This window comes from Phyllobacterium sp. 01N428 (genome assembly GCF_056399405.1).
The window spans coordinates 114,139-227,248 of the sequence record NZ_JBFTRH010000003.1; the positions used below are offsets into that span (position 1 = coordinate 114,139).

At 58.9% G+C, this 113,110-nt stretch carries 111 protein-coding genes and 3 pseudogenes (1 of these 114 cut by a window edge); 56 read left to right on the forward strand and 58 right to left on the reverse strand.

What is annotated here, in order from left to right; translation table 11 throughout:
* Window positions 1-32: 32 nt before the first annotated feature.
* The 6 genes from AC1DNI_RS10585 to AC1DNI_RS10610 all read right to left on the reverse strand — a co-directional run bounded on the left by AC1DNI_RS10585 (window position 33) and on the right by AC1DNI_RS10610 (window position 3,796).
* Complete coding sequence (locus AC1DNI_RS10585; RefSeq protein ID WP_477691861.1) at window positions 33-560, reverse strand: gamma carbonic anhydrase family protein; 528 nt, start codon at window positions 558-560, stop codon at window positions 33-35.
* 28 nt (window positions 561-588) lie between these two features.
* A complete protein-coding gene (locus AC1DNI_RS10590) occupies window positions 589-795 on the reverse strand; it encodes a DUF3126 family protein (protein ID WP_027232526.1) in 207 nt (68 codons plus the stop codon).
* A gap of 103 nt (window positions 796-898) precedes the next feature.
* Complete coding sequence (cysE, locus tag AC1DNI_RS10595) at window positions 899-1,723, reverse strand: serine O-acetyltransferase (protein WP_477691862.1); 825 nt, start codon at window positions 1,721-1,723, stop codon at window positions 899-901.
* 229 nt (window positions 1,724-1,952) lie between these two features.
* Entirely contained in the window at window positions 1,953-2,708 is a 756-nt protein-coding gene (locus tag AC1DNI_RS10600; protein ID WP_477691863.1) for an alpha/beta fold hydrolase, read from the reverse strand.
* A 12-nt stretch (window positions 2,709-2,720) separates the two neighbouring features.
* Entirely contained in the window at window positions 2,721-3,206 is a 486-nt protein-coding gene (locus AC1DNI_RS10605) for a DUF192 domain-containing protein (protein WP_477691864.1), read from the reverse strand.
* Window positions 3,207-3,214: 8 nt separating this feature from the next.
* Window positions 3,215-3,796 (reverse strand): cold-shock protein, encoded by a 582-nt coding sequence (locus AC1DNI_RS10610; RefSeq protein WP_027232523.1) that lies wholly within the window; start codon window positions 3,794-3,796, stop codon window positions 3,215-3,217.
* A 271-nt stretch (window positions 3,797-4,067) separates the two neighbouring features.
* Between AC1DNI_RS10610 and AC1DNI_RS10615 the strand changes: the two genes are divergently transcribed.
* Both AC1DNI_RS10615 and AC1DNI_RS10620 read left to right on the forward strand, forming a co-directional pair.
* Window positions 4,068-4,508 carry a VOC family protein gene (locus AC1DNI_RS10615; RefSeq protein ID WP_091949343.1) on the forward strand — a complete coding sequence of 147 codons (441 nt, stop codon included), beginning with the start codon at window positions 4,068-4,070 and terminating at the stop codon, window positions 4,506-4,508.
* Between the two features lie 151 nt (window positions 4,509-4,659).
* Complete coding sequence (locus AC1DNI_RS10620; protein WP_477691865.1) at window positions 4,660-6,192, forward strand: acyl-CoA carboxylase subunit beta; 1,533 nt, start codon at window positions 4,660-4,662, stop codon at window positions 6,190-6,192.
* Window positions 6,193-6,226: 34 nt separating this feature from the next.
* On the opposite strand, the gene AC1DNI_RS10625 is transcribed toward AC1DNI_RS10620, so the two are convergent.
* The 11 genes from AC1DNI_RS10625 to AC1DNI_RS10675 all read right to left on the reverse strand — a co-directional run bounded on the left by AC1DNI_RS10625 (window position 6,227) and on the right by AC1DNI_RS10675 (window position 14,574).
* Window positions 6,227-6,409 (reverse strand): hypothetical protein, encoded by a 183-nt coding sequence (locus AC1DNI_RS10625; protein ID WP_139202531.1) that lies wholly within the window; start codon window positions 6,407-6,409, stop codon window positions 6,227-6,229.
* Between the two features lie 325 nt (window positions 6,410-6,734).
* Window positions 6,735-6,914: a hypothetical protein gene (locus tag AC1DNI_RS10630; RefSeq protein WP_477691866.1), complete on the reverse strand. Its 180-nt coding sequence runs from the start codon at window positions 6,912-6,914 to the stop codon at window positions 6,735-6,737.
* A gap of 73 nt (window positions 6,915-6,987) precedes the next feature.
* Window positions 6,988-7,353 (reverse strand): GFA family protein, encoded by a 366-nt coding sequence (locus tag AC1DNI_RS10635; protein WP_477691867.1) that lies wholly within the window; start codon window positions 7,351-7,353, stop codon window positions 6,988-6,990.
* A gap of 53 nt (window positions 7,354-7,406) precedes the next feature.
* Window positions 7,407-8,582, reverse strand: coding sequence for a BaiN/RdsA family NAD(P)/FAD-dependent oxidoreductase (locus AC1DNI_RS10640; protein ID WP_477691868.1), 1,176 nt, complete (start codon window positions 8,580-8,582; stop codon window positions 7,407-7,409).
* A complete protein-coding gene (locus AC1DNI_RS10645; protein WP_477691869.1) occupies window positions 8,579-9,373 on the reverse strand; it encodes a YdcF family protein in 795 nt (264 codons plus the stop codon). Before AC1DNI_RS10645 ends, AC1DNI_RS10640 begins: the two co-directional genes overlap by 4 nt.
* The gene (locus tag AC1DNI_RS10650; RefSeq protein WP_477691870.1) at window positions 9,373-9,852 is read right to left on the reverse strand and encodes an N-acetyltransferase family protein; all 480 of its coding nucleotides are present in this window, start codon (window positions 9,850-9,852) and stop codon (window positions 9,373-9,375) included. The genes AC1DNI_RS10645 and AC1DNI_RS10650 overlap by 1 nt, the downstream gene beginning before the upstream one ends.
* Entirely contained in the window at window positions 9,843-11,324 is a 1,482-nt protein-coding gene (gatA, locus tag AC1DNI_RS10655) for an Asp-tRNA(Asn)/Glu-tRNA(Gln) amidotransferase subunit GatA (protein ID WP_477691871.1), read from the reverse strand. Before gatA ends, AC1DNI_RS10650 begins: the two co-directional genes overlap by 10 nt.
* Before the next feature lie 18 nt (window positions 11,325-11,342).
* Window positions 11,343-11,825 carry a GNAT family N-acetyltransferase gene (locus tag AC1DNI_RS10660; protein ID WP_027232514.1) on the reverse strand — a complete coding sequence of 161 codons (483 nt, stop codon included), beginning with the start codon at window positions 11,823-11,825 and terminating at the stop codon, window positions 11,343-11,345.
* A gap of 5 nt (window positions 11,826-11,830) precedes the next feature.
* Window positions 11,831-12,118: an Asp-tRNA(Asn)/Glu-tRNA(Gln) amidotransferase subunit GatC gene (gene gatC / locus AC1DNI_RS10665; RefSeq protein ID WP_091949326.1), complete on the reverse strand. Its 288-nt coding sequence runs from the start codon at window positions 12,116-12,118 to the stop codon at window positions 11,831-11,833.
* Between the two features lie 86 nt (window positions 12,119-12,204).
* A complete protein-coding gene (locus AC1DNI_RS10670; protein ID WP_477691872.1) occupies window positions 12,205-13,818 on the reverse strand; it encodes a hypothetical protein in 1,614 nt (537 codons plus the stop codon).
* Between the two features lie 51 nt (window positions 13,819-13,869).
* Window positions 13,870-14,574, reverse strand: a complete 705-nt coding sequence (locus tag AC1DNI_RS10675; protein WP_477691873.1) for a metal-dependent hydrolase — start codon at window positions 14,572-14,574, stop codon at window positions 13,870-13,872.
* A 117-nt stretch (window positions 14,575-14,691) separates the two neighbouring features.
* On the opposite strand from AC1DNI_RS10675, the gene ruvX reads away from it, so the two are divergent.
* Window positions 14,692-15,192 (forward strand): Holliday junction resolvase RuvX, encoded by a 501-nt coding sequence (gene ruvX, locus AC1DNI_RS10680; protein WP_477691874.1) that lies wholly within the window; start codon window positions 14,692-14,694, stop codon window positions 15,190-15,192.
* Here ruvX and AC1DNI_RS10685 read toward each other — a convergent pair.
* The 3 genes from AC1DNI_RS10685 to AC1DNI_RS10695 all read right to left on the reverse strand — a co-directional run bounded on the left by AC1DNI_RS10685 (window position 15,156) and on the right by AC1DNI_RS10695 (window position 18,624).
* A complete protein-coding gene (locus AC1DNI_RS10685; RefSeq protein ID WP_153667596.1) occupies window positions 15,156-15,479 on the reverse strand; it encodes a DUF6105 family protein in 324 nt (107 codons plus the stop codon). The genes ruvX and AC1DNI_RS10685 overlap by 37 nt on opposite strands.
* A 280-nt stretch (window positions 15,480-15,759) precedes the next feature.
* Window positions 15,760-17,391, reverse strand: a complete 1,632-nt coding sequence (locus AC1DNI_RS10690; protein WP_172982593.1) for an acyl-CoA dehydrogenase family protein — start codon at window positions 17,389-17,391, stop codon at window positions 15,760-15,762.
* Window positions 17,392-17,559: 168 nt separating this feature from the next.
* Window positions 17,560-18,624: a class I SAM-dependent methyltransferase gene (locus AC1DNI_RS10695; RefSeq protein ID WP_477691875.1), complete on the reverse strand. Its 1,065-nt coding sequence runs from the start codon at window positions 18,622-18,624 to the stop codon at window positions 17,560-17,562.
* A gap of 1,439 nt (window positions 18,625-20,063) precedes the next feature.
* On the opposite strand from AC1DNI_RS10695, the gene AC1DNI_RS10700 reads away from it, so the two are divergent.
* The 7 genes from AC1DNI_RS10700 (at window position 20,064) to AC1DNI_RS10730 (ending at window position 23,270) form a co-directional block, all read left to right on the forward strand.
* Window positions 20,064-20,399: a hypothetical protein gene (locus AC1DNI_RS10700; protein WP_477691876.1), complete on the forward strand. Its 336-nt coding sequence runs from the start codon at window positions 20,064-20,066 to the stop codon at window positions 20,397-20,399.
* A gap of 400 nt (window positions 20,400-20,799) precedes the next feature.
* Window positions 20,800-20,961, forward strand: coding sequence for a hypothetical protein (locus AC1DNI_RS10705; protein WP_174207529.1), 162 nt, complete (start codon window positions 20,800-20,802; stop codon window positions 20,959-20,961).
* Window positions 20,955-21,170, forward strand: coding sequence for a hypothetical protein (locus AC1DNI_RS10710; RefSeq protein ID WP_174207530.1), 216 nt, complete (start codon window positions 20,955-20,957; stop codon window positions 21,168-21,170). Before AC1DNI_RS10705 ends, AC1DNI_RS10710 begins: the two co-directional genes overlap by 7 nt.
* Before the next feature lie 149 nt (window positions 21,171-21,319).
* Window positions 21,320-22,009, forward strand: coding sequence for a tetratricopeptide repeat protein (locus AC1DNI_RS10715; RefSeq protein WP_477691877.1), 690 nt, complete (start codon window positions 21,320-21,322; stop codon window positions 22,007-22,009).
* 376 nt (window positions 22,010-22,385) lie between these two features.
* Window positions 22,386-22,772, forward strand: coding sequence for a hypothetical protein (locus tag AC1DNI_RS10720; protein ID WP_477691878.1), 387 nt, complete (start codon window positions 22,386-22,388; stop codon window positions 22,770-22,772).
* The gene (locus AC1DNI_RS10725; RefSeq protein WP_174207533.1) at window positions 22,769-23,104 is read left to right on the forward strand and encodes a hypothetical protein; all 336 of its coding nucleotides are present in this window, start codon (window positions 22,769-22,771) and stop codon (window positions 23,102-23,104) included. Before AC1DNI_RS10720 ends, AC1DNI_RS10725 begins: the two co-directional genes overlap by 4 nt.
* 1 nt (window position 23,105) lies before the next feature.
* The gene (locus AC1DNI_RS10730; protein WP_155810783.1) at window positions 23,106-23,270 is read left to right on the forward strand and encodes a hypothetical protein; all 165 of its coding nucleotides are present in this window, start codon (window positions 23,106-23,108) and stop codon (window positions 23,268-23,270) included.
* A gap of 13 nt (window positions 23,271-23,283) precedes the next feature.
* On the opposite strand, the gene AC1DNI_RS10735 is transcribed toward AC1DNI_RS10730, so the two are convergent.
* Entirely contained in the window at window positions 23,284-23,514 is a 231-nt protein-coding gene (locus AC1DNI_RS10735) for a hypothetical protein (RefSeq protein WP_477691879.1), read from the reverse strand.
* A 177-nt stretch (window positions 23,515-23,691) separates the two neighbouring features.
* Here AC1DNI_RS10735 and AC1DNI_RS10740 point away from each other — a divergent pair, with 177 nt between their 5' ends.
* The 3 genes from AC1DNI_RS10740 (at window position 23,692) to ligD (ending at window position 26,819) form a co-directional block, all read left to right on the forward strand.
* The gene (locus AC1DNI_RS10740; protein WP_174207535.1) at window positions 23,692-24,885 is read left to right on the forward strand and encodes an SH3 domain-containing protein; all 1,194 of its coding nucleotides are present in this window, start codon (window positions 23,692-23,694) and stop codon (window positions 24,883-24,885) included.
* A gap of 335 nt (window positions 24,886-25,220) precedes the next feature.
* Window positions 25,221-25,655, forward strand: a complete 435-nt coding sequence (locus AC1DNI_RS10745; protein ID WP_174207536.1) for a thermonuclease family protein — start codon at window positions 25,221-25,223, stop codon at window positions 25,653-25,655.
* A gap of 108 nt (window positions 25,656-25,763) precedes the next feature.
* Complete coding sequence (gene ligD, locus AC1DNI_RS10750) at window positions 25,764-26,819, forward strand: non-homologous end-joining DNA ligase (RefSeq protein WP_174207537.1); 1,056 nt, start codon at window positions 25,764-25,766, stop codon at window positions 26,817-26,819.
* Window positions 26,820-27,411: 592 nt separating this feature from the next.
* Here the strand turns inward: ligD and AC1DNI_RS10755 are convergent.
* The 5 genes from AC1DNI_RS10755 to AC1DNI_RS10775 form a co-directional block, all read right to left on the reverse strand.
* Window positions 27,412-28,125 (reverse strand): type 1 glutamine amidotransferase domain-containing protein, encoded by a 714-nt coding sequence (locus tag AC1DNI_RS10755; RefSeq protein ID WP_174207538.1) that lies wholly within the window; start codon window positions 28,123-28,125, stop codon window positions 27,412-27,414.
* A gap of 141 nt (window positions 28,126-28,266) precedes the next feature.
* On the reverse strand, window positions 28,267-28,659 hold the full coding sequence (locus AC1DNI_RS10760) for a tautomerase family protein (RefSeq protein WP_174207539.1): 393 nt from the start codon (window positions 28,657-28,659) through the stop codon (window positions 28,267-28,269).
* A 193-nt stretch (window positions 28,660-28,852) separates the two neighbouring features.
* A complete protein-coding gene (locus AC1DNI_RS10765; RefSeq protein ID WP_174207540.1) occupies window positions 28,853-29,089 on the reverse strand; it encodes a tautomerase family protein in 237 nt (78 codons plus the stop codon).
* Between the two features lie 36 nt (window positions 29,090-29,125).
* A complete protein-coding gene (locus AC1DNI_RS10770) occupies window positions 29,126-29,758 on the reverse strand; it encodes a DsbA family protein (RefSeq protein ID WP_174207541.1) in 633 nt (210 codons plus the stop codon).
* A gap of 69 nt (window positions 29,759-29,827) precedes the next feature.
* A complete protein-coding gene (locus AC1DNI_RS10775) occupies window positions 29,828-30,541 on the reverse strand; it encodes an SDR family NAD(P)-dependent oxidoreductase (RefSeq protein WP_153667431.1) in 714 nt (237 codons plus the stop codon).
* Window positions 30,542-30,820: 279 nt separating this feature from the next.
* On the opposite strand from AC1DNI_RS10775, the gene AC1DNI_RS10780 reads away from it, so the two are divergent.
* The 6 genes from AC1DNI_RS10780 (at window position 30,821) to AC1DNI_RS10805 (ending at window position 40,618) form a co-directional block, all read left to right on the forward strand.
* Window positions 30,821-31,378, forward strand: a complete 558-nt coding sequence (locus AC1DNI_RS10780; RefSeq protein WP_153667430.1) for a VOC family protein — start codon at window positions 30,821-30,823, stop codon at window positions 31,376-31,378.
* Window positions 31,379-31,729: 351 nt separating this feature from the next.
* Window positions 31,730-32,185 carry a tripartite tricarboxylate transporter TctB family protein gene (locus tag AC1DNI_RS10785; RefSeq protein WP_153667429.1) on the forward strand — a complete coding sequence of 152 codons (456 nt, stop codon included), beginning with the start codon at window positions 31,730-31,732 and terminating at the stop codon, window positions 32,183-32,185.
* A 22-nt stretch (window positions 32,186-32,207) separates the two neighbouring features.
* Window positions 32,208-33,743 (forward strand): tripartite tricarboxylate transporter permease, encoded by a 1,536-nt coding sequence (locus tag AC1DNI_RS10790; RefSeq protein WP_477691880.1) that lies wholly within the window; start codon window positions 32,208-32,210, stop codon window positions 33,741-33,743.
* Between the two features lie 77 nt (window positions 33,744-33,820).
* Window positions 33,821-34,513 (forward strand): response regulator transcription factor, encoded by a 693-nt coding sequence (locus AC1DNI_RS10795; protein ID WP_246272424.1) that lies wholly within the window; start codon window positions 33,821-33,823, stop codon window positions 34,511-34,513.
* Window positions 34,497-34,913 carry a response regulator transcription factor gene (locus AC1DNI_RS10800; RefSeq protein ID WP_174207543.1) on the forward strand — a complete coding sequence of 139 codons (417 nt, stop codon included), beginning with the start codon at window positions 34,497-34,499 and terminating at the stop codon, window positions 34,911-34,913. Before AC1DNI_RS10795 ends, AC1DNI_RS10800 begins: the two co-directional genes overlap by 17 nt.
* Window positions 34,914-35,050: 137 nt before the next feature.
* A complete protein-coding gene (locus AC1DNI_RS10805) occupies window positions 35,051-40,618 on the forward strand; it encodes a trifunctional serine/threonine-protein kinase/ATP-binding protein/sensor histidine kinase (protein WP_343051162.1) in 5,568 nt (1,855 codons plus the stop codon).
* On the opposite strand, the gene AC1DNI_RS10810 is transcribed toward AC1DNI_RS10805, so the two are convergent.
* Window positions 40,615-42,912, reverse strand: a complete 2,298-nt coding sequence (locus AC1DNI_RS10810) for a PAS domain-containing sensor histidine kinase (RefSeq protein WP_174207545.1) — start codon at window positions 42,910-42,912, stop codon at window positions 40,615-40,617. The genes AC1DNI_RS10805 and AC1DNI_RS10810 overlap by 4 nt on opposite strands.
* A gap of 470 nt (window positions 42,913-43,382) precedes the next feature.
* Between AC1DNI_RS10810 and AC1DNI_RS10815 the strand changes: the two genes are divergently transcribed.
* The 3 genes from AC1DNI_RS10815 (at window position 43,383) to AC1DNI_RS10825 (ending at window position 48,615) form a co-directional block, all read left to right on the forward strand.
* Entirely contained in the window at window positions 43,383-45,674 is a 2,292-nt protein-coding gene (locus tag AC1DNI_RS10815; RefSeq protein ID WP_174207546.1) for an FdhF/YdeP family oxidoreductase, read from the forward strand.
* A gap of 695 nt (window positions 45,675-46,369) precedes the next feature.
* The gene (locus tag AC1DNI_RS10820) at window positions 46,370-47,407 is read left to right on the forward strand and encodes an alpha/beta hydrolase (protein WP_174207547.1); all 1,038 of its coding nucleotides are present in this window, start codon (window positions 46,370-46,372) and stop codon (window positions 47,405-47,407) included.
* Window positions 47,408-47,577: 170 nt separating this feature from the next.
* Window positions 47,578-48,615 (forward strand): Atu2307/SP_0267 family LLM class monooxygenase, encoded by a 1,038-nt coding sequence (locus AC1DNI_RS10825; protein ID WP_153668202.1) that lies wholly within the window; start codon window positions 47,578-47,580, stop codon window positions 48,613-48,615.
* A gap of 40 nt (window positions 48,616-48,655) precedes the next feature.
* Here AC1DNI_RS10825 and AC1DNI_RS10830 read toward each other — a convergent pair whose 3' ends face one another.
* Both AC1DNI_RS10830 and AC1DNI_RS10835 read right to left on the reverse strand, forming a co-directional pair.
* Window positions 48,656-49,117 carry a YybH family protein gene (locus AC1DNI_RS10830; RefSeq protein WP_153667423.1) on the reverse strand — a complete coding sequence of 154 codons (462 nt, stop codon included), beginning with the start codon at window positions 49,115-49,117 and terminating at the stop codon, window positions 48,656-48,658.
* A gap of 21 nt (window positions 49,118-49,138) precedes the next feature.
* Window positions 49,139-49,782: pseudogene (locus tag AC1DNI_RS10835) on the reverse strand (type 1 glutamine amidotransferase domain-containing protein).
* A 334-nt stretch (window positions 49,783-50,116) separates the two neighbouring features.
* Here AC1DNI_RS10835 and AC1DNI_RS10840 point away from each other — a divergent pair.
* Complete coding sequence (locus tag AC1DNI_RS10840) at window positions 50,117-50,773, forward strand: response regulator transcription factor (protein WP_246272427.1); 657 nt, start codon at window positions 50,117-50,119, stop codon at window positions 50,771-50,773.
* 4 nt (window positions 50,774-50,777) lie between these two features.
* On the opposite strand, the gene AC1DNI_RS10845 is transcribed toward AC1DNI_RS10840, so the two are convergent.
* A complete protein-coding gene (locus AC1DNI_RS10845) occupies window positions 50,778-52,004 on the reverse strand; it encodes a YbfB/YjiJ family MFS transporter (RefSeq protein ID WP_174207549.1) in 1,227 nt (408 codons plus the stop codon).
* A gap of 144 nt (window positions 52,005-52,148) precedes the next feature.
* Entirely contained in the window at window positions 52,149-53,234 is a 1,086-nt protein-coding gene (locus AC1DNI_RS10850) for an NAD(P)H-dependent flavin oxidoreductase (protein ID WP_174207550.1), read from the reverse strand.
* 285 nt (window positions 53,235-53,519) lie between these two features.
* Here AC1DNI_RS10850 and AC1DNI_RS10855 point away from each other — a divergent pair, with 285 nt between their 5' ends.
* The 6 genes from AC1DNI_RS10855 (at window position 53,520) to AC1DNI_RS10880 (ending at window position 58,784) form a co-directional block, all read left to right on the forward strand.
* Window positions 53,520-54,245, forward strand: coding sequence for an SDR family NAD(P)-dependent oxidoreductase (locus tag AC1DNI_RS10855; protein WP_153667419.1), 726 nt, complete (start codon window positions 53,520-53,522; stop codon window positions 54,243-54,245).
* Window positions 54,239-54,727 carry a RidA family protein gene (locus AC1DNI_RS10860; RefSeq protein WP_174207551.1) on the forward strand — a complete coding sequence of 163 codons (489 nt, stop codon included), beginning with the start codon at window positions 54,239-54,241 and terminating at the stop codon, window positions 54,725-54,727. The genes AC1DNI_RS10855 and AC1DNI_RS10860 overlap by 7 nt, the downstream gene beginning before the upstream one ends.
* Window positions 54,728-54,741: 14 nt before the next feature.
* Window positions 54,742-55,731, forward strand: coding sequence for an enoyl-CoA hydratase/isomerase family protein (locus AC1DNI_RS10865; RefSeq protein WP_174207552.1), 990 nt, complete (start codon window positions 54,742-54,744; stop codon window positions 55,729-55,731).
* Between the two features lie 86 nt (window positions 55,732-55,817).
* Window positions 55,818-56,366: a hypothetical protein gene (locus tag AC1DNI_RS10870; protein WP_153667417.1), complete on the forward strand. Its 549-nt coding sequence runs from the start codon at window positions 55,818-55,820 to the stop codon at window positions 56,364-56,366.
* Between the two features lie 19 nt (window positions 56,367-56,385).
* Window positions 56,386-57,021, forward strand: coding sequence for a cysteine hydrolase family protein (locus AC1DNI_RS10875; RefSeq protein ID WP_174207553.1), 636 nt, complete (start codon window positions 56,386-56,388; stop codon window positions 57,019-57,021).
* A 209-nt stretch (window positions 57,022-57,230) separates the two neighbouring features.
* Window positions 57,231-58,784 (forward strand): aldehyde dehydrogenase (NADP(+)), encoded by a 1,554-nt coding sequence (locus AC1DNI_RS10880; RefSeq protein WP_174207858.1) that lies wholly within the window; start codon window positions 57,231-57,233, stop codon window positions 58,782-58,784.
* Between the two features lie 44 nt (window positions 58,785-58,828).
* On the opposite strand, the gene AC1DNI_RS10885 is transcribed toward AC1DNI_RS10880, so the two are convergent.
* Genes AC1DNI_RS10885 through AC1DNI_RS10900 form a run of 4 tightly spaced genes read right to left on the reverse strand, consistent with a single transcriptional unit; the run spans window position 58,829 to window position 62,670 of the window.
* Window positions 58,829-59,422 (reverse strand): NADPH-dependent FMN reductase, encoded by a 594-nt coding sequence (locus tag AC1DNI_RS10885; protein WP_174207554.1) that lies wholly within the window; start codon window positions 59,420-59,422, stop codon window positions 58,829-58,831.
* Between the two features lie 53 nt (window positions 59,423-59,475).
* A complete protein-coding gene (locus AC1DNI_RS10890; RefSeq protein WP_174207555.1) occupies window positions 59,476-60,504 on the reverse strand; it encodes a D-cysteine desulfhydrase family protein in 1,029 nt (342 codons plus the stop codon).
* Between the two features lie 35 nt (window positions 60,505-60,539).
* On the reverse strand, window positions 60,540-61,349 hold the full coding sequence (locus tag AC1DNI_RS10895) for an SDR family NAD(P)-dependent oxidoreductase (RefSeq protein ID WP_153667413.1): 810 nt from the start codon (window positions 61,347-61,349) through the stop codon (window positions 60,540-60,542).
* A 37-nt stretch (window positions 61,350-61,386) separates the two neighbouring features.
* The gene (locus AC1DNI_RS10900; protein ID WP_174207556.1) at window positions 61,387-62,670 is read right to left on the reverse strand and encodes an epoxide hydrolase family protein; all 1,284 of its coding nucleotides are present in this window, start codon (window positions 62,668-62,670) and stop codon (window positions 61,387-61,389) included.
* A 213-nt stretch (window positions 62,671-62,883) separates the two neighbouring features.
* On the opposite strand from AC1DNI_RS10900, the pseudogene AC1DNI_RS10905 reads away from it, so the two are divergent.
* Window positions 62,884-63,551 (forward strand): annotated as a pseudogene (locus AC1DNI_RS10905) (VOC family protein).
* A gap of 258 nt (window positions 63,552-63,809) precedes the next feature.
* On the opposite strand, the gene AC1DNI_RS10910 reads toward AC1DNI_RS10905, so the two are convergent.
* Window positions 63,810-64,742: a LysR family transcriptional regulator gene (locus AC1DNI_RS10910; protein ID WP_153667411.1), complete on the reverse strand. Its 933-nt coding sequence runs from the start codon at window positions 64,740-64,742 to the stop codon at window positions 63,810-63,812.
* Window positions 64,743-64,906: 164 nt separating this feature from the next.
* On the opposite strand from AC1DNI_RS10910, the gene AC1DNI_RS10915 reads away from it, so the two are divergent.
* From AC1DNI_RS10915 to AC1DNI_RS10935, 5 genes and pseudogenes are all read left to right on the forward strand, one after another.
* A complete protein-coding gene (locus AC1DNI_RS10915; RefSeq protein WP_174207557.1) occupies window positions 64,907-66,190 on the forward strand; it encodes an epoxide hydrolase family protein in 1,284 nt (427 codons plus the stop codon).
* A 257-nt stretch (window positions 66,191-66,447) separates the two neighbouring features.
* A complete protein-coding gene (locus AC1DNI_RS10920) occupies window positions 66,448-66,843 on the forward strand; it encodes a response regulator transcription factor (RefSeq protein ID WP_153667409.1) in 396 nt (131 codons plus the stop codon).
* Window positions 66,844-66,941: 98 nt separating this feature from the next.
* The gene (locus AC1DNI_RS10925; RefSeq protein WP_477691881.1) at window positions 66,942-69,917 is read left to right on the forward strand and encodes a PAS domain-containing sensor histidine kinase; all 2,976 of its coding nucleotides are present in this window, start codon (window positions 66,942-66,944) and stop codon (window positions 69,915-69,917) included.
* Between the two features lie 494 nt (window positions 69,918-70,411).
* A pseudogene (locus AC1DNI_RS10930) lies at window positions 70,412-70,750 on the forward strand (cupin domain-containing protein); the annotation flags it as partial.
* A gap of 285 nt (window positions 70,751-71,035) precedes the next feature.
* Complete coding sequence (locus AC1DNI_RS10935; RefSeq protein ID WP_174207558.1) at window positions 71,036-71,743, forward strand: haloacid dehalogenase type II; 708 nt, start codon at window positions 71,036-71,038, stop codon at window positions 71,741-71,743.
* Window positions 71,744-71,818: 75 nt separating this feature from the next.
* Here the strand turns inward: AC1DNI_RS10935 and AC1DNI_RS10940 are convergent, their stop codons facing one another.
* The 6 genes from AC1DNI_RS10940 to AC1DNI_RS10965 all read right to left on the reverse strand — a co-directional run bounded on the left by AC1DNI_RS10940 (window position 71,819) and on the right by AC1DNI_RS10965 (window position 78,421).
* Entirely contained in the window at window positions 71,819-72,211 is a 393-nt protein-coding gene (locus AC1DNI_RS10940) for an ester cyclase (protein ID WP_174207559.1), read from the reverse strand.
* Window positions 72,212-72,359: 148 nt separating this feature from the next.
* Window positions 72,360-73,964, reverse strand: coding sequence for an MFS transporter (locus AC1DNI_RS10945; protein WP_174207560.1), 1,605 nt, complete (start codon window positions 73,962-73,964; stop codon window positions 72,360-72,362).
* Window positions 73,961-75,256 carry an HlyD family secretion protein gene (locus AC1DNI_RS10950; protein ID WP_246272447.1) on the reverse strand — a complete coding sequence of 432 codons (1,296 nt, stop codon included), beginning with the start codon at window positions 75,254-75,256 and terminating at the stop codon, window positions 73,961-73,963. The genes AC1DNI_RS10945 and AC1DNI_RS10950 overlap by 4 nt, the downstream gene beginning before the upstream one ends.
* A gap of 101 nt (window positions 75,257-75,357) precedes the next feature.
* Window positions 75,358-76,245: an N-acyl homoserine lactonase family protein gene (locus AC1DNI_RS10955; RefSeq protein ID WP_174207561.1), complete on the reverse strand. Its 888-nt coding sequence runs from the start codon at window positions 76,243-76,245 to the stop codon at window positions 75,358-75,360.
* Between the two features lie 595 nt (window positions 76,246-76,840).
* A complete protein-coding gene (locus tag AC1DNI_RS10960; protein WP_477691882.1) occupies window positions 76,841-77,236 on the reverse strand; it encodes a hypothetical protein in 396 nt (131 codons plus the stop codon).
* A 288-nt stretch (window positions 77,237-77,524) separates the two neighbouring features.
* A complete protein-coding gene (locus AC1DNI_RS10965; protein WP_174207563.1) occupies window positions 77,525-78,421 on the reverse strand; it encodes a LysR family transcriptional regulator in 897 nt (298 codons plus the stop codon).
* A gap of 225 nt (window positions 78,422-78,646) precedes the next feature.
* Here AC1DNI_RS10965 and AC1DNI_RS10970 point away from each other — a divergent pair, with 225 nt between their 5' ends.
* From AC1DNI_RS10970 to AC1DNI_RS10990, 5 genes are all read left to right on the forward strand, one after another.
* Window positions 78,647-79,381, forward strand: a complete 735-nt coding sequence (locus AC1DNI_RS10970) for an SDR family NAD(P)-dependent oxidoreductase (protein ID WP_174207564.1) — start codon at window positions 78,647-78,649, stop codon at window positions 79,379-79,381.
* A 50-nt stretch (window positions 79,382-79,431) separates the two neighbouring features.
* Window positions 79,432-80,184 carry an SDR family NAD(P)-dependent oxidoreductase gene (locus tag AC1DNI_RS10975; protein WP_174207565.1) on the forward strand — a complete coding sequence of 251 codons (753 nt, stop codon included), beginning with the start codon at window positions 79,432-79,434 and terminating at the stop codon, window positions 80,182-80,184.
* Between the two features lie 31 nt (window positions 80,185-80,215).
* Window positions 80,216-80,818, forward strand: coding sequence for an NADPH-dependent F420 reductase (locus tag AC1DNI_RS10980; RefSeq protein ID WP_174207566.1), 603 nt, complete (start codon window positions 80,216-80,218; stop codon window positions 80,816-80,818).
* A gap of 62 nt (window positions 80,819-80,880) precedes the next feature.
* On the forward strand, window positions 80,881-81,294 hold the full coding sequence (locus AC1DNI_RS10985; protein WP_174207567.1) for a nuclear transport factor 2 family protein: 414 nt from the start codon (window positions 80,881-80,883) through the stop codon (window positions 81,292-81,294).
* Between the two features lie 101 nt (window positions 81,295-81,395).
* A complete protein-coding gene (locus AC1DNI_RS10990) occupies window positions 81,396-82,028 on the forward strand; it encodes a class I SAM-dependent methyltransferase (protein WP_174207568.1) in 633 nt (210 codons plus the stop codon).
* A gap of 207 nt (window positions 82,029-82,235) precedes the next feature.
* Here the strand turns inward: AC1DNI_RS10990 and AC1DNI_RS10995 are convergent, their stop codons facing one another.
* Entirely contained in the window at window positions 82,236-82,868 is a 633-nt protein-coding gene (locus tag AC1DNI_RS10995) for a tyrosine-type recombinase/integrase (protein ID WP_174207569.1), read from the reverse strand.
* 166 nt (window positions 82,869-83,034) lie between these two features.
* The gene (locus tag AC1DNI_RS11000) at window positions 83,035-83,928 is read right to left on the reverse strand and encodes a LysR family transcriptional regulator (protein WP_174207570.1); all 894 of its coding nucleotides are present in this window, start codon (window positions 83,926-83,928) and stop codon (window positions 83,035-83,037) included.
* A gap of 163 nt (window positions 83,929-84,091) precedes the next feature.
* Here AC1DNI_RS11000 and AC1DNI_RS11005 point away from each other — a divergent pair, with 163 nt between their 5' ends.
* From AC1DNI_RS11005 to AC1DNI_RS11020, 4 genes are all read left to right on the forward strand, one after another.
* Window positions 84,092-85,147, forward strand: a complete 1,056-nt coding sequence (locus AC1DNI_RS11005; RefSeq protein WP_174207571.1) for an alpha/beta hydrolase — start codon at window positions 84,092-84,094, stop codon at window positions 85,145-85,147.
* Window positions 85,148-85,225: 78 nt separating this feature from the next.
* Window positions 85,226-86,455, forward strand: a complete 1,230-nt coding sequence (locus AC1DNI_RS11010; protein WP_174207572.1) for an MFS transporter — start codon at window positions 85,226-85,228, stop codon at window positions 86,453-86,455.
* Between the two features lie 35 nt (window positions 86,456-86,490).
* Window positions 86,491-86,991 (forward strand): cyclophilin-like fold protein, encoded by a 501-nt coding sequence (locus AC1DNI_RS11015; RefSeq protein ID WP_174207861.1) that lies wholly within the window; start codon window positions 86,491-86,493, stop codon window positions 86,989-86,991.
* 505 nt (window positions 86,992-87,496) lie between these two features.
* Complete coding sequence (locus AC1DNI_RS11020) at window positions 87,497-88,036, forward strand: phage terminase small subunit P27 family (RefSeq protein ID WP_174207573.1); 540 nt, start codon at window positions 87,497-87,499, stop codon at window positions 88,034-88,036.
* Window positions 88,037-88,192: 156 nt separating this feature from the next.
* On the opposite strand, the gene AC1DNI_RS11025 is transcribed toward AC1DNI_RS11020, so the two are convergent.
* The 8 genes from AC1DNI_RS11025 to AC1DNI_RS11060 form a co-directional block, all read right to left on the reverse strand.
* A complete protein-coding gene (locus AC1DNI_RS11025) occupies window positions 88,193-88,684 on the reverse strand; it encodes a DNA N-6-adenine-methyltransferase (protein ID WP_174207574.1) in 492 nt (163 codons plus the stop codon).
* Window positions 88,685-88,931: 247 nt separating this feature from the next.
* On the reverse strand, window positions 88,932-89,129 hold the full coding sequence (locus tag AC1DNI_RS11030; RefSeq protein WP_174207575.1) for a hypothetical protein: 198 nt from the start codon (window positions 89,127-89,129) through the stop codon (window positions 88,932-88,934).
* Between the two features lie 61 nt (window positions 89,130-89,190).
* A complete protein-coding gene (locus AC1DNI_RS11035) occupies window positions 89,191-89,856 on the reverse strand; it encodes a hypothetical protein (protein ID WP_174207576.1) in 666 nt (221 codons plus the stop codon).
* Complete coding sequence (locus tag AC1DNI_RS11040) at window positions 89,853-90,092, reverse strand: hypothetical protein (protein ID WP_174207577.1); 240 nt, start codon at window positions 90,090-90,092, stop codon at window positions 89,853-89,855. Before AC1DNI_RS11040 ends, AC1DNI_RS11035 begins: the two co-directional genes overlap by 4 nt.
* Window positions 90,089-90,835, reverse strand: a complete 747-nt coding sequence (locus AC1DNI_RS11045; RefSeq protein WP_174207578.1) for a hypothetical protein — start codon at window positions 90,833-90,835, stop codon at window positions 90,089-90,091. Before AC1DNI_RS11045 ends, AC1DNI_RS11040 begins: the two co-directional genes overlap by 4 nt.
* Complete coding sequence (locus AC1DNI_RS11050; protein WP_477691883.1) at window positions 90,832-91,209, reverse strand: hypothetical protein; 378 nt, start codon at window positions 91,207-91,209, stop codon at window positions 90,832-90,834. Before AC1DNI_RS11050 ends, AC1DNI_RS11045 begins: the two co-directional genes overlap by 4 nt.
* Window positions 91,210-91,384: 175 nt before the next feature.
* Window positions 91,385-91,615: a hypothetical protein gene (locus AC1DNI_RS11055; RefSeq protein WP_174207580.1), complete on the reverse strand. Its 231-nt coding sequence runs from the start codon at window positions 91,613-91,615 to the stop codon at window positions 91,385-91,387.
* Between the two features lie 171 nt (window positions 91,616-91,786).
* Window positions 91,787-92,947 carry a tyrosine-type recombinase/integrase gene (locus tag AC1DNI_RS11060; RefSeq protein WP_174207581.1) on the reverse strand — a complete coding sequence of 387 codons (1,161 nt, stop codon included), beginning with the start codon at window positions 92,945-92,947 and terminating at the stop codon, window positions 91,787-91,789.
* 153 nt (window positions 92,948-93,100) lie between these two features.
* On the opposite strand from AC1DNI_RS11060, the gene AC1DNI_RS11065 reads away from it, so the two are divergent.
* The 4 genes from AC1DNI_RS11065 to dprA are packed head-to-tail and all read left to right on the forward strand — an operon-like array spanning window position 93,101 to window position 97,115.
* Window positions 93,101-94,066, forward strand: coding sequence for an aspartate carbamoyltransferase catalytic subunit (locus AC1DNI_RS11065; protein ID WP_027232506.1), 966 nt, complete (start codon window positions 93,101-93,103; stop codon window positions 94,064-94,066).
* A complete protein-coding gene (locus AC1DNI_RS11070) occupies window positions 94,063-95,349 on the forward strand; it encodes a dihydroorotase (protein WP_477691884.1) in 1,287 nt (428 codons plus the stop codon). Before AC1DNI_RS11065 ends, AC1DNI_RS11070 begins: the two co-directional genes overlap by 4 nt.
* Before the next feature lie 21 nt (window positions 95,350-95,370).
* Window positions 95,371-95,985, forward strand: coding sequence for a glycerol-3-phosphate 1-O-acyltransferase PlsY (gene plsY / locus AC1DNI_RS11075; RefSeq protein WP_477691885.1), 615 nt, complete (start codon window positions 95,371-95,373; stop codon window positions 95,983-95,985).
* Window positions 95,982-97,115 (forward strand): DNA-processing protein DprA, encoded by a 1,134-nt coding sequence (gene dprA, locus AC1DNI_RS11080; RefSeq protein ID WP_477691886.1) that lies wholly within the window; start codon window positions 95,982-95,984, stop codon window positions 97,113-97,115. The genes plsY and dprA overlap by 4 nt, the downstream gene beginning before the upstream one ends.
* Here dprA and AC1DNI_RS11085 read toward each other — a convergent pair.
* Window positions 97,083-97,283: a hypothetical protein gene (locus AC1DNI_RS11085; protein WP_081815942.1), complete on the reverse strand. Its 201-nt coding sequence runs from the start codon at window positions 97,281-97,283 to the stop codon at window positions 97,083-97,085. The two genes, dprA and AC1DNI_RS11085, sit on opposite strands and share 33 nt — an antisense overlap.
* Before the next feature lie 323 nt (window positions 97,284-97,606).
* Here AC1DNI_RS11085 and topA point away from each other — a divergent pair, with 323 nt between their 5' ends.
* Genes topA through AC1DNI_RS11110 form a run of 5 tightly spaced genes read left to right on the forward strand, consistent with a single transcriptional unit; the run spans window position 97,607 to window position 104,923 of the window.
* Window positions 97,607-100,231 (forward strand): type I DNA topoisomerase, encoded by a 2,625-nt coding sequence (gene topA / locus AC1DNI_RS11090; RefSeq protein WP_477691887.1) that lies wholly within the window; start codon window positions 97,607-97,609, stop codon window positions 100,229-100,231.
* Window positions 100,232-100,240: 9 nt separating this feature from the next.
* Window positions 100,241-102,565 carry a ribonuclease R gene (rnr, locus tag AC1DNI_RS11095; protein WP_091922573.1) on the forward strand — a complete coding sequence of 775 codons (2,325 nt, stop codon included), beginning with the start codon at window positions 100,241-100,243 and terminating at the stop codon, window positions 102,563-102,565.
* The gene (locus AC1DNI_RS11100) at window positions 102,562-102,996 is read left to right on the forward strand and encodes a DUF983 domain-containing protein (protein ID WP_027232499.1); all 435 of its coding nucleotides are present in this window, start codon (window positions 102,562-102,564) and stop codon (window positions 102,994-102,996) included. Before rnr ends, AC1DNI_RS11100 begins: the two co-directional genes overlap by 4 nt.
* Window positions 102,950-103,744, forward strand: coding sequence for an NUDIX hydrolase (locus tag AC1DNI_RS11105; RefSeq protein WP_244532854.1), 795 nt, complete (start codon window positions 102,950-102,952; stop codon window positions 103,742-103,744). The genes AC1DNI_RS11100 and AC1DNI_RS11105 overlap by 47 nt, the downstream gene beginning before the upstream one ends.
* A 3-nt stretch (window positions 103,745-103,747) precedes the next feature.
* Window positions 103,748-104,923 (forward strand): MFS transporter, encoded by a 1,176-nt coding sequence (locus tag AC1DNI_RS11110; protein ID WP_091922567.1) that lies wholly within the window; start codon window positions 103,748-103,750, stop codon window positions 104,921-104,923.
* A 30-nt stretch (window positions 104,924-104,953) separates the two neighbouring features.
* On the opposite strand, the gene AC1DNI_RS11115 is transcribed toward AC1DNI_RS11110, so the two are convergent.
* Entirely contained in the window at window positions 104,954-105,736 is a 783-nt protein-coding gene (locus AC1DNI_RS11115; RefSeq protein WP_477691888.1) for a DUF899 domain-containing protein, read from the reverse strand.
* Between the two features lie 153 nt (window positions 105,737-105,889).
* Window positions 105,890-106,297 carry a lysozyme inhibitor LprI family protein gene (locus tag AC1DNI_RS11120; RefSeq protein WP_477691889.1) on the reverse strand — a complete coding sequence of 136 codons (408 nt, stop codon included), beginning with the start codon at window positions 106,295-106,297 and terminating at the stop codon, window positions 105,890-105,892.
* 374 nt (window positions 106,298-106,671) lie between these two features.
* On the opposite strand from AC1DNI_RS11120, the gene rpmG reads away from it, so the two are divergent.
* Window positions 106,672-106,839, forward strand: coding sequence for a 50S ribosomal protein L33 (gene rpmG, locus AC1DNI_RS11125; RefSeq protein WP_008122896.1), 168 nt, complete (start codon window positions 106,672-106,674; stop codon window positions 106,837-106,839).
* 85 nt (window positions 106,840-106,924) lie between these two features.
* Here the strand turns inward: rpmG and AC1DNI_RS11130 are convergent, their stop codons facing one another.
* Both AC1DNI_RS11130 and AC1DNI_RS11135 read right to left on the reverse strand, forming a co-directional pair.
* A complete protein-coding gene (locus AC1DNI_RS11130) occupies window positions 106,925-108,298 on the reverse strand; it encodes a PleD family two-component system response regulator (RefSeq protein ID WP_477691890.1) in 1,374 nt (457 codons plus the stop codon).
* A 23-nt stretch (window positions 108,299-108,321) separates the two neighbouring features.
* Window positions 108,322-108,693 carry a response regulator gene (locus AC1DNI_RS11135; protein ID WP_008122893.1) on the reverse strand — a complete coding sequence of 124 codons (372 nt, stop codon included), beginning with the start codon at window positions 108,691-108,693 and terminating at the stop codon, window positions 108,322-108,324.
* Between the two features lie 270 nt (window positions 108,694-108,963).
* Here AC1DNI_RS11135 and AC1DNI_RS11140 point away from each other — a divergent pair, with 270 nt between their 5' ends.
* Both AC1DNI_RS11140 and AC1DNI_RS11145 read left to right on the forward strand, forming a co-directional pair.
* Window positions 108,964-109,251, forward strand: coding sequence for a DUF3572 domain-containing protein (locus AC1DNI_RS11140; RefSeq protein WP_477691891.1), 288 nt, complete (start codon window positions 108,964-108,966; stop codon window positions 109,249-109,251).
* An 83-nt stretch (window positions 109,252-109,334) separates the two neighbouring features.
* Window positions 109,335-110,651: a DNA polymerase IV gene (locus AC1DNI_RS11145; protein WP_477691892.1), complete on the forward strand. Its 1,317-nt coding sequence runs from the start codon at window positions 109,335-109,337 to the stop codon at window positions 110,649-110,651.
* A 6-nt stretch (window positions 110,652-110,657) separates the two neighbouring features.
* Here AC1DNI_RS11145 and dnaE read toward each other — a convergent pair whose 3' ends face one another.
* On the reverse strand, window positions 110,658-113,110 hold the 3' portion of the coding sequence (gene dnaE, locus AC1DNI_RS11150) for a DNA polymerase III subunit alpha (protein ID WP_477691893.1). It continues 1,042 nt past the right edge of the window; only the last 2,453 of its 3,495 coding nucleotides appear in the window; its start codon lies off the right edge, out of view; it ends in the stop codon at window positions 110,658-110,660.

The window sequence follows — 113,110 nt, forward strand, 5'->3', positions numbered from 1 at the left end:
CCGGCTCCTTCAGCGGAGCCGGTCTTCTTGTGTCAGGCGATCTCCATGCCGCGCATGAAGCGCTTGCCGTTTTCCACATAGTGAAGGGCCGACAGCCTTAAACTTTCTATCGCCGAATCGTCCAGAGTGCGGATCACTTTGGCGGGCGAACCCACAATCAGCGAATTATCGGGAAATTCCTTGCGTTCGGTAACAAGAGCGCCAGCGCCGACGAGTGAATTCTTGCCAATCTTCGCACCATTCAGGATGATCGCTCCGATGCCTATCAGCGAATTGTCGCCGATGGTGCAGCCATGGAGCATGGCGCGATGCCCGATCGTGCAGCCCTCGCCGATCGTCAGGGGAAAGCCCATGTCGGTGTGCATGACGACGTGTTCCTGAACATTGGAACGGCGCCCGACGTGGATGAGTTCGTTGTCGCCGCGCAAAACCACGCCGAACCAGATGCTAGCGTCCTCGCCGAGAAACACCTTGCCGATGATCGTGGCATCCGGCGCGATCCAGTTCGAACTCCGACGCTCGAACTGAGGTTCGTGTCCATCCAGGTTGAATATCGGCATGGATGCTCCTTACCGAACGTTGGATGGATCAGAGATCCATCTCCAGAATTGCCATGGAGAAATTGTAGGAGAGCTCGCCTTCGTCCTCATCCTTGTAAATGAGGCCGAGAAATTCTTCACCGATGTAAAGCTCGGCGGAATCGTCCTTGCGCGGGCGTGCCTTGACAGTGAGGTCCATGTTCCGGAACGTGCGCTTGAAATAGCTGTCGAGTTTTTTCAGTTCTTCGGGTTTCACTGGGGTCTCCTGTCGTATTTGCTTGAGCGCTTTTGGCACGCAGAAGTCAGCCGTGTAAAGGACTGATTGCTGCCACGTGCCGCGTGGAGACCTGTGTTTCCGCCTAGTCGAAGTTGGTAATGAGTTGGTCCATGGCGCGTGAAGGCTCGGCGCAACCGGTCTCGCCGACAACGCGTGCGGGTACACCTGCGACGGTGACATTGTGCGGAACTGGCTTCAGAACCACGGAACCCGCGGCAACCTTTGAGCAGTGACCAATCTCGATATTGCCGAGAATCTTGGCGCCGGCGCCGATCAGCACGCCGTTGCGGATCTTCGGATGGCGGTCGCCCGACTCCTTGCCCGTACCGCCGAGCGTGACGTTCTGCAGGATGGAGACATTGTCCTCGATCACGGCCGTCATGCCGACGACAATGCCGGTTGCATGATCGAAGAACACGCCCTGGCCCATCGGCACCATCGGATGAATATCGGTCTGGAACACCGATGACGAGCGGCTTTGCAGATAAAGGGCAAAATCGATGCGCCCTTCCTTCCACAGCCAATGGGCGAGGCGGTGCGTCTGAATGGCCTGGAAGCCCTTGAAATAGAGCACAGGCTCGATGAAGCGCGTGCAAGCAGGGTCACGGTCATAGACGGCCTGGATATCGACGCGCAGCACTTGCGACCACGCCGGATTGGCTTCGAACATGGCGGTGAAGGTCTGGCGCAACAGCTCCGATTCCATATCGGGATGGTCGAGGCGCTGCGATATACGGTGGATAACCGCTTCTTCGAGCGACTGGTGGTTTAAGATCGTCGAATAGAGGAAGGTGGAAAGCAGCGGCTCGTTACGGACGGTCTCTTCCGCTTCCGCCCGGATTGCATGCCAGATCGGGTCCATCTGCTGTACTGAACCGGTCATCTTTATCGGACTGCTTGATGGCATTTCCTAACTCCAGCATTCGGCCAATTTTTATGCTCGTTCGTGAAGCATAAGGCAAAAGTGTTTCCTTGACACGCCAATTTCCAGACCCGGCGGCCAAGAAAAATTGAAGCCTTGATCGATTTGACTGAACCGACAATCCTCAAAATGATGGCGTTCCCATACTCCATACGGGGCGCTCTCGCAAGAAACGATCAGTGATCCTGAGGGTTCCGGTTTGCAGCCCGGGAGATTACAGAGGATTCCGTTTGAGAAATTCGACAACCGCCTGCTTGAAGACCTTGTCGCCGACAGCGAGCATATGGTCGCGGTTCGGTATATCGATGGCTTCGCCCCGGGGCATGAGCGCCGCGAGGCGATGCGGGTCCCCGCCGATATCATCCTTGGTCCCGACACCCACGAGCGTCGGCTGCGTTATCCGCGCCATGTTCGCTTCGCTGATTTCCTCCTTGGAGGTGATCACGCAGGCAGCCAGCGCGACCTTGTCGCTCTTGGTCTTGTCGGCGAACATGCGGAACATTTTGCCGCGCGGATGGCTGACTGAATCTGGATCGTCGGCCAAAAGTGCTTCCGCAATGGGCGACCAGTCGCCCGCACCCTCGACCATGCCAATGCCAAGTCCCCCGAAGATCAGGTCATGGACGCGTTCCGGATGATTGAGCGCCAGAAAGGCGCTGATGCGCGCGCCCATCGAATAGCCCATGACATGGGCTTGCGGAATATCGAGATGGTCGAGCAGCGCGGCGGCGTCGCCTGCCATCAGGGTGGGTGTATAAAGCGATCGGTCGTGCGGCTTGTCGGAATCGCCGTGGCCGCGATTGTCGATGGCAATTGCCCGGTAGCCCGCTGCGGTCAGGGTCTGGATCCAGCCGGGCTGCACCCAATTGTAGAAGGAGGATGAAGCAAAGCCGTGAATAAGCAGGATCGGTTCACCCTCGCCCTCGTCCAGAAAAGCGAGCTTCAGTCCGTCATTTTCGAAGAATTGCATCGGCTGGGTCCGTCAGTGACCTGTGGCATTAATAGCGGGATGCCGCACCTTGTCCCCAATTGTCAAGCCGAGCCGCTTTACGGTGCCGGCCTTCACCTCGACAACGAAGCGAACCGGGCCGCCCGAAGATATGATGTCGCGCGAAAAAGGCACCGCATGTTCGCGGATTGCCGAGATGCGACCATTGTCGTCGAGAAACAGCATGTCGAGCGCAGAAGGCGTGTTTTCCATCCACATTGTAACGAGCTGGGATTCGTCGAACACGAAGAGCATGGCGCTGTCGTCCTTAAGATCCGTGCGGAACATCAGGCCGCGCTCGCGCTCCTCGTCCGTATCGGCAACTTCGACACGAAACGGCACGTCACCGCGCGCCGTATTGATCGTCAGCGGCTTGGCGTCGATTGGAAGGTGCATCGGCCCCTGATCGAGGGCCAGGGCCGGAAAGACTGCAAATACGAGAAAGAGCAGGCTGACGAGAAACGATACCGGGCGCGACATGGCTGGCGTCAGTGGGAAGCAGGCAACTGCGTGCCGATATCCGGGTGAATCTCGGAAGCCATCAGGCCCTTCTCGCCATGGCCGAAGCGGATCAGAACCACCTGCCCCGGCCGCAGTTCGGTCAGGCCGAAGTGGCGCAGCGTTTCCATGTGAATGAAGATGTCTTCGGTTCCTTCGCCGCGGGTCAGGAATCCGAAGCCCTTGGTGCGGTTGAACCACTTGACGAGAACGCGCTCGAGCCCGCTCGATGGCGTCACCGTCACATGCGTGCGGACCGGCGGCAATTCCGTCGGGTGGACCGCGGTTGAGTTATCCATGGATTTGACGTGAAAGCACTGCATGCCGCGCTCGCCCTGCTTGACTTCGCAAACGACGCGGGCGCCTTCGAGCGCGGTCTGGAAACCGTCGCGACGCAGGCAGGTCACATGGAGGAGTATGTCTGGAAGCTCGCTATTGTCGGGAACAATGAAGCCGTAGCCCTTGGCAACATCAAACCACTTTATCGCGCCCGAAACCTCGATAAGGTCCAATCCGTCACTCAAACTTTCACTATCTTGGGATTGCCGGGCTGATACTGGTCTGTCAGACATGAAGCGAGCCCCTCCTCTCCTGCAAGAAACCACTGATTCTCTTCTTCAAGAATAGCACCTGACCGCGGCCAGAGAGCAAGTATGATCTGCCTGTTTTTACTGAAAACCACAGGCAAAACTGTTGAGCATTATCTACAACCCTTGCTCGAACCGCCACAAATTTGTCGAGCTAAATAGTAAGTGTTACGAAACATCCCCGGCCCTCAACCAAAGTTACGAGTATGGTTGCAGCGCCTATCCAATCCACCTGAAAGAAAGTCCGAGGCTAAAGATGCGTTATCTTCACACCATGGTCCGTGTCCGCGATATCGATGAATCGCTTGATTTCTACTGCAACAAGTTCGGACTTGAGGAAGTTCGCCGCATGGAAAACGAGAAGGGACGTTATACCTTGATCTTTTTGGCCGCACCGGAAGACAAGGGACGATCGGCCGCCGAACGCGCGCCTGAACTCGAACTCACCTATAATTGGGACCCTGAGGAATACGCAGGCGGGCGCAATTTCGGCCACCTTGCCTACGTCGTCGACAATATCTACGAGACCTGCCAGAAGCTCGCCGACAAGGGTGTCGTGATCAACCGTCCGCCGCGCGACGGGCATATGGCATTCGTGCGCTCGCCCGACGGCATCTCGATCGAAATCATTCAGAAGGGCCCCGACCTTCCCAAGCAGGAGCCCTGGGCCTCTATGCCGAATACCGGCGTCTGGTAAGCCGGCACTTTCAAAGTCCTGAGCAGTCAATGCGTCAGGCCAATGGAGCGCATGATCCGGGCGTTCCGCGGCGCGATAGTGCCGCAAATACAAACAGCTTCCAAGCACCCTCCTCACCTGATATCAGATCGAAGAAAGTGAGGAGGATGCCATGAAGGACGTGCTGATCGAGCTTGAACGCCGCAGGAAAATTGCCCGGGAGGGTGGCGGTGCGGCACGGATCGAAGCGCAGCACAAACGTGGCAAGTTGACGGCGCGCGAGCGCATCGACATCTTTCTCGACGAAGGGTCGTTCGAAGAATTCGACATGTTCGTCGAGCATCGCTCGACCGATTTCGGCATGGAAGAAACCAAGTTTGCGGGTGATGGCGTCGTCACCGGCTGGGGAACCATCAACGGCCGGACGGTCTTCGTCTTTGCCAAGGACTTCACTGTCTTCGGCGGTTCGCTTTCCGAGGCTCACGCGGAGAAGGTCCAGAAAATCCAGGATATGGCGCTGCGCACCCGCGCCCCTGTGGTCGGCCTTTACGATGCGGGCGGCGCGCGTATTCAGGAGGGCGTCGCGGCGCTCGGCGGCTATGCCGAGATTTTCCAGCGCAATGTGCTCGCGTCCGGCGTCATTCCCCAGATCTCGGTGATCATGGGCCCCTGCGCGGGCGGTGACGTTTATTCGCCGGCGATGACCGATTTCATCTTCATGGTGCGCGATACGTCCTACATGTTCGTGACCGGGCCTGATGTGGTGAAGACCGTTACCAACGAGACCGTTACCGCCGAACAGCTCGGCGGCGCTTCGATCCATACGACGAAATCCTCGATCGCCGACGGCGCCTACGACAACGATGTCATAGCGCTCTTGCAAATGCGCCGGCTGATCGATTTCCTGCCAGCCTCGAACACGGCCACGCTCCCCGAGATCGAATGTTTCCAGTCAACCGACGAGCCGGACGACTCGCTCGACCGGCTGGTCCCGGATAATGCCAACAAGCCCTATGACATCAAGGAACTGATCCGAAAGACCGTCGACGAAGCCGATTTCTTCGAGATTCAGGAAAGCTTCGCCAAGAATATCGTCATCGGCTTTGGCCGCGTCGAGGGCCGGACTGTTGGAATTGTCGGCAACCAGCCCATGGTGCTTGCTGGCGTACTCGACAGTGATGCCTCACGTAAGGCGGCCCGGTTCGTGCGCTTTTGCGACTGCTTCAATATCCCGATCGTCACGTTCGTCGATGTGCCGGGGTTCCTGCCCGGCACCGCGCAGGAATATGGCGGCTTGATCAAGCACGGGGCGAAGCTGCTCTTCGCCTATGCCGAGGCGACTGTCCCGAAGATCACCATCATTACGCGCAAGGCCTATGGCGGCGCCTATGACGTGATGGCGTCGAAGCACCTGCGCGGCGACATCAACTACGCCTGGCCCTCAGCGCAGATCGCCGTCATGGGTGCCAAGGGCGCGGTCGAGATCATCTATCGCAAGGATATCGGCGACGCCGAGAAGATCGCAGCACATACGAAGCGTTATGAAGACAGGTTCCTGTCACCATTCGTTGCCGCGGAACGCGGTTATGTCGATGAAGTGATCATGCCCCATTCCACGCGAAAGCGGGTCGCAAGGGCGCTGCGCATGCTGCGCAACAAGAATTTGGAAAATCCATGGAAGAAGCACGATAATATTCCGCTGTAATCGTGCTTCTTCCAAATATGCAAGCGCAGGAAACTTAACGGCGGAAACTAAAGCCGCCGCTGGACTCGCGCAATATCTGCGAAATCGTCCGGCTTTCGCCAGGCTGGCTTAATTTCTTGGTCGCCTTGATCAGGGTCGGCTTGGCTTTTGCAATGTTTGCAATCTTCAGTACATTTGTATCTGGCAATGATGATGTGTCTTTAGTTATTGTTATCATTCCGCAACATCTCCACTTCGAACTACTCCGTCAAACAGAGTACTCTTCCCTCAGCAGACGCATTTGTCCGCTGCATGCTACATAAGTAGGGGATCTAAACCGATTTAACAAATCACTCTTTGTATCGAATTTTGACCTATATTTGAATAAAACCAGTAGATTGCGAATAGTTTCCCCGCCGATGAATAAGGATCATGTTCATTGCGCAAAAATGACCGCCCACGCAATAAAATTGCGCCAACGGGGTCGGGGCGGCGTGGAAACGCCGGGGTACGGCGATCAGAACAACATGCTGCCTGTTACAGACAAGTCGTTCAGGAACCGTTCAGCTTGCGGTAATTCCAACCTTCTTCTGAATTTCGTCAGTGGTTTCCTTGACGAAGAAGGTTAACCCGGCCGTGATCGTTACAATATGCGTTCCGGTACCATAGGGATTGAATGAAACGACGTGATAGAAATTGACGGTAACGTGGTCGCCATTAACGTCAGTCAGATTGATCCACATGGCCTACCTCCCTGTTCGACTAAAACATCGCCCCGGGGTCAGGGAAGCAGGATTCTCGACCGGAGGCAACGACTTACCAGAGATTTCTCCCGTCAACCGTTTTGACCGGCAGCGAGGCGATATCGAAATCGTCGAACAGCCGAACATTGACGCTGGTGCGCGGATGTTCGAAATCCGGCTTGAAGTCGACCCAGGTCGGCAGTACCGAGAACGTGCCGCAACCGCATACGAGGCAATGATGGTGTTTGCTGAAGCCTCTGCGCGAGTAAACGGCATCCGCTTCGGGCGTTACCGAGAGCTTAACCTGATCCGGCGTGTAATAGGCCCACAGCGCCCCGCGCTTTGTACAGAAGGTACACGTGCAGGCGGTTACGGATGCCGGCACTTCACTGACCTCGAATTTGATGGCGCCGCAATGGCAGCTTGCATGAATGGTCATGATTGCCTCCCTCAGGCGAAATAGTCATCATCAGAATTTCAGCTTATGCAGGTTTATGCAACCTGACCCGCCGCCCAGCCTGACGACCAGGCCCACTGGAAATTATAGCCGCCGAGCCAACCGGTTACATCGACAACCTCACCGATGAAATAAAGTCCCCTGTGCGACTTTGCCTCCATCGTTTTCTGGTCGAGATGGTCTGTGTCGACGCCCCCGAGCGTGACCTCCGCCGTGCGATAGCCTTCCGAGCCGGCCGGCTTGACCTGCCAATCGTTCACGGCCTTTTCGACGGCCAGGAGTTGCTTGTCCGAAAGGTCGGCAAGGTGCGTATCGATCTTGCTGTTTTCCGCAATGAGCTGCGCAAGTCGCTTCGGCAGAAGCTCCGCCAGCGCAGTCTGCAGGGCTTGTTTGCCATTTCGCGAGCGCGCGCCGCGCAAGGCCTCGAAGACCTTGGTGCCAGGCAGCATCGCCACAGAGATCGTATCGCCTTCCCGCCAAAAGGACGAAATCTGCAGGATCGCCGGACCGCTGAGGCCGCGATGCGTAAAGAGCATCGCCTCGGCAAAACTGGTGCGTCCATGCGTAACCACCGCATCGACCGAAACGCCAGAGAGGGGCTTGATCGGTGCAAGCGTCTTCTCGTCGAAGGTCAGCGGGACCAGCGCCGGCCGGGTCTCCGTAACAGTGATACCAAACTGGCGGGCGATATCGTAGCCAAATCCAGTCGCACCCATTTTCGGAATGGATTTTCCGCCGCAAGCGACAACAAGCGATGCACACCTGACCTTCTGCCCATCGAGGTCGATACTGTAGCCCTCGGATATCAGTTCGATTGAACTTGCCGTTGTGCGTAGACGCATTTCCACGCCCGCACGCTTCATTTCCGTGACGAGCAAGTCGATGATCTGCCGGGACGAGCCATCACAGAACAGCTGTCCCAGCGTCTTTTCATGCCAGACAATGGCGTGACGATTGACGAGTGCTATAAAATCCCGCTGCGTGTACCGGCGCAGGGCCGATATGCAGAAGTGGCGGTTCTTGCTGATATAATTTTGCGGCGCGGCATTGAGATTGGTGAAGTTGCAGCGCCCGCCACCCGATATCCGGATTTTTTCGCCGGGCGCAGCGGCGTGATCGATGATCAGCACCGAACGTCCGCGTTTTCCCGCTTCAATGGCGCACATCATGCCGGCAGCCCCGGCGCCGATGATAAGGACATCCACCTTCATGGCGAAGGAACCAGTTGGTCGATGCGTCCGGTCAGCCGATAGACAGCAAGACCAATCCATTCGCGCAGCGTCATAGAGAGGTTCTGCAGCGAATCCTGGGCATTGTCCTGGGCGATGCCGAGGTGCTCCTTGCCCGAAGTCCGGTAATCGGACGGCCACGGCAGGACATTGAAGCCAGCTTTGCGAAAGAGGCCCATCGAACGGGGCATATGAAACGCCGATGTAACCAGTAGCCAGGTTTCGCCGGGATTCCCGTCAACCATGGCTTTGGTGAACACCGCATTCTCGTAGGTGTTGCGCGACTTGGATTCGAGCAGAAGGCGCTCCGGCGCAACCCCAAGAGCAGTCAGCAGGCGCGGCGCCGTCACGCCGTCCGCTTCTCCGTCGAGGATCAGGTCACCCGCACCACCGGTGACGACCACCTTCGCCTCTGGAAAGCGCCGCGCGAGAATGGCCGCCTCGACAAAGCGATCGCCGCTGCCGTTGAGCTCATAGCCACCACGGACGAGATTAATTCCGGCCTCAAAGCCACCGCCGAGGACGATGATGCCGTCGATCCTGTCCGGCATGGTCACAGGGCGCTGGAAGCGGTCTTCAAGCGGATGCATCATCAGTGCGCCGACCGATGTCCAGGCGCCGATACCGAGAATAAGAAACGAAAGGCCAGCCGCTGCCAGTGCAAGGCGCCTGCGAGACAAGAGAATTGCCAGGAACGCCAGTCCCGCCAGCAGGATCGAGAAGTTGAGCGGCTGCGCAAAGAACCAGAAGATTTTCGAGGCGGCGAAGAACATCAGCCAAGCTCCGCCAGCATGTGCACCTTTTCGATTTCACGCTCAAGGCTGGTCGACCATTCAAGGCCCCGTTCGATGATCGCGAAACCTTCGCGCCGGTAAAGCCGAATGGCGCCCGAATTGCGGGCATGCGTGCTGATGCGGGCTTTCGCATATCCAGCATCTGCTATCGCCATCTTGAGAACCCGCAAGAGTTGCGAGCCAATGCCCTGCCCCTGAACTGCGGGTTCGACCCAAAGGTCGGAAATATAGTCATTATCCTTTTCGCGAGCACCCCATCCGACGATGGTTGCATCGACTTCGGCAACCGTCACGTGCTGATAGGAACTTTCGGCAAAGGACTGAAACGCCCGTTCGACATGCGAACGCATGCCCGGCAATTCAGGCTCAAACGAGAAGATGTTGGATGCCCAGGCGCGGGAGCCGACCGCGGCAATTGCCGCGATGTCGGCTTCTGTTGCGCGCCTGACTACCACCATTTCGGAGCGGTGAATTTTCCGGCTGCCTGCTCGATGACGTATCCCGCCTGAAACAGCGTTTCCTCATCGAACGGCCGCCCAATGAGCTGCAATCCAAGCGGCAGACCCTTGGCATCGAGACCCGCGGGTATGGCGATGCCCGGCAGGCCGGCCATGTTCACGGTGACAGTGAAGATGTCGTTGAGGTACATTTTCACCGGATCGGCCGCCATGTCCTGATCGGCGATGCCAAATGCAGCCGATGGCGTTGCCGGCGTCAGGATCGCATGGACGCCCGCATGGAAGGCATCCTCGAAATCCTTCTTGATCAGCGTGCGCACCTTCTGCGCCTTCAGGTAATAGGCGTCGTAATAGCCGGCCGACAGCACGTAGGTGCCAATCATCACGCGGCGCTTCACCTCTTCGCCGAAGCCGGTGGCGCGCGTCTTCTCATACATATCGACGATATCCTTGCCCGGCACGCGCAGGCCGTAGCGTACGCCGTCATAACGGGCGAGGTTCGACGATGCCTCCGCCGGCGCAACGATGTAGTAGGCCGGGAGCGCATATTTCGTGTGCGGCAAGGATATGTCCACGATCGAAGCGCCCGCATCCTTCAGCCAGGCAATACCCTGCTGCCAGAGCTTCTCGATCTCCTCCGGCATGCCATCGACACGGTATTCCTTTGGAATGCCGATCTTGATGCCGGCGAGCGGCTTGCCGATGGCGGCTTCGTAGTCCGGAACCGCGATATCGACCGAAGTCGTGTCCTTCGGATCGACCGAAGCCATGGACTTCAGCAGAATCGCAGCGTCGCGCACGTCCCGTGCGATCGGCCCGGCCTGGTCCAGCGACGAGGCGAAGGCAACGATGCCCCAGCGCGAGCAGCGGCCATAGGTCGGCTTGATGCCGACGGTGCCGGTAAAGGCCGCAGGCTGGCGGATGGAACCGCCAGTGTCGGTCGCCGTGGCGCCGGCGCAGAGGTGAGCCGCAACGGCAGCAGCCGAACCGCCGGACGATCCACCGGGCACGAGGTCCAGATTGGAGCCATTGGCGCGCCACGGGTTCTTTACTGGGCCGTAATAGGAGGTCTCGTTCGACGAGCCCATGGCGAACTCGTCCATGTTAAGCTTGCCGAGCATGACGGCGCCGTCAGCCCAGAGATTCGCCGTGACGGTTGATTCATAATGCGGCTTGAAGCCGTCGAGAATGTGCGAGCCTGCCTGGGTGTGCACGCCTTCCGTGCCGAACAGGTCCTTGATGCCGAGCGGAATGCCTTCAAGCGCCCCAGCCTGCCCGGCTGCGAGCCGCGCGTCCGATGCCTTGGCCATTTCCAGCGCCTTTTCCGGCGTCTGAGCGACATAGATGTTCAGGGCATCGTTCGCGTTCTCGATCGCCTGAATATAGGCGCCAGTGAGTTCCGTGGCGGTGATCGCCTTCGCCTTCAACTGGTCGCGCGCCTCGGCAATGGTGAGAGCGGTCAAATCGGTCATATCAGAGACTGGTCCTGTCTATTGGGCCGGCGTCAGCGCCAGCCGCTTCTCGTAAAATGCACTGTGTTCGGAATCCGGATAGTCGAGCACGACGCCGCAACGGGTGAACCCCGCGCGCTGGTAGAGCCGCCACGCCGCGTCGAAGCCCGGCCCGACGCCGGTCTCAAGCACGAGGTGCGTGACGCCCCTTTCCACCGCAACGGCCGTAATCGCCTCGAGCAAAGCCGATCCCACGCGCTGGCCGCGAACGGTTGGCCGTGTAAACATGCGCTTGATCTCACCAAGCCCGTCTGCATGCTCTTTAAGCGCGCCGCACCCGATGGCAAAGCCCGATTCATCGCGCGCGACGAAAACGGTCGTATCGGCGCCCGCCATTTCCTCGACGGTCATCTTGAACTGAAACTCGACCGGAGAAAGTGGCAACAGATGCGCATTAAGATCGGCAACAAGCGACCTTACATCATCCTGCAATGGAGTTTCGATGGCTATGGAGATGGCCATTGGTCTTACTCCACGACCTTCGGAACGACGAAGAAATTTTCCTCGTGGATCGGCGCGTTGGCGACGATATCGGCAGCCTTGCCACCATCATCGACCTCGTCGCGACGCTTCTTCATCGCGATGGGCGTTACCGACGTCATCGGCTCGACGCCGTCGACGTTAACCTCATCAAGTTGTTCCACGAAGCCGAGAATGGCGTTCAGCTGGCCGGTCATGCGCTCGACATCGGCTTCGCTCACGGCAATCCGGGCGAGATGCGCGACGCGCTTGACGGTGGATACGTCGACAGACATGGGACTTCCTAAAGTTCGGGTTTTTCTTCCAGAGCTATAGTGTCCGTCGCGCCCGAGCGCAACGGACAAGACGCAGTGAAACGGGCCTATTGCTTCGGAGCATCCGCGTTATCGCTATCGCTCCCGGCATCCGGATCGATAATATTGTCATCGAGCATCGTTCCATCGAGCGCGTCATCATCGTCGGGTGTTGCGACCGGATCGGGTCCCTTGACCGCATTGCCGTTGACGCTGACCGACCCATCCGCCTGTTGATCGACGATCCACTGGATATGCCCGTTCGGCAGTTGCGTGCCGAAATCCTTCGCAAGCTTGGCAAAGACGACGTAATTCTTGACCTCGGGCTCATGCTCGGCCGCCTTGTTCAGCCGATCGAGCGCGGCATCGAATCCGGCCATTTCCCAGGTGGTGCGGCTCGTCGGCTTCATGCCGGCAAAGGAGACTTCCCCCTCAACGGTGATTTCACTTTCGGCCGTCCGAACCGTGCTCTTGTCGATAACCACCTTGGGCGGGTTGGTCACAAAGGCCGCAGCGGCATTTGATTGAAATGCATCCGAAAACGGCTCGTCACGGCGCAGATCCATATCCGCAACAGCGGCCTTTACCAGCGTGTCCAGATCAATGCTTTCCGCACCAAAGGCGAGTTCGACATCGGTTGGCAGGAACGGCAGGCCCCAATCCGGTATAGGCAAGGCCGGATAGGTGAGGCCGTTGGTTCGAAGTGCAAAGTGATAGCCACCGTCCTTGCTGATACCGTCGAAATCCATCTCCTGAGCGATAGTCATCGCTGTGAACTTGCCGAGCGGCGTATCGATATCGAGCCCACCGAACCGATACGACCCGGCCAACTTCTCCCAGAGCGGTAGTGCTGCAAGGAGCTTGCCCTTGAGTTCCGCCTGCTGCGGGTCGGTCAGCGTCTTCACGTCGGAATGGGCCACGAAGAATGCCCATAGGTCCAGAATTTCGAGATTGCGCGCGCCCTTGGCATCCGCCGAGAACGACACATCCCCGCTCCTCACAACCGCCTTCAACGGCTTTTCGGGAGCGGCCGGCTCCGGCGCCGTTGCAGCAGCGCCATCATCTGATGCTGGCGCAGGCGGAGATTTCATCAAGATCGATTCGACGAAGTTGCTCGCCGTCTGAGTATTGCTGACATCGACACCACCGGCAGGATTTGCCATCCCGGTCGATTGGCCTTTCGCGGGACCTGCACTTGCTTCTATGTCCTGGACCGCACCGGTCGACGTCATCTTGAACGAGTCGTAGGAGAAATCGGACTTGCTGAACGTGCCGAGTTTCGGATCAAAAACACCGCTCAATGCAGCATTCTCGAACGACCATTGCAGCGCCTCCGGTCCAGTGGGCGTTGTCATCTTGATCGAACCGGCAGGAAGGGTTGCAGCAGATATGTTCCATGTGCCATCCGCCAGTGGCCGGGCGAGCAGAGCATAGTTGCCGAAATCACCCTCCATATAGCCGCCGCCACCGGGAATTGCCTTGAGAAGCTCTGCCGTGCTCAAGGTGACACGGTAGCTATCCCCCTCTGGCGCAACGTTCACGATCTTGTTTTCGATCGCGGACTTGCCGAGATATTTTGACAACGTATCGGCGATTGCCTTTGCGCCATCCGCATCGACGGTTTGAGCGAATGCCGGCCATGCCGATGTCATCAAGAGGGAAGCAACAAGCAGTCTGCGCACGTCTTTTCTCCAGGCCTCGATACGAGCCAGCGTTGATCTAGCAACTTCAATTCAAATGGTAAATTGCTGATTTGTTGTCGGAACAACGACTTTGGTTTCTCCACCTTCCATTCCGGCCACGAATTTCTCCGGGGTCTGGTCGATTATCGGAAACGAGCCGTAATGACAGGGAATAGCCTGTTCGAACTTGAAATAGCGCCGCGCTGCAAGGGCCGCAACCGCACCACCCATGGTGAAACGGTCGCCAACCGGCAGAATTCCGATCTGCGGATTGTGCAGTTCGTTGATCAGCGCCATGTCCGAGAAAATATCGGTATCGCCCATGTGATAAAGCGTCGGGTCGGCATCGAAATGCAGCACCACGCCGTTCGCGCTGCCGAGGGAGTGCGACACGCCGTCTTCGGTCAACTGCGCCGATGAATGCAATGCGTTGACATAAGTGACCGTAAAGCCGTCATAGGAAACGGTACCGCCCGTATTGGTAGGATCGACCCGGGCAACGCCTTTTGAAGAGAGCCAGGACACAAGGTCGGCGTTGCCAGTGACGAGTGCACCGGTTGCCTTGGCCAGCGCGATCGTGTCGCCCACGTGATCGCCATGGCCATGCGTCAGGATGATGTGGTCGACGCCCTTGGTCGCTTCCTTGATGTCCACGCCCTTGGCGCCGGGGTTCCCGTTCAGGAATGGATCGATCAGAATCGTGTTCTTTGCGGTTTCGAGCCGGAAAGCCGAATGGCCAAGCCAGGTAATTTTCATGTCTTTATCCCTTCATTCACTGGATGCTCGCCACGCTGCCGTAGAAGCGGTATGTGTCAGGTGTGCCGGATTAAAGCGATCGATCGATCCGCATTGCAAGTGCAGGAAGCAATCAAATTGACGGTATTGGCAATTGAAGAACTTGAGACGCGCGTGGCGGAGGGCAAGACGCTCGCCGGTCTTGACCTTGGGACCAAGACGATCGGCATCGCGATATCAGATCGCGGTTTCTCGTTTGCCAATCCGCGCCCTGTACTGAGACGCAGCAAGTTCACGCACGATGCTCACGATTTGCTGAAAGCGCTCAATGCCGACAATGTCGGCGCTATTATCATCGGGCTGCCGGTAAACATGGACGGCAGCGAGGGACCGCGGGCGCAGGCGACCCGCGCCTTCGTGCGCAATATGGAAAAGCTGACGGAACTGCCATTTGTCTATTGGGACGAGCGTCTGTCCACGGTTGCGGCCGAGCGCGTTTTGATCGGAATGGATGTATCGCGCCAGAAGCGGGCCGACCGCATCGATTCAGCCGCTGCATCCTTTATCTTGCAGGGCGCTTTGGACCGCCTGCGGGCGCTGCGTCAGGAAACCGATATTGACGGAAGTTCCTTCCCGTAGCCAGCCCGCGCTGCGCGCCACTCCTTTACCCAGGCAATGATCTTGCGTCGACGGCGGAAGGCGATGAGGCCAAGGACCAGGCCGGTATCGATGATACAAGCACGCGCAACCAGGGGTGGAATGCTTTCCGGCGCTATGCCAAGCGCCTCCCCGTAAATCTGAAATACCAGGTCATGCATCTCACGGCTGAAAAAATACATGCCCATGCTGAGATTGTAATACGACAGAAAATACCATCCCCAAAGGAAACTCAGCGGTCCCGCCCAGAAAATCAGGAAGCTGCGCATTCAGTAACTCCTCCAAGGGAAGCTCATAATCACTTTATCTTAACCCCACGAATTTGCAGTGCAATTTCGAACGACAGTGTTATCGTTTAAGAAGTGAACCGCAATGTAAACCGTTTGTTAAGGTTAATTTACAAAAATTTAATTCAAATTGAAGCTATTAGCGAGCCCCCTGCGCGCTCGGGATGTATTTTTGTGCGCCACATTCCGATTTTTTTGACAAGAAGGTGCTGCGCGGTGCGTGCACTGCCTGGGCAAAAGTTCTGCGACGGCGCCCTGAGAATCAGGCCGCGCCCGGATAAAGCGAATTCACGATGTTCTTGGCGTTGTGGCGCGCGTCGAGCATGCCATAAGTCGTGCGCCACTGGCCGCCGAGCCGCGTTTCGATAAAGGCGTCAGCTATATCTTCCGAATGAAGATAGCGCAGTTCCGCACCGGCCGCCGCCAGTGCAAGCTGCTCGGTCAGAATTCGGGCCGCACCTTCATCGTTCTCGGTGACGCGCATGGCTGCGCGCAGAACTTCGACCGTGCCCTGCCCGCCCCGTCCGAGTTGGGCCCCTATCCAGTTCAGCACTTCATCGAAAAGCTGCGGACCCCGTTTTAGAACGCGAACAACATCCAGTGCCATGACATTGCCCGAGCCCTCCCAGATCGCATTGACCGGGGCCTCGCGATAGTAACGTGCGAGATTGCCTTCCTCGATATAACCATTGCCGCCGAGGCACTCCATCGTCTCATAGAGCATCGCGGGGGCGATCTTTGCCACCCAGTATTTGACCACAGGGGTCATGACGCGGGCAAAGGCGGCTTCGCTGCGATCCTTGGCAGCATTATCGAATGCCCGCGCCAGGCGCATTGCAAGCGCCGTGGCAGCCGCGACATCGAGGGCCATATCGGCGAGCACGCGCAGCATGAGCGGCTTCTCGATGAGCGTCGTCTCGAACGCAACGCGGTGGCGCGCATGGTGCACCGCTTCCGCAAGTCCGGCACGCATCAGTCCTGCCGAAGCGACGGCGCAGTCAAGCCGCGTGAGCGTCACCATGTCGATGATCGTTTTGACGCCCTCTCCAGGATTTCCGATCATCTGGCCAAGGGCACTTTCGAATTCGACTTCCGACGAGGCATTCGAGCGATTGCCGAGCTTGTCTTTCAGCCGTTGAAAGCGGAACCCGTTCGAACTTCCGTCCGGAAGGATGCGCGGCACGAGAAAACATGAAAGCCCTTCGCGGACCTGCGCGAGGACGAGGAAAGCATCGGACATCGGCGCTGACATGAACCATTTATGGCCGGTGATCCGATAAAAGCCGCTCCCATCCGGCTCGGCGCGCGTCGTGTTGGCCTGAACGTCGGTGCCGCCCTGCTTCTCGGTCATCCCCATACCGAGAGTGAGACCGGCCTTCTTTGCCGGCGATTTGTTGCTGGAATCATATTTGCGCGGCAGGATCAGCGGCGACCACTCGCGATAGAGCGTGGGCGATGCCATCAGGGCCGCGAGCGAAGCGCTCGTCATTGTCAGCGGACATAGATGGCCACACTCGAGTTGGGCGGTAAGGTAGAAGCGCGAGGCGCGCGCTTGATGGCGTACGCCTGATTCCGTCTTTCCGTCTTCCCATATCGAGGAATGCAGGCCCTGCGACACCGACCGGCGCATCAAGGCATGATAGGCAGGATGGTAATCGACAACGTCGATGCGCCGGCCCTGACGGTCATGGGTGCGCAGCTTCGGCGTTTCCGCATTCGCCAGCCTCGCCAAATCCTGCGCATCGCTTGAAAGTACGAAGCGCCCGTTCTGTTCCAGTTCCTTGCGCACCTCCTGCGGGAAACGCTTGGTGATCTGCATCAGCAAGGGATCGCCGAGGTAGGCGTTAAGGCCGCTCATCGGCGGTGTCTGGTTGAGAACATCATGGGTTTTCAAGTAGCGGGTCCTGACTTGCTCTGGTAGTCGCACGCTCGTGTTTCAATCGGCATGCGGGTGCGCGCAGACTCTTTATCGTGCCAAGAATCTGACAAGCGGTTAACTCACTCAATATAAGATGTGTCCGGCGTTAGTCGATATCGGCCGCGTGCGAGAAAACCAGTCGTCTCAACCGACCTTATGCAAAAGCACGACGGCGACAAAGTGTTCATGCCGCCGCGGGTTCGACGCGAGGCTTGCTTCCATTCTGCCGTAAAGCTCATCGACCAACGCTGCCCGGTTCGGTTTGGCGCTGAGTGAGGCGGCCACGGTTGGCCCCGAAAAAGCCCGCATCATACCGGTCCAGCCGCGCGCAAGCGGTAGTGGATCGCCGGTGCGCTCGAACGCATCCCAATGCAAGTCCGGCCCGGGCAGTATTTCCGAGTGCTCGATCCGCAGCCCGGCAAACGCGCCATCTCCCGTTGCAAAGGGCGCCCGGATATCTGCAAGTTTGCGGGGGGCCGTCGGAATATTGATATGCAGAAGATCGTCTTCCGAAAGAAGTCCATCGTGCTTCATGGAAAGCAAGGCGTGCCACAACTCGCTGGTCAGCCACTCCCAGCCAACCCTGTCTTCCGGCCGCCCCGGGAAAAGGCATAGAAGCCTGCCATCATGGCGCAATTCTCTGGCCCGGCGCTGCAGGAACAGCCGCCAGTCGCGGGCTTGTTGGAGGAGTAGTGCCGTGTGAACATCCTCAAATTTGCTGTGGAGGGCAAAAATGTGGTCGGGAATGTCGACGGGGTGCTGGCTCATCCACTGCATGGTCCAGGAATTCCACCCAAGGTGCACCCGCCCCGGGGGAAAGAGGGGTTCATAGTAGCTGCGCCCGATCGCGGAGGGGAATATTCCCGTCGATCCCGTCATGTAGCTCTGCGGATCGCTTTCGAGGGCATTGAACAGCGATGTAAAGTCGTTCGAGGGCAAATCCGTGTGGATCACCTCGATGGATCGCTCCTCACCGGCGCGTGCCCGCAGAGCCTGGATCGCAATTGCCACCGGATCCATCGAGTTCTTGCCCTGTGATGAGCCGTAATCGACAATGACGAGCGGTTCGTCGCCGAAGGCGACCGAATTCGCCGCCGATTGCCACAGTGCCAGGGCCGCCGCATTGCCGGCAGCCTGCATCGCCGAATGGCGATTATAGTATCCGCCGCCTTCCATGGCGGCGCGTGTCGGGATAATGCCATCTGACATGCTGCCCCCTCATTCTATCCGCGTCGTCACTGGCACAGGTGATTGTACGCCTCTTCGACAACGGCAGCAAATGACGCCCGTTGCCGACCCCGCCAGGTTTGTGCTCCATTGTTCACAGCCATGTTGGCGATCACAAAGGATACGCGTAGTCCAATGCTTGCAGCAGCGGGGCATCGGGCCTATAGGGGGGACTTGATATGACATCAAGTTGCCAATTGTTATTTTTCAATTAGTTAGCTCTTCGAAATCCGAAGTTGGGTACAAAATTGGGTACAGGCGCGAATCCTGTCCGCAAAAGCCCCTTCATACCACCCTGCCCTCGAATCGCGCTGTACGGCCCGCTGTGGCCAAATGCTGCGGCATTGAGCGGGTGGCGGTTTGCTCGCGTAGCCAAACCGGCAACCTCAGTGGTGCAGATGCACCACCCTTGCCGTTGACCAGCGAGCGCGCTCTAAACACTGGGTGCGGCAAAAGCCGCACAGTCCGCTGAAAAGATCAAGGATGGCAAGGCGCCAGAAAGCCCCAGTGCGGCAAATGCCGCATCGCGACGAGTCCACGCAAAGGAGGGGGCCGGACGCGCCTCAATACGTCAGCACCTCGCCCGACCCTGTGCAGAACGACAGCATTTAGCCATCGCGCATGAGCATAGCAGACTGCGACATTTGTCGCATTAGGTGGAAACCGGCCATTTGAAAAGACTGGCGTTTTTTGAAGCCGGTGCGACGTTTGTCGCAGTCGAGGTTTCAGTGTGACTGCGGATTTTTCCGCATTGCTGAAATTGGCCATTTGAAAAGTCTGGCTTTTTCGAAGCCGATGCGGATTTTTCCGCATTGGCCACAAGTGCCAAGCGGTCCACTTGGACCACCAGCAATTGCTAAGTCTTTGATTGGCCTGTTGGCACAAAAGTGCCAGCGGTCCATTTGGACCATTTACCGCCGCCGCGCGGTCCGTAGCGACCCACTTGGGTCATCAATCGCCAAGAAAGCCCCAGAAACCGCAGCACCAGAGGTGCAAAATTACCCAAATGGGTTTTTGGCACATACGTGCCAGTGGGGCGTTTGCCCCAGCAGCAGGATTTTCAGGGTTGTTACCTTTGACATTTTCCTGCGGGAGTGGGGCGTGTGCCCCAGTGCGGGATTTCCCGCATTTGCTGAAATTGGCCATTTGAGAAGACTGGCGTTTTTCGAAGCCGGTGCGGGATTTCCCGCAGTGGCACAAAAGTGCCAGCGTTCCATTTCGAACACCAGCAATCGCTAAGCCTTTGATTGGCTTGTGGCACAAATGTGCCAAGCGTTCCACTTGGAACATTTCACCGCCGCCCTGGCCCAGTACCGGCCAGCAGCCCGCCGCTGCGATAGGTTGTGTAAGAGCGGCGCTGACTCTAGCGTTATTTTCGATTCAACATAGGCTAAGGCGAAACGACACGCTGTGAGGTTCTGATGCCCGCCTTACCCACAAACCTGCGACGGCTACGCGCGCAGGAGTACCTTATCCGCAAGCAGTCACTCGATTACATCCGGGAAAATCACCGGCTCTTGCTTCATTTGGAGGTTATAGAACAGGCGATGGACGTCGCCGAGACCTTTCGCCAGTTCGGCTCGTCCAGTCAATCAATGTACTGGAAAAGGCTGATGGGCCTGCGCTTGTTCAATGGCTTTGCCGCTGCCTTAAATCTAACGCTCATTGGGTATCATCAAAAGAGCGCGCTAGTCATCCGCGATATACTTGATACCTGTTGGTTGATCGATTTGTTCGACTGGACGAAAACGAGTTAGAGGCGTGGCAGACTTTAGAAGGTGGCAAATGGTATAACGCTTTCAAGCCTTCGGAGGTGCGCAACAAGCTTGACAAGTGCTATGGCGTCAAGACCAGTCTTCGCCACAAAGTGTACAGGGAGTTCAGCGAGTTTGCGGCCCATCCAACGCGAAAGTCAGGGGCAATGTTATCTAGAGATGGAGCCTTCGCAGAGAGCGGACCGTTCTTCCATGCGAAATCACTAGAAACTCTTTGTTTCCAAATGGGCAGGGTGGCACTTGAGACGAGCAACGTCTTGTCAGACCTTTTAAACCATGACGATCAGATGCCCCATGCTTGGGCTGGCGTTTACGCCCTCGTATTGGCCAAGCGGCAAGAATGGTTGGCCTTAAACCAATCAGACTTATGATGCCGCCATCCATGAGCCATGTCCTTACATGGCGGCGCACCCAGATCGGCGGCGTCGAACTGCGCTATGATTTTTGCGCCTATGTCGACGGCAACGTGAACATCGCCCGCATATACCGCGATAGGAGCGCCGAAAACCATACCATCTGGTCATGCAACATGGCGGCATGGTGATGACGCGACGCGAAGCCATTGCATGGGTAGAAAAAAGCTTCGAGCGCTTTGCTGCCGAAAATCCCGATATCGATCCGCAAGCATGGCCAGCGGACGCGTGCAGCGGCCAGCTAAGGCGTTTGCAGCAGTCCGATCTAGATGCCTACGCGCAAATGATCAAGGATTTGCCCAGCGGCAAGACTCAGCGCGTGCAACTGCGGCGCTCATGAGGCCGCCACGGTAGCGCGCCAGGCCAAGAGTTTGGCGGCCAAACACAAGATTTTCCCTGTGCATCATGCTAATGCTATTTGACGTTCGATAGAGCCGTTCCCGGACGGGCGGTTCAGTTGCCAACATTTTTGCAAGATGCGGGGTCGTTATGCTCAAGCGCACTGTCGCCGGGATTGCTGTTGCCGCCATTTTGGCTGGTTCGGCAATTGCTGGGCCGCTAGAGGACGGCTACGCGGCAGACAAGAGTGGCGACTACGCTAAAGCGGTGGAGATGTATCGCCTCGCTGCCGATCGTGGCAATGCCGCCGCCCAGTTCAACCTCGGCAATATGTACTCTAACGGACGCGGCGTGAAACGGAACGACGCCGAGGCGCTGAAGTGGTTTCGCCTTGCTGCCGATCAGGGTTTGCCGAACGCCCAACACAACATCGGCATCGCTTACGCTAACGGACGCGGCGTGAAACGGAACGACGCCGAGGCGCTGAAGTGGTTTCGCCTTGCTGCCGATCAGGGCCATGCCAAAGCGCAGTTCAGCCTCGGCCTCGTGTACCTTAAAGGCAAGGGCGTCCCGCAAAACTCGTCAGAAAGTGTGAAATGGTTTCGCCTCGCTGCCGACCAAGGCTTTGCCCAGGCGCAGAGCAACCTCGGCGCCCTGTACGCCCAGGGCGTAGGTGTCCCGCAGGACTATGTACTCGCGCATATGTGGTTTAACCTTTCTGCCTCGCATGGCGATGAAAAAGCCGCTAAACTTCGCGATACTACAGCCGGTTTCATGACCAGCGACCAAATTGGTGAGGCACAGCTCCTGGCACGGGATTGGAAACCGTCGCGGAACTGAGAACATCATCCGTCCTTCGACAGGTTGGCCAGTTCTTCGCGCATGTCTAGCCGAAGTTCAGGCAGCGACAGCCGCAGGCGGTTTTGCTGGTCTTCGTAATGCGCCATCCATCATTTCTATTTCGATGAAGAAACCGCCCACTACAGCGTCTATTGTTTTTCGAGCCGCGAGAATGCCGAGGTATTTCAAGCTGCTTGGTGCGCTGAATGGCTCACGACCGCAAAAAGAGCCGTTGGCGTCCCCGAAGTCCCGTTTCTTTAACGGCTAGACCACGGCTTAATCCGCTGTACGGCCGCCTATCGTCAAATTGCGATTAAGGCCCTTTGGTTTTAGATCCAAGGTGTAGGCTTGCTCGCGTTTTTAGGCCTTGTTACGAATGGCGATGCACATCACTTGGAAACGCACGGTCATCGGTGGGGATGAGCTTCCTTACGACTTCTGCGCCTACGTCGAGAACATCACGATCGCGCGCATCTTTCGCAACAAGGATTCGGACCACCTCAGCGTGTGGTCTGTAAACATGCAGATCGGAAATGCAGCCACCGATTCATGCCTGACCAGGCGTAAGGCTATAGAGTGGGTAGAGCACAGGTTCGCGCACTTCTCGACCACTGAGGCCGGCAAACGTGATCCGCAGGAATGGCCGTACGATCAGCGCACCATGGAGCTCCGATCGTTGAGACAGAACAATCCGGAGCAATATGCCGTCCTCGTTGAGGATCTTCGCAGAGGTAGGGTGGAGCGCATTCGCAGGAAGACATGAGCAAAAGTGACGAAGAAAAGGCTGCCCTTCGCAAAGCCAAGAATGCCGAGAAGATGAGGCAGTGGCGCGCTAACAATCCTCATTCCGCGGAGAAGAAAGCAAAGGAGGCCGAGCGAGCAAAACAATGGCGGCTTGCAAATCCGGATAAATATCGGGAGCAGCAAAACGCATGGTATGCTAAAAATCGCGAGCGGATATTGGCCCAAGACCGTGCAAGAAAACGTCGTACCGTGGCAGATAATGGGAGTGCTTCACATGGCGATCGAAAGACCACGCAAGCCATCCGGCCACAAAGACCGACTGAGCGACTGCCAGAGAGCGATCGAGGATAAATTGCTTGAACTCTTCGGAGAGGCCGTGGCAGCCGGATGGGGTGAGGATGAGGTGTTTGCGGCTATCGTCGCTGTTGCGGATACGACCCAGCTCGCGATGCACCGTGACCAATTCCTGTCGATCGAGACAGAATTGCGAAGGGTAATGACGAAGCGGAATACCTGACCACCTCCCTGTCCTACCCGCCAACTTTCATCTTGAGCACTGCACCCTTATAAGCATCGGGAATACCAGCCTTGTGGTGAGCTATAGCGAGCTTCTCGAGCCACGCCGAAATATCTGCGGGGATCAGCTCGAGCCCGTTTCCCCATGCGTTCGTGGGAAAAATGTCGCATTCCAATGCGGCCGCAAGATCGATCTGAGACCAGCGCAATAAGGAGAGGCATTCTTTAAATCGCTCGGGCGTCAAAATCGCTCCTTGTTGCTGTCGAATACGTGGGCTTCAGATAATGCACGTGGCCTTCATAACCGTCACTAACCCGTCGGATCAGCCTTTCGTGGTATTTGAGCACAGGCTGAAGAGCTGAATTGACGCTCGAGAGCCGCCTCAATAAGTTGCTGTTCGGGTATTGGGGAATTTTGTAAAATGAAATGGGTACGAGTTGGCGGGCATCTGCAAACGATGCTGCTCGCATTGGGTGTGGTGGGCGCTGGAACCTCAGTCGCAACGGCGCTGACATTCAAGTCAGGGGAACTCACGAACGGTATAAAATATATTGCAGTTCAGGGTGAGTTCGAATTCGATGAAAACCTTGCGCCGTTTGCTCAGCTGGTAAAGCAGACTGACCCCATATTTGTCTCGTTCAACTCGCCCGGAGGAAACCCGGTCAAGGCAATGGAGCTCGGCCGACTGATACGAATACTGAACCTGGCGACCTATCAGCCGCGAGGGAGCGTGGAGTGCGCATCGGCCTGCGCGCTGGCGTTTCTCGGCGGCGTCGTGCGCATGGCAGAGCCGGGGGCGATCGGCGTTCATAAATCCTCGTTCTCGGGGAGTGCCAACCTCAATCTTGATGCCGCTGTATCGCAAATACAGCACGTTACCGCTGAAACGATTTCCTACATGACGGAGATGGGCGTCGACCCGGCATTGCTTGAGCTGTCGCTGAAATACGAGAAGGACGATATTCGTTATTTGTCCAAGAGCGAGATGACAGCATATCGCGTTACGACACCGATGCCGTCGGGGGATCAGAACGTCGCCAGCGACCAGAATATCGCGCCGCCCGCCCCGACACAGCTTCCAGCCCCGAGAACCACGGCCGCACTGCCCGACAGTTCAATTCCCGCCATAGACGCACGGTTCGAAATTCCGCTGGCACGCACAGGAAAGGTGCGACACCCGGAGGGATCAGAGTTCCTTCGCGCATCAACTGACCAGGCAAGTCAGAAATTGGGGATGGTAAAGAACGGCGATCCGGTCAGCATCCTGAATGTCTACGACCGCTGGTATTACGTGAATGTTAGGGGCCAGACCGGCTATCTCCACCACAATTGGGTGAAGGTCGACCAGTTTGTCAGCATGCCATTCAACAACCGATATATTCAGATCGCCAGTTTCGACAATTATCTTGAGACGCAGGCCTATATGGCGAAGTCTTCAATGCGCCTGACCGCTTATTATGCGACCAATCATTGGTTCGCAGTGACCCTGTCGGGGACATATCCGGCAAAGCGAGCCGCCGAAGCGCTGAAGGTGATGAAGTCCAATGGCAGTATCCCGGACGACGCATTCATGACGGTCGGGAACACTTACGTCGGAAAAGCGTGCTGTGAGTAGGGCCGTGGGGATCATTTGGCGAATGGCGTTCGCGGCTTCGTTCCTGATCTTGGCAAGCGCAGCGGGCTCAGCCAATACGCCGTGCAGTGGCAGTAAAGGCGGTATTTCACGGTGCCAAGGCGACACGTTTATTTGCAATGACGGATCGGTCAGCGGGAGCAAGAAATCTTGCCAAGCCGAGCGAGGGTTGGCGGATAACGATGATGGTCAAGACGACATGACCCCCACGCCCGCGGGCGAGTGCTCTTGTCGTGCCGGCTTGTTTTGCATCGGCCCTCGAGGCGGTCACTACTGCGTTAGCGACACTGGCCGCAAGAGTTACCTTCCGAGGTAACATGCAACCACTGCGGATGAAAACAATAGCTTTAGCAACGACCGTGCTTCTAGGATGCCTCTACGGCGCCCCTGCCTCGGCGATGGACATATGTTCGGGCGGATTTCGGGCGGCCAGAAAAGTAACGTGTCTGGTCGATGGCGACACCGGATGGGAAAACGGCAAGAAATGGCGGCTGCTTGATATTGATACGCCCGAAATTTCCAAGCCGGGATGCGCCGACGAATTGGCAAAAGGCAAGGAGGCGATGATCCGCCTTCAGGACCTGATGACGCATAACGAGTACGGCTTCGTTTACGATGGACGTGAAGATCGCAGCAAACGACTGTTGGTTCGGGTGATCCTCTCGGACGGCAGGGACGCAGGCGAAGTTCTCTTGGCCGAAAAGCTCGCTCAACCCTGGCCGAACAGAGGTAATGTGTGGTGTGCGCCGTAATTTGCCGCCAGCCTAAGCTGAAGTGGCGCGCACTGGACAATGGGCCGTCGATAGTAAGAACATGCGGCAATCGCATTATCTTAAACATTTTCTGGACCCAATGACGGAATGGCGAAACGTCGATCCACACGCAGGCTCGAAACAATCGGTCTCCTTTCGGACCTCAATGCACCGTTAATCGTCCCGGCGCCGAAACCGCGCGACAAACGCCAGCCCCGCTTGCAGTTCGACCCGATGCCCGAGCGCATCGAGCCGTGCATGGCATTGCTCAAATCAAAGCCGCCCAGCGGGCCGGACTGGCTGTTCGAAGTCAAATGGGACGGGTATCGTTTGGCGGTTCATGTCGAGGCGAATGGCGGCGTGCGGATCATTACGCGTGGCGGGCATGATTGGACAAGCTATTTCCCCTCGATCGCGACAGCCGCCAAGGAACTTGGCCCCGCCACCATGATCCTCGATGGGGAAGCGGTTGTGCTCGATGAAAAGGGTGTGCCCAATTTTGGTTTGCTCCAGCGGGCGCTCGGGGGCCGCAAGGCAACGCGTGCCGCACACGAGGCCGTGCTCTATGCCTTCGATCTGCTTTATTTCGACGGACACGATCTGACTGGCCTTGAACTATCGTCGCGTCGTCATCTGCTTGGCAACTTGCTCGACGGCGAAACCGGGGCGATCCGCCTATCTGAGGAAGTCCACGACGACGGTGAAGCCTTGCTGCGCCATGCCTGCGCCCATGGACTTGAGGGCATCATCGCCAAGAACAAGAATGCGCCATACCGCTCCGGCCGTACCGGTGACTGGCTAAAGATCAAGTGCGTGAACAGCGAGAGCTTTGCGGTAATTGGGTATGAGCCGAGCCAGAAGGTTCGCGGCTCGATCGCCAGCCTGCTTTTGGCGGCACGCAACGGCGATAAGCTTGTCTATGCCGGCAACGTGGGAACTGGATTTTCCGCAAAGCTTGCGCGTGACCTACGTTTTCAGCTCGACAGCATGCGGATCGATAAACCGGCCGTTCCCATCAAGGGCAAAAACCTCGTCTTTGTCGAGCCCACGCTAGTCGCAGAAGTGAATTTCAGCGCCTGGACGCACGACGGGCGTTTGCGGCACGCATCGTTCAAGGGTTTGCGCGACGCCGCTGACCATGCCGAAATCCTTCAACTTGACTGAAAAATTGGGCGCCGGCTTTTTTCGGGCCATGACGCCCATCGCCGCGCCCGATTGTCACTCACTGGCGTCGGGGATTTTCATAAATTCGACGCCGGCGGAATAAAAACGTCGCGCTTGCAGCGGCGAGCGACAAGCATTGAGACCCACTCGACAGTTTCGCTCACGGACAATTCCGTTGCCTTGCCGCCCCCGACCAACAGGGCGTTCCGCTCAGCGGAAGGTGATCAGCGCCAATACTTCGTTTTGACCCGGCTCCAGCTTCATCGAATACTTCGCAGCATCGTAATGGCGGTATCGACCGGGACGACATCTTTGCCTAAATTGCCGCAGCAGGTGGTTTCCGCCCTTCTCGAGGCGGCACTTCAGCCACGAAGGCACGAGCTTCAGAAATTGCTCTAAGGCAGCCCTCTTCACCGCTCCAACTACGACTCCGTACATACGACTACAGATGCTAGACCGGGCTGCGACCGTATTGTCCCAACTTCGCGCAGGTAACCATCTCGAATTCCTTGCGTTCCCAAAAACGAAACGGCCGTCTTCCAGCGTGACCGGATATTGAGAGGCCGCGGACAAGCGGCCTCTTTTCCGCTTCTCAGTGGCCCACGCTAGGCGACGGCCGCGCGGCTTGCACGGTGGTGAGAAGCTCGACAAGCGCCTGCGCTCCCGCGGTGGAAGATGCCGGGTTCTGGCCGGTGATCAACTTGCCGTCGGTGATAGCGAAGCTTTCCCAGTTCGCCTTCTTCTCATAGATACCGCCGAGACGTTTGAGCTCGTCCTCAACCAAGAAAGGAACGACCTTCGTCAGTTGCACTTCTTCCTCCTCGTCGTTGGTAAAGCCTGTCACCCGCTTCCCTTTGACGATCGGCGCGCCTTTATACGTGACGCGGTGAAGCACGGCCGGCGCGTGGCAGACTGCCGCCACCGGCTTGCCGGAGTTGTAGAAGGACTCGATCAGCTTGATGGAGTCCGGATTGTCGACGAGGTCCCACATGGGTCCATGACCGCCCGGATAGAAGACGGCGTCGAAATCTTTGGAACGGACTTCGCTCAGCTTCCTGGTGCTCGCAAATACCTTCTGCGCAGCCTCGTCGGCCTTGAAACGCGTCATGGCCGGCGTCTGATTTTCCGGCAGATCGCTCTTCGGATCGATCGGAGGTTGACCGCCTTTGGGGGACGCGAGCGTCAAGTCGACGCCTGCGTCACGGAAGACGTAGTACGGTGCGGCGCCTTCCTCCAGCCAGAAGCCAGTCTTGCGTCCCGTGCTTCCGAGGATGTCATGCGAGGTGAATACCATGAGGATCTTCATGTTTAGGCTCCTTCCACTTGCCTGGATTCGCAACCGGTCGGCTGCACGACCGGAAGCATGTCGCGGATCGGCTGTCTTTGCATGTGCACCTTAGTATCGCCGATACCTTGGTGTTGGTGAATCAGACCAGAGCGTCTGTGCCTATCGGAGCTCGCCTGTCAGGAACTGAGCGTTACCCATGCCGAACGACCAATCTTCATCCGAGTTGATATGCAAAGAGACCATCACGTCGGATGGCGGTACGTTGCAGCGAGCCTGAAGCGCGCTCGTTAGGCTTAAATAGAATGCAACCTTGGCATCTCGTGGCCTCGGACGGCTGGTGATTTCAAGCAGCAGGAATTTCTCGGTCCTAGTGATATCGAGCCCGGTGTCGAGCGCGCGAATATGCGATCCCTCGTGCTCTTGAAGTATCTGGTACCGATCTCTCAGGGGAACCCCGAAAGACGCCACGACGACGTCGTGGATGGTGTCAAGCAAGACGGCGACCTCCTGCGGAGAACGACCTTTCAGGACATGGATTTTGACGAGGGGCATTGGCGTCTCCAAAGTTACCGAACACGGCTCCCGAGAACTATCGTCCTTGAACAATCAAAGCTATTGCACGATGGTATCCGCCGCACAGTCGCGGAAATGATAGCCGAAGCACATTGGGATCGGTCGGTGCCGAAAAACACAAGCCGCCGGTGATCACTGGCGGCCTGCATTCTCCCGGGGAGTCACTTGAGGGTCAGGCTTTTCCTTCGGCCTTCTTCTTTCGGTATTGGACGGTTGGAAGGCCGCCCCAGCCCCAGTTGTCCAGGTCGACTTCCTCGATCACCACGTAAGTCGATTCCAGCGGCTTGTTGAGGACGTCGAGCATGACCTGGCTGACGCCGGCGATGATTGCGGCTTTCTCCTCGGGAGTTACCGAGGTGCGATCAGGGGTCGTGCCTTCACGGGTTACTTGTACGGTGACTATGGGCATTTCCTATTCTCCTTGTTCGATAGCCTCATTGATTGGCTAGGCGGCCATTGCAGCGAGGTGCTTCTCAAGTTCGTCGACATGAGCATACCCAGCGCCGACTTTGCTGAGAGTTCCACCCTTGTTCAAGAACAAGGTCGGAAAGCTTGAAACACCCATTGCCCGCACCGTTGCGAAGTCCGTCGCGGCTTCTTCGATCGTACTGCGCTTATTCCATTCTGCCAGGAATTCCTCCGAGCTGACGGGATGACCGAGTTCGGCGAGCGCGCGAGAACCGGTCTCAGCCAGTACGGCTCCATCCGTCGTGTCGAGGGCGTCGACGTAGAAGGCATGCTGGAATGCTCGAAAAACGCCGAGAAGGTCAGCTTCGGACCTGAGAACGCGGGCGGTTACCACCGCACGGCACACGGGCTCGGTGTCATAGACAAAGCCTCTCCTGGCGAGAAGGCCTTCCCGGTTGAAGGGTACGCCGCTGGCCTCCTCGACCTTTCCCCAGTGGTGCAGTCTGAACTGCTTTCCGGCGTCGTCGAGAACGTCGGTCGCGCCAGCGCGTAGTCCGCCGAGGATGATCTTCAGGGATAGGTCCGGACGCCGCTCAAGCAGCAGCCCCATCTGTTTGCCGAATCCATAGCACCACGAGCACATCGGATCGGCGGCTAGTACAAGTTCCATTGTCTTTCCTTTCACTCGCCTGCGGTCTCGCGGCGTATCCACGCCACGAGACCGCGTGATGCGTGCGACCTACCAGCGGCCGGCGTTCTGGCCACCGTCAACATGGAGGATTTCACCAGTGACGAAGCTAGCGCCCTCAAGGTAGATCACGGCGTCGACGATGTCGCTGATCTCGCCCATGTGGCCGACGGGATGCAGCCCGGAGAGGAACTCGTGGGTCTCGGGAGCATGCATCGGGGTCTTGATGATGCCAGGTGACACGGCGTTCACCCGGACGCCCGTCTTGGCGAACTCGATCGCCAGTTCCTTAGTGACGGCGTTCAGGCCGCCCTTCGTAAGCGAAGCAAGGGCCGTGGGGACGGTCGACACCGGCTGGTTCACAAGGCTGGTCGTGATGCTGACGATATGGCCGGAACCCTGCTTGAGCATCTCCCTCGCAGCCCGCTGCGTGATGTGGAAGAAGCCCGAAACGTTCACACTGAAGTTCAGGTCGTAATCTTCCTGAGTGAAGTCGACGAACGGCTTGGCAGTGAACACGCCCGCGTTGTTCACCAACGTGTCGATCCGACCGAAACGGTCGATCGCCTCGCGGACGACGCGCTCTGCGGTCTCGGCGTTGGAGATGTCGCCCGCCACGGCATGTACGCCGTCGTCGGACCCTTGCTTGATTGAACGCGAGGTGGCGACGACTCGGTAGTTCCGCGCGCGGTAGGCGCGTACCAGACCTTCACCAATGCCCTGCGATGCACCGGTGACGACGGCGACCTTCTGCTGATTGCTCATGATATTACATCCTTTCAATTGCAGCGGTCCTTATCCGGGCCGCCCTACGCCCTCGGCGTCGGTGCTACTGATTTAGATGCTCTCGATCATCGGGAGAATTGCTGGGCAGCGGCATTCAGTCCGCCGTTTTTCGGGATAATCGTGGGTTTTGGCTGACGTTGTCTCCGACGAGCCCGCATTCAGCTCGGACGTACGATACTAAAGTGTTGGGCACACCTTCGGACAATATCGGTCCGAGATCGACGCGGTAGTCTACGGTAACAACAACAGGAGCCGACCATGACCGACGCCACGCTGCATTCGAAACCTCCGGCTAGTACAACAGCCACAAGCCCGACCAGCATGAATCTCGAACTCCTCGTGATCCCGGTCTCCGACGTGGATCGTGCTAGAAGATTTTACGAAAGCCTCGGCTGGCACCTCGACATAGACCACGCTACGGGCGACGACTATCGCATCGTTCAGTTGACCCCGGCTGGCTCCGGAGGCTCGGTGATGTTCGGTCAGAACATCACGACGGCGTCGCCGGGCTCCGCGCAGGGCATGCACCTCGTGGTGTCCGACGTTGTTGCCGCGCGCGACGACCTCGTACGACGCGGCGTGAAGGTCAGCGAACCCTTTCACGACGTCGGCGGGATCTTCCATCACTCCAGCGGCGAGGGAATTGCCAAGGGACCGAATCCCGAAAGGAAGAGCTACGCCTCATATGTCACGTTCGAAGATCCCGATGGCAACGGATGGACGTTGCAGGAGGTGACGGCGCGTCTACCTGGTAGCCGTACCGACAGGAGCTTCACGACGCAGCTTCACGAGGCGGTATGGGGATCTGCCAGGTGAATGGTCCGCATCCGGCTCGGCATGCCGTCACCCACCACAGATCGGGCAGGTCTGAAAGCGGTTTAAGCGGATCCACCGTTCTTTCCGGTGGACGCTTGACTGCACTTGGTTCGTCGTCTCCACTACACTTCCAAGAGACGACGAAGTGGAGATAGTTAGTTTTGCGTCGATAACCCTCTATCGATCGATCAGTCGCGATCGTCGTAACTCGGGTGACCACGTTTCGCATGAACGGCCTTGCGATGAACGCCGAGAGATGAAACAGCTCTCCTGGGGTGCGCGGGGTCACCACGTCGACGCTGGAATGCCTTACTTGCGCGGAATGGAAGTCACTGTCTGAGAGGTGCCAGCATGAGATCTTCCCACAAAACAGGCGACTATCCCGATCTCCTCGCAGGCGCGTTGATGATCGGGCTGGGAGGACTTGGGCTCTGGGCGGCTCGCGACTTGACGTTCGGCACTGCTGCCCGGATGGGAGCTGGCTATCTGCCCGACGTTACGTGCGGTTTTCTGATCCTGATCGGGGCGGTCGTGGTTGGAAAGGCACTGTCGAAGAACTTGCTGACAACTGGCCATTGGAACGTCAAACCACTTCTCGTCCTCTCCATCGCCGTCGTTGGGTTCGCCATCCTGGCCGAGAACTTCGGCTTCGTGATTTCGTCGGCGTGGCTCCTCGTGACCGCCAGCCTTGCCGATCGGGAGTCACGATGGAGGGAAGTCGTAACCTCGACGTTGATCCTCACCGTTGCGGGCGCCCTTGTCTTCGTCTGGGGCCTCGGCGTGAAGTTGTCGATCTTACCGTTTTAACTCGACCGCGGGGATCTCGCACGTGGATGTTTTTCATTTCCTGATATTCGGCTTTTCCGAGGCGTTGTCCCCTTCGAACCTGCTATTCTGTTTTGTGGGAGCCATGCTTGGAACGATCATCGGGATTCTGCCCGGCATCGGGCCGACGGCGACGATGGCGATCCTCCTGCCGCTCACGACCTCCCTGCCCCCACTCGCCGCCATCGTAATGCTCTCTGCGATTTACTACGGCTCTCAATATAGCGGATCGACGACGGCAATTCTGATCAACCTCCCTGGCGAGCCGTCTTCGGCGGCAACAACTATCGAAGGATACCAGATGGCCCGCCAGGGACGCGCCGGCGCGGCGCTCGCGATCTCGGCGTTGGGATCCTTCTTCGCGGGAACGACGTCAGCTCTCGCACTGGCGGTAGCAGCGCCCGCGCTTTCTACCGTCGCTCTCTCGTTCGGCCCCCCGGAATATGTGTGGTTGTGTGTCCTCGGCTTGCTGGCCGCAATGGTGCTGGCTCGCGGCTCGCTCCTCAAGGCCAGTGGCATGGTCTGCGTCGGCCTCCTGCTGGCAATGGTCGGCACCGTTGCAGATGGCGGCGCGCGCCTGACCTTGGGGATTCCTTCCCTCGCGAATGGCATCGACTTTGTGGTGGTGACCGTCGGCCTCTTCGGCGTCGCGGAGATAGCCAGCAATCTGGGCGGCAGATCCGAAGTCAAAGTCGCGCGAGCCGTCGTTGGTCCCCTCTGGCCGACAAGGCAAGAACTCCAGGATAGCTTGGGGGCAATGGTCCGGGGCACCGTGCTGGGAACGGTGCTAGGCGTCCTACCCGGCGGAGGAGCGACGCTCGGTGCCTTCAGCTCTTATTCGGTCGAAAAAAAGATTTCGAAAACTCCTGAGCAATTTGGGCAGGGGGCGATCGCCGGGGTGGCAGGTCCAGAATCCGCGAACAATGCTGCCTCGCAGTCCGCATTCATCCCGCTCCTGACGCTCGGCATCCCGTCCAATTCTGTGATGGCTATGATACTCGCCGCGATGACGATGCATGGCGTTTCGCCCGAACCATCTATCATAGAGGCCCAACCGGATATCTTCTGGGGACTGGTGGCATCCATGTGGGTCGGCAACATCTTGCTGCTTGTGATCAACCTGCCGCTCGTCGGTCTCTGGGTCCGGTTGTTCAAGATGCCCTACAGACTGCTCTATCCGGCGATCCTGCTGTTCTGCTGCATCGGGGTCTATAGCCTCAATAGTCGGGCATCCGACGTCGTCATGGTGATGGTCTTCGCTGCGATCGGGTACGTCCTGAAGATGGCGCGATGCGAGACGGGACCCTTGCTTCTCGGTCTCGTTCTCGGGCCCCTCTTCGAGCGTAGCCTACGGCAGGCCCTGCAATCCTCCAATGGAAATCCAATGGTGTTCGTGGAGCGCCCCATCAGCGTGGCCCTTTTGGTCATTACGGCTGCAATTCTGCTCGCGATCTCAGTTCCGGCCGCAGTCAGTATGCGTAGACGGCCGAAGGCCACAAGTGCGGACTGGCATGCCGGCGGTGGGGACCCGACACCTTAGTATACTCGACCTACCGGACCAATATGACGCAATCTCACGGCATTTAGTTCTGGGCGTCCGACGAGGGAGATTTTGGGATGCTTGCGCTCGTTTCTAATTTTGATGCTAGAACACTCTCCATGCCGCTAACCACGCCAACAGTGTTCATCGTGGACGACGACCCTTCGGTGCGAGAGTCGCTGGAAGCACTGGTGGAGTATGCAGGCTGGCGTTGCGAGACGTTCGAGACCGCCCATGAGTTTCTATCGACGCCGCCAGCCGCCGGACCTAGCTGCCTTTTGCTCGACGTCGGGCTCCCCGATCTGAACGGACTGGAGCTGCAGCAAAGGATCGGGGCTATTCGCTCCGACATGCCGATAATCTTCATCACCGGGAATGGCGACATTCCGGTGACGGTGAAGGCGATGAAAGCAGGTGCGGTCGAGTTCCTCGTCAAGCCATTGAGCCAGGAGGCTCTTCTCACCGCAATGCGAAGCGCGCTCGACCGTAGTCAGGAACAGCGCGAACTCGATGCTGCCGACGCTATCCTTAAGACCCGTTATAAAACGCTCACCCCGCGAGAGAGAGAGGTCATGGCGCTGGTCTCGGCGGGGATGCTGAACAAACAGGTGGGGTTGCAACTCGGCATAACGGAAATCACCGTAAAAGCGCATCGCGGACGCGTGATGCAGAAAATGCATGCGCGTTCGCTGGCCGATCTCGTGACGATGACCTGGTCCCTCAACCTTTCGCCAACGGAGCGACAGGGCGACGATGAACAACAGTTCTAGGGGAAAACGCACGATATTTCCGCAGAAGTCGAAAGTCTCCATCGCCATCATCGATGATGATGAATCTATCCGGGAAGGTCTGGCTGGGCTGATGCAGTGGCTGGAGTTTGACGTCGCGACATTCACGGCCGCGTCCGAGTTTCTCATATCGCCGAACTTCGCAAATTTTGCGTGCATCGTGTCGGACGTACAAATGCCAGGAATGACAGGCTTCGAGCTTCACCTCCGCCTGCTCGCCATGGGTCACCATGTTCCGACCATTCTCATCACCGCCTACCCGAACGACGAAGCGAAGGCGCGCGCGTTGTCGGCGGGCATCATCTGCTACCTCCGCAAGCCATTCGACACCAAAGTCCTCATCGAATGCATACGATCGGCGATCGCTCCCGAAACGGCGTGAGGTGTTCCCTTTAGACGAATTGACCCGCCCGGAGAGGAGGAACATAGTCGCCTGCTTCTCGCTATCGCGAAGTTGGGCGGGCACAAGCCGCTCCCCTTGTGGAGGTTCGAAGGAAGGCAGGAGAGATGGAGCTAAACGTGGCCGGACGTGCTGCCGATATAACCCTGCAGCAGGTGCTGTGGGAGGATGGACAGCGCGTCGTATTCAGGGGTTCTCGCAACCAACCGGATGGCGCAAATCGTCCAGTTATCGTCGTGACGCCTGCTCGCGAGGAACCGTCCGCTGCAAGTCTCGACCGCCTCACCAACGAGTTCGACCTGAGGAACCATCTTGACGCTCCCTGGGCGGTCAGGCCGCTTGAACTTATACGAGAAAATGGTCGCACCATGCTTGTTCTCGCCGATCCAGGCGCGGAACCACTTCACCGTGTCGTCAGCGGCCCGATGGACCTCCAGAGGTTTCTTCGACTCGCCATTGCCATGACGCAATCTGTCGCGGCGCTTCATGCTACCGGGTTAATTCACAAGGACCTTAATCCGGCGAACTTCCTAATCGACCAAGCATCGGACGAGACCTGGTTAACCGGGTTCGGGATCGCAGCGCGGACGTCCCGCGAACGCAATGTCAACCTACCGCCGGAAGCCATCGTCGGCACCCTTCCTTATATTGCACCCGAACAGACAGGCCGGATGAACCGGTCGATCGACTCGCGGAGCGACCTCTACTCCCTCGGCGTAACATTCTACGAAATGCTGACCGCGTCCCTTCCGTTCACTGCATCCGACCCCGTCGAATGGGTCCATTGCCATATAGCACGAAGGCCGACGCCGCCGCACGAACGCCTCGGTGCGGTTCCGGAGGCCGTTTCAAGGTTGGTCATGAAGCTTCTCGCGAAGACTGCCGAGGAACGGTACCAGACCGCGACGGGCGTCGAGCATGATCTTCGACTTTGCCTTTCCGAATTGCAGGCGCATGGGCGCATTGGTATCTTCCCTCTTGCCCGCCACGATGTTCCGGACCGTTTGGTAGTTCCCGAGAAGCTGTACGGCCGGGCCCGCGAGATGACCACCCTGCTGGGGGCTTTCAATCGCGTAGTCGATACCGGCGTGACGGAACTGGCGCTTGTCTCGGGATACTCCGGCATCGGCAAATCGTCCGCGGTGAACGAGCTTCACAAATTGGCGGTGCCGTCCAGATCGATATTCGTCACCGGCAAATTCGACCAGTTCATGCGCGACATACCTTATGCGACGCTCGCACAGGCTTTTCGGAGTCCAATTCGGCAGATACTGGGCAAGAGCGAGACGGAGCTTCAGGAATGGCGAGATTTGCTCCTTGATGCTCTGGGGGCGAACGGCTCGCTCATCGTCGAGCTCATTCCGGAATTGCGGCTCGTTGTTGGAGCCCAGCCGCCATTGGCGGAACTGGGTCCGGCGGACGCTCGGCGGAGGTTTCAAAACGTGCTCCGGCGTTTTATCGGCGCGTTTGCAAGACCGGGGCATCCTCTGGTGATGTTCCTCGACGATCTTCAATGGATCGACGCCGCCTCGCTCGATCTCGTAGAAGATCTAATCCTCCGGTCCGAGATACGGCATCTGCTTTTGATCGGCACCTTCAGAGACAACGAAGTCGACACCTCTCACCCCCTGGCGCGTAAGCTCGGATCGATCCGGGATAAGGGCTCCGTGGTAACCGAAATCGAGCTTCAGCCGCTTTCGCCCGAAGACCTGGGCCAGCTAGTTTCCGACACTCTGCACTGCGACATTCAACGCGCCCACTCTCTCGCGCGATTGGTTCACGAGAAGACGGCAGGAAACCCCTTCTTCTCCATTCAGTTTCTGCAGGCCCTCGCGGACGAGCACCTCCTGAGTTTCGATCATGTCAACTTGGGATGGTCGTGGAACATCGAACGCATCCACGCGAAAGGATACAGCGACAACGTCGTCGACCTGATGGTCTTGAAGCTCAATCGTCTGGGAGACGCCTGCCTCGCGGCGCTGCGCCAGCTTGCCTGTGTGGGTGCGAGTGCGGATATCTCGCTGCTGGCGACGATCTGCGAGATCACTCAGGGGAAACTGCAAGAGAACCTGCGCGAGGCGGTTGAGACCGGGCTAATCCTCCGGCTGGGAAACTCCTACGCCTTCCAGCATGACCGGGTCCAGGAGGCCGTATATTCCTTGATCCCTGAAGATGAGCAGGCCTCCGCTCATCTCCGCATCGGACGGGTGCTTCTGGCGGTGACCCCGCGCGAAAGGCTCGAAGAACGGGTCTTCGACATCGTAGCTCAATTCAACGGAAACATCGATTCGCTAGGATCGACGGACGAGCGTGATCAGATAGCAGAACTCAATCTGATCGCAGGAAGGCGCGCTAAGAATGCCGCCGCCTATCCGTCGGCATTGAAGTACTTCTCGGCGGGGCGAGCACTGCTGGTCCAGGATTGCTGGACACGACGCTACCGCCTCGCCTTCGAACTGGAGCTTCATATCGCCGAGTGCGAATACCTCACCGGTGAGCTGGCGTCGGCGGAGAAACGGCTATCTGCGCTGTCGCAGAGAGCGGCAGGGCTTGCCGACCAAGCCGCCGTCACCTGCCAGACAGTCGACCTCTATACGATCCTCGTCAGGCCCGAGAGGGCGGTGGAGGTCGGCCTCGAATTTCTCCGGAATATCGGACAAGTCTGGCCCCAGGTCCCGACTGACGAGGACGTTCGCGGTGAATTCGCGTTGATCTGGCAGGAGCTCGGGGGCAGAGAGATCGAGGAGCTGATAAGCCTCCCCTTGATGACGGACGATGCTACTCGGGCGACGCTCGACGTACTCACCAGACTTGTCCCTACGGCGGTGAACGTGGATCCAAAGCTCCATCGTCTGATGATCGCGCGGATGGTGGTGCTGAGCCTCGAGCAGGGCAATAGTGGCGCGTCATGCTGCGGCTACGTCTGGCTGGGTCTCGTTCTCACCTCTTATTTCGGCGACTACGCTACGGCGCTACGGTTCGGGCAGCTCAGTCTCGCCCTGTTGGAGGAGCTGGGAGCGAGCGAATTCGGCGCCCGCGTCTTTCTAAACTTCGGCACCCGTATCAGCCCGTGGTCGCAGCACGTCCGCTTTGGTCGGCCCTTCATCCGGCAGGCTTTCGACGAGGCCCTGAAGATCGGCGACCTCGCTTTCGCCGGATATTGCTGCAATCACTCGGTCATCTATTCGCTTTTCTGCGGCGACACGTTGCAGGAGGCTGAAACGGTCGCTGTCGAAGGAGTGGATTTTGCAAGCAAGTCCGAGTTCGGCGCGGTCGTGGAGAGCCTTAGGGGGCAACGATCTCTCGTTCGGTCGCTTAGGGGTTTGGAGTCCGACTACACGGACGCCAACGGCACGCTGTTCGATCAAAAGACTTTCGAGGAGCGCCTCGACGCTGATCGTAGCCTAGTCCTAGCCGCATGCCGCTACTGGATACGGAAGGTTCAGCTCTGCGTTCTGAACGAAGACTTTTCAATGGCGCTGGAATCCGCCGCGAAAGCAAAGTCCCTGCTCTGGACCACGTCGGCCTTCATCGAGCAGGCCGACTACCATTTCTACTCCGCCATCGCACATCTTGGAGCGATCGAGGCGGACGTGACGTCCGAGCGGAAGACGACCCATCTCGAGGAGCTCGCGGTACACAGAAAGCAGCTTGCGGTCTGGAGCGAAAACTGCCCGCAGAATTTTGAGAACCGACTTGCGCTTGTCGACGCAGGGCTCGCGCACCTCGATGGACGTCACCTCGATTCTGAGCGTTTCTACGAGCTGTCGATCCAGTCGTCACGCGACAACGGATTTATTCAGAACGAGGCGCTGGCTCTTGAACGTGCCTCCAAGTTCTATCTTGCCCGCGGCTTCGAAGACATCGCCGACTTGTATCTGCTAAAAGCTCGCGAAGGCTATCTGCGGTGGGGCGCCGAGGGGAAGGTTCGACGCCTCGAGGCACGCCATTCGAAGCTCGGCATTGCCAGCCCTCTCGGCACCAAGATCAACTCTCCTCCCGGCAGACAACTGGATATCGCAGCGATCGTCGGCGCTTCTCAGGCTCTTTCAAGCGAGATCCTCCTGCCGCGGCTGATCGAGCGCCTGATGACGATCGCGTTACAGAACGCCGGCGCGGATCGGGGTCTGCTGATCCTGGCGGAGGATACTGACTACCGTATAGAGGTGGAGGCGCGAACCGACGGGGACGACATCGTCCTGCACTACGCGAACGCGAAGACTGCAGCTCCTGAAACCCTCGTTCGCTATGTCATGAGAACGCAGGAGAGCGTGATCCTCGACGATGCCAGGGAGCACCACCTCTTCACGGGAGACTCCTACTTCAATTTTCGGACCCCCCGCTCCGCCCTAGCCCTTCCGCTCGTCCGACAGGGGCTTCTTAGCGGAATCCTCTACCTCGAGAACACGCTGGCGTCGCATGTGTTCACGTCGGATCGGGCCGTGGTCCTGGAACTTCTCGCCTCGCAGGCGGCCATCTCCCTCGAGAACACCCGGCTCTATAGCGATCTGCAAGAACGGGAAGCACGGGTACGACGACTGTTCAACGCAAACGTCATCGGGATTTTCACCTGGGACATCGATGGACGCATCACGGACGCTAACGAAGCCTTTCTCGAGATCGTCGGATATTCGGTCGAGGATTTCCATTCCGGCAAGGTGCGCTGGAAAACGCTGATGCCGAGGGATTGGAACCACGATGACGACCGCATCCTAGAAGACATGATGGAGACCGGGGTCGCCACGCCGTTCGAAGGGGAATACGTCCGTAAGGATGGCACGCTTGTTCCTGTCCTGGTCGGAGCGGCAGTTTTCGAAGGGCAGCGGACGGAGGGCGTCGCGTTTATCGTAGACCTCACGGACCGAAAGCGCGCAGAGCAAGTCGCCCGCGAAAGCGAGCGCCAGTTTCATGAAATCCAGTTGCAGTTGGCGCACGCCAACCGTGTGGCCACAATGGGTCATCTCGCCGCCTCGATCGCCCATGAACTGAATCAGCCCTTGTCAGGTGTGGTCGTAAGCGCCGAAACCGCAATGCTTTGGTTGTCCGAGCAGCCCCCGCGCATATCCGAAGCGCAGAAGGCGCTCATCCGCGTCGTGAGCGATGGTCGTCGTGCAGGCGACGTCTTCGATCGGATCCGGTCTCTTATCAAGAACGCTCCGCCGCAGATGACCGGTCTGGATATCAACGAAGTCGTATTGGACATTATCGGCCTGGCGCGCGGGGCCGCTTTGAAGAGCGGCGTGCAGATTGAAAGTCATCTGGCGCAGAACCTGCCACTGGTGGTGGGCGACCGTGTTCAGTTGCAGCAGGTGGTGCTGAACCTCATCATGAACGCTATCGACGCGATTAAAGATGCGGAGGTCGAGCGGACCGAAATAACTGTCACCACTGCCCTCAGTTCGCCGGGCAAAGTCCATGTTGCCGTTCGGGATTCCGGACCTGGCGTCGATAAGGCGAGTTTGGAACGAATCTTCGCTCCCTTCTACACGACCAAGACCGAAGGGCTGGGAATGGGACTCTCAATCTGCCGCTCGATCATCGAAGGACACGGTGGAAAGCTGTGGGTGACCGAGGCGCTCCCACAGGGTGCCATCTTCCAGTTCACGGTTTCCGCCGGTGCGCGAGGGCACGCGACGCGCGGTCACGTCGAGGGAGAGCCGGAGATTTCCGCCGAGCCACGGAGTTAGCCCTGACGCAGCTCGTTCTCAAACGTGCCACGAATGACGACTCCGTCTGCCGGGATCGAAAACGCGAACGTCGCTCCGTGGGCTTGGTTCGGCTCCGCCCATAGACGTCCGTTGTGGCTCTCGACGATTGCGCGGCTGACAGAAAGTCCAACCCCCATTCCATTCGCCTTGGTCGTGAAAAACGGGCTGAACAGCTTCTCGGAAATCCCCCGATCGAAACCTACTCCGGCATCCTTGACTGCCAGGCGTACGTGACTGGGCCCTTCCCGCATTGTGGAGATTTCAAGATCCTTCGAACGACCGACAACCCCGTTCATCGCCTCCGTGCTGTTTTTGATGAAGTTGAAGATGACCTGCTGCAACTGGATGCGGTCGCCTCTAACCGCCGGTAGATCTGCCGAGAGATGCATTCGCAGGCTGACGCCATTCTTGCGCAGGTCGCCGTGCGCAAACCCGATGACTTCTTGAGCGATGGCATTGAGGTCCACCAACTCCACCACGGGATCCTTTTTGCTGTACATCGCCCGAAGCCGCTCGGTAACGTCCGAAGCGCGGTTTGCATCTCTGAGCGTCCGCCTGACGGTCTCCTTCGCGCCGTGGATGTTCGGCGGTTCGGTGCTCAACATCTCCATACCCGCGCTGGCGTTGGTCACGATCCCGAAAAGTGGCTGGGCGAGTTCGTGGGCTATGGCGGCCGTGAGCTGCCCCATGCCCATCACGCGGGTCATGTGGGAGAGCTCCGCCTGCGCCTCGCGCAGCTCGTCCTGTGCGAGTTTCCAGTCGTGTATGTCGACGTTGATCCCGAACCATTTCACGTCGCCGGCCGCATCGACGAGTGGGCTGCCACGGCACAGGAACCATCGGTACTCGCCGTCGAAACGGCGCAATCTCGCCTCGACTTCTCCTGCCTCGACGCGTTCCGCCATGATCCGCCACGCCTCCATCATGTCAGGGAGATCCTCGGGATGGACCGCCGTCGCCCATCCCCAGTTCCGAGCGTCGTCCATTGACAGGCCGAGGTATGTCCGGAAATGACGATTGGCGAATTCACCTCCTCCGTCGGAGAGGGCTGACCAGACCATGCCGGGTATCGTGTCGATAATAAGCTGCAGCCTGTTCTCGCTGGCGGCCATGTCTTCCTGCGCCGTTTTACGATCATGGATGTCGATGAGACTGCCGTACCACATCAGAATCGTGCCGTTTTCGTCGCGCATCGGCAACGCCCTTACGTCGGCCCATCGATAGTCGTTGCTGGCGGGAGGCCTATATAGAACCTCTACCTGATAAGGCTCACCAGTGGCGATCGAGCGGAGCCACGTTCCAATTGTCGCCTCAACTTGATCGGGATGAAGGCCATCGGCCCACCAGGTTCCTTCCGTAAGATCTTTCGTTTCCACCCCCATGAATGTCAGACCCTTTTTGTTAAGATATCCGATGACTCCGTCAGGGGTGGCGCTCCATAGCGCCTGCGGGATGGTTTCGGTAAGCTGCCGCAGATGGAACTCGTTAGCCATTAAGGCGTCCGCCGCTCGCTTTCTGTCCTCGATATCGATGTTCAGTCCGTACCAGCGAACCAACGCACCAGAACTGTCGAGCAATGGGTTCGTACGGAAAAGGAACCAGCGGTATTCGCCATCGAAGCGACGCATCCGAGCCTCTGCCTCGCCTCCCCGCAGCTCGGACAACATCTGCCGGAATTCCGCAGCCAGTCCATCGATGTCATCAGGATGCACCGTCGCCCTCCAACCGACGCCGCGAAGCTGATCGGCGCTCATGCCGACGTAGCTCAGAAATTGACCGTTGAAGTATTCGGCAGAACCGTCCGGAGCTGACGACCAGGCGAGGCCCGGAAGGGAATCCACCACTTCCTCAAGATCGGCTTTGTATAAGGATTGCGAGGTGACGCCCTGGTCCTTCCGTGCGTGCTGCAGACCGATCGAGGCCTGTAGAAGCGCGTGGGAAAGTACTCGACTTTCGTCGTCCGTCGGGAATTCCTGCCGTCGGCATCCGACAACCAGCGTCCGGGAAACGTGCCCCTCGATCAAGGTTGCATGGAGGAAGATCGTCGTGCCGGCAATGATCGTAGTTTTCGGAAGCATGCCCGTCTGGGGAATATGCAGACGACCGATGCCCGCCTCCAGGGCGTCCGCAGATAACTCCGGTGAACTGCGCATCAATTCGAAGGATTGGTCGCGAACTCCTTCGTTGCGAAGAACGCCGACGAGATCGACGCTTAACCCGCTTAGAAGTGTGTCGAGCAAGGTCTCAAGAACCAGGATCTCGTAGCTTACCATCTCCGATGAAGTCCCCCACGCGATATCCTGCGCAGCCGCGCGCTCGTTCGTTAAAAGTACATTCCGAACGGCCGTAAATCCATAGCGTGCTTAAGTTGGCGACGCGGACCGTAAAGCACCCACAGGTAGTCGTCGCCGAGCCCTTCGTTCTCGACGAGTAGACACGCTTAATGACGGGCGATACCAAAGTCCACTTATGCCGGTGAGTGGGCGGGACTAGCCTCTGGTCGTCGCCTCCGCCTCCCAGTAGGCGACACGCTGCAAAACAGCGAACGCTCCTGCGCCCTCCCCTCCGCCGGAGCGCGCGGATCAAGCAATGATCCGCCTCGGGCCGTCTCCTTCCGCCAGGGGACGGCCCCTTCCAGAACCTGGAGACGCCGGCGTGCAATGGTCTCCCCAAAATTTATCGTGAGATGGTCGTCAGGCGGGAATCTGCCGCTTAAGTCGAAAGCCAATTTAAGGAGTCTCCAATGAACAAGCCCCGCCCCAAAGGTATTGCCCGCTATGACCACCCCGCGGGTGGCTGGGACGCACTGAAAGCGGTTGCCAAGACGCTCGCCCACCAGCAGATCGTCGCGCAGGGCAGCAGAACCCTGCTGAAGGCAAACCAGCCTGAGGGCTTCGACTGTCCGGGATGCGCGTGGCCTGACCCCAAGCATACCTCGTCGTTCGAGTTCTGCGAGAACGGTGCCAAGGCGATCACGTGGGAAACCACTGCGAAGAGAACCGATGCAAGCTTCTTTGCGCAACACACTGTGTCAGAACTCTGGACTTGGACGGATCACCAGCTTGAGGATGCCGGGCGCCTGACGCTCCCCCTACGATACGACCCGGCCAGCGATCGCTTTGAACCGATCGACTGGAACGCTGCTTTCGAGTTGATCGCGAGTGGACTGAACAAGCTCGGATCTCCCGACCAGGCAGAATTCTACACGTCCGGACGGGCGTCGAATGAAGCTGCGTTTCTCTATCAGCTTTTCGTGCGCGCCTACGGCACCAACAACTTCCCCGACTGCTCGAACATGTGTCATGAAGCCACCAGTGTCGGCCTTCCCAAGTCCATTGGTGTCGGCAAGGGCACCGTGACGCTTGAAGACTTCGATCATGCCGACGCGATCTTCAGTTTCGGGCACAATCCGGGCACCAACCACCCGCGAATGATGACGACCCTGCACGATGCGGCCCGCCGCAACGTTCCAATCATCGTCTTCAATCCTTTGAAGGAGCGAGCGCTGGAGCGGTTCGCTGCGCCTCAAGATCCGATCGAGATGGTCACGATGTCCTCGACGCCAATCGCCTCGGCTTATCATCAGATCCGTGTCGGCGGGGATCTGGCCGCCCTCAAGGGTCTGATGAAGGCAGTGTTGGAACTGGATACGGCGAGCCTTGCCGGAGGCGGCGACGGAGTACTCGACCGGCATTTCATCGACGAGCACACGTCGGGATTCGACGGGCTTCGCGCCGATGTCGAAGCGACCAGTTGGGACGAAATCGTCGCGGTATCCGGCTTGACGAAGGAGGCTATCCGGAGCGCTGCTGGCATCTACGCGAACGCCGAAAGGGTGATCCTGTGCTATGGGATGGGCATCACGCAGCATGCACGGGGGACCCACAACGTGCAGCAGATCGCAAACCTGCTGATGCTACGAGGAAACATCGGCCGCCAGGGCGCAGGCATCGCGCCGATCCGTGGCCACTCGAACGTTCAGGGCGACCGGACGGTTGGCATAACCGAGGTTCCGAACAAGACGCTTCTCGACGGTATGGAACGCGTCTTCGGCTTTCGGCCGCGGAGCGAAAAAGGCCACAATGCGATCGAGGCGGTGGAAGCCGCCATCGACGGCCGGGCGAAGGCGCTGATCTGCCTGGGCGGCAATCTCGCCGTGGCCATGTCCGATCCCCAGGCCACATTCGCAGGCATGCGCAAGCTCGATCTGTCTGTCCATATAGCGACGAAGCTCAACCGTTCCCACCTGCTTACGGCGAAGACAACGCTCGTTTTGCCGTGTCTGGCACGGACCGATCTCGACACGCAGGCATCCGGTCCACAGTCGGTCACCGTCGAAGATTCAATGTCCATGGTGCACGCGTCTCGAGGATTTCTGAATCCACCGGGCGAACTTCTTCGATCCGAGCCGGCGATCATTGCACGGATCGCCAGAGCCACTCTGGGCGACCGACATGACATCGACTGGGAGGGCATGATCGCCAACTACGACCGAATCCGCGACAAGATCGAGGAGGTCTTCCCCGACTTTTCCGACTTTAACAAACGCGTGCGCAAACCCGGCGGGTTCAGGCTGGACGTCGCCGCGTCATTTCGTCGGTGGAACACGCCGGACGGCAAGGCGAACTTCCTTGTGTCTCCAGGTCTGTCGGAGGACTCGCCCCGCGGAATTCAGGATGCGCTGATGCTGACCACGATCCGAAGCCACGACCAATACAATACGACCGTCTATGGACTGGACGATCGATACCGGGGAGTTTTCGGTCGGCGCGACGTCGTCTTTATGAATTCCGAGGATCTCGCGGGCCGGGGGCTGAAGGACGGAGACCGCATCGACATCAAAGGATTAATTGGGGGAGACGACCAGCATCTGGTCAGACGGTTCACAGCAGTCGCCTATGACATTCCTCGAGGCTCGATAGCGGGCTACTATCCGGAGATGAACGCGGTCATGTCCCTGCATCACTACGATCGACTGTCGGGAACACCCTCCTATAAGGGCGTCCCCGTGCGAGTCGCGGCCACGTCGGCTTGAAGATTGACTCAGCTCGCAACATCCGGGCGTTCAGGTCGGCGGCAGAAGGCGACGTAGGTTGTCGCGGTCAGTCATCCCGTTTTGAAACCACCACAGAAGGTGTCGGGCGGCATCCTCGGCCTCCGTACCCTGCCTCTCGCATCGTCGAATGGCGCAATGGTCCTGGAGCAAGCCGCGTATCATGACCACGTCTCTAGGCCACAGCGGCGTCCCGCAACTGTTGTAGTTCCGATACATGGGTTTCCGCCCTCTGTACACGATTAGACTTGGTCCGGACGGCTGCATCCAGCCGATATGGGAGAACAATTCCCCGCCGACCCGCGGGCAGTGCCTGACTGGACTTTGCCGGCACCCAGACGCGGACTGAAGCTGTGGCCCGTTTGATGTTGACCTGGACTGCGACAAGACCCGCCATCGCGAGAAGGATCACGACGCCGGGAAATATCGAGGCGGACTCTTCGGGGTAGCTCATCGTCTTCTTCTCCTGAAAACTGCCGGCCGAACGCCATGGTCAGGAGATCAGTACGTCGACCGACGAAAATGGTGCCTGTTGGACACAGGCATCGTCGACACCTTCGTATGCCCGACACCTTCGTCCACTAGCGGGGCGACCCCACGTGTCCGAAACTCCGCAGGCGAGCGCCCACGACCACAGGGTCGTGGGCTGCGTTCACCGCCATATCGGAGAAGCACTTATGAGCGATTACGAGACAGGAAACCTCACACGCCGTTCTTTCGGCGGGTTTGCAATCGGCCTGACGGCAGCGGGTCTCCTTTCGGGACGAGCCGCGAATGCCGCCCAAAATAAGAAGTTTGCGCTACCATCCGGGCAAGAACTGGTTGCCGACCGACAGATCGACGCCGGGGACCTTAGTATCGGATACGCCGAGCTCGGCCCTACGAACGGCCCCCCAGTCGTTCTTTTTCACGGCTGGCCCTACGACATCAACGCGTTCGCGGAGGTTGCGCCGCTGCTTGCTGACCAGGGTCACAGGGTGATCGTTCCGCATCTGCGTGGGTATGGAAGCACGAAGTTCCTGTCGGAAAACACCATGCGTAACGGCCAGCAGTCGGCGCTTGCCGTGGACGCGATCAAGCTGATGGATGCTTTGAGGATCGACAACGCGACCGTGGCCGGGTTCGACTGGGGTGCGCGGACGGCCGACATCGTGGCCGCGCTCTGGCCGGAACGATGCAAGGGTCTGGTTTCCGTCAGCGGGTACCTGATCGGCAACCAGATGGCCGGCAAGGCGCCGCTGCCGCCGTCCGCCGAGCTCCAATGGTGGTATCAATTCTACTTCGCGACGGATCGCGGCCTGGAAGGCTATGGAAAATATACTGACGACTTTGCCAAACTGATCTGGCAGCTCGCCTCCCCAAAGTGGAAGTTCGACGACGCCACGTTCGAACGAAGCGCCAGGGCATTCGCCAATTCGGACCACGTCGCAATCGTTGTCCACAATTACCGCTGGCGGCTGGGTCTCACCGATGGCGAGAAACGGTTCGACGAGTTCGAAACGAAGCTCGCGGCCGGACCTGAAATTCACATCCCTTCGATCACGATGGAGGGCGACGCCAACGGCGCGCCTCACCCGGATTCGAAGACCTACGCGGGTAAATTCAAGGCTAAATACGAGCACCGGCTCGTCACCGGCGGGATCGGCCACAATCTCCCGCAGGAGGCCCCGGAAGCGTTCGCCAAGGCGGTCGCTGAAGTCGGTTCCTGGACGTAAGGGAAATCGATGCGTCGAAACTGCGGGATGACTATCGAATATTTCGATGTTTCCTATCATAAAAAGACGGCTAGCGCGGAGCTCCCCGTCCGTGTGATGAAAGCCGCGATTACGTCGGCGCGTCCGCATTGACGCTGGCGACCGCGAGGTCACATGGAAAGGATCCACCTTTGGAAATCGGTATCGACAGCTTCGCCATGCTTCTGCCCGACTCTGAGACGGGAATGCTCCAGTCCGCCGTCGACCGCATGGAGGCCGTACTGGCCGAGGTCGAACTTGCGGATCAGGTCGGACTGGACGTCTTCGGCATGGGCGAGCACCACCGCGAAAACGCGCTCGACTCCGCACCGGCGGTTATCCTCGCCGCGGCGGCGGCACGCACGAAGACGATCAGGTTAACAAGCGCCGTCGCCGTCCTGAGCGCCGCCGATCCCGTACGGGTCTTTCAAGAGTTCGCTACTCTGGATCTGATTTCGCGCGGCCGCACGGAGATCGTGGTGGGGCGCGGGTCGTCAGTTGACGCATACCCGCTCTTCGGGTTCGATCTGCGCGATTACGATGCTCTCTTCTTGGAGAAGCTGGAACTGCTGCTCAAGATCAGAGAGGAGCCCAAGATCAAATGGCAAGGCCGTTTCCGTCCTCCGCTCAATGGCGAAGGCGTCTTCCCTCGCCCGCACCAGAGCACTCTTCCAGTGTGGCTCGGCGTCGGCGGCACTCCCGAATCCTTCATCCGCGCCGGCACACTTGGCCTGCCGTTGATGGTCGCCATCATCGGTGGGAGCTTCGAGCGTTTCAGGCCGTTGGTCGAGCTCTATCGTCGGGCGTGGGACGCCGCCGGGCATCCGCCCGAAGGCAAGAGGGTCGGCGTGCACGCGCTCGGCTTCGTAGGAGACACCGACGAAGCCGCCAGGAATGCGTTCTTTCCCGGCTGGTTTCAGATGTTTACGGATGCAGGAAAGGAACGAGGCTGGGCGCCGCCGACGCGAGCGCAGTTTGAACAGATGTGCGGTCCGCAGGGCGCGTTCGCGGTCGGCAGCCCGGCAACCGTCGCCGCCAAGGTCCTGCATGCAGACAGGGCTTTGGGCGGAGTTTCTCGCTTCACGTTCCAAATGAGCACCGCGGCACTCGAGACGGAGGCGATGCGCGGTTCGATCGAGCTGCTTGGCACGGATGTCGCTCCGCTCGTTCGCGGACGCGATCTGGATTAAGGTCCTCAGGGCGCCGGAAATCCTCGGCGCCCCGGAACTCCTATCCAAAGATCAGTCTTTGATAATCGGCCAGCATCTTCGGATCCTCGACGGACCCGTGATGATGGAGCTGTCGCCAGGCGCCCTCCTTTCGGATGAACCAGCGTGTAGTCCGAAAGGCGACGTCTAGCGTCTCGCCCACCGTCCGGCATATCCCGCGTTCACGGCCGACGAAGAGATGCCAGTTGTCTCCGCCCTGGCTCGTGAAATCATGGAAGGTCACGTGGACCTCCGCCCGTCCCTCGAAAAGCTTAGCGTAGCCTTCGGCGATTTGATCCCAACCTCGGCGAATGCCACCGATGGGATTGTCCATGCTGGGGGTCGTGTCGTTGAACCAGACCGCTTCCAGCCCCTGCAGATCCGCGGCGTTAAAAGCCCGATAGAATTCGATCAACACATCGATCGGGCTACCGTCTCCTCGTTTCGTTTCGTCGCCGTTGATTTCCATGAGATGCCAGTTCATCGGGGTCTTCCTCTCTACCTACTACAGCAACGTCAGGAGCTGGGCTCCCGCGGTCGACGAGGCCGGGTTCTGTCCCGTGATCAGGCGGCCGTCGATAATTGAAAAACTTGCCCAGTCCTCGGACTTAACTGGCTTCCAAGCGCCTTGAGATCGCCGTCGACGAGGAACGGAACTTCCTCTTCCAAGTTGGCGAACCCTGTGACCCGCTTGCCCCTGACCATGGGATATCCCTGGTAGGTCATGTGATGGAAGACAGCAGGTCCATGGCACACGGCGGCCACAGGCTTGCCCGCACCGTAGAAGTACTCGATCAGCGTGATCGATTTGCACTCCTCGACCAGATCCCACATCGGGCCGTGGCCGCCAGAATTAAACACGGTATCGAAGTCCTTCGCATCGACGTTGGCGGGACGCACCGTGTTGGCAAGCACCGACTGGGCGTCCTTGTCCACCTTGAAGCGGGTCATCGAGGGCGTCTGGTCTTCGGGCTCGTCGCTTTTCGGGTCGATCGGCGGTTGTCCGCCGCGCGAGGTGACGGTTATCGCCACCCCGCCGTCCTTAAAGGCGTAGTACAGTGCCACGAATTCCTCCAGCCAGAAGCGGTTCTTTCTTCCCGTGTTTCCGAGACGATCATGCAAGGTCAGCACTGTCAGGATCCTACTCATCGCTCTCTCCGTTGATTGCGGGCGCGGAGCCCTGTTGCGGTCGGACATGAGCCGCGGGTATTCCTCCATCGACAGAAACAGGATGCTTAAAGAAGTCTCGGGGTTCCATTGTACGATGGTGTCACAATCGGGTTTCCGCCGCCCGGAATAAGCCGGCCGCCCGATACCATCGTCCAATGGAAATCGAAATTGTAAGATGCGACGTCTTTTTTTGGCCGGCGACGCGCGGGATCGCCGATGCCGTGGACCGTCGAACATGCTATGTTCCGGCTGACGAGGGGGAAAGACTTTGCATTTGTTGGTGGGAAATCAAACGCAAGGGATGACGACGAGGATGACTGACGCAGTAGCTTCATCAATCGACGCGGTCGCACCACCTATCGTCTTCGTCGTAGACGACGACCTGTCCGTCCGTGAGTCTCTCGAGATGCTGATTACGGCCGCGGGCTGGCAGCCAGCACTGTTTAGTTCCGCGCGGTCGTTTCTGGAGGCCGCTCAGACGGCGGCCCCGAGCTGCCTACTGCTCGACGTGAACATGCCGGATCTGAATGGTCTCGACCTGCAGGGCATGGTTGCTCAGAGCGGAAACAAGATGCCGATCATCTTCATCTCGGGATACAAAGACGTTCCAGCAACCGTCCAGGCGTTGAAGGCCGGCGCCATGGATTTCCTTACAAAGCCTATCGACTCGGCGGAACTGCTCGGCGCCGTTCGATCCGCGTTAGCGCGCAGCGAGGCGCTTAAGCACGAGAACGCGGCGCTCTCCCAGCTGCAGCAGCTATACGACGCGCTGACACCTAGGGAACGCGAGATCATGGTTCGCATTATCAAAGGGCTTTTGAACAAGCAGATCGCCTATGAACTGGGGATTAGTGAGATCACGGTGAAGGCGCATCGCGGCCGGCTCATGAAGAAGACGGGCGCCCGTTCGCTGCCTGAACTCATGGCAATGGCCGCCCGCTTGAACATGGACGACGGCGTCGGCCACTGACGTCCTAAGGGTGCCGGGCGACCTTCACGACCTTCGTAGAGCTTCGCTCGCCCGGAAACATCTGGATCATGACGACGTAAACCCCAGCCCCCACCACCAGTGCGATGCTGGCGATGGCGAGCGCGAGATTGAATCCTGCGTCGACGTCCGCCACCCGAGCCATGATCGCTCCGACGGCAGGCGGCCCCACGATCTGCCCTATCGCGAAGACGGCCGTCAAAAGTCCCATGTACCGCGCGTGATGCGTCGATCGTATCCTTCTGACCTCGTTCATCGCGAAGAAGCTGATGGCGGTGAAAGGCAAGCCGACAAGAATGCTGCTGAACGCAAGACCCGGGGCGCCGTGCCAGACCACCGACAGCGCCACCCCGACCGCCTGCAGAAGATAGGCGACGACGAGATGGAGCCTGACGTCGGCGGTGTGCCGCACGCGCGCGGCGAGCAATGATCCGGCGACTGCGGCAAGTCCGAAAAGCGGCCAGAAGACGGTGAGAAGCGGCGAGCCGGGGATGGTATTCTTCGCGATGACCGGAAGATAGGTCGCCGTGATGATGTAGCCAAACCCGGCCAGCCCGTAGGCGATCGCAAAGAGTGGCATTTCCGATTTTGGCACCCTGCCAGACGCCCGCGTTGAGGTCCCGACCGAGTAGGCGTCGGACGGGCTCGAATTATTCCCAAAGGTTTTCCAGATAATGGCGCTGATGATTGCAGAGAGGGCGGAAAACACAAGCCAGGCCGTGCTGCCCGATAGCCCGAGCAAGGTCATTCCACTTGCGGCCAACCCGGACGCTGCGATGCCCGCCCCCGGACCGGTGAATATGGCGCTTCCGATCGAGCTACCAGTTCCCGAAAGCTGGGCAAGACACCATCCGGAGGTGAAGACGAATCCGACTGCGGAAGCCACGCCCGCGAGAAACCGAAGAGCAACCCAGGCATCGGCGTAGGGCGCAGACATCAAAGCGGTAAGCAGGACCGTGGCCACCAGTGTCAGGCGGATGACGAAGGTATGATCCCACCTCCTGGGCACTGCCATCGCCGCCAACGCGCCGACCAGATAGCCCACGTAGTTTGCGGTGGCGAGGCCTCCGGCTCGCGAGAGGTCCAAGACGCCGTCGTGCAGCATCATCGGCAGGATCGGAGTAAAGGCGAACCGTCCGACGCCCATGGCGATGGCGAGAGACGCCGATCCAGCGAGGACGACCACATATGGACTAGGGCTGTGTTTCGACATGACGCTGTCCTTCGTTCGATTTGAGACATGTCCCACGATCAAGAGATGCTCGCGCCACCCTCAGGTAGGATGGCCCACGTTTGTGTGAACCGTCACTCTGCGGCAGATTGTTTGCCGCGATCCGGAAGGATCGACGGAATGCCGTCAGGTCGGACTGCGGCGTGCGATGACGTCGAATGCGGACTGGTAGAGCGCGCGGGTCAATTCCTCAGCCCCGACTCTCAAAGCAAGACTGGCCGATTGACCGGACCAAAGGTTCGTAAAATCGTTTCGCATCTCCGCCTCGGCCATCGCTCTGATGGGAACGAGAGCTCCTCCGGCAGTCGGAAATGCCGGCACGGTATCCGAGATTGGACCCAGATCGCGCATTAGACGGTTTACAACGCCTCTCGCTGGACGGCCGGTAAAAACATTCGTTATCGCGGTGCTGTCGTCTCGGACGGAAGCCAGCGCCTCAGCGTGAACTGCGGGAATCCTCGCCTCGGGGCAGAATAAGTATGCGGTCCCGACCTGGACGGCGGAAGCGCCTAGCATTAGGGCGGCGGCGACACCTCTCCCGTCGGCGATGCCGCCGGCAGCGATTACTGGCACCCGCACCGCGTCGACCACCTGGGGCAGGAGCGCCATGATTCCAACCTGGGTCGTCATGTCCTGGCTCAAAAAGTTCCCACGATGTCCGCCGGCTTCGAAACCCATGGCAATGACTGCGTCGACGCCATTTTTTTCGAGCCAGACGGCCTCGGCCACGGTCGTCGCGGATGATATAATCTTCGCACCTGTCGCCTTCACACGCTGGACTAGTGACTTTTCGGGCAGCCCAAAATGAAAGCTCACGACCTCCGGTTTCAACTCCTCGACAACCTTGCAGAACGAACTGTCGAATGGTGCGCGGCCCGCCGCGGCGATCGGCGCGGCAGGGTCAAGTCCTGCGTCTACGAAGTAGGGCGCGAGCAGAGCTCGCCATCGCATCTGCGCCGCCAGATCTTCGGCGGGAGAAACGTGTGAGAAGAAATTCACGTTCACAGGTGCGTGGCTAGCGCCGCGAATCTCATGGAGTGCCTGGCGCAACCCCTCGACGTTTAACAGAGCGCTCGGGAGGGAACCCAGACCGCCGGCCTTGGCCGCGGCGACGACCATTTCGACCGTCGAAGCGCCGGCCATCGGCGCCTGGATGATGGGAAGCTCGATTCCAAAAAGGTTGAGAATTCGGCGATCCGGCCAGCGGGTCATGTGGACTCCTTGTCATGCGTCACGTTGCAACGCTGATACCCCCGGCCACCAGCCACGTCTATTGGACCTTGGTGTGCTGAACAACGACCCAATCCGAAGGTATCGGGAACACCTTCGTACAATATCGGGTCCCGATTTTCGGCGCGATGGTTGTAGCGGAGCGGACGACGGCGACTGCCGGGCAGCTCCCGGCCGATGGCTGGATCAACGTATCACACGAGGAACAAAGCGACCGACCGCCACCTGGCGGCCGAAGGAATCCGCGTCGCCAGAACGGAGGTAGGCATGAGCGTGCATAAGACTGTTATCATCACCGGCGCGTCGCAAGGGATCGGCGCCGGACTCGTCAAGACGTTCTTGGACAAGGGTTGGAATGTCGTCGGAACCTCTCGGAATATCAGCGAGAGCACGCTATTCGACCGAGAAGGCCGGCTGGAGATGATCAGCGGCGACGTCGCAGATCCCGAAACGGCCGAGCGGGTGGCGACAGCGGCGGTGGAGCAATTCGGTTCGATCGATGCGCTCGTTAACAATGCCGGGGTCTTCTTCACCAAGCCGTTCCTCGAATACACAATTGAAGACTTCCGACGCCTGTGCGCGACGAACGTCGAAGGGTTCATCCATTTCACGAAACACACCATCGGTCAGATGCTACGTCAGAAGTCTGGCGGGAGTATCGTGACGATCACGTCGTCCCTGACGGACCATCCGATCGCCGGCGTGACAGCGTCGCTGCCTATGATCACCAAGGGCGGACTCAACGCGATCACGAAGAGCCTCGCGCTGGAGTTCGCCAAGAACAACATCCGTGTGAATGCGCTTTCGCCAGGCGTCGTCGACACCCCCCTCCACGCGAAAAACCCGCGAACATTCCTCGAATCCTTGTCGCCGATGGGCACTATCACGGCCGTACAGGAAATTGTCGACGGCGTCGTCTATCTTACGGAATCCTCCAATATCACAGGCGAGGTGCTGCACGTCGACAACGGCGCACATCTAGGAAAATGGTAGTCGCGAGCGCTGAGGCGCGCATCAAGGAACTAGCCATAGGCCTCCCGAAGGCGCCCACGCCATTCGGCGCGTACGTCGAAGCGTTCCAAAGCGGATCGCTGCTTTTCCTAAGCGGCATGCTGCCGGTCGCCGGACATGTGCCACTCTATACGGGCATCGTCGGGCGCGAGCTGTCCGTCTCGGAAGGCTACGACGCGGCGCGAGCGGCCTGCCTTAGTGGTCTAGCCGCCGCGCGGTCGCAGCTAGGAACGCTGGACAGAATCCAATCGGTCGCCAAGTTGGGCGTCTATATCGCCTGCCCTGCCGATTTTCGTGAACACCCCAAAGTTGCTGACGGAGCGTCAGAGGTGTTGCTTGACGTGTTCGGCTCCGCCCGGCTCCCTCCCCGTGTCGTCCTCGGCGTTTCCAGCATACCGCTTGGAATGCCTGTCGAGATCGAACTGGTTTTCGAGATCGGGCCAGCGTTCGTCTCACAAACTTAAGAAAGGAGCCAGCCATGAAGGTCAGACAACCAACACTTACAAGCGCCATCGCGATGTCGTCGAAAACCCTTACCGCCGCGGCGCTGCTGCTGCTTCCGACGCTTGCCCTTTCCGGTCAGACGAAGGTCGCCGAGAAGGTGGATCGTACGGCAGAGGCCAAGGCCGACGCAGTTCAGGAACATGTGCAGATCAAGGTAGACAAGCGGACGCCCGCCTATTGGCGCGTCACCTTCGACAACCCGCCCTTCAACATCTTCGGACCGGAGACGATCCCCCAGATGGAGAAAGTTGTGGCCGCAATCGAGAGCGATTCTAATCTTAGAGTTGTCGTCTTCGAAAGCGATGTACCGGGGTTCTTCCTCACCCACTACAATTTTACGCCGCCTCTCGCCGAATCCACTGGCCTCCCCTCTGGCCCGACCGGCTTGCACCCGCTGCCCGACATGCTGGTCCGTATCAGCAAGTCACCAGTCGTCTCTATCGCGCTCATCCGCGGCCGCGCGACGGGGGTCGGAAGCGAGCTTGCTCTCGCCTGCGACATGCGCTTCGCGAGCCGTCAGAAGGCAATTCTTTCTCAGTGGGAGGTCGGCGCGGGGCTCGTCCCCGGGGGCGGCCCGATGGCAAGACTACCGCGGCTGATGGGGCGCGGTCGAGCGCTTGAAGTCCTTCTCGGGTCCGATGACATCAACGGTGAACTCGCTGAGGAGTACGGCTACGTCAACCGATCCTTCGACGATGACAAGCTCGATCCGTTCGTCGAGGCCCTGGCGACGCGGATCTCTGGCTTCGACCGACAGGCGATTGCAGACACCAAGCGTCTGGTCGATTTCGCGAGCCTTCCGAGCGATCCCGAGATCGCCGCTGGCTGGGACGCCTTCATAACTTCTGTCCAACGGCCGGCGGCGCAGAAGAAAGTCGGACGCCTGATGGAAATGGGCCTGCAGAAGGACCCGGACGTCGAAGCCCGGCTCGGACACTACACGCAAACTCTGGCCGACGAGTAGGCCGAGGCGGTGCCCGCGCCAGGACTCGGCAGGTCGCACGGGCATCCGACATCCTTCAACGCACTCAACGACAAAGGAGAAGTCTCATGCACAGTCTTGAAAACCAGATCGTCGATTCCAGCTTTTCGGCCATCATCAACGCCCCGATCGAGAAGATCGATATTCCGACATGGTGCTTTAACCTACCCGAAAAGGAATACCAGGGATGCTCGCCCGCCCACATCGCAGCGGGCTTCACGACGGCGGACGACGGCACGCGGATGTCGATTAACGTCGAGACGATCGGCGGCAGTCTGATGGTCCAGCATTACCATGAGACACTCGGCGAAAAGCATCATCTCATCCTCGACTCCGATTCGGACGTCTTCACGCCGAACGGCCGGGTCACCATCCACGTCACATGGGAACTGAGCGTGAAGAAGCTCGATGCGAACCGCTGCGAATTCACCAACCGCGTTCAATCCTACGCGACGGACGAAATGATGGCCTTCCTTGATCGCCAAGGCATCCCGTTCGAACTGTTCCGTACACAGCGACAGCCGATGTCCATCGCCCATAACAAGGGTGAGACGCCGCTGTTCGCGGCGAGCATCGAGCGCGCGGCCCTGAGGAACTCCGCGACGAAGGCGGCCTGAACCGGCGAAGGAGAACATCATGACTGAACTATCCTTCGATAGGAGCAATACCGGACTCCTGGTGGTCGATCCGTACAACGACTTCATTTCCGAGGGTGGCAAAATCTGGCCGCGGATCAAGGCGGTCGCCGAGGCGAACAACTGCGTACCGCACATGCTCGAAGTGCTTACTGCCGCCCGCGAAGCCAAGCTCCGCGTGTTTTTCGCGATGCACCATCGCTATCGGGCCGGAGACTACGAGAACTGGAAGTACGTGGCGCCGATTCAGCGTGCGGCCTGGCACCGCAAGAGCTTCGAGTTCGGCACTTGGGGCGGGGAGTTTAGAGCCGAGTTCGCGCCCGTGGCTGGCGAGGTCGTCGCATCCGAGCACTGGTGCTCAAGCGGCTTCGCCAATACCGATCTCGATCTCGAGCTGAAGCGGCATGGCATCCAGCGTGTCATCGTGATCGGATTGGTGGCCCATACATGCATCGAAGCCACCGTCCGGTACGCTGCCGAGCTCGGATACGACGTCACCGTTGTGAATGACGCGGTCGCCGACTACTCGTCGGAAATGATGCATGCGGCGCTGGAAGTCAATCTCCCCAGCTATGCCAGTGCCATCGTCGATACGAAGGAGACCGTGGCTGCGATCGCCCTCACACAGGCTGTGTGAATCTGCCATCTTATGGGTCACTTGCATCCGGCGGGCCCAAAGCTCGCCGGATGTAGCTCAATTTGAAAAGTAATACTATTTGCATGCCGAGGGTTGGCATGCCTCGCGTGGACGCCTATTTGAGGTCGAAAGCCAAGGCCAACGGTTCGCGTCGAGCCTCCCATATGAATGATGGACGGAACCGACTCCTAGTTTCGAAAGGATCCATGATGACACTCTCAGGCGACCTCCTTATCGGCGGCGCGAACGTCCGCGGGTCGGCCGCGACATTCGCCGCCGTCAATCCCGCCAACGGCAGCCCCATGCAACCGAGTTTCGCGGGCGCGACCAGGGAGCAGATTGACCAAGCCGCGTCTTTGGCTTGGGACGCCTTCCCGGTCTACAAGGAAACTTCGCTCGAGGATCGAGCCCGCTTTCTGGAAGCCATTGCGGAAGGAATTCTGGCCCTTGGCGACGAACTAGTCCTGCGAGCGATCGAGGAGACTGGGCTGCCGCGCGGCCGCATCGAAGGAGAGCGTGCCCGAACGGTAGGACAGCTCAGGCTCTTCGCTAAGGAAGTCCGCGACGGAGCTTTCCAGGAACTGCGTTTCGATCCCGCAGACGCCGACCGCAAGCCGGTGGCGAAGCCCGATCTTCGGCTCCGCAACATCGCTCTCGGACCAGTCGCGGTGTTTGGGGCATCGAACTTCCCCCTAGCGTTTTCTGTCGCTGGTGGCGACACTGCCTCGGCCCTCGCCGCCGGCTGTCCGGTGATCGTCAAGGCGCACTCCGCCCATCCAGGAACCTCCGCACTCGTTGGCAAGGCCGTCGTCGGGGCCGTCGCGATATCCGGCCTTCCAAGGGGCACTTTTGCGCTCTTGTTCGACGTAGGTTTCGAAGTCGGCCAGACGCTGGTCGCCGACCATCGTATCCGCGCCGTCGGCTTCACCGGCTCGCGCCGTGGCGGGACCGCGCTCATGAAGATCGCATCGGAGCGGAAGCAGCCAATACCCGTCTACGCTGAAATGAGCAGCATCAACCCCGTCATCCTCTATCCAAACGCACTGCTGGGGCGGGGCGCGGAGATCGGGAAATCGTTTGCGGCCTCGCTAACCCTCGGGGCCGGTCAATTCTGCACGAATCCTGGACTGATCATCGCCATCGAGGGTGCTGGCCTCGACGCCTTCATCGAGAGCGCGGCCGCAACGTTAGCGGAAGCGCCGGCTCAGAACATGCTGACGGGCGGCATCTGCGAGGCGTATCGAAAAGGCGTGGCAAGGCTGTTGGCCGCATCATCGGTCTCGCTGATCTCTTCGGGGAAGAATGGAACGGCACATCAGGCCTCTGCCGCGCTTTTCCAGACGACGGCTGCTGCCTTTCTCGCCAATCCAGAGCTCCAGGAAGAAGTCTTCGGCGCGGCGGGGCTGATCGTTCGCTGCCACGACGACAGCGAATTGCGTAGGGTCGTCGAATCTTTAGAAGGTCAGTTGACCATCGCGCTACACGTTGATGCCGAGGACGTCGCCGCCGCCTCGCAGATGATCCCGCAGTTGGAGCTTCTCGCCGGCCGGCTCCTCGTCAACGGCTTCGGCACGGGCGTCGAGGTCTCGCCGGCGATGGTCCATGGCGGACCTTATCCGGCGACGTCGGACGGAAGATCGACCTCGGTAGGCACATTGGCGATCTATCGTTTCCTGCGCCCGGTCTCCTACCAGGACTTTCCGGTCGGCCTGCTTCCAACCCCACTCAAGGATGTTCAGGCCGCCGCTCGCGTGCAGAAATAGAACTGCAGCGGGGGCCTCACGCCCCCGCTCCGCGTCTACAAGGGTTAGACCTCGGAAGCCTTCGCAGCCATCGTGGCCTTCGCCCACCAGACCAGCTCGTCAAGCGCAGTCTTCGCCGATGGCAGGAGGTTGGCTTCGATCTCTTCGATAGGCTTGTTGCCGCCCATCGAGAAGACGGTGAAGAAATCGCTGCCGCCGATATGAACGGCCGCATGCGTGGAAACCATCTGCAGCTCGACGCCAATTCCGCGCAGATGCTCAAGTGCGCGCGACCCACCCGCGCTGCCATAGGCGATCGCGGTGAATGGCTTGCGCGCCCATTCCACGTATGACTGGTCGAGAGCGTTCTTCAGTACGCCGGTGATCGAGCGATTGTATTCCGCGACGACGAAGATGTACCCGTCGTAGCGGGCGACGGTCTGCTGCCAACGAACGGCTTCAGCACTCTGGCTGGGTGCGTAGGCGTTCGACGCCACCTCGTCGAAGAACGGCAGGGGATGGTCACGCAGATCGACGATTTCGACGTCGATGTCTTCGCGGGCCTGAGCCTGCTTCAGCATCCACTGCGCGGGCTTGTCGGCGAATCGCGTCGGCCTTGTAGAGCCGATGATAATGGCGATTTTTGGTTTCGTAGGCATGGCATTCCTCATTTTATATCGGGTTGATGATGATGACCCTCGTGGAGAGAGGATCAGGTGCTGCTCAGGGCGTCTGCATAGGCATAAAGCCCAGGAGAACCTCCCGTCATGACGAACAGGACGTTCGCTCCTGGCGCGATGACTTCGTTTTCGATATCGGACAGCAGGCCGGCAAAGGCTTTCCCTCCATAGACGGGGTCCAGAAGCAGGCCTTCAGTGCGGCCGACGAGCCTAATCGCTTCAATCATTTCGGGCGTCGGCATGCCGTAGCCGCCGCCGAGCTGCGCTCCGTCTATCGCCAGCTTCTCCGCTCGAATTCGGTCTTTCTTCCCGAGGAGGTCGAAGACCGCGTTGACCTTCTCTAGCGTCGCGGCGACGCATTTCTCCGCTGGCAAGAGAACGGTGTATGCTCTGATCCTGGACGGATTTTTCCCGTCGAGGGCATCACCCACGGCCAGACCGGCGTGCATGCCGCCGCTACCGTTCGGGATGACGACGTGGTCGAACGCGATGCCCATCTCAGTCGATTGCGCTGCGATTTCGAATGCGCAGTCGACGTAGCCCAGAGCTCCGACCGGCGTCGAACCGCCAAGCGTGCCGACGAAAGCCTTCCCTCCGGCCGCGGCGATTTCCGACGCACGGCCCGCGGCGAACGCGCCCGCATCGTCGCCCGTGCCGAGGACGTGGACGCGGGCGCCTAAGACCCGGTCCAACAAGACGTTGCCGTTGGCCTGGTAGATCTCGGTCCCGCGGGGCACCATTTGAGCCAGGACGACCTCGCATGCAAGTCCGGTTCTAGCGCAGGCGGCCGCGGCCAAACGGGCGAAGTTCGACTGAACTCCCCCTGTTACGACGAGGGTATCGCAGCCTTCCGACCGTGCCTGGCCGATCAGGAATTCGAGCTTGCGGAGCTTGTTGCCCCCGCCCCCGAGTTCCATGAGATCGTCTCTCTTCACCCAGATCGAGACGCCTCGTCGGTTCTCGCCAAGCACTTGCTCCAGACGAGCCAGCCGCTGGATCGGCGTCGCTCCGTTCATCAGGCGCACGCGCGGAAACCGGTTCAAAAGATCCCTGTCGGACATCTCTGCCTCTCATCTTGAGTGTTGGAGCACGGGTGTCAGGACGCCAGCGCCGGCGTCCGGTAGCGAGGAGCGGGAACGTTGCGCGAAAGATTGGGCATCAGTTTCTGACGGGCCGCCTCATACGCGTTCCAGTCTTCTATGTTGGGTACCGAAGGAAGCGTGATCAGTTCGCCCATGTCGAGACCGGCGAGTGCAGCATCCACCGCATCTTCGGCCTTCATGACGATCTGGTCGGGCAGGCGGTCGAGCGAGCTGCCCGACGCCTCCCAGAAAGGCGTCTCCACCGCGCCGGGAAGTACGGCCTGGATTCGGATGTTCTTTTCTGCCAGCTCTTTTTGCAGAGAGAACGTCAGAGCGATGACGAACGCCTTCGTCGCGCCGTAGACGCCGTTGAGGATTTCAGGAGCGACGCCCAATGCCGAGGCCATGTTCACGATCGTGCCGTGCTCGCGTGCGACGAAGGACGGCGCGACGGCATAGACGAGACGAGTCAGAGCCGTCACGTTGATCGCGATCATTTTTTCCATCGCTTCGACGTCGGACATGAGCAACGGTTCGACCGCGCCGACCCCGGCATTGTTGATGAGCATGGTGATCGACGGGTCGCTCCGAAGGATCCCTTCGACCTTCAGAAGGTCGTCGCGCTGGCCGAGATCCGCCCGAACGATCTTTACGTTCCGACCGGTCGAACTTGCGATGTCCTTGCTGATCCGGGCGAGCGCATCCTGGCTGCGCGCCACCAGTATCAGGTCGTAGCCGCGGCGGGCGAGCCTGTCGGCGTAGAGCGCTCCGATACCCGACGATCCTCCGGTGATCAGCGCAGTGCCTTTTGGAAAGTTTGTCATTGTGGTTCTCCTTGGTTGAGGTGATTTCGGTATAGCGTCAGCGCAGCGTTCTGAACGCCGTACGCAGCTCCGATGAGAAAAGGTCTGGTTGCTCCCAGGCGGCGAAGTGACCGCCCTTGTCGACTTTGTTGTAGTAGATGAGGTTGTGGTACGCCTTCTCGGCCCAGCTCTTCGGCGCCTGGTAGATCTCGCCGGGGAACACGGTGATCGCGGCCGGAATCTTGATGTCGACGGCGTTGAAGTTGTTGGCGTTGTTTTCCCAGTAGAGCCGCGCGCTTGACGTGGCGGTCCCTGTGAACCAGTAGAGCGAGATGTCGTCGAGCATCTCGTCCTTGGTCAGCGAGTTCTCCGGATCGCCGCCGCTATAGGTCCAGTCGGCGAACTTGTCGTAGTACCAGGCGGCGAGACCGACCGGTGAGTCGGTCAACGCATAGCCCAGCGTCTGCGGCCGCGTGACCATCATGAAAGCGTAGCCGGCGCCCTTCGTGTACAGCGCGTTCATCTGCTCGTAGGCGGCCTTCTCGTCTTCGGAAAGCCCGGCCGGCGCGGGTTCGCCATCGGCAAGCGCCTTCGCAATGTCGGGCGGAACAGTCGCCGGCATGTTGGTGTGGATGCCGAGAAGTCCGTCCGGTGCCTGGGCCGCCATCTTGTCGGATACGACAGCGCCCCAGTCTCCGCCCTGCGACACATAACGGTCGTAGCCGAGCCGCTTCATCAGCACGTCCCAAGCACGCCCGATGCGGTCCGGCCCCCATCCGGTTTCGCTTGGGACCTCCGAGAAGCCGTAGCCCGGCATGGACGGTATGACGACGTGGAAGGCGTCCTCCGCGGCGCCGCCGTGCGCGGTCGGATCGGTGAGCGGCCCGATCGTCTTGACGAGTTCGAGCACCGATCCGGGCCAGCCGTGCGTCATGATCAGCGGCAGCGCGTCCGCGTGCTTGGACTTGACGTGAATGAAGTGAATGTCGAGGCCGTCGACTTTCGTCATGAACTGCGCGTGGGCGTTCAACTTCTTCTCGCCGCGTCTCCAGTCGTACTCCTTGCCCCAGTATTCCACGAGCGGCTTCAGTTTTTGAAGCTGGACGCCCTGAGAGCGGTCGGGAACCGTCTCCTTGCCGGGCCAACGTGTCGCACGGACACGGCGGCGCAGCTCATCGACCTCCCGCTGCGGGATTGCGCACTTGAAGGGGCGGATAGCATCGCCCTCCGCTGCTGCCCTGACAGCCTTGGGAAGAATGCTAAAGGCCGCGGTCGTGGCCGTGACGGCAAGCAGTTCGCGCCGTGTCGGCGACAGTGCGCTTGCCGTTTCTACTCCTAACATAACGTCCTCCGTTAAAACTGAGTTGTTGGATTGCGTCTTAGGGATCGTCCGGCAGGGCTGCCGAAGATATTGTTCGAAGGTATCGGCGATACCAAGGGATCGGTTAGCGACGTGTCCGACCCATCGACACCTTCGAACAATGGACATCGGGGACGGCGACGGCGCATCGTCCCGATCGCGGTGAAGGTGACCGCGATTAACAGGGAGATCGAGATGGCTATCCAGGCACCCACCCCAACCAATTCAGCGCGGACAGATCAGATCGACATGAAGCTCGAAGTCGTCGTCATTCCCGTGTCCGACGTCGATCGCGCCAAGTCCTTCTACACCGGCCTTGGTTGGAGGCTCGACGCCGACGTGTCGGCAAGGACGGCTTTCGTGTTGTGCAGGTGACCCCACCGGGCTCGCCTTGCTCCGTGATCTTCGGATCGAATGTGACGGCCGCCTCACCCGGTTCCACTCAAGGCCTCCACTTGGTCGTCAGCGACATCGAGATGGCACACGCCGCTCTCGCCTCCCGCGGCGCCGAGATAAGCGGCGTCTTTCACGACCCCGGCGGCGTCTTCCATCACAAGGGCGCCGACCAACGGCTGCCCGGACCACATCCCTCCCGGTCGAGCTACGCTTCTTTCGCTTCCTTCTCCGACCTGGACGGAAACGGCTGGCTGCTGCAGGAGGTCACCGCGAGACTTCCCGGTCGCGTCGATGCCAAGGGCGCTGCGTTCACATCCGCAGGCGACCTCGCAGAGGCGCTGCGAAGGGTTGCTTCCGCCCATGGCGAGCATCAGAAGCGCGACGGCGGCAAACACGACGATACTTGGCCGGACTGGTACGCCGACTATCTGGTCAAGGAGCAGGCTGGCCAAACCCTACCGACGTGACCGCTTCAATCTTTCACTTCACGGCTTTCCGACCGCCCTCCGGGTCTGAAAGCCTGCGCCCCAGGCGATCCTCCCCGCCTGAGCGTCGGTCCTTTTCGGGCCGGCGTTCCCGCTGCTGCCGGCGACACTCGTCCGTCCGCCTCGGATAACGAGCACCAAGCCGATACCGAGCTCATCACCGTGACTGAAAGTTAGCCGGGGACGACGCCAAGGAGAACTGTCGTTTACCTGCAGACAGCCAACCGCGTTTCGGCACAATTATTCGAGGCTGCCGGATTCCGTGGCGATGCGTCCAAGTTCTGAACGTAGACGCGGGACTGCGAAGTCGATGAACGCTCGAACTTTCGGAACCGCTGCGCGCCCTTGAGGGGTCAGGATGTGGACAGGCAGCGCAGGTGGCTCCGCCTGAGGAAGAACGACTCTGAGGCGACCGTCTCGGACATATTCCGCGACATGATAGGAATAGAGCCGGGTCACGCCCATTCCTTCGGCGGCGGACGCTGCGGCTGCTCGGACGCTGTTGACGAGATAGCGCGGGGTGAAGTGGACGGTTCTTGGGACGGAAGTGTCTTTGGCCGGCGCAAAGCTCCAGGATTCGAGGCCGAAGTTCGAGAAGGCTATCAGGTCGTGGCGGGAGAGATCCGACGGCTCGTTGATTGCGGCTCGGCTGTCGAGATATCGCGGCGCCGCGACCACGACGCGGCGGACATCTCCGCCGATGCGTGTGGACATGTGGGTCGAGTCGGCGAGATTGCCGATCCTTAGGGCGACGTCCACTCCCTCGTCGACCAGGTTCACGAAGCGGTCCAGCATCAAAAACCGAACAGAGACGTTGGCGTTCTCACGAAGGAAGCTGTCGAGAATCGGCCGGAGCACCTCTTCGCCCAGGATGGGCGGCGCCGAAATTGTCAGCGTTCCTCTGGGAGAGGATCGCTCCGAGCCGGCGATCATGTCCGCCTCCTCGAGATCGACAAGCACCCTGCGGCACGCTTCGACATATCTCCGGCCTGCTTCACTGAGCTTGAGGCTCCGGGTCGTGCGATGGAGCAATTCGACGCCCACGTGCTGCTCCAGTAAAGAGAGAGCCCGGCTGATTGCTGTCGGGGACCGCTTCAGCTTGCGCGCAGCGCCGGCGAGGCTCCCCTCCTCCACGGCCGTCACGAAGACTTTCATTGCGTCGATGCGATCCATGATTCCTCACCTAACTGCTGGCCGTAGGATACCGTCACAGCATTCGCCGGCAGGCAATATCCCTGATATGATTCCAAGGTATTGGCGATACCTTGGTGCAATAGATGGCGCGCTTCGGGAATGACAGGTTCGGCCCATCAGTTTTCCAATCAGAGGATCGCGCAATGCATACCCAGTCAGTTACTCGTAGAACGCTTCTCGCGACTGCAGCCGTCGCCGGAGCAATGACCCTGCTTCCCGTTGCGGCTGCTATCGCCGGCAGCGACGAGAAGCAGATACGTCGATTCAAGTACAAGGCAAAGCAAGCCGATCTCGACGATCTTCGCCGTCGGATTAAGGCGACGCGCTTCCCCGAGCGGGAGGTCGTCGACGACAACTCGCAGGGCGTCCAGTCGGCCACGATCGAGAAGTTGGCATCCTACTGGGCGACGGACTACGACTGGAGGAAGGTAGAGGCGAAGCTGAACGCCCTTCCCCAATTCACGACCGAAATCGACGGGGTCGAGATTCATTTCATCCATGTGAAGTCTAAGCACGAAGGCGCCTTGCCGATCATCGTGACGCATGGGTGGCCTGGCTCGATCATCGAACAGATGAAGATCATCGAGCCGTTGACCAATCCCGCTGCAGCAGGCGGCTCGGCGTCCGACGCGTTCGACGTGGTCGTCCCCTCCATTCCCGGCTATGGTTTCTCCGGAAAACCGACCGAGAAGGGCTGGGACCCAATCCGCGTCGCCCGCGCGTGGATCGAACTGATGGAGCGTCTTGGCTATAGCAAGTACGTCGCGCAAGGCGGCGACTGGGGCGACGCCGTCACCGAGCAGATGGCGCTGATTGCGCCGCCCGGACTTCTTGGCATCCACGTCAACATGCCCGCGACCATCCCTGAAAACATAGCGACAGCGTTGCAGCCGGGCGGTAAGAAGCCGGATGGCTTGTCCGCCGACGAATCCAACGCTTTCGACCAGCTCGCGGACTTCTACGCGCATGGTCTTGGCTACGCGATCGAGATGGCGAACCGCCCGCAGACGCTCGTGGGGATCGCGGATTCTCCCGTGGGTCTGGCGGCCTGGATGATCGACCACGACATCCGGAGCTACGACCTCATCGCGCGCGTATTCGACGGCGAGACCGAAGGATTGAGCCGCGAGGACATCCTCGACAACGTGACCCTCTACTGGCTGACGAACACCGCCATCTCGTCGGCTCGTCTGTATTGGGAAAACAAGCTGGCCTTCTTCCAGCCGAAGAACGTCAAGATTCCTGTTGCCGTCAGCGTCTTTCCCGACGAAATCTACGCGGCCCCACGAAGCTGGACAGAGAAGGCCTATCCCAATCTCATACACTTCAACAAGCTGGCCAAAGGCGGCCACTTCGCGGCGTGGGAGCAGACAAAGGTATTCTGCGAGGAACTGCGCGCCGGGTTTCGGACGCTCCGGACGTCGTGAGCGTTGATGAAAGCTAGATTCAATGCTTGAATGATTTCGGCCTTCGGGTCGCGATCAGGAACTTTCCACGGCGCCACGCCTTATCGTTCAACGGTGGCGTTTCATGGATTCGAGCGGAGAATGTCTTCAATGGGCCTTGCCCTTACCCGGGAGTTCGGTGTGCCGAAGAATTTGGCGACGGAGTCTCGCCTCCTCTTTCGGATGGTCTGGCTAGACTCCCGGTCCGAGGATGCATCGACCTTGCAAGCAGTATCTCGATGATGCCTGGAGAGTCTCTGGTGTCGGTCGTTGACGACGATGAATCTGTCCGGGAAGCTCTCCCGGACCTGATAAAGCTATTCGGGTTCGACGTTCGGGCGTTCTCCTCAGCGACGGAATTTCTCGAATCGAAAACAGTGGCTGATACAGGTTGCCTGGTGCTCGACGTCGCAATGCCGGGAATGTCGGGGCCCGATCTGCAGGAGGAACTCGTCAGGACCGGGGTATCAATTCCGATCATCTTCATCACAGCGCATAAGGACGAGAACGAGCGCCTCACACTTATCAAAAGCGGCGCCGTCGCGTGCCTGTTCAAACCCTTCAGTGCGGCGGTCCTCAGGGAGACGCTCGATCAGGTGTTTAAGAGCGGAAAGTCACCAGACGCTACCTCTTAGACATGGTGGAACTTGGTCCACCCGACACTTTAGGATACTGTTCCGCCAGTTTTTTAGTCCCTAAAATCAGCAGTCAGGCAAATCGCACGAGGAAGCGGATGCAACCAGATCTCGGTCGGATTCTCGATTCGTTACCGGGAATGGTATTTACCGCCGTGCCCGACGGATGCATCGATTACATGAACGAGAGCCTGGCCGCGCTAACGGGAATATCAACGCCCTGCACTTGGCCTGTAGCGGAAGCCGGCAACGAAAGCCGCAGTCAGATCGAGAATTGGCGTCAAGGTCTGGCGATGGGCAGTCCCTTTGAGATCGTTATCTCGGTTCTGGATGCCGCCGCAGTCCCTCGCGATCTAGTCGTCCGGTGTAATCCGATAATCGACGACGGACGGGTTGCGAAATGGTGCGGGATCGCGGTCGAGGCCCCCCCACCGCGCGAAACAGAATTCCAGCGGATTGTCGACAGCATCCCTGTCCCAGTCGCTGTCACTACGCCGTCTGGCGACGTCAGGTCTCTCAATCAGCCGGCCCTCGACTATTTCGGTATGTCCCTGGAAGCCCTCAAGGAATGGAAGGCGACCGAGGTCGTGCATCCTGATGACCTGAATCGCACGATCGACGATCAGATCGCCGCGCACGTCAACGGCACTTTCTACAATGTCGAAAGCCGCCACCTTCGGGCAGACGGCATCTATCGTTGGCACAACGTCCTAGGGATGCCCCTGCGCGACGCGGACGGAGAAATCCTCTGCTGGTTCCACCTGCTGGTCGACATCGATGACCGCAAGAGGGCCGAGATCGAACTGGCTGCTCAGCAACGCGAGGCCCGGCTGATCCCCGAAAGCATTCCGGCCGGCGTATCAGTCCTTTCGCCGGACGGCGGGATCGAAGCGGCGAACGGCCATCTTCTTCGATACTACGGGCGCACGCTTGACGAGATACGAATGTGGCCATGCCCTGACCTGGTCCATCCGGGCGACGTGCATCGCGTAGCCGACGTTCTAGGCAGCGCGATCGCTAACGGGTTGCCCTTCGACATCGAGCTTCGCCTCCGCGGCGCGGAGGGCAGATATCGGTGGTTTCAGGTAAACGGCCATCCGCTTAAGGACGATGACGGCGCCGTAATTCGATGGTATGTGCTGCATGTCGACGTGGACGATCGAAAGCGTGCCGAACAGGCGTTGAAAGACACCGAATATGATCTTCGCAAGATCATCAACGCATTGCCAGCCGCAGTGTGGACGACGCTTCCGGACGGCTACTGCGACTTTCTTAACGATCGATGGCTCGACTATGCAGGCTACACTGCGGAGGAGGCAGAGGGGTGGGGATGGGGCTCGGTGCTTCATCCCGACGATAAGGACGAGCTGGTGCGCGGCTGGAGCACATGCCTAAGCACCGGGCTCCCGATCGATCTCGAAGCGCGCATGCAAAGGTTTGACGGCGAATACCGGTGGTTCCTGTTTCGCGCCAACATCCTCCGTGACAGCGATGGAAGGATCGTTAAATGGCTTGGAACAAACGTCGATATCGAGGATCGCAAGCGCGCCGAACAGGCGCTTGCCGAAAGGGAGCGTGAGTCTCGTCTGATCGTCGACGGCATAGCAGGCATGATCGCGATATTCTCGCCTGCGGGCGAGTTGATGGGAGGCAATCAGCAGCTCCTCGACTATTTCCAGCTCCCGTTAGAAGAGGTGAAGCATTGGGACACCAACGGCATCACGCACCCTGAAGACCTTCAGCTCTGCATCGACACGTTCATGGGGTCGATCGTGTCGGGGGAGCCTTACGACTACGAGACCAGGTTTCGCCGGCATGACGGTGTATGGCGCTGGTTCCAACTTCGCGGTCTCCCACTCCGAGACGAAGAAGGTAGGATCCAGCGGTGGTACGGGCTGCTGACCGACGTCGACGACCGCAAGCGGGCCGAAGAAAAACTGCGTCAGAGCGAGGCGTTCCTTGCGGACGCCCAGCGTCTCAGTCGCACCGGAAGCTTCTCGATGATACTCGGCACCGAACGGATTACTTGGTCCGCCGAAACCTACCGTATCTTCGACGTCGATCCCGCGGCCCCGGAAGTGACATTCTCCACAGTGCTGTCTCGTGTTCATCCCGATAGCGTCCAGATGGTAAAGCATGTGATCGAGCAGGCCCGCAACGGCTGGGGCGACTTCGACTATGAGATTGTTCTGTCGATGCCGGACCAGTCTTCGAAAAATGTGCGTGTCCTTGCACACAGCGAGCGGAACAAGGATGGGGAGCAGGAGCTGACAGGCGCAATTCAAGACATCACGGATAGTCGAAAAGCGGAAGAGGCGCTCAACGAAGCGCGGTCGGAGCTTTCGTACGTGACGCGGGCGACCAGTCTTGGTGTCCTGACAGCGTCAATTGCACACGAACTCAACCAGCCGTTAGCCGGAATTGTGACGAACGCCAGCACTTGCCTCCTCGCGCTGGGTGCGGAACCGCCGAATATCGACGTTGCGAACGACACGGCACGTCGGATGATCCGCGATGCCAACCGTTCGGCCGACGTCATCGTTCGGCTGCGCGCGCTGTTCAGTAGGAAACCTCCCGTTATTGAACCGGTTGATATGAATGAGGTCGCGATGGAAGCCATCGCTCTGGCCACGAGCGACCTGCAACGGGCGCGCCTCGCGGTTACGACGCATCTGAACGGAGAGTTACCGCCCGTTGCCGGCGCGCGCGTTCAGCTCCAGCAGGTCATCATGAACCTCCTCCGAAATGCGATTGATGCGATGTCCGAGGCGGGCGGACGTACTCGGCGCATCCTTATCCGGACAGAGCTTAGCGCAGGCGGCGACGTTCAGCTCTCCGTTGAGGACGCGGGCGTTGGGCTGCCGGCCGACGATATGGACCGGATATTCGACTCCTTCTATACTACAAAGCAGGATGGTATGGGGATCGGACTTTCCGTAAGCCGATCGATCGTCGAGAACCACAATGGACGGCTGTGGGCCCGCGCAAACGAGGAACAAGGAGTAACAGTATCCTTCACGCTGCCGCCATATGTGTCGGCGGCCACGGCGCAGAATGAGACGTTACACCTTTAGGCGTTGCCGCCATCCAATCGCTTTTTTGACCACAGCCGCTGCACGTTCCTAATGGTCGACCCACCTCGCCCAGTTTATCAGCCGGTCCTTCGGGAAGGTGCCGCTCTAGCAGATGCGTCCGCTGCCTACTTCGCGGCGCTCCTTCGGATGTTCGCCAAAGCAGGTACGTGACTGACATCCATCGCATCAACGCGAGGGACTACGGCCTTGCGCAGGACTGGTCTTGCAACACGATCGTCGGTTTTTGCAAGGACATGGGGGCGCCTTCTGGTGCCGCCGAAGTTTCCTGGCCTGGCGACGAGCATGGGCGACGTCCTGCAGGAGTTGATGCCTAAGAACGGCTGGAGCAGGGCGAAAGATCGGGTAAGCAAGATGCGCGAACGCTCGAAGTTCGACCGGTTCGGGAAACCTATCGGCGTCGGGGCGCTTTCGGACACGTTCCGCGGTTATCAAAGCAGCCCCAAGAAGGGCGAAGCTCGCCGCGCAATCAGCCGCCAGACAACGCCAAAGTTACGGTTGTCTTCGATCAAAAGCTTCCGAATGTGCCCGGCAATAGCATACGCGGCGTATTGGTTGAATATGGTCCAGGTGGCTCCAACCCGTCGCACACTCATACCAAGAGCGCCTTTATCTATGCTACGGTCATCGAGGGGCGCATCAAAACCCAGATCAACGACGGCAAGGTAAAGGTCTACAATACCGGTGAAAACTGATTGAAGTCCCGCGCGATCACCACCGCGTCAGCGCTAACGCGGGCGAGAAGGAATCAGCGAAGATTCTCGCGGTTTTGTGTCGACACCGATGAAACCCAGTTGACAAAACCTGACAAATAACGCGGTTGCCGCCGGTATCATATGAATTGCCCTTACGAAGCTTTCGCGGTGACCGCGAAAGCTGACAGCTAGATCAGGGGAAATTACCCTTCCCCCAACCGGCTTTCTGGCGTCGCCCCCGATTTCTGGCTCGACTGACGGAACGTTTTGATGTTGCAAAACCGGGACCGCATTCCGTGATCCAGTCCGCATTGCCGCTGCGCCGAATGACGCGATAGGTTGGCTATGACTTAAGTCTCGTGTCTTAATGCCTTCTTGTCTTTTAGTTCACAACGGGTTTGCTCGATGTCCAAGCTACGTTCTTTCTTAAAGCCCAAAGCGGAAGTCGTTACCTTCGATTGTTATGGCACGCTCGTGCAATGGTTTGAGGTCCTCCAGCAAGAGATTGAAGTGGCGCTTGCGAAGCAGCGCGCCAGTAAGGCAAGCGCGTCGTCGATCCTCGACAGCTTCTCTGCCCAGGGACGGCGTCTGACGGCGGAGCGGCCGTACCGGCTCTATAAGGACATCCTCCGCATCGGCTTCGCGGCCGCCTTTGCCGAGCATGGTCTAACGCCCAGCGAGGACGAGATCGAACGCATCGCGTCTTCGCCAATGAGTATGGGACCGCACCCGGAAGTGCCGGACGTCCTGCGGCGGCTGCGCGAGCGCTACAAGCTGGCGATCTTCACGAACTCCGACGACGATCTCATCGCTCCCACCGTTGCGCGCATCGGAGTGCCCTTCGACTACGTCATCACCGCCGAACAGGCGCAGGCCTACAAGCCATCGCGACAACTCTTCGAGTATGCCTATCATAGGATGGACGTCACACCCGACCAAACCGTGCACGTCGCGATGGGTATGTATTGGGACATGAAAGCGCGTCACGAACTGGGCTTACGGGGTATCTGGGTGAATCGCCGGGGAGAAACCGGCAATCCAGACTGGCTGCCTTATGCGGAAGTGTCGGACTTAAACGGAGCCGCCGATTTGCTCCTGGCCCATCAAGACTGATTTGCAGGTGTCTTCTCCGCGCGACGGCGGACCACCGTCCTAACGGGTCCGGCGCTCGTTCGCTGATACCTCGCACTAGGATCGGGAGAGCTGGGCCTCGACCGCGGCTTTGTCGAGCACTGACCATACTCTGGCAATCTTACCGCCTTCATACTCATAGAAGACGTTTTCGCAAAACTTCACGCGTTTCCCGTTGACGAGAAGGCCAAGGAACTCGCCGCTTGGGCTGATGTCAAATTCGAGACGGCTCGCCACCGTTTTCCGATCGGACACCAGAATGCTTACCTTGAAATGCAGGTCGGGGATTTCACGGAATTCCCGTTCCCGGGCCTGGCGATATGCCACAAAACCGACCCTCTCTCCATTATAGGAAACCTCGGTGCCGACATATTTTCCAAGATTGTCCCAGTCCTGGGAGTTGAGACAGTCGATGTAACCTTGGTACAAATCGGCCAGAGCGGTCGCCATTTGTATTCTCCTTTCTCTCAAGTCATTTGCTTGTGCAAGTTGATGACAGCGTCAGCGAAAGCGCTTGGCCGTTCCTGCGGCACGTTGTGACCCGCGTCGACGACGCGGTGTTCGTGAAAGCCCGCGAAGGAAACTGCTCCGTTAATTATCAAAACGGCGCAGGTTTCCCCTTTTGCATCATTGCCACAAGGAAAACGCAGGCGAGCGCGCCCAAGGCCGCAACAGAGAAGCCGTCAATAAATGACAGCACGGCGGCTTGACGCGCCACAGCGGTCGCGAGCAAGCTCGTGGCCTGTGCAGTCGCAGCTGCTGGATCGCTTGTGTGCAGTCCTGACGCACTCCGAAAAGCCGCTATCCTGTCGAGTGTCAATCCGGCGATCCCGTCGATGTGCAGGCCTATGAGGTTCGAATGAAGTTGTTCGCGTAGGCGAACATAGGTCTGCATGAATGCAGTGCCAATTTCTCCGCCAAACAAGCGGCTGATCTGGATGAGGGCGCCGATCGTGAGCGCCTCGGCAGGGTTGATCGATCTCACGATCAATACCACCAAGGCCGTCAGTGCAAAGGATTGACCTAAGGCCTGTAGAATCTGCGAGGGAAGGAAATCGCTTGTTGCCCATTGACTTGTCAGGTTCGTAGCCATCATACAGGCTACGCCAACCACCGCGGCCCCAATCGCAAGGACCCATCTCCCATCGACACGTCTGAGCAGCGCGCCTAAGGGAATCACAATGAGAAGTTGCGGAAGCGCAATCCAGAGTAGCACTGAGCCCACCTGAAGCTCGCGAAAATTCTGTACTGTCTGAAGGTAGGTGGGAATAATGTACGCTGTCGATAGAATAATGAACCGAAAGCCCGCGAGCAGGAGCAGCAGCAAGACCAGATTCTCGCGGAAAATCAGTCGGATGTTTATGAAAGGGTGGTCCGTAACAAGTTCGCGAACAATGAACGCGACAGTGAGCAAGGAACCGGACGCCAGCAAGGCGCTGATCATTCCGTTGTTGATCCAATCCAGTCGATTGCCCTGATCCAGACCCGCGTACAACAAACTGAACCCGATGGCGGCATAGGCCACACCTGGCCAGTCGAACCGGCGCAGAAGGTCAGTTTTGATTTCCTCCCGAGGGACGCCATGCCAAACACACACCGCCATAACCGGCAGCATCACGCAGTACTGCCAGGATATCCATGCCCACGACCAATTGTCGGAATACCAGCCCTCCAGAGATGCTGCTACATTAAGGGATAACTCGATATTCATCGCATAGATGGCGATCCCGTAGATGACCATGGTTACGGGCAGGCTCCGCACTATGAAACTGATCGTGAGCGGAATGAACGTTCCTGATCCTACGCCTGCCAGAAACTGCATGGTCAGGAATGCGGCAAGGTTGGGAGAGAATGGAGCCAGAAGGCTCGCGACGAAAAACAGGATGATCCCGAGAAGCAGAATTCGGCGAACACCGAATACCGCGCCGAGATATGGCGATGTGACACCGATCAGCATCTGGCCGACTGCGAAACTGGTGGTGATCCAAGCCCCTTCGTCATAGCCTGCGCCAAGCGCCCCGCGCAGATCCGCAAGGCCAAAACTTGTCACACGGCTGCCCAACGTGGCCATGACCGCACCCAACATTACGCCGACGAGACCGATATACGGGCGGTACGAAACGATCGAAAGTCGGGGATGCTGTTCCGAAACCGGATGGAGGGCAATTCCCGCCGAGCTGAAGGGCCCCGCTTGGAGACTCATGGCTGTGGCGAGGCTTTGGCTGAACTGAGGCGTGGCTCAGTAGCGGACCTCGTGTCGATTGTCGCTTGTACCGACATTCCCGGCCGTACAAGCTCGCCAAGGGCCGGGTTGGCATCGAGCACAATCTTTACCGGCACCCGCTGCACAACTTTCGTAAAGTTGCCCGTCGCGTTGTCAGGCGGCAGAAGTGCGAAGATCGAACCTGTACCTGGTGACCAACTGTCCACATGGCCGGTCAGCACGACACCGGGAAAGGCATCGACCGTTACTTTGGCGAGTTGACCCATCCTGATATTCGTCAGTTGGGTCTCTTTGTAGTTCGCGGTGACCCATAAATTCGGCATGGGAACAATGGCGATGACCTGTGTCCCGACATTGACAAATTGACCGGGCCTAACCTGACGTTGACCGACAAGGCCTTCGGCCGGCGCAAGAACGCGTGTGTAACGAAGATTGTTCTCGGCGAGACCGACCTGCGCCTCCGAAGCCTTCACCTGAGCGGCAAGCAATCGCTCCTGTCCGTCGAGTCCGGCGAGCAATGCGTTCTGCTGATCGAGCTCTGCCTTACTCAATTCGAGCTGTGCATTGGCGCGCTTTTCGGTTGCGTCCGCTTGTTCAACCAATTGTTCGGTGCTTGCAATCCGCGTATCGAGAAGCCTGCGCTGGCGAGTCAGCTCGAGCGACGACCGTATAAGGTCTGCGTTCGCAGCCGCGATCGTCGCCTCGGCCTGTCTCACGAGGGCGCGTTGCACATCGCGCTGATGGGCCAGATTGGCAAGTGAAGCGCGCGCCGAAGCGAGGTTCGCTTCAGCAAAGGCAAGCTGTGCGCGATAATCGGAAGGTTCAATTTCGACGATGAGGTCGCCCTTGTGAACGGCTTGATAATCTCCCACCGCGACAGTAGCCACATAGCCGGAGACCTTTGCAGAAAGCGGCGTGACGTCTCCTGCAACGAAGGCGTCCTGTGTTACCTGGAAACGGGCGTTGCCAATCCATTTATTCCAATTGGCGGCAACGAGCCATGCCAGCAAGGCGACCACGAATACGAAAAGAACACGTAGCAAGGGAAAAAGCCATCGTGTGCGCTTGGTGCTCGCGGTGTCTCCCGTCGCTGTTGACGATCCACTCTCCAATTTGATTCCCCAATGAGTTCGTTTGATCGCCGCGATAGACTGGGAACGAGTGCGTGCATTGACGGTTATATCGTGGCTTTGATCTGCTTGCCAACTAACGGTTCTGCTGTCTTTCCAAGACGCTGTGGGCGGATGCGAACGGCGCATATGGCGCGACATTCGCCTTCTCGATCCCGGTAAGCGAAGTGACAAGAGACGCCATCAACCGAGACAGTTCCCAGTAAAACGCCCTATTGCGGTGGCTAACACGAAACTCCAGTTCAGTCATAATAGTCAGGCAGCAGCTTCAAGCTATCCGCCTGCTGCTTGTCGTGGTTTATGAACATGGTCGCGTCATACTGTTTTATCAGCGCCCGCACACGGTCCATTGATGCAATCGACTGTGCTTTGTCGACGTTCAACGCGGGAACGATGTCATGCTCGAAGTTGCTCTCGAGATGCACGACGTCTCCCGACAGGATGACATATCCGGTTTGGGCCAGATGAACCATGAGCGACTGGCTCCCCGGCGTGTGCCCAGGTGTCGATAGCAATCTGACGCTTCCATCGTGAAAAAAGTCAACATCCCCGCTCACGAGTTCCAGGCGGCCGGGGTCCCCGAGTAATTTCTTAGCAAGTTTCACAAGCGTGTTCAGGTTTGGATCTGACGGCGGAGGCGAGTTGATCCAATCGTATTCGGCTTTCTGCATCACAACTGTCGCATCCGGAAATAACCCGACGTTTCCGATGTGATCGCCATGCGTATGGGAAACGAGGACGTAGTTGATATCAGCAGGTTTCAGACCGATTTGCGCGAGCTGAGAGGAGATCGTTCTGTCGAGATGATAGACGATGAGGCTAGGAAGCGTAGACCAGCCCTTCGGATCGCCAATTGTCCCTTCCGGAACACCGGTGTCCCACATCAGATATTCCGTTCCATGCTGTATGAGGTAACACGTCGATGAGAATTCGATCGATTTTCCTTTGTTCTCGCCCGGCGTCCAGACGGACTCGTCATTTGCTAAGGAGTGGCCGCAATCCACCCTGTATAGCCGATCGATTGTCTTAGAAAACGCGCCAGCCGCGGACGCAACTTCTCCATCGAAGGTGAGCGAGGCGAGCGCTAGGCCGACCATGGTCGAGGACAGCGAATAAGTTTTCGTTTTCATTTTAATTGCTCCTATCAAGAAATTCCTGTTCGGGACGCGACCACGGAAAATATAGCTGTGTACTGTGTCCTGCCGAGATTGCACTTAGGTATCGCCGTTGGACGACCGCGAATGACCGGTCGCGTATGCCTTGTAGCTACAGAGGCTGCGTTGGTGCCAGGGAGCCCGATCGGGCGCTTCGCCTGAAGGATCGTCAAGGAGTGGGGTCCGACACTTCCCCGGAGAGGGATGCCGGCACGGGACCCCTGCCGAAGAGCGCCACGCTCCCCGACGCGATATGAATCACTCTGGATGTCAGAGGTCCCCACTAGCTAGTGAGTAGGGGCTCCCACCCGATTCACGAGTATTGGCAGTAGACAATGAACCGCATGAGGAATGGCGTGCCAACTGCCTGACCTGCCGAAATACACACAGTACGAAGGCAGATCGGGTGCAGACCCAGCGGCACTATGGTTAGCAGTCAATCCCAAACTCCACGCTCGTGCACAATTGGGCGTTTGCATCGTTTGCCTTTGCGAAATCGCTTGGTGCTCTGGAGGAACTGAAACAGGCGATGGCGCGCGCGGGGGCGCAGCTCCTCCTACGGGACCCTATTTCAGTCGCCCGCGCAGTCGGGCGCTGCCCCGGTGAACTCGATGAACCCAGCGGCAGCGATCCGATCGCCGACGAAACCAAGTGCGCTTTCTACGGCGCATTTGGTCAACGCCTTGTATTGTTTGGGCAGATGCCGGACACGAAAAGATAAAGTTTGCTGGCACGATTGCTCGCAGGATGCCTGCGCCATGGCCCCCAGGGCGTCGATGCCGCGATCTTTGCCCTCGCAATGAATTCGCCGGAAGAAGCGATCTTTAATCTCGCTGACGCGAAGGCCTATCGAGTGCGTTTGCGCCAAGATCGAAAGCTCAGGCAAAGCCTTTTCCCCGCGTTTGTGGCGGCGACGAGGAATAAAATCGGCGACGATCTCTAGTTGTGGGCGCACCGGTCCGACCAATTTTGAACGCAGACGCCCATCCGCTTTCGGCCTTGGACGGACATCATCGACCGTTTAGCGGACTGGAAGCTTCAGGAATTCGCCAAGGCGGTTCGAACGACCGAAATGGAGGCGCGAAGCGGTCAGTCGCACCAGAATTGTCAAACGCCAGCTTCGAAGCCGGGAGCGGACCGTCCACTATGCGTTTCGATTTCACGGAGAGCGGCCACTCCGCGGCCTGTCCCCCTTGGGAATGCCAATCTCCAACAGCAATTTCCCTAGCCCATTTTTGGCGTTTGGCATGGGACGTTAGCCACGCGATATGGACCGCCCGGCGAGGAGCGGAGCGTACGCGGCGAGTCGGTGGGATATGAACTCTGTGAAAAGCCGCACGCGCTTCGTCTTGCGTGTCTCCCCCTGCGTGAGAAGCCAGATCGTCGCAGGTGATTTCAGATCGATGCCCGGAACTCTCGCCAGCAAGTGATCGGCATCTCCGACGAAACAGGGCAGTTTGGTCATGCCGATCCCTTGCCTTGCCGCAGCGATCTGCGCGTCGGCGTCCGGCGTCCTGAACGGAACCCCTGTGGCGCGAAACTCCCCTTGGTCGACCCAGTTCGGAACAGCCTGACCGCCGATGACGATGGGCCGGATTGGATCCGGCGCACCCGCACGCCAAGCGGCCAGTCTATCGCGGGACATATAAACACCCGCGAGCAGATCCGGACCTTTCAGGCCATGAAGATTGAGCGGCAGGGTCTTGCGATCGGAGACCATCCGGATTGCCACATCCGCCTCCCGATTGGTCAGATTCGCGACCTCGCCGGTCGATACGATCTCCATCTCGATGTCCGGATGCAGACGCGCAAAATCTGCGATATCCGGCATGAGCAGGTGTGTCGCAAGGAACGGGGGCAGCGTCACCCGTAGAAGCCCGCGTACGCTCTGATCGCGTCCGAAGACGCGCGTCTCCAGTTGGTGCGACGAGGCTTCCATCTGGTTCGCGAACTCGAGAACCTCCTCGCCCGCGGCCGTCAGGCGGTAGCCCGAAGGCAGCTTTTCGAACATCTGCGCCCCGAGGTGCTCCTCGAGCTGCGCAATGCGTCGCAGCACGGTCGAGTGGTTGACTCCCAGGCTCTTGGCGGCAGCCCGCACTGAGCCGCCACGTGCGGCGGCAAGAAAGTAGCGAACGTCATCCCAGTCGATCATGGTCCATTCCCGCGCCGCATGGGGCGGCTTCCAAAGACCAGTCTACCCTACTGGGCCGGATTGCGCATGACCGTCGCTGCGTTCGATCACGTAAGTGGATCGTTTTCGCACCACGGATGCGCGCGATTGCGCACTCACCGCCTGGCGCCGCCGACCCCATATCGAGGCTGTCGGAGGATGTCTCCGCAATCGATGACCCGAGACGCGACACAAGGAATGCATGACATGACCAGATTGAATGGAAAGACAGCCGTGATCACGGGCGGCGCCACCGGTATCGGCCTCGCCGCTGCAAGGCGCTTCATCGAGGAGGGTGCCTTCGTCTTCATCTACGGCCGTCGGCAGCAAGCACTCGATGCGGCTGTGGCCGAGCTTGGACCTAACGCCCGCGCGGTGAAGGGCTCGGTCTCGGATGAGGCCGATCTTGATCGGCTCTACGCGGCGGTGAAAGCAGAGCGCGGAAGCCTCGACATCGTTTTCGCCAATGCCGGGGCCGGAAGTCCGCTTCCTCTCGGCCAGATCACCGCCAAGCACATCGACGACACTTTCGACACCAACGTGAAGGGCACGATCTTCACGGTCCAGAAGGCGCTACCACTGATGGGCCCGGGCGGTTCGATCATCCTGACGGGATCAAGCGCCGGGACCACCGGTGCCCCGGCATTCACTGCCTACAGCGCCAGCAAGGCAGCCGTGCGCAATCTCGCACGGACCTGGGCGGAGGATCTGAAGGGTACCGGTATCCGGGTCAACGTGTTGTCGCCCGGCGCGACGGCGACCGAACTCGCGAAGGAAGCGCTCGGAGAGGAGGGCCAAAAGGCCTACGGCGCGATGACCCCGCTCCGGCGCATGGCCGCTCCGGCGGAGATCGCGGCCGCCGCCGCCTTCCTCGCGTCGGACGACAGCAGCTTCATGACCGCCAGCGAAGTCGCCGTCGACGGCGGCCTGGCTCAACTCTGACCCCGGCGCGGCTCCGTGCCTAACTCACACACAACGTAGGACAAAAAATTATGAAAGCACTCGAAGGTAAAATCGCAGTCATCACGGGCGGAAGCAGCGGGATCGGCTTGGCCACAGCCAAGCGTTTCGTGGAAGAAGGTGCGCAGGTCGTGATCATTGGGCGACGCGAGAAAGCCTTACAAGAGGCCGCGGCGCTTATCGGGAAAAACGTGACAACAGTCGTGGGTGACGTCTCGCGCTTGGAAGATCTGGACCGGCTCTACGCCACCGTGAAGGAGAAACATGGTCACATCGACATTCTCTTCGCAAACGCGGGCGCAGGTACAGTCGCGCCGCTCGCGGCAGCTACTGAGGCCCATTTTGACCAAACCTTCGATGTGAACGTGAAGGGCCTGTTCTTTACGGTGCAGAAGGCCCTTCCCATCTTCAAAGACGGCGGATCGATCATTCTGAACTCTTCGGTCTCGAACGTGATGGGGCTGCCAGCGTTTAGCGCCTACGCAGCAAGCAAGGCGGCTGTTCGCAGCTTCTCGCGGTCTTGGACCCAAGAGCTGAAGGACCGCGATATCCGCGTCAATACGATGAGCCCCGGCGCGATCGAGACTCCCGCCTTGGCGACAACGACCGGCCTCACCGCTGAGCAAGCCGAGGAGGCGGTCGCCCAGTTTGCTGCACAGATCCCAATGGGTCGCAGGGGCAAGCCAGAGGAAATCGCGGCTGCGCTCATGTTCCTCGCTTCCGATGAAAGCTCCTACATCACCGGTATAGATCTCGCCGTCGATGGTGGTTGGGCGCAGGTCTGACCCAACCTTAACACAGGATCGGAGAAGCATTATGAGCTACTCAATCATCGGCTTCGGCAATATCGGCCAAGCTCTGGCCAAGGCCTTTTCCCGCAAGGGCATCGAAGTATCTGTTGCAACCACGCGGGATCCGGAAAGCTTTGCGGCTGAAGCGGCCGCGATCGGGCCGAAGGTCATTGCTAAAACCCTAGCGGAAGCCGTCAAGGCGGACATCATCTTCTTGGCGGTCCGTTTCGAGTCGCATCCAGATGTCGCAAAGGCGCTCGCCACCTGGCAGGGGAAGACCATCGTCGATGTGACCAATGCCTACGGTGTGCCCCCTGAGCAACTGGGAGGACAGCCGTCTTCCCAGGCCGTCGCGCAGGCTTTTTCTGGCGCAAGGCTGGTCAAGGGCTTCAACCATCTGCTCGCTGCCACCCTTGGCCAAGATCCGGCCGTGCAGGGCAGCAGGAGAGTCGTGTTCCTGGCGAGCGACGATGACGACGCTGCGGCGGAGATTGGTACGCTCGCGGAAAATCTGGGCTTCGCGCCGATCAAGCTTGGCGGGCTGTCGGAAGGCGGGCTGCTGGTCCAGGCCCGCGGAAAGAGCTGGGGTCATCTGATCTTCAAGGATCTGGTCAAGTTCGACGGATAAAACGAGGCCATGTACGGATCGGATCGAGCGCGATCCGATCACAGCGAAATGGAGATATTCCCATGAGTATTGAAAAAAACATCCAGACCGTGAAGGACTTCTTCGCCGCGATAGGCCGCGGCGACAGAGAGGCTCTGTTGGCGCTGGTTGCCGAAGACATCAAGTGGATCATTCCGGGCGAGGACTGGCCGCTGGCCGGCACCTACCGGGGGCACGCGGGACTAGCAGATTTGCTGGATACGGCATCCAGGTCGATGGAAACCTCCACGGAACCCCGGGAGTTTGTCGCACAAGGAGACCGGGTTCTCGTCGTGGGCTTCGCCAGCGGGAAGGTCAAAGCCACGAACAAGCCGTTCGAGGACGACTGGATCTTCGCCATCACGGTCCGGGACGGCAGACTGACCAGCATCCAGGAATACATCGACACGCAAGCGTTAGCACGCGCCGCGCAGATGGACGCGTCGGGGCCCGTATAGCGCAGGCCTTCTGCAACCATCGGCTTTCGCCGAAGGTGAATGAGCGGATCGCCGTCTCGCGTGCCGCGCTCGTCGAATACCCAACCGTAAAGGAGATTCCGATGTACGACCAATCCAAACTATCCGAGTTGATCCGGTTTGCACGCATTGATGCGGGTGCCACCGTCATCGACGTTTATCCAGGCGACGGCGACTGGACGCGCCTGTTCTCCGACATCGTTGGACCCGAAGGTCGAGTCACCAGCTTCGTGCCGGCCGAAGTCGCGCACTTCAAGAACGATCCGGTCGGCCTCATGCGAACGCTCGCGCAAGAGCCAGGCCGGGAAAACGTCGAAGCCGTCTCAGCGGACCTCGTGGCAATGCCGGAGATCACGCAGCCAGCGGATGTCCTGTGGCTGCACCTGTTCTACCACGATCTCCACACCGCGCTGATGCAGGCCAGGGGCGCGACGGCGGCCAACTTCAATCGAGCTGTCTACGAGCGGCTGAAGCCCGGTGGGTTCTACGTCATCGTCGATCACGCCGCCGCCGCCGGAGCCGGCACAGGTGATGCCCAGTCATTGCATCGCATCGACCCTGCCTCCGTGCGCGAGGAGGTGGAGGCTGCCGGCTTCGTACTGGATGCGGAAAGCACCCTGCTCGAGAACAGGAACGATCCACACGCGATCAAGGTCTTCGATCCCTTGATCAAGGGCGAGACCGATCGCTTCGCATATCGGTTCGTGAAGCCCTGACAGAGGCCGGCGCCAACCTCAAGTCGACCTCCCAAGGATGCCAGGATACTGCTCAACTGCGCCAGTCTGCAGCAACGTCAGCTTTCGGAACTCGCTGGGGAGCCTGCAAAGGTCAAACTTGAGGGCGCAAAGCCGCTTGATCGCAATCTTTGGAATTGAGAAATTTTCGTCAACACGTGCAGCCCCACTTTGCGAGGCTGCACGCGCTCAGATTTCAGTGTGCTCAGCTAGTTCCAGCGCATCCTCAATGTCCACGCCAAGATACTTGACCGTATTTTCGATCTTGGTGTGCCCCAACAGGATTTGGATCGCGCGAAGATTGCCTGTCGCCTTGTAAATCATTGCGGCCTTCGTGCGCCGAAGCGAGTGCGTGCCGTAATCTTCGCGCCGCAGCCCAATTGCGGTCACCCATTCATCGACCAATCGGGCATACTGGCGAGTACTCAGATGATCGGTGTGGTCGACTCGACTGGGAAAAGCGTAATCGTCGATTGTTCCACCTCGCCGTTCAAGCCATGCAAGCAAACTTGCCCTCACCTCCGCCGTGATTTCGAACTGAACCGGACGGCCGGTCTTTTGCTGGACGACGATGGCTCGAGTTCGAATTTGCGTTCCTGTCACGAGACTCCCGATTTTCATTTTCACGAGATCGCAGCCCCGCAGTTTGCTGTCGATTGCGAGGTCAAACAACGCACGATCTCTCGTGCGCCCCTCCCTATCAAGGAAGAAGCGGATCGTCCAAATCTGGCGCTGTTTCAGCGGCTTCTTGACACCGACCTTTCGGCCGACGTTCCACGCCGGACGGCCCAGGGCGGTAGGATCGTATTGTGCAATACCCATTTCAATTCTCCTTCGGCCAACATTGGCCGTTAGGAGAACGCATGGGCGCAAGTATTGAAGGGGCCGATAGCGGACAAGCAGCTTCGGGACCGGTATCCTCAAAGGCGGTCCGTCAGGTCAGTGCAAGCATCGTCGTGAGTTGGCCCCACGCGGGTACTCGCAATTTTCAGCCGCGGAAGCGAAGTGCCTCAAGCACGACTACGAAGGCGGGAGCGTGCTGCCTGCTGCTCGGATAGTACAGGTGATAGCCTGGGAACGGTTCGCACCAATCCTCCAGCACTCGCACCAGCCGTTTCTTTGTCAGGTCATCCTGCACCATATCATCGGGCAGATATGCCACGCCCAAACCATCCAGAGCAGCGCGCCTTGCAAGCTCAAGACTGCTCACCGCCAGTTGGCCCTCGACACGGACGTTGATTTCGCGTCCGCGCTTTTCGAACTCCCATGGGAAATATCCACCGCGCGTTACACGGCGCAAGTTGATGCAGCGGTGGCCGGTTAGCTCTTCAGGATGCTTGGGCGCCGGCCGCTCTTTGAAATAACCCGGAGATGCAACAATGGCCTGGCGCATCGCGGGACCGATCCGAACGGCAATCATGTCCTTCTCGACGTACTCGCCGACGCGAACACCGGCATCGAAACGCTCGCTCACAATGTTTGCTAAGCCCTCGTCAGAGACCAACTCGACCGTGATGTCGGGATAGTTAAGCATGACCTTGGACAAGCGCGGCCACATCACCGTATCCGCCGCATGTTGCGTTGCCGTGATCCGAACGATGCCGGACGGCTTGTCCCTTAGCTCGGTCAGCGCGGACAGGCTGCCTTCGATACCCGCGAAATGCGGCTCGATGCTCCGAAGCAGACGCTCTCCAGCTTCTGTGGGCGCCACACTTCGGGTGGTGCGACTGAGCAGACGCAAGCCAAGCCGCTCTTCCAGCGTCCTGATTGTCTTGCTGAGGGCCGGTTGGGAGACGCCCAGCCGGACTGCCGCCCGTGTGAAACTGCCTTCCTGTGCGACAGCGATGAAGGCCATCAGATCGCTGACGTTCTCTCGCATCATTCATAACTCCTGATTATAAGCTTATGATCTATATAGCGCCTTATCGCATGAGTTTGCATCCCTTAAGTTTTGAGGTGTGAAGAGCGCTGGTCCCGACTGAGACTTACTCCAAGGCGGCCATCAGCCTCTCCAATGACTTGTTCGAATAAGGAAAGGAACGAACATGAAGGAATTGGCTTTGGGGCTCGCACTTATGCTCGGATCGGTATCCGGCTTAGCGATCGGCACTTCCCCCGCGCTCGCCCAGGACCTGTCCAACGGCGCTGACAACTTTTACAGGAGCGACCGCGTGGTCGTCGAAAAGATCACCTTCGAGAATAAGTTCGGCATGAAGGTCGTCGGCAATCTGTTCACGCCCCAGGGCCTCGACAGGAGCGCCCAGACTCCGGGGATCGTCGTAGGCCACCCGATGGGCGCCACGAAGGAGCAGAGCGCCAACCTCTATGCGACCAAGCTGGCAGAGCAGGGCTTTGTTACGCTGTCGTTCGATCTGTCCTTCTGGGGCGAGAGCGAGGGCCAACCGCGCAATACCGTCGCTCCCGAAATCTATGCGGATGATTTCAGCGCAGCCGTCGACTTCCTGAGCACGCAGCCCTTCGTCAACAAGGACAATATCGGCGTGCTCGGCATTTGCGGGAGCGGCAGCTTCGCCCTCAGCGCAGCGCAGATCGATCCGCGCATGAAAGCGATCGCCACCGTCAGCATGTATGACATGGGTGCCGCCAATCGCGACGGCCTTCGGAAAGGCGTGTCGGTCGAACAGCGAAAGGAAATGCTGAAGGTCGCCGCACAGCAGCGCCTCGCAGAGTACCAGGGCGCCGAAATCAAACTGACCGGCGGCACGGTTGATGAACTGAAGGCAGACTCCAATGCGATCGAGCGTGAGTTCTACGATTTTTATCGCACGCCGCGCGGGGAGTTCACGCCGAAAGGACAGACGCCGCTCCAGACCACGCATCCGACCCTGAGCAGCAACGCCGCTTTCATGAACTTCTATCCGTTCGCCCAGATCGAGACGATCTCGCCGCGTCCGTTGCTGTTCATCGCCGGCGAGCAGGCTCACTCGATCGAGTTCAGCGAAAACGCCTACGAGCGTGCTTCTGAACCGAAGGAGCTCGTGATCATCCCGGGTGCCGGTCACGTCGATCTCTATGACCGTGTCAACCTGATCCCGTTCGACAAGCTGACCGCCTTCTTCCGGGGAAACCTGAGCTCTTAACGAACATACAACCGGACGATACGCCTCGCGGGCCCTCCGCTTGCCTGGCGTGTTGTTCGACCAATACAGAGGCATGAAATGACCCACGCAACCGCGGTAGCGACTACCGAAAGCGCCCCAGACTCGGCGTCATGGAGCGCTGTCCTCGCCCTTAGCTTGTGCGTTGCGACGCTCATCGCTTCGGAATTCATGCCCGTCAGCTTGCTGACGCCAATCGCCTCCGACCTGTATCTGACCGAAGGTCAGGCGGGGCAGGCCATCGCGATCTCCGGTATATTCGCTGTCGCCACCAGCCTCTTCGTCGCTGCATTCACGTCGAAGCTTGACCGGCGACAATTGTTGTTGTGGCTCACAGCTTTGATGCTCATTTCGGGCGTTGTGACCGCGTTCGCGCCCAACTATGCGGTCCTGATGGCGGGGCGTGCTTTTGTCGGCGTCGTAATCGGCGGCTTCTGGTCGATGTCAGCGGCGACAGTCATGCGCCTCGTGCCGGCTGCAGACGTGCCCCGTGGCCTCGCGATCCTCAACGGCGGCAATGCACTAGCAGCAACGATTGCTGCGCCGCTCGGCAGTTTCCTTGGACAGTATATCGGTTGGCGCGGCGCCTTCTTCAGCGTAGTGCCGCTCGCTGCAATCACCTTTGTGTGGCTCCTTGCAACGTTGCCGCCCATGCCCAGCCGGACGCGTGCGAACCCGCTGGCGGCGTTTCAAGTCCTACGCCGACCAGGCGTGCCGATCGGCATGGCGGCCGTCGCACTTTTCTTCATGGGCCAATTCGCGCTCTTCACCTACCTGCGGCCATTCCTGGAAACCGTGACACTCGTCAACGTTTCCGGCTTATCGCTCCTGTTGTTGGCAATGGGCGTCTCCGGTTTGCTCGGAACCTTCCTTATCGGCTCTCTCCTGCATACGCGCCTCTACCAAGCGTTGATCGCCATGCCTGTGATGATGTCGGCGCTCGCGATTGGCCTGGTCGTATACGGATCGTCGTTAGGTACCACTGCCGGGTTGCTGGCACTTTGGGGCCTGATCGGCACCGCCGCGCCAGTCGGCTGGTGGAGCTGGTTGAGCGAAGCGCTGCCGGACGATGCAGAAGCGGGAGGAGGCCTGATGGTTGCTGTCGTGCAACTCGCCATCACAGCCGGCGCAGCCTCCGGCGGTCTGCTGTTTGACAATGGCGGTTATCAGATCGCATTCGGATTCGGCGCGATCGTGCTTTTCACCTGCGCCATCGCGGCTGTGGTGCTGGCGCGTCACGACAGATCACGCACGGCCACGCCAACGTCTTCAAGGAAGCATCTATCATGAGCAAAAGACAAAGCCAGTTTGGCGATGCAGCCACAATGTCCGTAAGCGAAACCTTGTCTGCGCCCGGTGCGCACGGTTTTTCTCCGCTCCGCCGCTCTATCCTTGGAGCGATACTGGTCACCGCCACCATGCCCTGGCTGGCGTTCGCCCAACAAAAAAACGATCCGGCAAGTCAGGAGCCAACCGACATGAAAATTCGAATGATGTTCAACGGTCATAGCCTGACGGCAACGCTTTACGACAACCCGTCGTCGCGCGATTTCGCATCCATGCTACCCCTAGAACTGACCATCGAAAATTATGCCGGCAACGAGAAGATCGCTTATCTCCCCCGTAAGCTGACGGAGGACGCGAGTGGTCCATTCGGCAACGAGGCGCCAGGCGACCTCTGCTACTTCTCGCCGTGGGGCAATCTCGCGATGTTCTACGCCGGCTACAGCTATTCCGGTGGGCTGATCCGGCTCGGCCGCTTCGACGATTTCGAGCCGTTGCTTGTGCGCGGGACGTTTCCCCTGACCATCGAACGGATCGTCTGAACGCATTGTCTGGGCGAGAAGGAATGTACCAAATAGCGAAGATTCGAAACTGAGCTTCCTCCAAGTCGAGGCCGCGCGATGACCACGACGCAGGTTGATGAGCATAAAACTTATAACAGAAGGTGGCGCACGATGAGCTGCGGTGTCCGCTTATAGGGACGGACGGAGCCCCCATAAATGACCGATTTGAAGGCGCAAAGCGGACATTGATGAATGTCCCCAAGTGGTGCAACAGCGACTTCCTTACTTTCCGTTCAGGACTTATCCTGCCATTCGCTTCTGCTTTTTGAGTTCAATCCCGTGCAGTAACAATGCTTTCGCTGCCTCCGCAATGGCGGCGCGCGAATTCGCGGTCATCTACACCGCTTATGACATAGGAGGCCTTAATCACGTTTCTCGAAGATCCAGCCGAGCCTGCGGCGTCCAGCCTATGTCAATCAAAATTTAAGTGTCCCTAAATTGCCTGGCCGCGGTATTATGAAGTGGAAATGGAGACTGCACGCCCATGGCTCGCCCACGCAAACCATCGGAATTGAAGAGAGCCGAGGGCAACCGCGCAAAAATCGCGACAGCAAACATTAAAATCGACGTCAAAGGTCGGGGCAGACCGACGGCACCACATAGTTTGACATCCAACGAACGTGAGTTGTGGGACACAGTCGTGGCAAGTCTCCCGAACGGAATCCTGTGTGCTGCCGATTCGTCACTTCTTGAGCGCCACGCCTGCGCTTGGCAAAGATACCGGGAGGCAAAGGCCGCGTTGCGAAACGAAGGCATGGTCATCGTTTCGCTTCAGGGTCGAGTGAAAAGTCCATGGTTGAGTGTGCTCCGGGATGCTGAGCGGGAGATGGAAGTGTCCGGCTCGCAAATCGGGTTAAGTCCCGTCGCCCGCACCAAACTCGTCGCCGCCGACGAGGCCGACGATTCTGACATAATGGATTTTCTCCTTAATGGAGCGGCGCAACTTGATGAAATCTGGCCTAATGAAGCGTCGGAGCACTCTTTGCCGAATGCCATCCCAAGACTGGTTCATCCGAGGAAATGACCATGTTTTTAGAGGTTGTGCTAGTTAATCGACGTCCGTAAGGGGTGTTTTTGGGTTTTACGGAATGTAGAAAAGCGGCTCCCGCGCGCTCCCTCCAGCACCCCCGTAGGTCTCCGTTAACTCCCCCCCGGGTGCCTCCCCGCGGCTATCCGACATTCAGCTTGGCGTGACGAGCATTCCCAAACCACAGTCTCGGGCGTGAACCAGTGCCCTGACACCTCGTTCTCCTTTGGCCCACAAGCATGTTCCACAGTTGGGCTGTTTACCAACTGTACCGTCAGGGCGTGTGAACTGTATTTTCTTGCGCACAAAAAGCAGCAGATCCGCATGCGGCGCGTGACGTTGGAACCACGGCGCGGAGGTACGGTCCGGCGTTAGCGCAATTCCGTTACCGTGGTCGATGAAACGCGTTAGCCAAGGGTCAAGCCCGTTGCGTTGTCCAAACGGCGGATTGCACCAGATAAAGCCTCGCCACGGCTTCAGCAGCGACAACTCGGAAATCCAGTTCTTGCAAGGCACGCTTGTAGGGCGATTGGCGGGATGAGCAACGTCCATATCGAAGGTATCGCCGAAAGCCTGAATTACATAGCTCGGCGTGTCCCACTCGTCACATTTACCAATAGCCTCCCAATGCGGTCGCGCTACCATTTTGCTCTTCCACCCTCACCAGTGACCGCTCTTGAATGCGATCAATGAACGCGACTGCGGCCATGTCGTATGAAGTGGCGTTCTTGCTCTCAGATTCTCAAAACGGGAAACGGAGCTGGTGACCAGGCTATCTGTGTCAACTGAAGCATCTCTCGTTCGGCGGGAGCAAGGCTTCCTTTATGCCGGCTCATAATCCTTGTAGTTTCGCATCGAAAAGGTTGCTGGCGCGCCATCGGCTTGACGGTATTCAAACCGGCCCATCATCCAGAAAGACGAATTCGACCCTGCGCCCGACCAGCACGTTGAATAGTTCGTCCGCAGTATAGGCAGGAAACTCTGCCTGCATTTTCCTCCAGACCAAGCCGAAGCTCTCGCTTCCCCGCCTTGCTACTGGCCGGTACTTGTTCACGAAGGCAATCATCAGCTCTCGTTCGGACTCATCCATTTCACCTCTCCTTTTCGATTGAAGGGCTGACCGAGCGACTGCGGCCAGCCTCGCTGGTTTTTCAGCTAGCATCCTCTTTCAAGTCAGCGATTGCAGGCGTTACATTGGCATCACGTAACGCTTGTTGCCGTTCTCGGTAACGGCGCTGCCGCAAGGCGTTTGGCGTCAGCAACTGTTCGACAATGGGGGGATTGGTTTCGCCCGCAAGCTCGTTGTAGGAAAGCGCCGGCATGAGACTGTCGATGGTGGGCAGACTGGTAATGAAAGCCTTAGCCGCATCCGACGTAAGACCGGCAATGGCAATTGCGGTTTGCGCTTCGACCGACGCCTGCTCGATCTTGGTGATGGCTTGCTGTTCGAGGGATCCGATCTGCGCCTGCGCAACGCGGCGCAGTTCGTTGCGGCGCTTTTCAAGCGCATTGTCATAGCCGCGATGCGACCAAAGCAACGAGAGACTTGGCGCAAACTGTTTAGGGATACCCAGTTCCCTGCAACGATCCTCGACACGTAGCTGCGCCTTTTGAACTTCTATAGCAGCGGCTTTCTTCGCAGCAGCCCAAACACCGTCGTCATCAAACCCATACTCGGCTGCCATCTGGTTTTCGAAATCAGAGAGAAGTTCGGTTGATCGCGTCTTCGCGGCAGACTTTTGCACTTTCTCCCGCTGGCGGACCAGCCGTTGCATGTCCTCGCGCTCGCCTTTTGTCATCCTGTCGGTTTCCGTCATGGCTGTTTCCTCCCATTTGCCGAGTTGGCGGCCTCGGCGTGCCGGTTCTTAAACTTTTCACCGCTCTTCCGGCGGTAATGCCAGTTCGAACGGCCGATCGAATAGGCGACCTGATCCTTGCGCAGCCTGCCGGTGAGTTCGAAACCTTCGCGATAATGCTGGACCATGCGGCTCTGCACTGCCGACAGCGTCTTGCAGTTTTGCAGCTTGATGATTTTTGCTAGCGTGTCGGTCATGGCTGACCCCGCAGCTTGCGCTTTTTGGCTAAATTTTTTCGAAGGCAGGGAAATGGTGTATGAACGCCCTGCAAGAGACCGTTGCTGCCAACTGCGGATGTCCCAACCATATTATTAATAGTACTCACGACGGTGTGACTGTGGATTTTGCTGAAATGGCCTGATTTCTGGGCTTTTTGGATTTGGCCATTTTTTTCCACACTCACACCGTCGTGACTGTGCTCAGATTTCACACTCACACCGTCGTGACTGTGGATTTTTCTGGATTTGGCATTTTTGCGCCGCTGCGAAACCAGCGTTTGCCAAGCCAATACCCGTTCAACATCGCATTTCTGGTAATCGTTGGTGGCGGAAAGGCCGTCTTCCGTTGGGAAAAATGTGATGGTGAAAATATTAGGCAGTTTGACGCCATGGCCATTGCCCTTGCTGACGCGTAACAGACCCTTGAACGCCAGTTCCTCAATGGCTTCGGCGATCTTGTTCGGATTGATCCACTCATCGCGGAAGTCTCGGTGAGTGACTAGCAGCGAGCCGTTTTTCTTGCGGAAGCAATAGGTATGCTCAAGCACGACGCGCATCAGAACTTTTGTGGCGTGTCCCGACAACGAGCGGAAAGCGTGGCTTTGCGAGACGTGATTGGGAAACTGATAGAAGCCGCCATTGATCCGCTCGTTTTTCTCGCGCATTCGCTCGACCTTGGTGCCAGGGCGCTTAAGCGCCTTCTCGCGCTCGTAGATGCTCATCGGGCGAAACTCCGCACTCTGGCGACGAGATCGTGAAGCCACTGCTTCTGCTTTTCCGAAGGCTCGCGCTGATACCGCATTACGTTGCGCAGGAAGGCGCGCTCTCCGCGCGTGAGCAAGCTTGGCTTGGCTTCGGCAAGGCACCTCCATGCGGCCTGTTGCCATTTGCATTGCTCCTCCTCGCCATGCTCGGGCTGCGCCGACTCCACTGCAGACGGCGGGCCAAGCAGCGGTGCTGCGAAGGTGTGGATGTCGATGCGGTGCTTTTGCATGATCCGCCGCATGGCCGATATGGCTGCGGCGATTTCGCCATCACTGTCGGACGACAGCACCACAAGCAACAGCCTGTGCAGTTTTACGTCGATCCCGTCCATGTGAACGGTCATTGTTGCCGAACCTTTCCACTGAAGGCCTCGGCGGGTTTTGACGGGGAACGGAGAAAGCGCTAGAGTGGGATGGTCCTATATATCCGCATCTACTTCTTCCTCCGGTCCCGCGCTGTCCCGCGCGGGCCGTTTCATTTTGTGGTCCCTTGTGTCGTCATACGCATTACTCGGCAGCTTCGTTGGCTCCGATGCGGCCTTCTATCCACGCAACGACATCGACCGCGCGAAAGACTGCGCGGCTTGTGCGCCCTTGATTGAGATGGATGCTGCGAGGAAATCCGAGCTCTTTTTGCTTGTGGCACAAATCGTAACGGCTGCCGACAATGCCGCGCTTCTTGAGGTCGTCGAAGCCCCAGAATACAAACTCGTCTAGGCCTGACTGGCTTTTCTTCATGATGCGCAGTCCCTCTCAAAATTAATTACACCAATACAAAACGCCTTCCCTGCGTTTCCTGCAAGGAAAATTGTTCATGATATGAACCCCTTATGTTCAGGTGCACAAATATGTGCAGCGAGTACTTGGTTTGTTCTTCAAATGTGCTGCTGTTTTGCTTGAACCTACTGGTTATAAAATGTTACTGGCCTTATTGCTTTGAACGATGCGGTCCACTTCATCCGCCCACTTTTGCAGTGCTTCGCCTTTCTTGGCCACGTACTCAGCCTTGAGATAAACGCCGCTAACGCCGCTGATGGCGTGGTTCAAAATGGCCCTGACAATCGTTTCGTCCACGCCGAGTTCCTGCAGGTGCGTCGCAGCCGACCGCCTCAGATCATGCACACGCCAGTCGTCAACCTTTGCAAGTTTGCAAATGTTGGCGGCGCGCTTCTCGAAGCGGTGTTTGGTGCCGAAGACAAAGTCGCGCGGATCGCCCTGCCCGACCAGTTCCATGGCCTGCCGCGACAGTTTGATTTTATGCGGCCTGTCCGCCTTGTTCTTTTGCTGAAACCAGACATGGTCGAGGATATCGCCGTATCTCAACGAAGCGACTTCGCCCCGCCGCTGCGCCGTCAGCAGCAGGAACTGGATCATGCGGCCGTAATCGCTGCGCGACTTAAGATTGTCGTGCTTCATCGTCTCTGCGGCCATCCAGACAGCGGCAATTTCATCGGCGGATAACACTCGCTCGCGCGGCTCTTCGCCAGCGAGGCGGCGGACGTCGCGGAAGATGTTGGTTTCAACCTTGTCTTCCTGAGCGGCAAAGGACCAGCACATCGAGCCGTAGGCCAAGAACCGGTTGGCCTGCGGCGGCGTCTTCACATCGAGTTTGTCGCGGATATCACGGGCGTGCTGCTTGGTGAACTCGCGCGCGGGCATTTCCAGATAATTGCCAAAACGCCTCATACATGAGCGAAGGTCCTTCATGGTCTTCTTGAGCGTTTTGGTGCCTTTTGGATTCTTGGCCCGCATTTCTTCATACCAGTCGATGAGCCAGCCGACGGTTTCGGTATTGACGGATCGTGGATGCGGCGCGCTTTCGGCGGCGACCGGCAGGCCAGCTTCAAGATTCTTGTGGAATGCCTGACAGGCATCGCGTGCTTCCTTCAACGACATCGAGGGAAAAAATCCGAAGGTATGGCGTTGATGGCGGGTGCCGTCGTAGTATCGGGTTTGCCAAGGCTTGCGGCGCTTCTGGACGCGAAATATAAGGCCGTCACAGTGGCTGTCATAATACTCGTCCGGCGCGAGGGTATCGAGCATGATGGCGGTGAGTTTCTTGCGTGGCATGGCGGGTTGTTCCGTCGAAAAGTTGGGTAACAGTTGGGTACAGAGTTAGCTAATATCAGAAAATACCTCAAAACAACACAAAACAGATATGCTAACGAAAACAGATAGATAGGACGACTTAAGTGACTGATATTGTTGGGTACATTTTTTGATATGACATTGGAAACGCTCCCACCTCCTTTCGCCCATCGCCATTTGCTTGGCATCAAGGGTCTTTCACCCCAGGACATAACGCAGCTTCTCGATCTCGCCGAAAGTGAGATTGCCGTTTCACGGCAGTCCGAGAAAAAGAAGAGCGTTCTGCGAGGCCGGACCCAAATCAATCTCTTCTTCGAAGCTTCGACACGAACGCAATCGTCGTTCGAGCTTGCGGGCAAGCGTCTCGGCGCCGACGTCATGAACATGTCGGTCGGCAACTCATCGGTCAAAAAGGGCGAGACGCTGATCGACACTGCGATGACGCTCAATGCGATGCGGCCCGATATCCTGATCATCCGCCACTCTTCCGCCGGCGCCGCTGCCCTTCTGGCGCAGAAGGTTGGTTGCTCGGTGGTCAATGCCGGCGATGGGGCGCATGAACATCCGACCCAAGCGCTGCTCGATGCCCTGACGATCCGCCGTGCCAAGGGGAAAGTCGAGCGGCTGACAGTCGCGATCTGCGGCGATGTCCTGCATTCGCGCGTCGCCCGCTCGAATATCATCCTACTCAACGCCTTGGGGGCCCGCGTTCGCGTGGTTGCACCGTCCACCTTGCTTCCTTCCGGCATTGCCCACATGGGCGCGGAGGTGTTCCACAACATGCAAGACGGCCTGAAAGACGCCGACGTGGTCATGATGCTGCGGCTCCAGCGCGAGCGCATGGCCGGATCATTCGTTCCGTCGGTACGCGAATATTTCCGCTATCACGGGCTCGACCGCGAGAAACTCAAATATGCCAAGCCCGACGCGCTGGTCATGCATCCCGGCCCGATGAATCGCGGTGTCGAGATTGCTTCGGACGTTGCCGACGGCTCACAGAGCGTCATTCAGGAACAGGTGGAAATGGGCGTCGCCGTGCGCATGGCTGTGATGGAAGCGCTGCTCGACCCCCGCCGCAATGCGGAGGGAGTTGCAGGATGAGCACCACAGTTCTGCAGAACGCCCGCATTGTCGACCCGTCGCGCGGCCTCGACGAAATCGGAACCCTGATCATCGACGGCGACAGGATTGTCGCGAGCGGAGCGGATGCTCGTAACCAGGGCACGCCCGATGGCGCAACGGTAATCGACTGCAAGGGCAAATCTGTCCTCCCGGGCCTCGTCGATGCCCGCGTGTTCATTGGGGAACCGGGGGCGGAACATCGCGAAACGATCGCGTCCGCCAGTCATGCGGCCGCCGCAGGCGGCGTCACCTCCATGATCATGATGCCCGATACCGACCCGGTCATCGACAATGTCGCCCTCGTCGAATTCGTGCTGCGTACCGCGCGCGACACAGCGGTCGTCAACGTCTATCCGGCCGCCGCAGTCACCAAGGGTCTCAACGGCGAGGAGATGACCGAGATCGGATTGCTCCGCGAAGCCGGAGCGGTCGCGATAAGCGAGGGCCGACACTCCATCGCCAACACGCAGTTGATGCGACGGGCACTGACCTATGCGCGCGATTTCGGCGTCGTGCTCGCGCACGAAGCCCAGGATCCGTACCTTGGCGTCAACGGGGTGATGAACGAGGGCCTGTTCGCCAGCTGGCTCGGCCTTTCCGGCACGCCGCGCGAAGCGGAGGTTATCCCGCTCGAGCGTGACATGCGGCTCGCCGCCCTTACCCAAGGCGCTTATCATGCGGCGCAAATCTCGACCGCCATGTCGGCGGAGGTCATCGCCAAGGCCAAGCAGGACGGTCTCAACGTGACCTCCGGTGTTTCGATCAACCACCTGTCGCTGAATGAGAATGATGTCGGCGAGTTCCGCACCTTCTTCCGCCTGCAACCGCCGCTGCGGCTCGAGGAGGACCGGCTTGCCATGGTGGAGGCGCTGCGCGAAGGCGTGATCGACATTATCGTGTCGGCCCACGATCCGCAGGATGTCGATACCAAGCGCCTGCCCTTTGCCGATGCCGCCGCCGGTGCGATCGGACTTGAAACGCTGCTCGGTGCGGCGCTGCGGCTGCACCACAACGGCGATGTACCGCTTCTGCGCATTGTCGAAGCGCTGTCGAGCGCGCCAGCCCGGATATTCGGCATCGAGGCCGGCTCGTTGCGGCCCGGCGCCAAAGCAGATGTGACCATAGTCGATCTTGACGAGCCGTGGGTTGTGAAGGAAGAAGATCTGCGGTCGCGCTCTAAGAACAGTTGCTTCGAAGGAGCACGGTTCCAGGGGCGCGTCATTCAGACATTCGTTGCAGGCAAATCAGTCTTCTCCATCTAGAAGCCGCCAGGGGGGCGTTGCATGTCGGATTTTTCAGGCGGACCAGCAGGCGTTCCGCTTCTTCTCTTTGCACTGGCCTTTGGCTATTTGCTGGGTTCCATCCCGTTTGGTCTGATTTTGACGCGCATGGCAGGGCTCGGAGATGTCCGCAGCATTGGTTCGGGCAATATTGGCGCCACGAATGTGCTGCGCACGGGCAACAAGAAGCTGGCAGCGGCCACCCTGCTCCTCGACATGTTGAAGGGAACAGCCGCCGTACTGATCGCCGGGATCGCCAGTCCGGAAGCGGCAATCGCAGCGGGCCTCGGTGCGTTCCTCGGCCATATTTTTCCAGTCTGGCTGAAGTTCAAGGGCGGCAAGGGCGTCGCCACATATCTGGGCGTTCTGCTCGGATTGTTCTGGCAGGGTGCATTGATCTTTGCCGCAGTCTGGCTTGGCGTGGCCTATGCCACGCGCTACTCGTCCCTCGCCGCTCTTGTCGCGGCCGCGATTGTCCCGATCGCACTTTATATTATAGGCTTGCACCAGATAGCCGTGCTGTTCCTGATCCTTACCGTCATCGTCTTCATCAAGCACCGCGCCAATATCCAGCGTCTCGTCGCTGGAACTGAGGGCAAGATCGGATCCAAAGGGTGAACGACGCCGCGAAAGGCATCCGCCTTTCTGACAGCCAGCGGCTGGCCTGGCTTCGTTTGCTCCGAAGCGACAATGTCGGCCCCGCGACCTTTCGCGATCTCATAGCCCATTGCGGATCAGCCGCTGCCGCATTGGAAATGCTTCCCGAACTCGTTCGGCGCGGTGGAGGGCACCGCCCGATTCGCATCGCTCCGGTCGAGGATGCCATGCGCGAAATGGAAGCCGCAGCCAAAACCGGCGCGCGCTTCGTCGGGATCGGCGAACCCGACTATCCGCGCTACCTGCGGCAATGCGATAATCCGCCTCCCCTCGTGGCAATCAAGGGCAATCCGGACGTTTTCCGGCTTCCGCCAGTTGCTATTGTCGGCGCCCGCAATGCCTCGCTGGTGGGTCTCAAATTTGCCCGCATGCTTGCGCGAGACCTTGGACAAGCGGGTTTCGCGGTGATCTCCGGCCTGGCGCGCGGCATCGATACCGCCGCCCATGAGGCAAGCATCGACCATGGAACCGTCGCGGTCATGGCAGGCGGACTGGACATGCCCTACCCGCCGGAGAATCTTGACCTTTACGCAGCGATATCCAGTCGACACGGCGCTGCCATCAGCGAAATGCCTTTCGGCTGGGAGCCGCGTGCGCGGGATTTTCCACGGCGCAACAGAATCATCGCCGCGCTGTCGCTCGGGCTCGTCGTGGTGGAAGCTGCAGAACGATCGGGTTCGCTTATCAGCGCCCGCCTTGCCGGCGAACTGGGACGGCACGTTTTCGCCGTTCCGGGCTCACCTTTCGATCCGAGGGCCAAGGGCACCAACGATCTTCTGAAGAATGGCGCGACGGTGACAACCTGCACGCAGGATGTGATCGACGGGCTCACACCGCTTGTCGATCGACCGATCGCCGACCCGCCCGCCTTCCTCGCGCCGGAAATCGATTTCCCTTCGCTCAACCCACCTGATGAAAGCGACCGCGACCGGGTGGTCAATCTGCTTGGGCCTGTTCCGACCGAGATCGATGAGCTGATCCGCGCGAGTGGATTGCATCCTTCCCTGATCATGCTGATTCTGCTTGAGCTCGATCTTGCCGGACGTTTGCAACGCCACTCAGGCGGATATGTTTCGCTGGTTTATTCCTGAGTCCGACCCCGTGTGGCGGCGCAGCTGGTCGCTGCCCTCGATGTAGGCGATCTCGATGAGGTAGGCCAACATGTCCAACCGGGTGTTTTGGGCCATCGTGCGGAGCTCACCGAGCATCTGCTGAATAAATCTGACGTTCTCGACTGGATTGATTTTGCTTTCGCTCATAATTACATCCTTGAAAAAGCCCATGCTGAAATGGCGCTATATTTGACCAGAAATCGTCTAATGTATAGCTTCTTAAGTCCTTGTTTTTTATACTTTGCACACGTACACATCAAATAACCGGCCAAAAATCTCCGGGGCTCTTGCACCGCAAACGACAATACCATTAATTGTATTAGCTCGTTGAGCAACCCGTGGTTGCAATTGTCGATTTTTGAAGCCCAGACCTTGACGTTGCGCAGAAGCCTGTTCATTTCACAGACTTCTGTACCGGTGCGAAACCGGCACTTCTTTAATCAGACAAGGGCAGAAAGCTCGAATCCGTAATGAATCTCGTCGTCGTCGAATCGCCTACCAAGGCCAAATCAATCACCAAATATCTTGGCCCGGGCTACAAGGTCCTGGCCTCGTTCGGCCACGTGCGCGATCTGCCTGCCAAGGACGGCTCGGTCCTCCCCGACAACGATTTCTCGATGTCCTGGGAAGTAAGCTCCGAATCGTCAAAGCGGCTGAGCGATATCATCAAGGCATTGAAGGAGAGCGACACGCTCTTTCTTGCGACTGACCCTGATCGCGAGGGTGAGGCGATCTCCTGGCATGTACTCGAGGTGCTGCAGCAAAAGAAGGCAATTGGTACAAAGGCGGTAAAACGCGTTGCGTTCAACGCGGTTACCAAGGATTCGGTGCTCGAGGCCATTGCGAACCCGCGCGATATCGATATGCCGCTGGTCGACGCCTATCTCGCCCGCCGTGCACTTGACTATCTGTTTGGCTTTACCCTCTCGCCCGTGCTTTGGCGCAAGCTGCCCGGCGCCCGTTCGGCGGGACGTGTCCAATCGGTCACGCTGCGGCTCGTCGCGGATCGCGAAGCCGAGATCGAACGGTTTGTTCGCGAAGAATACTGGACGATCGCAGCGCACTTGAAGACGCCGCGCAACGACCTCTTCGAAGCGCGCCTTGTAGCAATCGACGACAAGAAGCTCGGCAAGCTCGACATCAAGAACGGCGAACAGGCCGGTGAGATTCGCGCCATGCTCGAAGGCGCTTCGTTTAAGGCGACCGCCGTTGAAGCAAAGCCGATTAAGCGCAGTCCCGGACCGCCCTTCACCACCTCCACTTTGCAGCAGGCAGCATCCGGACAATTGGGCTTTTCCTCCTCACGCACGATGCAGATCGCCCAGCGTCTTTACGAAGGCATGGACCTTGGCGGGGAAACTGCCGGTCTCATTACTTATATGCGTACTGACGGCGTTCAGATGGATCCGGAAGCGGTGCAGGCAGCACGCAAGACCATCGGCCGCGTCTTTGGCGACAAATATGTGCCGGAGAAGCCGCGTTACTATTCGACCAAGGCGAAGAATGCGCAGGAGGCTCATGAGGCCATCCGCCCGACCGACTTCAATCGTCACCCCAAGGACATGCGCAAGTTCCTCGATGATGATCAGGCGCGGCTTTATGAATTGATCTGGAAGCGCGCTATCGCGAGCCAGATGCAATCGGCCGACATCGAGCGTACGACCGTCGACATCGAGGCGCGGAACGGTTCCCGCCTGGCGCAATTGCGTGCAACGGGTTCGGTCGTCCGTTTTGACGGTTTTCTCGGAGCCTATGTCGATCACCGCGAGGAAGAGGATGTCGACGAAGACAGCGCCCGCCTGCCCGAGATCAGGGCTGGCGAGGCCCTCGCCCGCGAGAAGATCGAAGCCAGCCAACACTCGACCGAACCACCGCCGCGCTATTCGGAAGCAACGCTCATCAAGAAGATGACCGAGCTCGGCATAGGCCGCCCGTCCACTTATGCGGCAACGATAACGACACTGCGCGACCGCGAATATATTGCGGTCGAGAAGCGCAAACTTATCCCCGAGGCCAAGGGCAGGCTTGTGATCGCCTTCCTCGAAAGTTTCTTCAAGCGCTACGTCGAATATGATTTCACGGCGGACCTTGAGGAAAAGCTCGATGAAATCTCCGACGGCAAGCTCAAGTGGAAAGATGTCCTGCGCGATTTCTGGACCGATTTTTTCGGGTCCGTCGATGGTATCAAGGAACTGCGGGTCACCAACGTTCTCGACGCGCTCAATGAGGAACTCGGTCCGCTCGTCTTCCCGCCGCGTGAAGACGGCAGCGATCCGCGCATCTGCCAGGTGTGCGGAACGGGCAATCTTTCGCTGAAGCTTGGCAAGTACGGAGCCTTCGTCGGTTGCTCGAACTATCCCGAGTGCAAGTTCACGCGCCAGCTCGGCGGCAGTGAGGCGGCAAACGAGAACGGCAATAGCGGCGACGAGCCAAAGCTTCTCGGCAAGGATCCCTATACCGGCGAGGACATCACAGCACGCAGCGGCCGCTTCGGACCCTACATTCAGCGCGGCGACGGCAAGGAAGCCAAGCGCGCCAGCCTGCCCAAGGGCTGGACGCTCGAAACGATCGACCACGAGAAAGCGCTGGCTCTGTTGTCGCTGCCGCGTGATGTCGGGCAGCACCCCGAAACCGCCAAGATGATTTCGGCAGGCATCGGGCGGTACGGCCCGTATATCGCCCATGACGGCACCTATGCCAATCTCGAAAGCGCCGAGGACGTATTCTCTATCGGGCTCAACCGCGCCGTGACTGTTCTTGCTGAAAAGCAGGCGAAGGGTCCGGGTCGCGGCAGGGGAACACCCGCAGCGCTCAAGCAGCTAGGTGATCATCCTGATGGCGGTCCGATCACTGTGCGCGACGGGAAATATGGCCCTTACGTCAATTGGGGCAAGGTCAATGCGACATTGCCCAAGGGCAAGGATCCGGCTGTCGTTACGGTCGAAGAAGCGCTTGCCATGATTGCGGAAAAAGCGGGCTCCAAGGGCGGCAAGAAGGCGCCGGTGCGCAAGGCTGCCGCCAAGAAGGAACCCACCGCCAAAAAGACTGCCAAGAAGCCGGCGGCCAAAAAGGTTGCGGCGAAAAAGGCAAGTTAGGAAGCTGAATTGGCACGCCGTATCTCTCCACCCAGCGGAAAAAAGCGGCCTGCCAGTTCCGCAGAAGCCAAGCGCGAATCCTTCTTGCCGAGCCGGGATGAGATTCTTGCATTTATCAAGGAAAATCCGGACCTTGCCGGCAAGCGCGATATTGCCAAGGCATTCAATCTCAAGGGCGAGGCGCGGATTGTCCTGAAGGACATTCTCCGTGATCTTGCCGACGACGGCCTCGTCGAAAAGCGTGCCAAGCGTCTCGCTCTCCCCGGCAGCCTTCCCAATGTGGCCGTTCTTGATATCACCGGGCGGGAAAGCGACGGCGGACTCATTGCCAGGCCCGCGGAATGGGACCCCAATCATAATGATCGCCCGCCGGTTGTCTTCATTCGCGCCTCGCGGAACCAGAAAGGTCCTGTCCCTGGCGTCGGTGATCGGGTCCTTGCGCGCATCTTTCATGGCGCCGATGCATCGGGCCATGCCTATACGGCGCGCGTCATCAAGCGGATCGAACATCGCAAGGATGCAGTGCTCGGCGTCCTGCGCAAGCTCGACAATGGCGAATGGCGGCTCGAGCCCGTCGAGCGTCGCCAGGTAGAGCTCTCCATCGATCCGGCGCAGCTCAACAATGCCAAGCCGAACGACCTTGTTGAAGTCGAGGTCCTGAAGGTCAGTCGGTATGGGCTCGCATTGGGCCGGATCACGCAAGTCATCGGGTCAGTGGCCAGTGAAAAAGCCCTGTCGATGATAGCGATCCACGAGCACGAGATACCGCACGTATTTCCAGACAGCGTCATCGCCGAAGCAGAGAAGGCAAAACCTGCGACAATGCAGCATCGCGAGGACTGGCGCGCGGTTCCACTGGTGACGATCGACCCGGCCGACGCCAAGGACCACGACGATGCGGTCTATGCCGAGCCCGACACCGACGAGAAGAACCCCGGTGGCTATATCGTCACCGTCGCGATAGCCGACGTCGCCGCCTATGTGACGCCGGGCTCCGCGCTCGACCGTGAAGCGCTGAAGCGCGGCAACTCGGTCTATTTCCCCGACCGGGTGGTGCCCATGCTGCCCGAGCGCATCTCAAATGATCTTTGCTCGCTCAAGGAACTGGTCGATCGCCCTGCCCTCGCTGTCCGGATGATTTTCAGCGCGCAAGGCAAGAAGGTATCGCACAGTTTCCACCGCATCATGATGCGCTCGCACGCGCGGCTAGCCTATCCGCAGGCCCAGGCCGCGATAGACGGTTCCCCGGATGAGAAGACGCAGCCGATCCTCCACACCATCCTGCGACCACTATGGGACGCTTACAGCGTCCTGAAGCGCGGCCGGGATGCGCGCGAGCCGCTCGAACTCGACCTTCCGGAAAAGAAGATTCTGCTGACGCCGGAGGGTAAGGTCGACAAGGTCGTCGTGCCGCCGCGACTCGACGCACACAAGCTCATCGAAGAATTCATGATCCAGGCCAACGTGGCCGCCGCAGAAACACTCGAGCGCAAGAAGCAGCCGCTGATTTTCCGCATCCATGATGCGCCGTCGCTGGCAAAGCAGGAGACGCTGCGGGAATTTCTGCGCACGCTCGATATCTCGCTGGCGCGCGGTGCGGAGCTGCGCCCGAACCAGTTCAACAACATATTGAAAAGGGTGGAAGGCAGCGAAAGCCAGGAACTGGTCAATCAGGTAGTGCTCAGATCCCAGTCGCAAGCCGAATACAATCCTGAGAACATTGGGCATTTCGGTCTCAATCTGCATCGTTATGCCCACTTCACGTCCCCGATCCGCCGCTATGCCGATTTGATCGTCCACCGGGCGCTGATCGCGGCGCTCGGTCTTGGTTCGGACGGCATCACGCCGAAGGAAGAAGCCGATCTTGCGGAAATTGCCGCGCTTATATCGACGGCGGAGCGGCGCGCCATGGCCGCCGAGCGCGACACGGTGGATCGCCTCATCGCGCACTATCTTGCCGACAAGGTCGGCGCGAGTTTCGAGGGCCGCGTGCAGGGCGTAACCAAGTCGGGGCTTTTCGTTTCGCTTGCGACATATGGTGCCGACGGCTTTATTCCCATTTCAACTTTGGGTGATGATTACTATCTTTACGACGAAACCAACCATGCCCTCTCTGGCGAACGAAGTGGAAAAGGCTTCAGACTTGGCGATGTCGTCGAAGTCCGGCTGGTAGAAGCATTGCCCGTAGCGGGCGCATTGCGGTTCGAAATGCTCTCCGAGCCTCACCCCGTACCAAGCGGGGTACGCTCGCATCACAAGGCAAAGCGCTTCGTGCGCGGAAACCAGAAGCGCCCATCCACCGTCTCGCGCGGAGGGCGAAGAGGCAGAGGATGACGACGATACAGACGTTTGGCGCAGGCACTGGCGAGACGCGGCCCGTTCGTCCCGTGGGACAGGCAATGTGGCGGGGCTTTCGCTGCCGCTGCCCCAATTGCGGCGAAGGCAAGCTCTTCCGTGCATTCGTCAAGTCCGTCGACAATTGCTCGGTGTGCGGCGAAGACTTTACCCACCAGCGCGCCGACGACTTTCCCGCCTACATCACCATCACGATTGTCGGACACGTCGTCCTCGGCGGGTTCCTCGCAGTCGAAACCCTCTTTATCCTGTCCAACTGGGTGCACCTCGCGATCTGGGTGCCCTTGACCATCATCATGTCGATTGCCCTGCTTCAGCCGATCAAGGGTGCGATCATCGGCCTGCAGTGGGCAAATTACATGCATGGCTTCGGCGGCGAGACCGACGATCTGGAACCATCGGACCAGTGACCTCATGGCGGTGAACAGCCAGAACCACGAAGCCTCGGCCGCTGACAAGCGGCGCGCGGCCCGCATAAGGCCCCGCGATGCTGCCTCGCTTTTGCTCGTCGACCGCTCGGGTCCAGAGTTGCGGATCCTCATGGGCAAGCGCCACATGCGGCACGTCTTCATGCCCGGAAAATTCGTGTTTCCCGGCGGCCGCACCGAAGTGTTCGATGGGCGGGTATCTGCGTTTTCGGAACTTGCGGAGGCCGATCAGGCGAAGCTTCTCGGTGGCATGGGCAGCAGGCCCAGCCTTCAGCGCTGCCGGGCTCTCGCCCTTGCGGCGATCCGCGAAACCTATGAAGAGGCCGGTCTTCTCCTCGGGCGCCGGCATGACGATCCGTCTTTGATCAAGCATCCGGACTGGGCGGCATTCTCGGAGCGCCGGATCATCCCGGACCTGTCCCTCCTTCGATATTTTGCGAGGGCGACCACGCCCCCCGGCGGCTCGCGCCGGTTCGATACGCGATTCTTCCTTGCTTTTCGCGACGCCGTCGCCGATACGCTCCCCGAGCCGACCGGTCCGTCTCAGGAACTCGAGGAGCTTTGCTGGCTTCCCTTCGCGCAGGCAAGGCAACTCGACATTCCCGAAATTACCCGGTTGATCATCAAGGAGGCGGAGAATCTCCTCGGCGAGAATCCGTCGCTGACGCCCGGCAATGCCCTTATTCAATACCGCATGAAATATGGACGATTCGTCCGAGAGGTCTTTTGATTCATGGATTCAATGCAGACGGCTGAACAGGTGAAGGTTCAGACCCACTGGCGCGCACTCGTCGCCGCCATTGCTACCATCAGCGCCGTTGGCGTTGCCATTGGTCTTGGTATTCCGCTCCTCAGCGTCATTCTGGAAAGTCGAGGTCATTCGGCAACCATGATCGGCCTGAATGCGGCGGTCGCCGGCATTGCGTCCATCGTCGCCGCGCCTTTCGCAGCTCCGATCGCAGCCCGATTCGGTGTCGTACCAACCCTGATCGGAATGCTTCTTATCGGCGCCTTCTCCTTTGTCGGATTTCATTTCTTCACCGACTTCTGGATGTGGATGGTGCTGCGTGTCTTCCTGCACTTCGCCTTGACGATGCTGTTCATCCTGTCCGAATACTGGATCAATGCGGCAGCCCCGCCCGAGAAGCGCGGTCTGGTACTCGGCATCTATGCCACCGTACTTTCGATGGGATTTGCGCTTGGCCCCTGGCTGTTTTCGCGCATCGGCAGCACGGGAATCATGCCTTTCGCGGTCGGCTTCGGCATCATTCTGTTCGCGATACTGCCCGTGCTTCTCGCATGGAACGACAGCCCCGACTTCAAGGAAGAAGAACATGTGCCGTTTGCGCCATTCATCTGGGCAGTCCCGACTGCCACGGCAGCGGTCTTCGTGTTCGGCGCGGTCGAAACGGGAGGCTTCGCCCTATTCCCGGTATTTGGCTCGCGCATAGGCTATAGCGAAGCCAATGCTGCCCTGCTGCTCACGACGATCGGGCTCGGCAACGTTCTTTTGCAGATTCCCATCGGTCTTCTCAGCGATCACGTCAACGATCGCCGCAAGATCCTGCTTGGCTGCGCCCTGATCGGGCTTGCCGGCATGTGCATTCTGCCGTTCATTTCGAGCAACTGGTACATCGTCGCCGCCCTGCTTTTCGTCTGGGGCGGCGTGGTTGCCGGCCTCTACACGGTCGGGCTCGCGCATCTCGGATCGCAACTGACCGGCCGTGAACTCGCCTCCGCCAATGCTGCGTTCGTTTTCTGCTACGCGGTCGGCATGCTGGTCGGACCGCAGGCGGTTGGCGCCGGCATGGATGTCCTTGGGCCCAAAGGCTTTTCGATCACCCTCGCCGTCTTCTTTGCCTTCTACGCGCTTCTCGTCGGATCGAGGCTTCTGGCTCGCCGGGACTGAATCCCGGAGACCAGTTTTGTATCTACCGCTTCATTCCTGGTTGCGGAACGCCGCCTCGCCGGCATCTGAGACTTCGACCCATTTCTTGTCAGGCGCGGCGTCCGGCACATAGGCGTCGTGCCAGTTCCACCATTTGTAGGTGGGCGTCTGCGGATAGCCCTGGGGCGAATCCTCCCAGACTTCCTGCCGGCCAAGCGGCGTGATGTCGAGGTAGTTCCAGGTACCCCCCATCTGCTCGTCGCCGCGATTGTTGATGAAATATGTTCGGAAGATGCGATCGCCGTCACAGTAGAAGACGTTCGTTCCGTGCCATTCGTCGACGCCAAAATCCGCATCGAACGCGTCGGTGACCGTGACCCAGGGTATCATCTCCCAGCCCATCCGCGCCTTTAAGCGTGCGATATCCGCCTGGGGCGCGCGCGAGACGAATACAAGCGTCGTGTCGCGAGCATTGAGGTGGGCGACATGCGCAACCTGGTCGGCCACCATCGAGCAGCCTCGGCAGGCATGTTCCGGCCAGCCAAAGACGCCGGGTTCGAAAAAGGCGCGATAGACGATCAGCTGCCGGCGTCCATCGAACAGGTCGCGCAGGCTGACCTTGCCGTCAGGTCCTTCGAAAGCATATTCCTTGTCGACTGACATCCACGGCATGCGTCGGCGCTCGGCAGCAAGGGCGTCGCGTGCCCTTGTGTGATCCTTCTCCTTGACGAGCAGCTTTTCGCGCGCCGTTTCCCACTCCTGGGGCGATACGACTGACGGCGTATGCATTCCGGTCGTGCCGCTGGCGCTGCCGCCTTTGATAGATGAAGCCATGACGTTGATTCCTCCTGATCCTGGCAATGCCGCGCCTATTTCCCGCGGCAATCGATGCGGTCATGAGCCAGTCTGGCACCGGAGACTGGTAGTGCGCGAGTAACAAAGATGACGGCATTGCGTTTCAGCCACGCTCACCCGCCCCCAACCCCGTCAGTTTGCCGCCGGCACCGGACAATCCAGATCGCCATCCGTACATTTGAGATAGCCCTTCAGGTTCTCGATGCGCATTTGTGTCATGCCGTCGAGGCACGAGCTGGAGACAAACGGATATACGGTACCGGCAGATACGCGTGAACTCGAGAAATTGCATTCGGCATCGCGGAAGGCCACCCATGCCTTCTGCGCTGAAACCAGAAGCTTTGACGTGTCCGTGTCGTCTTTGAGCCGCGCCTCGATCTCCTTGTACAGCTTGTTCAATTCAGCGTCGGATTTTGCATAAGCTTTCCCGGCGCACACGTTCATTTCGGTCTGATTGGTCAGATCGCCGCAATTGCTCTGTGCCAAGCCGAGACCGGGTATTGCAAGAATCATGGCGACAGTCAGAAGTGAAACTTTCATTGGTGAAATTCTCCACTAAACATGGTCCAGATGGACGGATTCGAACCCGCAAATCGCGCGCCGGGCCAGTTGCAATTGCCAGTTTCAACTTAAGCGTGTGTCAAGCAGCTACCTTTAATGGAATTTCGCCATTTCGTCATTTGAAAAGCCACCCGGCACGCATATGCGTCCGAGCATGCACTCGAACAGCGGGCACTTGCCGATGATGACGACAACCGCGCGTGTCGGGTCGATTTGCAGGAAGTGTGCCGTGAGCCAATCGAGTGGGCTTGACTTTCGGCGCCATTCGGTTAAGTGTCCGGCCGAATTTCCGCTTATAGCCACGCTGCTGGATTTGAATAGCGGTCCTCAACAATCAGAACAGGTAAACTGAAATGGCTAAGGCTGCGAATATCAAGATCAAGCTTCTGTCGACCGCTGACACCGGTTTCTTCTACGTCACGAGCAAGAACAGCCGTACGAAGACGGAGAAGATGTCCTTCCGCAAGTACGACCCGGTTGCGCGCAAGCACGTTGAATTCAAGGAAACCAAGATCAAGTAATCTTGGGTCATCCAGATCATCAAAATGCCGCCCCAGGGCGGCATTTTTGTTTGCAACTGGGTGTTCTTGTTCGGATAGAGGCGTACTAGGCGGCGGCTGAGACAACACGGTTGCGGCCGGCGGCCTTGGCATCGTAAAGCGCATCGTCGGCGCGCTTGAGGAGCGCTGAGACGCTGTCACCGGTTGGCAGCACGCTGGCGATGCCGACACTGATCGTCACGGGCACGCTGATCGCATTCTTATTGACTGGAAACGGTGTGGAGGCGACTTCGCGCCGGATGCGCTCGGCGACGACTTCGGCAATCGACGTATCCGTGTCGGGCATGACGATAAAGAATTCCTCGCCGCCGTAACGGCTGGCAAGGTCGCTGCCGCGAACATTGCGACGCAGGCGCTTGGCGAACTCGCGCAACACCTCATCGCCGCCGTCATGGCCGTACGTGTCGTTGATCAGCTTGAAGCGGTCGATATCGGTCATGAGCACCGACAGCGGCCGCCGCCGCTCCACCGCGCGCTTGAACAGCGTTGCCAGATGCGTTTCAAGATAGAGCCTGTTGTGCAAGCCGGTTAGGCTATCGGTCACCGCCATTTCGTAGGTCTTGACGACGCTCGCGCGGAGACCGTCATGATAGGCCTTGCGCCGCAACTGCGTCCGCAGCCGTGCCAAAAGTTCGTTGGGGTGAAGCGGACGCATTACGTAGTCATTGACGCCAAGTTCCAGCGCCCTGCGGATCAAGGTTTCCTCGCCCGGTCTGGCGATAAGGATAATCGGCAGCGAGCGCGTATTGTCGAGCGAACGCAGCTGGGCACAGATGCGCAGCGGATCGAAATCGGAAAGATTGGACGAGATGACAAGGCAATCATAGTTGCCCTGTATCGCATCGAAGAAGCCGGTCTGCGGGTCGATTTGCACATCGACCACCGCAGTCACCCCAAGGATCGACTGGATGCGCTCGGCGCTCTCCAGCCGCTCGTCGATGAGCAGTACGCGCGCTTTCTTGCTGCCGTCCTTGCCCGGAAAGCGCAGAATCGATTCGAGCCCGACATCGCGTGTCGTCGCCACCCGAAGCCGCAGTTCGTCGGTCAGGTTCTTCAGCCTCACCAGGCTTTTCACCCGCGCGAGGAGTTGCAGGTCGTTCACCGGTTTGGTCAGAAAGTCATCCGCGCCGAGGTCGAGGCCGGTGATACGATCCTTCTCGCCGTCGAGCGCGGTGACGAGCACGATCGGAATGTGGGCAGTCGCTGGACTCGATTTCAGCCTGCGGCAGACTTCGAAGCCGTCCATGCCTGGCATCATGATATCGAGCAGGATGACGTCGACGTTGCTGGTCTCGCAAATATCGAGCGCGGCATAGCCGTCGGTAGCGGTAACGACTTCGTAATATTCCGCGGTCAGCCGCGCTTCCAACAGCTTCACATTTGCGGGTACATCGTCAACGACAAGAATGCGGGCCGTCATATTTCACTACTCCGAACTGACGGTTACGCGTCGCCAAGATAAGATTTTATGGTTTCGATGAATTTCGGCACCGAGATCGGTTTTGAGATATATGCTTCGCAACCGCCCTGCCGGATGCGCTCTTCATCCCCCTTCATGGCGAAGGCGGTGACAGCGATAATCGGGATGACGTGGAGATCATCGTCGGCCTTGAGCCATTTGGTGACTTCTAGCCCGGAAACTTCCGGCAGCTGTATGTCCATGAGGATGAGATCGGGCCGATGCTCGCGCGCAAGGTCGAGCGCTTCCAGACCGTTGCGCGTACGGATGGTCTCATAGCCGCTGGCTTCGATGAGATCGCGAAAGAGCTTCATGTTCAGCTCATTATCCTCGACGATCATGACTTTCTTCACCATTGGCAAATTCCTGTTGACCATGCTCGAAGGCGCATGCCACCTGCCGAATTCCATGAGACAAAGATCAGCAGCAACTCCGCTCCAAGGATACATTTGATATCGGCGGATGATTGATGAAAAGGTAACTCCGCACACCAATCCAGATATGCTGTCGATCATGTTTAACCAAGGATTTATTCAACATCTTCTTTTGCTCATATTCAACCGCATGTGGTTGCTAGTGCAGCAGAAAGATAGACCGCGATGTGCGGCATTGAGGAACGTATCCGGATGAAAAATCAGCTCTCTCTTGACGATGCGGAGCAATTCGCCATCGACGCCCTGGTATTTCTGGCGCAGGACAGCGAATTGCTTTCGCGCTTCCTCGCGCTGACCGGGATCAACGCCGACCAAATCCGCGCCGCGGCAGGCGAGCCGGGTTTTCTCGCCGGCGTTTTGCAATTCTATCTTGGTCACGAGCCCACACTGATGAAATTCTGCGAGACGAACGGAACCGACCCCGCCACCTTTCAGGCGGCGCTGCGTCTGCTTCCCGGTGGACGGGCCCAGGAGATGTAAGCGGTTTATAATCGCCAGCGCGATATTGCGCGGACTCAGCCGCTTCGGTAAGCTGGCGATGTTCCTTTTATGTTCCGAGCATCATGGCCTCCCTCAACGATCCGCGATATGGCTTTTGCCGTGACTGTATGGCCGCCCAACGCGCGGAAGGCCGCCGCTGCCACGTTTGCGGCAGCCCGCGCCTGCTGCGTCATCCAGAGCTGTACAGGCTGAGCATCGCTCATGTTGACTGCGACGCTTTTTATGCCGCGGTTGAAAAGCGCGACAATCCCGAGCTTCGCGACAAACCCGTTATTATCGGCGGAGGCAAACGGGGCGTAGTTTCAACGGCTTGCTATGTTGCGCGCATCCATGGCGTGAAGTCGGCAATGCCCATGTTCAAGGCACTGGAGGCCTGCCCGAACGCGGTCGTCATTCCACCCGACATGGAGAAATACGTCCGCGTTGGCCGAGAGATACGCCAGATGATGCGCGATTTGACACCGATGGTGGAGCCGCTATCGATCGACGAAGCGTTTCTCGATCTTGCCGGCACAGAACGGCTGCATCACGATCCGCCGGCGCGGGTAATGGCGAAGTTTTCAAACCGCGTCGAACGGGAAATCGGGCTCTCTGTCTCCGTCGGTCTCTCCTACTGCAAGTTCCTCGCAAAGATCGCTTCCGACTTCGACAAGCCACGCGGGTTCTCGATCATCGGCGAGGTCGAAGCGAAGGACTTTCTTGCTGACAAGCCCGTAACAATGATCTGGGGCGTCGGCAAGGCCTTTGCTGCGACGCTGGAGAAGGATGGCATCCGCATGATCGGCCAGTTGCAGACAATGGAGCTCGGCCCGCTCATGGCGGCATACGGCACGATGGGCCAACGGCTCTACCGGCTTTCGCGCGGCTTCGACACGCGTCGCGTCGAGCCTAATGGCGAGAGCAAAAGCGTGTCGGCGGAAACGACCTTCAACGAAGACATCGGGTCCAGGGACGAACTTGTGGCGATCCTGCGCTCGCTATCCGAAAAAGTCTCGCGCCGTTTGAAAGCCGCCGATATTGCGGGTCGCACGGTCGTGCTCAAGCTGAAGACACGCGACTTCAAGTTGCGCACCCGCAATCGGCAGCTCGCTGATCCGACGCAGCTTGCCGACCGCATCTTTCGCACCGGCTGCTCGCTCCTTGAAAAAGAAATCGATGGCACGAGGTTTCGCCTGATCGGCATAGGCGTCAGCGATCTCAGCGACGACGGACGAGCCGACCCGAAGGATCTGGTCGACGTGCAAGCTACGAAGCGCGCCGTGGCCGAGGGCGCCATCGACAAGCTGCGTGGAAAGTTCGGCAACAATGCCGTCGAAACCGGCTATACGTTCGGCAAGATCAGGACACCGCCTAAGGCTTCGCCCGAGGAGCTGGAGTGAGCAGTCCTACCCCATCTCGACTTCGACGATGCCCGGAATGGCCTTCATGGCGCTCGCAACCTGCGGTCCGACCCGGTAGCGATTGGGAAGCTCGATCTCGACTTCAGTCGCGCCGTTTTCCTTGATCAGTACGAGACTGACGACCTGGCCGTCATTCTGCGGCGCAAGATAGGGTGCGATGGAGGTCAGCGGGGCGCTGGAGCGCATGTAAAGCCGCAAGGCCTTCTGCATGCGCGTTGCCTCATCTTCCAGTGACTGCGCGGTCTGGATGCGCAGGCTGATCCCTTCCGGACGGTCCTCCGCACCGACCGTTACCACGACCGACTTGCCGGGCTCGAGCAAATCTCGATATTGCGACAGCGCTTCGGAAAAGAGCACGGCTTCAAACTGGCCGGAAGAATCGGAGAACTGGATGATTCCCATCTTGTTGCCGGTCTTCGTCTTGCGCTCCTGCTTGGCAGTAATGGTGCCCGCCAGCCGCCCCGCATTGGCGCCGCGCTTGACCGCCGCCTGAAACTCGAGCCAGGTCTGCACGCGCAGCTTTTCGAGAATGGGCCTGTATTCGTCGAGGGGATGGGCGGAAAGGTAGAACCCTGCCGCCTCGTATTCGCGCCGCAGTTTTTCCGCCGAAAGCCAGGGCGCTGCCGCAGGCAGTTGCAGCGTTTGCGCGCCTGAGGCCATGCCGCCGAAAATATCCGCCTGCCCGCTCAGGCTGTCTTCCTGGGTGCGCTGCGCATGGCCGATGATGCGGTCGAGCCCGGCTATCATCGCGGGGCGCTCGCGGCCGAAACAATCGAAGGCGCCGGCATTGATCAGACTTTCGAATACGCGCCGGTTGACGACGCGCGGGTCGATGCGCTCGCAGAAATCCTCGAGGCTGGCATAGGGCGTCGCGCCACGTTTTTCGACGATATGATCGACGGCCGCCTCGCCGACGCCCTTGATGGCCGCGAGCGAATAATAGATCCGGTTCTCGCCGACTTCGAACAGGCGATAGGACGTATTGACCGAGGGCGTCACCACTTCGATACCCAGCCGAACAGCTTCTCGCCGGAAGTCATTGAGCTTGTCGGTGTTCGACATGTCGTAGGTCATCGACGCGGCGAGGAATTCGACCGGATAATGCGCCTTCATATAGGCGGTCTGGAACGACACGATCGCATAGGCCGCCGCATGCGACTTGTTGAAGCCGTAATCGGCAAATTTCGCAAGAAGATCGAAGATGAAATTGGCCTGCGGCTTGGTCACGCCGCGCTCGACCGCGCCATCGACGAAGCGCACGCGCTGCATATCCATTTCAGCGCGAATCTTCTTGCCCATGGCGCGGCGCAAAAGATCGGCTTCGCCCAGCGTATAGCCGGACATTTCCTGCGCGATCTGCATCACCTGTTCCTGATAAATGATGACGCCTTGCGTTTCCTTGACGAGATGGTCGATCTTCGGATGGATCGACGCCATCTCCTCGTCGCCGTTCTTGCGGGCGTTATAGGTCGGAATGTTCTCCATCGGACCCGGGCGATAGAGCGCGACAAGCGCGATAATATCTTCGATCCGGTCTGGCCGCATACCGATCAGCGCCTTGCGCATGCCGGTACTTTCCACCTGGAACACGCCGACCGTCTCGCCGCGCGAGAGCATCTCGTAGGTCAGTTTGTCATCGAGCGGCAGATTGGAAAGGTCGACCGCGATCCCGCGCCGCTTGACGAGGTTGACCGCGGTTTGCAGCACGGTCAGGGTCTTAAGGCCGAGGAAGTCGAACTTCACGAGCCCCGCTTCTTCCACCATCTTCATGTTGAACTGGGTGACCGGCATGTCCGAACGCGGATCGCGGTACATCGGCACGAGTTCCGACAGCGGCCGGTCGCCGATGACGATGCCGGCTGCGTGAGTAGAGGCGTGGCGATAAAGGCCTTCGAGCTTTAGCGAAATATCGAGCAGCCGCTCGACCACCGGCTCCTTGTCGCGCTCCTCGCGAAGACGCGGCTCATCCTCGATGGCTTTCGAAAGCGTAACCGGGTTGGCGGGGTTGGCCGGAACCATCTTGGTCAGGCGGTCGACCTGGCCATAGGGCATTTCGAGAACGCGCCCGACATCACGCAGCACGGCCCGGGCCTGTAGGGTTCCGAACGTGATGATCTGCGCCACCTGATCGCGGCCATACTTGCCCTGGACATAGCGGATGACTTCATCGCGCCTCTCCTGGCAGAAATCGATGTCAAAGTCGGGCATCGATACACGATCGGGATTGAGAAAGCGCTCGAACAGCAGTGAAAAGCGCAACGGATCGACGTCGGTGATCGTCAGCGCATAGGCGACGAGCGAACCCGCACCCGAGCCGCGACCCGGCCCGACCGGAATGTCATGGGCCTTTGCCCATTTGATGAAGTCAGAAACGATGAGAAAGTAGCCCGGATATTTCATCCGGGTGATTATCGAGATCTCGTATTCGAGTCGTTCTG

Coding starts and splice junctions, on each gene's coding strand:
- AC1DNI_RS10635 (WP_477691867.1), bottom strand. CDS start 7,353: ATGACCATTCATGCAAGCTGCCATTGCGGCGCCATCAAATTCGAGGTC.
- AC1DNI_RS10830 (WP_153667423.1), bottom strand. CDS start 49,117: ATGAACTGGCATCTCATGGAAATCAACGGCGACGAAACGAAACGAGGA.
- AC1DNI_RS10845 (WP_174207549.1), bottom strand. CDS start 52,004: ATGTCGAAACACAGCCCTAGTCCATATGTGGTCGTCCTCGCTGGATCG.
- AC1DNI_RS11005 (WP_174207571.1), top strand. CDS start 84,092: ATGAAGGAATTGGCTTTGGGGCTCGCACTTATGCTCGGATCGGTATCC.
- rpmG (WP_008122896.1), top strand. CDS start 106,672: ATGGCTAAGGCTGCGAATATCAAGATCAAGCTTCTGTCGACCGCTGAC.
- AC1DNI_RS10760 (WP_174207539.1), bottom strand. CDS start 28,659: ATGCCCCTCGTCAAAATCCATGTCCTGAAAGGTCGTTCTCCGCAGGAG.
- AC1DNI_RS10780 (WP_153667430.1), top strand. CDS start 30,821: ATGACCGACGCCACGCTGCATTCGAAACCTCCGGCTAGTACAACAGCC.
- gatA (WP_477691871.1), bottom strand. CDS start 11,324: ATGACCGATTTGACCGCTCTCACCATTGCCGAGGCGCGCGACCAGTTG.
- AC1DNI_RS10945 (WP_174207560.1), bottom strand. CDS start 73,964: ATGAGTCTCCAAGCGGGGCCCTTCAGCTCGGCGGGAATTGCCCTCCAT.
- AC1DNI_RS10695 (WP_477691875.1), bottom strand. CDS start 18,624: ATGTCAGATGGCATTATCCCGACACGCGCCGCCATGGAAGGCGGCGGA.
- AC1DNI_RS10810 (WP_174207545.1), bottom strand. CDS start 42,912: ATGGTAAGCTACGAGATCCTGGTTCTTGAGACCTTGCTCGACACACTT.
- AC1DNI_RS10765 (WP_174207540.1), bottom strand. CDS start 29,089: ATGCCCATAGTCACCGTACAAGTAACCCGTGAAGGCACGACCCCTGAT.
- AC1DNI_RS11070 (WP_477691884.1), top strand. CDS start 94,063: ATGAGCACCACAGTTCTGCAGAACGCCCGCATTGTCGACCCGTCGCGC.
- AC1DNI_RS11120 (WP_477691889.1), bottom strand. CDS start 106,297: ATGAAAGTTTCACTTCTGACTGTCGCCATGATTCTTGCAATACCCGGT.
- AC1DNI_RS10650 (WP_477691870.1), bottom strand. CDS start 9,852: ATGGTGGTAGTCAGGCGCGCAACAGAAGCCGACATCGCGGCAATTGCC.
- AC1DNI_RS10770 (WP_174207541.1), bottom strand. CDS start 29,758: ATGGAACTTGTACTAGCCGCCGATCCGATGTGCTCGTGGTGCTATGGA.
- AC1DNI_RS11035 (WP_174207576.1), bottom strand. CDS start 89,856: ATGACGGAAACCGACAGGATGACAAAAGGCGAGCGCGAGGACATGCAA.
- AC1DNI_RS10645 (WP_477691869.1), bottom strand. CDS start 9,373: ATGTTCTTCGCCGCCTCGAAAATCTTCTGGTTCTTTGCGCAGCCGCTC.
- AC1DNI_RS10870 (WP_153667417.1), top strand. CDS start 55,818: ATGCACAGTCTTGAAAACCAGATCGTCGATTCCAGCTTTTCGGCCATC.
- ligD (WP_174207537.1), top strand. CDS start 25,764: ATGGCGAAACGTCGATCCACACGCAGGCTCGAAACAATCGGTCTCCTT.
- AC1DNI_RS10890 (WP_174207555.1), bottom strand. CDS start 60,504: ATGTCCGACAGGGATCTTTTGAACCGGTTTCCGCGCGTGCGCCTGATG.
- AC1DNI_RS10660 (WP_027232514.1), bottom strand. CDS start 11,825: ATGGCCATCTCCATAGCCATCGAAACTCCATTGCAGGATGATGTAAGG.
- AC1DNI_RS11065 (WP_027232506.1), top strand. CDS start 93,101: ATGACATTGGAAACGCTCCCACCTCCTTTCGCCCATCGCCATTTGCTT.
- AC1DNI_RS10865 (WP_174207552.1), top strand. CDS start 54,742: ATGAAGGTCAGACAACCAACACTTACAAGCGCCATCGCGATGTCGTCG.
- AC1DNI_RS11030 (WP_174207575.1), bottom strand. CDS start 89,129: ATGGATGAGTCCGAACGAGAGCTGATGATTGCCTTCGTGAACAAGTAC.
- AC1DNI_RS10685 (WP_153667596.1), bottom strand. CDS start 15,479: ATGCGCAGCTTCCTGATTTTCTGGGCGGGACCGCTGAGTTTCCTTTGG.
- AC1DNI_RS11085 (WP_081815942.1), bottom strand. CDS start 97,283: ATGAGCGAAAGCAAAATCAATCCAGTCGAGAACGTCAGATTTATTCAG.
- AC1DNI_RS10840 (WP_246272427.1), top strand. CDS start 50,117: ATGACTGACGCAGTAGCTTCATCAATCGACGCGGTCGCACCACCTATC.
- AC1DNI_RS11000 (WP_174207570.1), bottom strand. CDS start 83,928: ATGATGCGAGAGAACGTCAGCGATCTGATGGCCTTCATCGCTGTCGCA.
- AC1DNI_RS10675 (WP_477691873.1), bottom strand. CDS start 14,574: ATGAAAATTACCTGGCTTGGCCATTCGGCTTTCCGGCTCGAAACCGCA.
- AC1DNI_RS11115 (WP_477691888.1), bottom strand. CDS start 105,736: ATGGCTTCATCTATCAAAGGCGGCAGCGCCAGCGGCACGACCGGAATG.
- AC1DNI_RS10875 (WP_174207553.1), top strand. CDS start 56,386: ATGACTGAACTATCCTTCGATAGGAGCAATACCGGACTCCTGGTGGTC.
- AC1DNI_RS10600 (WP_477691863.1), bottom strand. CDS start 2,708: ATGCAATTCTTCGAAAATGACGGACTGAAGCTCGCTTTTCTGGACGAG.
- AC1DNI_RS11100 (WP_027232499.1), top strand. CDS start 102,562: ATGACGACGATACAGACGTTTGGCGCAGGCACTGGCGAGACGCGGCCC.
- AC1DNI_RS10775 (WP_153667431.1), bottom strand. CDS start 30,541: ATGAGCAATCAGCAGAAGGTCGCCGTCGTCACCGGTGCATCGCAGGGC.
- AC1DNI_RS10940 (WP_174207559.1), bottom strand. CDS start 72,211: ATGGCGACCGCTCTGGCCGATTTGTACCAAGGTTACATCGACTGTCTC.
- topA (WP_477691887.1), top strand. CDS start 97,607: ATGAATCTCGTCGTCGTCGAATCGCCTACCAAGGCCAAATCAATCACC.
- AC1DNI_RS10850 (WP_174207550.1), bottom strand. CDS start 53,234: ATGACCCGCTGGCCGGATCGCCGAATTCTCAACCTTTTTGGAATCGAG.
- AC1DNI_RS11050 (WP_477691883.1), bottom strand. CDS start 91,209: ATGGACGGGATCGACGTAAAACTGCACAGGCTGTTGCTTGTGGTGCTG.
- AC1DNI_RS11135 (WP_008122893.1), bottom strand. CDS start 108,693: ATGGTGAAGAAAGTCATGATCGTCGAGGATAATGAGCTGAACATGAAG.
- AC1DNI_RS10860 (WP_174207551.1), top strand. CDS start 54,239: ATGGTAGTCGCGAGCGCTGAGGCGCGCATCAAGGAACTAGCCATAGGC.
- AC1DNI_RS10705 (WP_174207529.1), top strand. CDS start 20,800: ATGAGCCATGTCCTTACATGGCGGCGCACCCAGATCGGCGGCGTCGAA.
- AC1DNI_RS10895 (WP_153667413.1), bottom strand. CDS start 61,349: ATGACAAACTTTCCAAAAGGCACTGCGCTGATCACCGGAGGATCGTCG.
- AC1DNI_RS10620 (WP_477691865.1), top strand. CDS start 4,660: ATGAAGGACGTGCTGATCGAGCTTGAACGCCGCAGGAAAATTGCCCGG.
- AC1DNI_RS10995 (WP_174207569.1), bottom strand. CDS start 82,868: ATGGGTATTGCACAATACGATCCTACCGCCCTGGGCCGTCCGGCGTGG.
- AC1DNI_RS11145 (WP_477691892.1), top strand. CDS start 109,335: ATGGCCTCCCTCAACGATCCGCGATATGGCTTTTGCCGTGACTGTATG.
- AC1DNI_RS11130 (WP_477691890.1), bottom strand. CDS start 108,298: ATGACGGCCCGCATTCTTGTCGTTGACGATGTACCCGCAAATGTGAAG.
- AC1DNI_RS10715 (WP_477691877.1), top strand. CDS start 21,320: ATGCTCAAGCGCACTGTCGCCGGGATTGCTGTTGCCGCCATTTTGGCT.
- AC1DNI_RS10605 (WP_477691864.1), bottom strand. CDS start 3,206: ATGTCGCGCCCGGTATCGTTTCTCGTCAGCCTGCTCTTTCTCGTATTT.
- AC1DNI_RS10925 (WP_477691881.1), top strand. CDS start 66,942: ATGCAACCAGATCTCGGTCGGATTCTCGATTCGTTACCGGGAATGGTA.
- AC1DNI_RS10935 (WP_174207558.1), top strand. CDS start 71,036: ATGTCCAAGCTACGTTCTTTCTTAAAGCCCAAAGCGGAAGTCGTTACC.
- AC1DNI_RS10965 (WP_174207563.1), bottom strand. CDS start 78,421: ATGATCGACTGGGATGACGTTCGCTACTTTCTTGCCGCCGCACGTGGC.
- AC1DNI_RS11110 (WP_091922567.1), top strand. CDS start 103,748: ATGGATTCAATGCAGACGGCTGAACAGGTGAAGGTTCAGACCCACTGG.
- AC1DNI_RS10955 (WP_174207561.1), bottom strand. CDS start 76,245: ATGAAAACGAAAACTTATTCGCTGTCCTCGACCATGGTCGGCCTAGCG.
- AC1DNI_RS10985 (WP_174207567.1), top strand. CDS start 80,881: ATGAGTATTGAAAAAAACATCCAGACCGTGAAGGACTTCTTCGCCGCG.
- AC1DNI_RS11025 (WP_174207574.1), bottom strand. CDS start 88,684: ATGGTAGCGCGACCGCATTGGGAGGCTATTGGTAAATGTGACGAGTGG.
- AC1DNI_RS10975 (WP_174207565.1), top strand. CDS start 79,432: ATGAAAGCACTCGAAGGTAAAATCGCAGTCATCACGGGCGGAAGCAGC.
- AC1DNI_RS10980 (WP_174207566.1), top strand. CDS start 80,216: ATGAGCTACTCAATCATCGGCTTCGGCAATATCGGCCAAGCTCTGGCC.
- AC1DNI_RS10950 (WP_246272447.1), bottom strand. CDS start 75,256: ATGTCGCGCCATATGCGCCGTTCGCATCCGCCCACAGCGTCTTGGAAA.
- AC1DNI_RS11060 (WP_174207581.1), bottom strand. CDS start 92,947: ATGCCACGCAAGAAACTCACCGCCATCATGCTCGATACCCTCGCGCCG.
- AC1DNI_RS10970 (WP_174207564.1), top strand. CDS start 78,647: ATGACCAGATTGAATGGAAAGACAGCCGTGATCACGGGCGGCGCCACC.
- AC1DNI_RS10745 (WP_174207536.1), top strand. CDS start 25,221: ATGCAACCACTGCGGATGAAAACAATAGCTTTAGCAACGACCGTGCTT.
- AC1DNI_RS10855 (WP_153667419.1), top strand. CDS start 53,520: ATGAGCGTGCATAAGACTGTTATCATCACCGGCGCGTCGCAAGGGATC.
- AC1DNI_RS11045 (WP_174207578.1), bottom strand. CDS start 90,835: ATGAGCATCTACGAGCGCGAGAAGGCGCTTAAGCGCCCTGGCACCAAG.
- AC1DNI_RS10720 (WP_477691878.1), top strand. CDS start 22,386: ATGGCGATGCACATCACTTGGAAACGCACGGTCATCGGTGGGGATGAG.
- AC1DNI_RS10910 (WP_153667411.1), bottom strand. CDS start 64,742: ATGGATCGCATCGACGCAATGAAAGTCTTCGTGACGGCCGTGGAGGAG.
- AC1DNI_RS10915 (WP_174207557.1), top strand. CDS start 64,907: ATGCATACCCAGTCAGTTACTCGTAGAACGCTTCTCGCGACTGCAGCC.
- AC1DNI_RS10900 (WP_174207556.1), bottom strand. CDS start 62,670: ATGTTAGGAGTAGAAACGGCAAGCGCACTGTCGCCGACACGGCGCGAA.
- AC1DNI_RS10815 (WP_174207546.1), top strand. CDS start 43,383: ATGAACAAGCCCCGCCCCAAAGGTATTGCCCGCTATGACCACCCCGCG.
- AC1DNI_RS10785 (WP_153667429.1), top strand. CDS start 31,730: ATGAGATCTTCCCACAAAACAGGCGACTATCCCGATCTCCTCGCAGGC.
- AC1DNI_RS11015 (WP_174207861.1), top strand. CDS start 86,491: ATGTCCGTAAGCGAAACCTTGTCTGCGCCCGGTGCGCACGGTTTTTCT.
- AC1DNI_RS10700 (WP_477691876.1), top strand. CDS start 20,064: ATGCCCGCCTTACCCACAAACCTGCGACGGCTACGCGCGCAGGAGTAC.
- AC1DNI_RS10585 (WP_477691861.1), bottom strand. CDS start 560: ATGCCGATATTCAACCTGGATGGACACGAACCTCAGTTCGAGCGTCGG.
- AC1DNI_RS10640 (WP_477691868.1), bottom strand. CDS start 8,582: ATGAAGGTGGATGTCCTTATCATCGGCGCCGGGGCTGCCGGCATGATG.
- plsY (WP_477691885.1), top strand. CDS start 95,371: ATGTCGGATTTTTCAGGCGGACCAGCAGGCGTTCCGCTTCTTCTCTTT.
- AC1DNI_RS10610 (WP_027232523.1), bottom strand. CDS start 3,796: ATGTCTGACAGACCAGTATCAGCCCGGCAATCCCAAGATAGTGAAAGT.
- AC1DNI_RS11055 (WP_174207580.1), bottom strand. CDS start 91,615: ATGAAGAAAAGCCAGTCAGGCCTAGACGAGTTTGTATTCTGGGGCTTC.
- AC1DNI_RS11040 (WP_174207577.1), bottom strand. CDS start 90,092: ATGACCGACACGCTAGCAAAAATCATCAAGCTGCAAAACTGCAAGACG.
- AC1DNI_RS11010 (WP_174207572.1), top strand. CDS start 85,226: ATGACCCACGCAACCGCGGTAGCGACTACCGAAAGCGCCCCAGACTCG.
- AC1DNI_RS11020 (WP_174207573.1), top strand. CDS start 87,497: ATGGCTCGCCCACGCAAACCATCGGAATTGAAGAGAGCCGAGGGCAAC.
- AC1DNI_RS10880 (WP_174207858.1), top strand. CDS start 57,231: ATGACACTCTCAGGCGACCTCCTTATCGGCGGCGCGAACGTCCGCGGG.
- AC1DNI_RS10990 (WP_174207568.1), top strand. CDS start 81,396: ATGTACGACCAATCCAAACTATCCGAGTTGATCCGGTTTGCACGCATT.
- AC1DNI_RS10755 (WP_174207538.1), bottom strand. CDS start 28,125: ATGAAGATCCTCATGGTATTCACCTCGCATGACATCCTCGGAAGCACG.
- AC1DNI_RS10740 (WP_174207535.1), top strand. CDS start 23,692: ATGAAATGGGTACGAGTTGGCGGGCATCTGCAAACGATGCTGCTCGCA.
- AC1DNI_RS10820 (WP_174207547.1), top strand. CDS start 46,370: ATGAGCGATTACGAGACAGGAAACCTCACACGCCGTTCTTTCGGCGGG.
- AC1DNI_RS11105 (WP_244532854.1), top strand. CDS start 102,950: ATGGCTTCGGCGGCGAGACCGACGATCTGGAACCATCGGACCAGTGAC.
- AC1DNI_RS10800 (WP_174207543.1), top strand. CDS start 34,497: ATGAACAACAGTTCTAGGGGAAAACGCACGATATTTCCGCAGAAGTCG.
- AC1DNI_RS11140 (WP_477691891.1), top strand. CDS start 108,964: ATGAAAAATCAGCTCTCTCTTGACGATGCGGAGCAATTCGCCATCGAC.
- AC1DNI_RS10795 (WP_246272424.1), top strand. CDS start 33,821: ATGCTTGCGCTCGTTTCTAATTTTGATGCTAGAACACTCTCCATGCCG.
- AC1DNI_RS10725 (WP_174207533.1), top strand. CDS start 22,769: ATGAGCAAAAGTGACGAAGAAAAGGCTGCCCTTCGCAAAGCCAAGAAT.
- AC1DNI_RS10630 (WP_477691866.1), bottom strand. CDS start 6,914: ATGTGGATCAATCTGACTGACGTTAATGGCGACCACGTTACCGTCAAT.
- AC1DNI_RS10625 (WP_139202531.1), bottom strand. CDS start 6,409: ATGATAACAATAACTAAAGACACATCATCATTGCCAGATACAAATGTA.
- AC1DNI_RS10885 (WP_174207554.1), bottom strand. CDS start 59,422: ATGCCTACGAAACCAAAAATCGCCATTATCATCGGCTCTACAAGGCCG.
- AC1DNI_RS10615 (WP_091949343.1), top strand. CDS start 4,068: ATGCGTTATCTTCACACCATGGTCCGTGTCCGCGATATCGATGAATCG.
- AC1DNI_RS10920 (WP_153667409.1), top strand. CDS start 66,448: ATGATGCCTGGAGAGTCTCTGGTGTCGGTCGTTGACGACGATGAATCT.
- cysE (WP_477691862.1), bottom strand. CDS start 1,723: ATGCCATCAAGCAGTCCGATAAAGATGACCGGTTCAGTACAGCAGATG.
- gatC (WP_091949326.1), bottom strand. CDS start 12,118: ATGTCTGTCGACGTATCCACCGTCAAGCGCGTCGCGCATCTCGCCCGG.
- AC1DNI_RS10710 (WP_174207530.1), top strand. CDS start 20,955: ATGGTGATGACGCGACGCGAAGCCATTGCATGGGTAGAAAAAAGCTTC.